The following is a 109,054-nucleotide window of genomic DNA, read 5'->3' as shown; positions in this document are numbered from 1 at the left end:
GACGTACCGCCCGCCGGAGTCCCGTACCCGGAGCCAGGAGCCGACGTACCGCCCGCCGGAGTCCCGTACCCGGAGCCAGGAGCCGACGTACCGCCCGCCGGAGTCCCGTACCCGGAGCCAGGAGCCGACGTACCGCCCTGCGGAGTTCCATGCCCGGAGCCAGGTGCCGAGGCGCCGGTGCCATACTCCGGCGCGGACGTCCCGTACCCGGAGCCCGCCGTCGGCGTGCCGCCCTGCGGAGTTCCGTGCCCGGAGCCGGGAGCCGAGGCGCCGCTGCCGTACCCCGGCTCGGGCGTGCCATACCCAGAGCCCGCCGTCGGCGTACCGCCCCGCGGAGTTCCGTGCCCGGAGCCGGATGCCGAGGCGCCGCTGCCGTACCCCGGCGCGGACGTGCCATACCCAGAGCCCGCCGTCGGCGTACCGCCCCGCGGAGTTCCGTGCCCGGAGCCGGGAGCCGAGGCGCCGCTGCCGTACCCCGGCGCGGACGTGCCATACCCGGAGCCCGCCGTCGGTGTACCGCCCGGCGGAGTCCCCGAGCCGGATGCCGAGGCGCCGGTGCCATGATGCCCCGGCGCGGACGTACCCCCCGCCGGAGTCCCATACCCACCCGCCCCCGACAACCCCCCACCCGGCATCACCGGCGCCGCCCCGAAGGCAGCCGTTCCCGAAGCCGCCGGAGGCCCTCCCTGTGGAGCGCTCTCTCCCGGCGCCTCGAGGTCCAGGATCCGTGCCCCGTGGGTGGCGATCGTCGACGACACCGCTGACGGCAGCCAGTCGGTCAGTACGCCCTCCACGCCTCCGGGCGCCAGCGCCGTAGCGATCTCCGTGGGGGCGGGGCGCGCGGCCGGGTCCTTCTGCAGGCAGGCGCGGACGAGGCCGAGCAGGGACTGCGGTACGCCGGTGAGGTCGGGTTCGCCGTGGACGACCTTGTAGAGCAGCGCCGCGTGCGAGACGGGGCCGTCGCCCCAGACGCCCCGGCCCGTCGCCGCGAAGGCGAGTACCGCGCCGAGGGAGAAGATGTCGCCCGCCGGCCCGACGTCCTGGCCCAGCGCCTGCTCCGGCGGCAGGTAACCGGGCGAGCCGACCACGACTCCCGTCTGTGTCATACGACTTCCGTCCACCGCCCGCGCGATGCCGAAGTCGATCACGCGCGGACCGTCGGCGGCCAGCAGGACGTTGGAGGGCTTGAGGTCGCGGTGGATCAGACCGGCGGCGTGGATCTCCTGGAGGGCGGCGGCGAGCCCCGCGGCCAGGGCGCGGACCGTCCGTTCCGGCAGCGCGCCGTGCGCGGCCACCACGTCCGTGAGGTCCGGGCCGAGCACGTACGACGTCGCCAGCCACGGCAGGGGAGCGTCCGGGTCGGCGTCCACGACGGGGGCGGTGTAGCGGCCGGAGACGGCCCGGGCGATCTCGACCTCGTGCCGGAAGCGGCCACGGAAGTCGTCGTCCGCCGCGAGGTCCGGCCGGACGACCTTCACCGCGACGGTACGGCCGCCCGGCGAACGCGCGAGGTAGACACGGCCCATGCCGCCCGCACCGAGTCTGCGCAGCAGCCGATAGCTGCCCAACTGACGGGGCTCGTCCGGCTGAAGTGTCTCCATGGTCGGCCTTCCCCGTCAGCACGCGTGCGTCGATATCTGGGACACAGTAGTGACGGGGACACAGTAGTGACGGCTGGGGCGAGCGGGATCGACGGGGCTGAAGTCACTCGACCAGTCACTCGGCCAGTCACTCGGCCTTCGACAGGCGGGCCCTTGGCCGCCCCGAATCCTCGCTGTCCGACGCGTAGTCGAGGTCGTCGCCGACCGGCGTGAGGCGGACCGTGTGGGCGGCCGGGTTGCACACGTCCCGGTTCGACTTGGCTCCGACGGCGGTCGCGATGACCTGCTTCTTCGTCACCCGCTTCAGCGTCAGTACGTCGTCGCAGAAGCCCCCGCCCAGATCCGTCTGCCGCATCCTGCCCAACTCCTCGCCCACGCCCGCCCGGTGCACGGTCAGCCGGAACGTGCCCAGGGGCAGCGTGCCGTCGAGCGCGATGGCCTGACCTTCCCAGGTGCCGAGGTAGGCGGCGGGTACGGCGCCCGGCCCGGCCGTGCCCGCGCTGCTCGTGTCACTCGGCCCCGGAGTGGAGGCGGCACCGGTGTCGGAATCGCTGCTCCCGCCGTCGTCGCTCTGTCTCGGCATCAGGTCGAACACGAGCACGGATCCCACGGTCACCGCGGCCATCGCCCCCGCGACCGCGAGGGCCACCGTGCAGCTCAGCCGACGCCCCCGCCCACCGGCCGGCGGCTCAGCGGTCGCCGACACGGACACGGAGACCTTGCCGGGACGGCGATCGGGGAACGCGGAGGGCGCGGAGGACGGCGCAGTGTCCTGTGGGGGGTGCGCATCACGGGGCTCGGGAACAACAACCGGTGCCCCACCCATCACCGGCGGCGGCCCGAACTCCCCCACAGAAGGACTACTGAACCGCACCGGCCCCGAAGCCGTCTCCCCTGCCTCGAGATTCAGCAGCTGTACGGCACTCCGGCTGACCCGCTCCACCAGCGCCCCCGGCAGCCACCCGCCCGCGACCAGCCGGGCCGCCCCCTCGGGAGCGAGCCGCCGGGCCACCTCGCCGGGTGTGGGCCGCACGCTCGGCTCCTTGGCCAGGCACGCCTCCACCAGCGAGCGCAGGTCGCCGTCCAGGGAGCCGAGTTCGGGTTGTTCGTGGACGACCTTGTAGAGCAGGGCGGCCGAGGAGTCGCCGGGGAACGGCGGTCGGCCGGTCGCCGCGTACGCCAGCACCGCGCCCAGCGAGAAGACGTCGGCCGCTCCGCTCGCGCCCTTGCCGAGGATCTGCTCGGGCGACATGTAGCCGGGCGAGCCGACCGAGACGCCGGTGGCGGTGAGGGACGCCGTACCGTCCGAGGCACGGGCGATCCCGAAGTCGATCAGCAGCGGCCCGTCGAGGGTGAGCAGCACGTTCGACGGCTTCACGTCCCGGTGCACCAGGCCCAGTGCGTGCACCGCCGCCAGCGCTTCCGCGAGGCCGGCCCCCAGCGCTCGTACCGTATGGGCCGGCAAGGGACCGCCGTACGTGTCCGCGTCCGCGACGGCGGCCGACAGTGGCGGTCCCGCCGCGTAGGCCGTGGCCACCCAGGGCACCGCCGCCTCCGGATCCGCGTCCAGGACGGGCGCCGTCCAGGCGCCGCCGACCCGGCGCGCGGCCACGACCTCGCGCCGGAAGCGGGCGCGGAACTCCTCGTCCAGCGCGAAGTGCGGGTGCACGATCTTCACCGCGACCGTGCGGCCGCCGGCGCTGCGGCCGAGGTAGACCCGGCCCATGCCACCGGAACCGAGCCGGCCGAGCAGCCGGTAGGGCCCCACGACGGTCGGCTCGTCGACTCCGAGCGGCTGCATGGCGTCCCCCGTCCCCCGTACCCCGTGCCGTCGTACCACTTACCGTCGTACCACTGGGCAGCAGCGTAATGCGCCGCGCTCCTCAGGCTTACGGCCATGAGGCTCACGGCTGAAGCAGATCCACCTTCACGTCCGCCGGGAAGCCCGTCGTCGGCCCCACCCGGCGGGCGAACTCGGCGACCGCCTCCAGCTGCGGGCCGCCGAAGCGGAAGTCGAGGGTCGTGAAGTACCGCTCCAGGACCTGCTCGTCGAAGGCCTCCCAGCGGGCCGCCTGCTCGGCGACCTTGCCGACCTCCTCCAGGGAGAGGTTGCGGGAGGCGAGGAAGGCCTCGTGGACCTGGCGGGTGATGACCGGCTCGCGCTCCAGGTAGTCGCGGCGGGCGGCCCAGACCGCGAAGACGAAGGGCAGGCCCGTCCACTCCTTCCAGAGCGTGCCGAGGTCGTACACCTCCAGTCCGAACCGCGGCCCGTCGACCAGGTTCGCCCGCAGTGCCGCGTCGCCGATGAGTACGGCGGCCTCGGCCTCCTGCATCATCAGGCTGAGGTCGGGCGGGCAGGTGTAGTAGTCCGGCTGTACGCCGTAGCGTTCGGCCAGCAGCAGCTGGGCGAGGCGGACGGAGGTGCGCGAGGTCGAGCCGAGGGCGACCCGGGCGCCGTCCAGCCGGTCCAGCGGGACCTGCGAGACGATCACGCAGGACATCACCGGGCCGTCGCAGCCGACCGCGATGTCGGGGAAGGCGACCAGGTCGTCCGCGTTCTTGAGGAACTCGACGAGGGTGATGGGCGCGATGTCGAGGTCTCCCCGCACCAGCTGCTCGCTGAGCTTCTCCGGGGTGTCCTTGGTCAGCTCGAAGTCGAGGAGTGTGCCGGTTCTCGCGAGCCCCCAGTAGAGGGGCAGGCAGTTGAGGAACTGGATGTGGCCGACGCGCGGCCGGATGCGAGAATTGTCCACATCGCGAGACTAGACCCCTGAGCTACGCCCCCGACGCCGCCCCCACCGTCAACCTTCTCGCCGCACCTTCAAACGTTCGGGTGACGTGATCTTGACCTCTATTGCTTTCGGCTGCCTGCGTGCTAGGCTCGCCGCAAGTTGCAGTTTGGTTTCCCTTGCAGTACAGAGCCTGCGGAGCATGTAACCGCGGGCTCTAGTCGTTTTCAGACGTATGCAGTTGTGCGGCATCTTGTTTTCACACTTGCAGGGTTCTGGAGCAGGGCAACCCTTTGGGCCCAAGGAGGGCTTATGGCTACCGGAACCGTGAAGTGGTTCAACGCCGAAAAGGGCTTTGGTTTCATTGCCCAAGAAGGCGGCGGCCCCGATGTCTTCGTCCACTACTCCGCGATCAACGCGAGCGGCTTCCGCTCGCTGGAGGAGAACCAGCAGGTCTCCTTCGACGTGACCCAGGGCCCGAAGGGCCCGCAGGCGGAGAACGTCACCCCCGTCTGAGTCTCGTCCTCGGAGTTCGATCTCGGAGTTCGGTCTTCGGTCCAGGCCTCCGGCTCCATGAGCCTGATGCTTTGATCCGGAACAGATAGCACCACCCAAGGAGCCCCGCGCCGCAAGGCAGCGGGGCTCCTGCCTTTCCGGTGGCCCCGCCTTCACCTTCCCCGTGCTCACGATCAGATGCTCCACCGTGCCCGGAATGTGCGGCTGTGACCTGCGGGCCGCGTCCGGCTCGGCCCGCAGGTGGTAGATGTCCCGCCGCGCACCGGGCGGGCTGGTGGTGGTGCTGGGGGCGGCGGCGGGGTTGCGGGCGGCGGGAGTCGCCTGAGGACGCGGAGGCTGAAGCTCAGGCTGATTGTCAGTGCGGGCCGATAAGGTCCCCGGCCATGACCGAGACCAACTCCCCGCCCGAAACCGAAACCGACTCGTCGCCCGAGACCGCCACCGGCCTCCCGCCCCAGGCCGATTTCCTGACCGCCACCCGGACCTTCTACGACGCCATCGCCGAGGACTACGCCGCCATGTTCCACGGCAAGCTCGTCGCCTCACCGCAGGACCAGGCGGTGCTGGACGGGTTCGCCGAGTTGGTGGGCGAGGGCGGTGCGGTGGCCGACCTGGGCTGCGGGCCGGGGCGGGTGACTGGCTACCTCGCTTCCTTGGGGCTGTCCGTCTTCGGGCTCGACCTCTCGGAGTCCATGCTCGCCATCGCCCGCCGTGAGAACCCGGGGCTGCGCTTCCAGCAGGGCTCGATGCTGGACCTGGACCTCGCGGACGGCGCACTGGCCGGCGCCATGTCCTGGTACTCGTCCATCCACACTCCTGTGGACCGGCTCCCCGACCTCTTCGCCGAGTTCCGCCGGGTGCTGGCGCCGGGCGGCCACCTCGTCGTCGCCTTCCAGGCCGGCGACGAGCCCCGGCACCACGACCGGCCCTTCGGCCACCAGGTGTCGCTCGACTTCCAGCGCCGGCAGCCGGACGACATCGCCGAGCTGCTGACGACGGCGGGATTCACCCTCGTTTCCCGGACGGTACGCGAGCCGGTCGAGGCGCTCGGGGAGTCGACTCCGCACGCCTTCCTGATCGCGCGGAAGCCGCCGGAGGCCCCCGCCTAGAGCGCTCCGGCGAGGTCCAGTGCCGCGATGTACCCGAAGGTCATCGCCGGACCGATCGTCGAGCCCGCGCCCGCGTAGCTGTGGCCCATCACGGCGGCGCTGGCGTTCCCGGCGGCGTACAGGCCGGGGATGACCGAGCCGTCGGGGCGCAGCACGCGGGCGCGGGCGTCGGTGCGCAGGCCGCCCTTGGTGCCGAGGTCGCCGGGGACGATGCGGAAGGCGTGGTACGGGGGCAGCCACAGGGGCGCGAGGCAGGAGTCGGGGAGGACGGCGGGGTCCGTGTAGTAGTGGTCGTAGGCGCTGTCGCCGCGCCCGAAGTCGGTGTCGTCGCCTTGCCGGGCAAGGGAGTTGAAGCGGTCGACAGTGGCGCGGAGGGCGGCTGCGGGGACGCCGATGGCGGCTGCCAGGGCGTCCAGGGTCCAGGCCTTGTGTGCCGCGCCGGAGGTGTACCAGTCGTCCGGGAACGGGAAGGTCGGCGCCACGTCCTTGAAGAGGTAGCGGTTGCGGTAGTTCTGGTCGGTGATGAGCCAGGCCGGGATGGCGGGATCGGTCGGGTTCCGCTCGTACATGGTGTGGACGACATCGCTGTAGGGGCCGGCCTCGTTGACGAACCGGCGCCCCGCCGCGTTGACCAGCAGGCCGCCGGGAAGGGTGCGTTCGGCGAGGCAGAAGTACGGTTCGCCGGGGAGCGGGATGGCCGGCCCCCACCAGGCGTCGTCCATCAGGGCGAGGTCGGCACCCAGCCGCTGCCCCGCCCGGATTCCGTCCCCGGTGTTCTCCTTCGCGCCGACGGTCCACTCGGTGCCGATCGGCTGCCGCTGGTACCGCGCGCGCATCGCCGCGTTGTGCTCGAACCCGCCGGAGCCGACGACGACCCCGCGCCGGGCGCGCACGAGCCCCGGGGTGCCGCCCCGGGTGACCACGGCGCCGGCTGCCTTCCCGCCCTCGACGTACAGCTCGGTGAGCGGGGTGTCGAGCCAGACCGGCACCCCGGCGGCCCTCAGCCCGAGACGCAGCCCCGCCGCGAGCGACTGCCCCATGGTGAGCGGCTTCTGCCCGAGCGCGGCGGCCTTCGTGCCCCGGGCCAGGCACTCGGCGGCGACGGCGACGCCCTTCGCGCTCACGGCGGTCAGGGCGAGCCATTTGTAGTCGGCGCTGAAGACCACCATGCCGGCCGGGACGGGGAGATACGGCGGGTTGAGGCGGGCGAGTTCGGCGCCGAGGAGGTTGCCGTCGAGCTGGGCGGGCTCGATGGAGCGGCCGTTCGGGAGGCCGCCGGGGAGCTCCGGGTAGTAGTCGCTGTAGCCCTCCATCCAGCGGAAGCGCAGCGGGCTGTTGGCCATGACGAAGGAGATCATCGCGGGCCCGTGACCGAGGAAGGCACGCTGCCGGTCCGCCGGGACGTCCGCCCCGACCACGGCGGCCAGGTAGGCGGCGGCCTTGGCGGGAGTGTCGCGAACCCCGGCGGCGAGGATCACCGGGTTGTTGGGAATCCAGATCCCGGCACCGGAGCGGGCGGCCGATCCCCCGAAGGTGGCGGCCTTCTCGACGACGACACAGCTCAGCCCCCGCTTGGCGGCGGCGAGCGCGGCGATCATCCCGGCCGCGCCGGAGCCGATGACGACGACGTCGTACGTACCGAGGACAGGCAGGTCGGCCGCACGGGCCCCCTGCTGCACCCCGGCCGCGACCGCGAGGCCGGCACCGGCGGCGCCTGCGAGCAGGTGCCTTCGGGAAGGGCGTCCAGGAAGTCCGGTGCTTCGTCTCGCAGGGTCCGTGCTCGTGGTCATGGCCACTCCAGCCCGCCGGCAACGAAGGAAAGAGGTGAGGGGACGGGAAATGTTGCGCGGGGGTCTTGTGAAGTCAAGAGCCTTGCGGACAGCGGCTGTTGGAGCGAGGCACGTCCGGGCTGCCGGGGGCGGCGGTCATGATGACGATCTTGAGATCAGCGTTGATCACCGCTCGTACAGCCCCTCCACCTCCGCGGCGAAGTCCCGCATGACCACCTCGCGGCGCAGTTTCATCGTCGGGGTCACGTGGCCGGCCCGTTCGGAGAAGTCCACCGGGAGGATGGTGAAGCGGCGGATCGACTCCGGACGGGAGACCAGCTTGTTGGCCTCGTCGACCGCGCGCTGGATGATCGCTCTCAACTCCTCGTCGTTCACCAGGAGTTCCGCCGGGACGGCGTGCTTGCCGTTCATCCGGCGCCAGTGGGTGACGCCGTCCATGTCCAGGGTGATCAGGGCGGAGATGTAGGGGCGGGATTCGCCCAGGACCATGCACTGGGAGATCAGGGGATGGGAGCGGAGCCAGTTCTCCAGGGGCGCGGGGGCCACGTTCTTGCCGCCTGCCGTGATGAGGATCTCCTTCTTCCGGCCGGTGATCGTCAGGTAGCCGTCGTCGTCCAGGCGGCCGATGTCGCCCGTGGCGAACCAGTCGTCGGCGGAGGCCGGGATCACTCCGCCGCCGTTCGGGTCCCAGTAGCCGCGGAAGACCTGGCCGCCGCTCAGCAGGATCTCGCCGTCCCCCGCGATCCGGACCTTGGTGCCGGGCATCGGCCAGCCGACCGTGCCCAGGCGCGATTTGAGCGGGGGCGTGACCGTGGCCGCGCCGGTCGACTCGGTCAGGCCGTAGCCCTCGTAGATCTCCATGCCCGCGCCGGCGTAGAAGGCGGCGAGGCGGCGGCCGAGGGGGGAGCCGCCGCAGATGATGTGGCGGATCCTGCCGCCCATGGCGTTGCGGATACGGCGGTAGACGAGGGAGTCGTAGAAAGTGCGGGACGCCTTCAGGGTGGCGTTCGGGCCGGAGCCGGTGCCGGCGTTGCGGGCCTCCACCGCCTCGGCGTAGCGGCGGGCCACGTTGGCCGCGCGGTCGAAGGCCGTGGCCCGGCCGCCGCTCTCCGCCTTGGCGCGCGCGTTGTTGTAGACCTTCTCCAGCATGTACGGGATGCACAGCAGGAAGGTCGGCTTGAAGCTGCTCAGGTCCGCCACCAGGTCCTCCGCCTTCAGGCTCGGCGCGTGGCCCAGCCGTACCCGCGCGCGGACGCAGGCGACCGCCACCATGCGGCCGAAGACGTGCGACATGGGGAGGAAGAGGAGGGTGGCGGGGTCGTCCGCCTTCGACTTGAAGACGGGGTAGAGGAGTTCGACCGCGTTGTCGACCTCGGCGAGGAAGTTGCCGTGCGTCAGCACGCAGCCCTTGGGCCGGCCGGTCGTGCCGGAGGTGTAGACGACGGTGGCGAGCGTGTCGGGGACCAGCATCCCGCGCCGTACGGAGACCTCCTGGTCGGCCACCGTCTCGCCGAGCTCCGCCAGGCGCTCCACATGACCCTTCTCGATGATCCACATGTGGCGCAGGTCGGGCAGGCGGCTGAGTTCCGGGCCGAGGGCGGAGGCCTGGCCGACCTCTTCCGTCACCAGGGCCACCGCGCCCGAGTCCTGGAGGATCCACCGGGTCTGGAAGACGGAGGACGTGGGGTAGATCGGGACGGTGACCAGGCCGGCGGCCCAGGCGGCGAAGTCGAGGAGCGTCCACTCGTACGTCGTCCGCGCCATGATCGCGATCCGGTCGCCCGGCACCAGCCCCTCCGCGATCAGGCCCTTCGCCAGCGCCAGCACCTGGTCGGCGAACTGATTCGCGGTCACATGGACCCAGTCCCCGTCCTCCGTACGGCGGCTGAGGACCCGGGCGCCGGGAGCCGCCTCCGCGTTGTCGAAGGGCAGGTCGGCGAGGGAGCCGTGCGCCGAAGGCGGCGCGAGCGGCGGTACCGACACCTCGCGGACCTCTCCGTCCAACCGCCGGATCTCCGGTTCCACGAGCACGGGGGCACCGTCGTAGTCGTGACCTGACGAATAGGAGAGGGACATGATCAGCTCCTGGGGCGTGCAGCTCGGTTCCGAACAGCTGCATGTGGTACGTGCGGTACGTACCGGGACGTTCACCGGCGGTGTGCGGCTGAGCAGGGCCGAATGGGGCAAACCCCACGCGGCCCATGGGTTACCGCGAGTTAGGCGGCGATCGTACGGTGCCCACGTGGAAGGTTCGTGCGGGTTCGGGGGCGGTACGGAGCCGGGGGTGTGCAACCTCGGAGGTTACGTGAGGGAGGTTCGGCCCCTTGCCGAGATCACCGTCACACAGGATTACCTACGGTAACCTTACTCCACGGTAAGCTAAGTACGCACGTGGAGAGTTGGACATGGCCGACCGCTATCTGAGCTTCACCGACTCCCCCGCCCTTGCCCCGCTCCTCGCCCGCGGCGCCCTGCTCTCCCCCTTCAAGCGGCCCCGCCCGGACGCGGACTTCCCCCGCACCCGGCTCGTCCTGCCCGGCGTGCGCATCGACCTGGCGCGGCTGGCGGCGTACGAGCGGGTGTGCGGATTCGCGACCGGGGACGACGCGTTACCGGTGACCTATCCACACGTCCTCGGCTTCCCCCTGGCCATCAGCCTGATGAGCGGCCGGGACTTCCCGCTGCCGCTGCTCGGACTCGTCCACACCTCGGTCGAGATCACGCAGCGGCGGTCGCTGGCGGCCACTGGGGAGTACGAGCTCACCGTGTACGTCGGCGAGTTGGCGCCGCACCGGCGGGGGACGGAGGCCGTTGTGGTCACCGAGGTGCGGGTGACGGGCGGGGAGGTGGTGTGGGAGTCGAGGAGCAGGTATTTGGCCCGGCATCGCGTCAGCGGCCGTATGCCCTCCGAACCGTCTGAGCCGGTGGCTCGGGGGCCGCTGCCCGTCGTTGCCGAGTGGCGGCTCGCCGGGGACGTCGGACGGCGGTACGCCGCGACCTCCGGTGACCGCAACCCCATCCACCTGCATCCGCTCACCGCCCGCCTCTTCGGCTTCCCCCGGGCCATCGCGCACGGCATGTGGACCCTCGCCCGCTCCCTGGCCGCGCACGGCACGCCACGGGCCGCCACGGTGCGGGCCGACTTCCGGGCTCCCGTGCTGCTGCCGGGCACGGTGACCTACGCGGCGCAGGGCGGACGGTTCGAACTGCGCGGCGGGGACGGCCGGACGCATATGGCCGGGAGTGTTTACCCGCTCACCTCGTGAGACACCTCGGGGGGTGACCACGGGCGGCCCTCCATCAGGTCGCCCAGTCCCGCCCACGCGAAGTTCATCAGCGTCGCCGCCGCCTGCTTGGCGGAGACGCCGGGGGTGACGTTGGCCCAGGCGGCGAGCGACTCGGCGGCGCCGAACAGGGCCTCGGCGAGGCCGGCCACCTCCCGCTCGGGCAGGTCGGGGTCGCGGTGGGCCTCCCGCGCGGCGACGACGATCAGCTGGGTCACGAACGCGACGATCTCCTCGCGCATCGCGGTGACCTCGGCGGCGAACGTCTCGCCGTGGGTGCGGGCTTGAAGGTGCAGGACGGACCAGCCGTCCGGATTCCGCGCGGTGTGCGTGAAGAACGCCCGCAGGCCTTCCCAGAGTTGGCGGTCGGCGGGCAGCTCGGGGTGCACGCCGGCCCGGATCGCCGCGGTGAGCGCGGTCGCCTCGCGGCGGATGCAGGCGGTGAAGAGGTCTTCCTTCGAGTTCAGGTACAGATACACCAACGGCTTGGAGACGCCCGCCAGTTCGGCGATCTCGTCCATCGACGCGGCCATGTATCCGCGCTGCCCGAAGGTCCGCACGGCGGCGTCCAGCATCTGCTGTTCACGCACGGCACGCGGCATCCGCTTGCTCTTCACGGCACCCATGCGCACAGAGTAATTGGGCACGGCCGCGAGCAACGCCCCCGCGAAACCTACGAAGTCTGCGGAGTCTGGCCCTGCGTCCGGGACGCGTCGTCGGCCACGTCCTCCTGGCTGCGGTTGGCGTCCAGGTTGGCCTTGACCCGGTCGACCTTCTCCACGACCTGAATCGACGCCCGGTCCCGCTCCTTGCGCAGCACCACGAAGCTGATCGGGGCCGAGACGACCAGGGAGAGCAGGACGATCCACATACCGTTGGAGCCGCCGACACCGCGCGGAGCGACACCGGAGTAGACGAGGCCCCAGACGACCACGAGGCAGCCCACGAAGATCCCGAGGCGCATCAGCGTGTAGCGGAGCATCTCAATCCACTCTTCCGTATCGGACGGTTTGCCGGTTTGAACAATCCCGTCCAGTGAAGCACGGGCGGGACCTGATCTTGCAGGGGGGTGTACCGCCCCCGGCTCAGTGCAAGGGCAGCAGCATGTAGATGTCGTCCCGGTCGTCGCCCGGCGCGACGCGTATCGCGCCGGGGATCCGGCCGACCTCCTTGAAACCGCAGGAGCCGTAGAACCGCTCCAGGCCGAGCCCGCCCCGGCAGGTGAGCTGGATCGCCTCGATGCCCTCGAAGGTGCGGGCGGCGTCGGTGACGGCCGCCATCAGGTCACGGCCGTATCCCTTGCCCTGGTGGCGCGGGTGCAGCATCACCGTGTAGAGCCACGCCCAGTGCGTCTTCAGCCGGTGCGTGTTGAAGCCGAAGAACGCGGTCGCGGCCACCGCACCCGCCTCGTCGTGCGCGACGAGCAGCCGCATCCGCCCCTCCGCCATCGTCGCGAAGTGCTTCACCAGCTCCGGCCGGACCGCCTCACGCGTCACCGGGGGCACGAAACCGACGGCGCCTCCGGCATCGGAGACGTCCGTCCACAGGTCGAGGATGCCGTCACGCAGGGTCGGCGTGACGGCGGGATCGAGAGTAAAAGTAAGGGACACCGCAGAATCGTAACCATTACGACAGCGCGTGTGCCGCCACCTCCAGATCCGAGACCAGCCCCCGGTACGCCGCCTTCCGGTCCTTGTCGTCCTGCGCCCGCAGCACCGACGACGGGTGCACGGTCGGCACGAGCCGCTCCCGCCGCCCGTGGATCTCCTCCTCCAGCACCGTGCCGCGCACCTGCGTGACCCGGAACGACGACCCGAGCAGCGCCTTGCCGGCCGTGGCCCCCAGGATCACGATCAGCTCGGGCTCCACGATCGCCAGCTCGGCCGCGAGCCACGGCCCGCACGCGGTCATCTCGCGCAGGGTGGGCTGCTTGTGGATACGGCGCTTGCGCGGCTCGGCCTGGGTGAACTTGAAGTGCTTGACGGCGTTGGTGACGTACGCGTCCGCTGGGTTCAGGCCGGCTTCTTCCAGGGCTCGGTCCAGGAGGTGGCCTGCTGGGCCGACGAAGGGTTTGCCTTGACGGTCCTCCTGGTCGCCGGGTTGCTCGCCGATGAGCATGACGCGGGCGTCTTTGTTTCCGGCGCCGAATACGGTTTGGGTGGCGTTCTGGTGGAGGGGGCAGCCTTTGCATTGGGCTGCCGCCCGGCGCAGGGTGGGGAGGCTGTGGGCCTCTTCCGGGACGAAGGGTTCTGCTGTGTAGGCGTCCTCAGGCGCTCGGGTGGTCACCATGGAGGTCGAGTACCCGCCGTGGGGGCTCGGACTCATGTCGTCTGCGGGGCCGTGGGGGTTGATCGCGCAGTTCCCCGCGCCCCTTGAGGTCGGGACACTCCCGTCCGCTGAAATCACACGCGCATCGGCTGCGGGGACTCTCGTCGCCCCGCGTCCGGGCCGTCGTACTCCCGGATGATCTCGTAGCGGGTGTTGCGCTCGACCGGGCGGAAGCCGGCGTCGCGGATGAGGTCCAGTAGGTCCTCGCGGGTCAGTTTGTTCGGGGTGCCGTAGTTGTCGGCGTCGTGGGTGATCTTGTACTCGACGACCGAGCCGTCCATGTCGTCGGCGCCGTGCTGGAGGGCCAGCTGGGCGGTCTGGACGCCGTGCATGACCCAGAAGACCTTGACGTGCGGGACGTTGTCGAAGAGGAGGCGGGAGACGGCGAAGGTCTTCAGGGCCTCGGCGCCGGTCGCCATCTGGGTGCGGGCCTGGAGGCGGTTGCGTACCTTGCCGTCCTTCAGGTCCACGAAGTCGTGCTGGTAGCGCAGCGGGATGAAGACCTGGAAGCCGCCGGTCTCGTCCTGGAGCTCGCGGAGGCGAAGGACGTGGTCGACGCGGTGGCGGGGCTCCTCGATGTGGCCGTAGAGCATGGTGCAGGGGGTCTTGAGACCCTTCGCGTGGGCCAGCCGGTGGATGCGGGACCAGTCTTCCCAGTGGGTGCGGTGGTCGACGATGTGCTGCCGGACCTCCCAGTCGAAGATCTCGGCGCCGCCGCCGGTGAGGGACTCAAGCCCCGCGTCGATCAGCTCGTCGAGGATCTCCGAGGCGGACAGCCCCGAGATCGTCTCGAAGTGGTGGATCTCCGTGGCGGTGAAGGCCTTCAGGGACACGCTCGGCAGGGCGGCCTTCAACTCCCGCAGGGAGCGCGGGTAGTAGCGCCACGGCAGGTTGGGGTGCAGCCCGTTGACGATGTGCAGCTCGGTGAGGTTGTCGCCCTCCATCGCCTTGGCGAGCTTCACCGCCTCCTCGATGCGCATCGTGTACGCGTCCTTCTCGCCCGGCTTGCGCTGGAAGGAGCAGTAGGCGCAGGACGCCGTGCACACGTTGGTCATGTTGAGGTGGCGGTTGACGTTGAAGTGGACGACGTCGCCGTTCTTCCGCGTCCGCACCTCGTGCGCGAGCCCCCCGAGCCAGGCCAGGTCGTCCGACTCGTACAGCGCGATGCCGTCCGCTCGGCTCAGCCGCTCACCGGCCCTGACCTTCTCCTCCAGCTCGCGCTTGAGTCCGACGTCCATAACCGCACCTTTCTCCGACGACTTCCCCACCGTACGTCTATGCCTCTTCGGGCAGTTCTCCGACCCGGTTCTCCCACTTGGTGGACAGCACGATGGTGGTACGGGTCCGGGACACGCCCTTGGTCCCGCTGAGCCGCCGGATGATCTTCTCCAGGCCGTCCACGTTGGTCGCCCGCACCTTGAGCATGAACGAGTCGTCGCCCGCGATGAACCAGCAGTCCTCGATCTCGCTCAGGTCCTTCAGCCGGCGGGCCACGTCCTCGTGGTCGGCGGCGTCGGACAGCGAGATGCCGATCAGGGCGATGACACCGAGGCCGAGGGAGGCGGAGTCGACGGTGGCGCGGTAGCCGGTGATGACACCGGCCGCCTCCAGCCGGTTGATGCGGTCGGTGACGCTGGGTCCCGACAGGCCGACGAGGCGTCCCAGCTCCGCGTAGGAGGCCCGGCCGTTCTCCCTCAGGGCCTGGATGAGCTGCCTGTCCACCGCGTCCATGCGATCGAAGCCTTCCGCTGAAGAGGTCTGAAGAGTTCCTGAAGTTCTGAAGTGGTCCTGCGGTCCTGAGGTCCTGAGGTCCTGAAGTGCTCAAGTGCTCAAGTGGCCGGGGAGCCGCCGCCGAGTTCGCCCTGCCAGCGGCGGTACAGCCTGTGCTCGACGCCCGCCGCGTCGAGGACCCGCCCGGCGACGAAGTCCACCAGGTCCTGGATGTGCGTCGCCCCCGCGTAGAAGGCGGGCGAGGCGGGTACGACGGTGGCGCCCGCGTCGTCCAGTGTCACCAGATGGCGCAGCGTCTGCCCGTTCAGCGGGGTCTCCCGCACGGCCACGACCAGCTTGCGGCCCTCCTTGAGGGTCACGCTCGCCGCCCGCTGCAACAGATCCTTCGACAGCCCGAGCGCGACTCCGGCGACACAGGCGGTGGAAGCCGGCACGATCAGCATCCCCTTCGCGGGATACGACCCCGAGGACGGCCCCGCGGCGAGGTCACCGGCGGCCCAGTGCCGTACGCCGATGACGTCCGCACGGAAGACACCGGGCTTCCCGTCGGCCCCCCTGGACAGCCATTCCCGCAGGTCGTCCCGCCAGTGCGCGTCCCGGAAGGAGATGCCGGTCTCGTCCAGCAAGGTGAGCCGGGACGCCCTGCTGACGATCAGGTCGACACTCTCCCCCGCCGCCAGAAGCGCACGCAGCACGGAAGCCGCGTACGGCGTACCGGATGCCCCTGACACCCCCACGATCCAAGGCGTGCGCTGCGTTTCCCCTGCGTTCACACCCTGAGCCTACCGGCGAGTCGGCGCACACTCAGGACGGGTGGGGCACTTAGGGGTCGGCGGGACAGGCCGGACACGCACCCGCCCTCAGACGGTCAGCCCCCGAACGAGCAGATCCAGCAGCGCACACACGAACAGCACGATGCCGATGAACCCGTTGACGCTGAAGAACGCCCTGTTCAGCCGGGACAGGTCATGCGGGCGCACGATGCTGTGCTCGTACACGAACGCCCCCGCGACGATCAGCAGCCCGAACCAGAAGAAGGCGTCGGCGTCGGTGACGAGCGCGTACCAGACGAACAACCCCGTCGTGATCGCGTGACAGACCCGCGCCCCCCAGATCGCCACCGGGATGCCGAAGCGGGCCGGGACCGACATGACGCCGATCTCGCGGTCGGTCTCGATGTCCTGGCAGGCGTAGATGAGGTCGAAGCCGCCGATCCAGATGCCGACGGCCAGACCGAGGATCACCGCGTGCCAGGACCACTCACCGCTGATCGCCAGCCAGCCGCCGATCGGGCCGATCGCCTGGGCGAGGCCGAGGATGGCCTGGGGGAAGTTCGTGAACCGCTTCCCGTACGGGTACACCACCATCGGGATCACCGCGATGGGCGCGAGGGCCAGGCACAGGGGGTTCAGCAGGGCCGCCGAGCCGAGGAAGATCACCAGGGCGATCAGCGCACCCGTCCAGGCGTGCTTGACCGACATCGCGCCGGTCACGAGCTCGCGGTGCGCCGTCCGGGGGTTACGGGCGTCGATCTCCCGGTCGATGATCCGGTTGACCGCCATCGCGAAGGTCCGCAGACCCACCATGCAGATGGTGACCAGCAGCAGCCGGCCCCAGTGGATGTTGCCGTCCCGCTGGAACATCGCGGTGAGGGCGGCGATGTAGGCGAAGGGCAGGGCGAAGACGGAGTGCTCGATCATCACCAGGCGCAGGAAGGCTTTGGTGCGTCCCGGCTGCGGGAGCGCCGCAGATGCGCTGCTCACGAGAGTCCGTACTCCGGGTCACCCCCGCGGGGGCGGGGAAATTCCGCCTCCGCCCTGCCGCGCCCCATCATGTCCGTGCACTTCACAGCCCGTACTCCTTCCAGCGCCGCGTCACCCGTTCGGCCGTCTCCGGGTCGGATTCCACCATCTCCGGCCACCCCCCGTCCCGCGTATAACCCTCCTCGGGCCACTTCCGCGTAGCGTCGATCCCCGCCTTGCCGCCCCAGAACTGCTGGTAGGAGGCGTGGTCGAGGTGGTCGACCGGGCCCTCCACGACCGAGAGGTCGCGGGCGTAGTCCGTGTTGCCGAGCGCGCGCCAGGCGACCTCGTGCAGATCGTGCACGTCGCAGTCGGCGTCGACGACCACGATCAGCTTGGTCAGGGACATCATGTGCGCCCCCCACACCGCGTGCATCACCTTCTGCGCGTGCTTGGGGTACTTCTTGTCGATCGACACGATCGCGCAGTTATGGAAACCCCCGGCCTCGGGCAGGTGGTAGTCCACGATGTCCGGCACGATGATCTTGAGGAGCGGGAGGAAGAAACGCTCCGTCGCACGGCCGAGGGGTCCGTCCTCCGTCGGAGGCCGCCCTACGACGATCGACTGAAGCAACGGCCGCTTCCGCATCGTCACGCAGTCGATGGTCAGCGCCGGGAAGGGCTCTTGCGGGGTGTAGAAGCCGGTGTGGTCGCCGAAGGGGCCCTCCGGGAGCATCTCGCCGGGCTCCAGCCAGCCCTCGATCACGACCTCCGCCTGGGCTGGGACCTGGAGTGGGACCGTCTTGCAGTCGACCATCTCGATCCGCTTGCCCGCGAGGAAACCGGCGAAGAGGTACTCGTCGATGTCGCCGGGGAGGGGGGCGGTGGAGGCGTAGGTGACGGCGGGCGGGCATCCGAAGGCGATCGCGACCGGCAGCCGCTCCCCCTTCCGCGCCGCCACCTGGTAGTGGTTCCGGCTGTCCTTGTGGATCTGCCAGTGCATGCCGATGGTGCGCTTGTCGTGGCGCTGGAGGCGGTACAGGCCGAGGTTGCGGATCCCGCTCTCCGGGTCCTTGGTGTGCGTGAGCCCCAGGTTGAAGAAGGAGCCGCCGTCCTTCGGCCAGGTGAAGAGGGCGGGGAGCATGTCGAGGTCGACGTCGTCCCCGTGCAGGACGACCTCCTGCACCGGGGCGCTGTCGGCCTTCACCTTCTTCGGCGGTACGTGCGCCATCGCGCCGAGCTTCCCGAAGGCCTCGCGCACACCGACGAAGCCGTGCGGCAGCTCGGGACGCAGCAGCCCGCCGATCTTCTCGGAGATCTCGCCGTACGACTTGAGGCCGAGCGCCTTCAGCAGGCGGCGGTCGGTGCCGAAGACGTTCATCGCGAGCGGCATGGAGGAGCCGCGCACGTTCTCGAAGAGCAGCGCGGGACCGCCGGACTTCTGCACCCGGTCGACGATCTCCCCGACTTCCAGATACGGGTCGACCTCCGCCTTGACACGCTTGAGGTCACCTTCGCGTTCCAGTGCCCTGAGCAGGGAACGAAGATCGTCGTAAGCCATGCGGTCAAGTATCCCCGAGCCGCTACCCTGGCCCGGTACCTGGGGTCCCGTGCTCGTGGCCCCGACGACCGTTCCACTGGAAGGCCTCCATGCTCCGGGTACTGATGTTCCTCGTGCCGCTGGCGCTGAGCATTTACGCGTTCATCGACTGCATCAGCACGAAGGACGAGGACGTTCGCTATATGCCCAAGGCGATGTGGGCGATCGTCGTGCTGGTGTTCCCGCTCGCCGGCTCGATCTCCTGGATCATCGCGGGCAAGAAGCGCCACCCGGCCGGCACGGGCGGTGGCGCGGGCGGCCCCGCCGGTTCGCCGTGGAACCGGGGCGGCAGGCAGCAGTGGGTCGCGCCCGACGACAATCCCGAGTTCCTCAAGTCCCTCAAGGACGAGGACAAGACGGAGAACGAGAAGGACGACAAGAAGGACGACAAGAAGGACGGCGGCGAGGACCCCAAGGCCGACTGACCTACAGGTGACCTACAGGTTGTACGCCGGTAAGCCTCCCGAAGCGGACAGTGCGTCCCTGGGCCGGGCCCCGCGCGGGCGGGACACTTACCTCGCATGACGACTGCTCCCACCGGCTCAGCCAGCGCCACCGCCCCCGAGTACGGTGACAAGGTCATCGCCGTCGAGACGGCGGGCTCGGAACCGATTCCCGATGCCGAACGGCACGGCAGTCCGCTCCAGTTGCTGTGGACCTGGGCCTCCCCGAACATCGAGTTCGCGACCGTCTACATCGGCGTGATCTCGGTGCTGTTCTTCGGCCTGAACTTCTGGCAGGCGACGGCGGCACTGCTGCTCGGCACCGCGCTCGGGTCGCTCACCCACGGGATCCTGTCGCTGGACGGGCCGCGCTTCGGTGTCCCGCAGATGGCGGTCGGCCGCTTCTCCTTCGGTTACCGGGGCAATCTGCTGCCGTCGGGGGTCAACGCGCTGGTCGCGGGCGTCGGTTGGTTCGCCGTGAACAGTGTGAGCGCGGCCTTCGCCCTCAACACACTGACGGACCTGCGTCCCCTCCCCTCCCTGTTGCTGGTGGTGGCCGCCGAGATCGTGATCGGCTTCATCGGCCACAACTTCGTCCACGCCTTCGAGAAGTACGCCTTCCCGGCGCTGACCGTGGTGTTCCTGCTCGCGGGTGTCTGGACCTTCAAGGACGCCGACCTGGGCGGTGCGGGCGCGGGCGGCGGCATCGGCGGCTTCCTGCTCGCGTTCAGCGCGGCGTGGGGGTACACGGCCGGCTGGAACCCGGGCGCCTCGGACTACTCCCGCTATCTCCCGCGTACGGCGAACCGCTTCAAGACCGCCCTCTACCCGGCCGTCGGCCTGTTCGTGTCGGTCGCGATCGTCTCCGTGATCGGCGCGGCCTCGGCGACGATCGCCGCCCCCGAGGGCGCCAGCCCGACGGCCGCCTTCACCGGCCATCTCCCGGGCTGGCTCAGCAACTTGGTGCTGCTGGCCATCATCCTGGGCGCGGTCTCCGCGAACGCGATCAACGTGTACTCGTCGGCCATGTCGATCACCTCGCTGGGCCTGAAGCTCCCGCCGTGGCTCGGCCGCAGCGCGATCGTCGTGCTGGCCGGTGTCGCCGGTACGGCGGCGGCGTGGGCGTCCCTCGCGGACGCGGGGCACGCCTACGAGGCGTTCCTGCTGGTCATCGCGTACTGGGTGGGCCCGTGGCTCGGGATCGTCCTGGTCGAACGGTGGCTCCAGTCCCGTACACCCGACGACGTACTGGCGCGCCGGCTCAGCGACTCGTCCTTCGCCAACTGGCCGGGAATGACCGCCCTGTTGGTCGGCATCGTGGTGTCCGTACCGCTCTTCTCCAACCAGGAGAAGTACGTCGGCTGGGTACCGGAGCGGTGGCCGTCGTTCGGGGACATCACATGCCTGGTCGGGTTCGCGCTGAGCGCCGGGTTGTACGCGGTGCTGCGGCGGGCGCCGCGCTGATGACTGTCCGGTGGGTCAGCCGTGAGCAGGTTGCGCCTGTTCCACGTGCTCGACCCTGAGGTACCGCTCGCCGAACTCCTTCTTGAGGACCGGCCGGGCCCTGTCCGGGTCGTCGACGCCCACGGAAACGAACCCCCGCTCGTCCACGCCGACTTCGCGCACCTGGAAGGTGCCGTCCCAGCGGTTCATGTCGTCGGTGATCCGGTCGGAGAGCGCGTCGAGAACCCCGCGGTTGACGTCGGTGTCGTGCAGCCGGACGGTCACGCCCTTCTCGGCGGCGCCGCAGACGGCGGTGTCGAAGGCGGCGGACGGGATGCGCCACACGTCAGCGGCGTTGTCCTCCTCGTCGACGGACAGGCCGGTGAAGACGGCGGCGTGACGGCCGGCGGCGAGCTTGTCGATGTGGTCCAGGACCCGGTACAGCGGGGTGTCGTCCGGGGTGCCGTCCTCGGGGCCGGGGCCGGGGAGGCTGCCGACGGGCTGCTTGCCGACGCATTCGGAGGGGGCGGATGCGGCAGGCGCGACGGGTGCGACGGGGTCGTCCTTGAGGCCGCCGTCCGTGTGCCCGGTCTGTAGCGCGTCGACCCACAGGGTCGCGGCCATCACCACGGCCGTGGTCGCCGCGCCCGCGCCGATCCATGTGCGGTTCTTCATGTCCCCTCCGTCCCTTTCGGCCGTCCCTTTCGGTCTACGCCGAGCAGTACTGAGACGCCGGAAGGGGCGGAAGGGTTCAGGGCAGGTGGTTACTGAAGTGTCTTGATCCGGGCTGAGGTGAGGGCCCGGTCGAAGACCCGTACGTCCTTGATGGCGCCGGGGAAGAAGTCGCTGGCCTGACCGTTGAAGGTCGCGCGGCCGATCATCAGGCCGCCGGGGGCGGGGGTCGGCTTGGTGTCGTCGGTCTCCGCTTCCTGGACGCCGTTGACGTACAGCCGTAGCTTGCGGTGCGGGCCGTCGCAGACGCCCACCAGGTGTGTCCAGGTGTCCACCGCGGGAGTCGTGTATCCCACGGCGCGCAGGCCGGGGCGAGCAAAGGCCCAGCGCTTCTCGTCCTTCGAGTACTGGAGGAAGAAGCCACTGACGCCGTCGCCTTCCTGGCTGACGGCGGTGGCGAAGTAGCCCGGCACGGTGGAGAGGCGGACCCAGGCCGCGACCGTGAAGCTGCGGCCGGCTCCGGTCCGCACCGCCGGGCCCTCGGTGACGATCTGGCTGCCGGTCCCGTCGAACTCGGCGGCCCCGCCGTCCCCGGCCCGCCAACGGACGTCGGTGGCGGTGCCGTTGTTGCCGCCGACGGTGTCCCGGGCGAGCGCGCCGGAGGCCTCTTCGAGCGGCCAGACGCCGATGGGTTGCGCGGGGTTGGGGGTGGCGGAGGGCGAGGCGCTGGTCCCGTTGCCCGTCGGGGCCGCGTCAGCGCCCTCGTCGGCCGCGGACCGGTTGAGCCAGAAGCCCGCACCGGCTCCGATCGCGGCGACCGTGCCGGCACCGGAGAGCAGGAATGCCCGGCGGCTACGACGGCTGCCGCGGTCGGGGGCTTCAGGGCTTCGGGGGGCCTCCACCTGGGTGGCGGGGTACGCCGGCTGCGCCATGGTGTGCGGGGGCTGCGGGTGCTGCTGGTGCCCCACGTAGCGGTCGGCGGCGTTCGGCCACTGCCCGGTGCGCGAGAGGGTGATCGTAGTGTCGCCGCCGGCCGGGCCGGTCCAGGTGAGGATCTCGCGCGGGGTGGGGCGGCGGGCCGGGTCCTTGACCAGGCAGGCGGAGATCAGTGCACGCAGGGACGGTTCTGATACACCGTCGACCTCGGGCTCGGTGTGCACGACCCGGTAGAGGAGGGCCGGGGTCGGTCCCGTGCCGAAGGGGTTCTCGCCGGTCGCCGCGAAGGCCAGGACCGCGCCCAGGCAGAAGACGTCGGTGGCCGGGGTGATCTCGGCGCCGCTGACCTGCTCGGGGGACATGAATCCCGGCGAGCCCGCCACATGCCCGGTCCCGGTGATCGAGTCGGCCTCGACGCTGCGGACGATCCCGAAGTCGATGACGCGCGGCCCGTCCTCCGCGAGCAGCACGTTGGACGGCTTGAGGTCACGGTGGACGAGGTGCACGGCGTGGATCGACACCAGCGCCTCGGCCAGCCCGGCGGCCAGGCCCAGCACCACCCCCGACGCCAACGGCCCCTGCTCGGCGACCGCCTGCTCCAGCGAGGGCCCGGCGATGTAGCTGGTGACCAGCCACGGCAAGGGCGCGTCCGGGTCGGCGTCGACGACGGGCGCGGTGAACGCCCCGCTGACCAGCCGGGCCGCCTGCACCTCCCGCCGGAAACGGGAGCGGAACTCGGGCCTGCGCACCAGCTCGGGATGCACCACCTTGACCGCGACGAGCCGCCCGCCCGGAGAACGGCCGAGGAAGACCCGGCCCATACCGCCCGTGCCGAGCCGGCTCAGTATCCGGTAGTCCCCGACGGAGCGCGGATCGTCCGGCTCCAGCGCTGCCACAAGTGCCTCCGTGCGCGTGCAGTCAGCGCAGAGCTGACGTGAATACGGACCAGGCGGCGTGACTGACGAGCAGGACCGCGCCGCCTGGGTTCTTACTGTCGCGGACGGGGACGACGCTGCGGAATTCGGGGGCGATTTCGATGCAGTCGCCGCCGTTGTTGCCGCTGTAGCTGCTCTTCACCCAGGTCGCCGCGCCGAGTTCGTGCGTGTCCATGCTGCCCGTACCCTTCCATCGCGTCGCTGATCAGAGCGGCGGACTCGCGGGCTGACGGGATGTCCGCCCTGAACACATCATAGGTCTGGCTATGACGTGCATAGAGGGCCGGATCGTTGTTGAAATGGCCGCCGTCCAGCGACTCCGAGTACACCCACCGCTCGTCGGGCAGTTCGATCAGCGACATGGAGCTGCGGGGGCGGACGAGTCCGAAGAGGCCCGTCGGTACCACCTGGATACGGATGTTGGGGCGCTGTCCGACGCTCAGCAGATGCGCGCACTGATCCCGCATGGCCTCGGGGCTCCCCACCGCGTTACGCAGACAACTCTCGTCCAGGATCGCGACGTACAGCGGACCGCCATCGGCCAGGAAGCGCGGCTGGCGACTCAACCGGGCCCGGACGCGCTCCTCCACCTCGTCACCGCTCGCAACCTGGGAGAACAGCGCACGCGCGTAGTCCGGTGTCTGCAACAGGCCCGGGACAACCTGCTCTTGATACGCACGCAGGGCCACCGCCTGCGCGTCCATCTCGGCCCTGCGCTCGAACCAGTCCGGATGCTGCACCTCCGGATACCAGTCGATCCGCCCCCACAACCGAACCAACACCCCACTCGTGCCGAGCAGTTCGTCGCACTTCTTCGCGAAGGTGTCCTGCGGGACGCGCGTCCCCGCCTCGACACGGGCCACATGCGATCGGTCGCAGGGGATCTCCTTGGCCAGGCCCTCCTGTGTGAGCAGGGCGGCCTCCCGGAAGTGCTTGAGCACCTCGCCGAACACGGCGGCGCTCGTGGCCCCGGCCGCCCCCTCCGCATTGCGCCTCGTCACCGCATCCCCCTCCGTGTCAAAGAGCCAGTCGCACGCGCCAGGCGTTGATACGGGCGGTTCCCGTGGGCGACGCTCAATACACCCAGAGTTACGAAAGGTGCCGGGAGTTGGACATGGTTGAGCGGCTGGAACCGGGAACGATCGTCTACGACCCGCAGACGCGCAAGGTGGGCGAGTACCGGGACAAGGCGGGCCCGTACGCGATGCTGCGGCCGATCGGCGGCGGACGGGAGTGGCAGGCGGACCCGGCCGTGATCCGTGCGGCGACGCAGCAGGAGCGGCTGAGTGCGGGGGTGAAGGCGCTCAACGACCGCTTCCGGGAAGGGCTGGAGAACGCGCCCCGCCCGCCGGTACCGGTCCCCGGTTGCACGCCGTGCGACGAACTGGCGACTCAACGGAACGAGGCGCGGGCCCGGTTCGACAGGAGCGCGGAGACGGACGCGAACGTACTGCTGCGGCAGCACCAGCGCCAGGAACACGGAGGCGCACCGGCGGCCGGGAGCAGGATCTTCCGGTACGTCCCCTACGCGATCGTGCAGGACCCGTCCGCGCAGCCGGAGTACGAGGCGTACTGCGTCTCGGGGGACGAGGCGGACTGCGGTGCGACGTCCGGCCGGTGCCAAGCCCCGGGCGAGGTCGAGGAGTGGCAGCGCAGGCACACCCAGGAGACCCGGCACCTGCGCTACCGCCGCACCTTCGCGGACTACGCGGTGTTCGAGCGACTGTGAGCCGACTGGGCTGAACGCCTGTTGACGACATGACCGTTGGGGCCACTCGCTTCTTTGCCAGTGTCGTGCTTCCACGAGCTGAGTAAAGGGCGCTTCGCGTCGGCTGCGACGATCGGTGAGCGGGTGGCTGAGGGGCATCTCGGGTTCGGCGGCGGCACGGGGCGGCGCAGCCAGCAATTGGAGCGTTTGTTACAGCTCAGCCCGCCCCCACCTGCACATTCGCCCCCCACGCTTGGAACAAACGCTCCAATTACCCAACCCAGCCGCCCTGAACGCCGATCAGCCGGAATGGATGACGAGCGGCATCGGGCTGCCCCGGCCCGGCGCGCGCACCATGAAGACGTCCACCGGATCCTCGGTCTCCAGGGTGAACCCGTGCCGCTCGTACAGGCGCCGGGCCGCACTGCCCTGGAGGACGTTCAAGCGGACCAGGGCGCCGTCGCGGTCGCAGCGCTCCAGCAGCAGGCGCAGCACGCCCGAGCCGATACCGCCGCCCTGGAGATGCGGGTCCAGGTAGAAGTGCTCCAGCCAGTGGGCGTCCTCGGCGGGGCGCAGCGCCACGCAGCCGGCGAACGCGCCGCTCACCTCGATGACCCAGGTGTGTGCCGGGTCGAATCCGTCCCGCAGCCGCTGCCGTACCCGCTGGTCGTCGTAGCGCCCGAGCCGTTCCAGATCCGCCCGCATCACCACGGCACGCAATTCGGCCACCGCCTCGACGTCACCCGCCGAGGCCGGCCGAATGTCCCAGTCCGCCGTGGCTCCCGTGGCCCCCATGATCGCCACGCTAGCGCACCGTTTCAGCGCAGAAATGCCCCCGTCCGGGAAGCCCCTGCCGCCGCCACCTCTTCCGGTGTCCCCTCCGCCACCAGCTCGCCCCCGGCCGAGCCGCCCCCGGGCCCCAGGTCGATGAGCCAGTCGGAGGCACGCATGACGTCCAGGTTGTGCTCGATGGTGATGACGGAGTGGCCCGCGTCGACCAGGCGCTGGAGTACGGCGAGGAGGCGGGCGGTGTCCGCGGCGTGCAGGCCTGTGGTCGGTTCGTCGAGCAGGTACAGCGTGCCCGTCGCCGACCTCCTCCCCAACTCCTTCGCGAGCTTGAGGCGTTGGGCCTCTCCGCCGGACAGGGTGGTCGCCGGCTGGCCCAGGGGGAGGTAGCCGAGGCCCACGTCCGACATGCGGCGCAGCCGGGAGGCCACCGACGGGACGTCCTTGAACACGGTCAGCGCCTCGTCGACCGTCGCCTCCAGGATCTCGGCGATGTCATGACCGTCGTAGCGGACCGACAGCACCTCGCCCTGGAAGCGGCGGCCCCGGCACGCCGGGCACCGCACCTCCACCGCGGGCAGGAAGTGCATGTGCACGGAGAGGACACCCGCGCCCTCGCAGCGTTCGCATCTGCCCCCGCCCGCCACGTTGAAGGAGAAGTGGCCGGGGGTGAGACGGCCGTCCGAGCGCGCCGCGAACGCCTCCCTGATCGGCGTGAACGCCTCCGAGTACGTCGCCGCGTTCGAGCGGGGGATGCGGCTGATCGGCTCCTGGTCGATGGTGACGACCTTGCCGAGGTGCTCCCAGCCGTCGATCGCGTCGTGTTCGGCCGGAGCTTGTGCCGCTCCGTGGAAGCGCCGGCGGGCCGCCCGGTCCAGTACGTCCAGCAGCAGCGTCGACTTGCCCGAGCCGGACGGGCCGGTGACCGTCACCAGGCGGTGCAGCGGGACGCGTACGGTCAGGTCCTTGAGGTTGTGGGCGCGGGCCCCCCGGATCACCAGCGCGCGCTCGCCGTCGCCGCGCCCCGCCGACACCGGCGCGGGCAGGCGGCCCGACAGATAGGCCCCCGTCAGCGAGGTCTCGGCCGCCGCGACCTCCTGCGGTGTCCCCTCCGCCACGATCTGCCCGCCGTCCCGGCCCGCGCCCGGGCCGACGTCCACGACGTGGTCCGCCGCCCGCAGCACGTCGAGGTCATGCTCGATGACCAGCACCGTGTTGCCGAGGTCGCGGAGTCTGCGCAGTACGTCGATCAGGCGGGCGGTGTCGGCGGGATGCAGGCCGATGGTCGGCTCGTCGAGGACGTACAGCATGCCCGTGAGTCCCGAGCCGAGCAGTGCGGCCAGACGCAGCCGCTGCGATTCGCCCGCGGAGAGGCTCGGCGTCGGCTGCTCCAGGGTCAGGTAGCCGACCCCGACGTCGACCAGCCGCCGTACCCGCTCGTCGAGATCGGCGACGACCGGCTCCACGAAGAGCCATTCGTCCGGGGTGGCCCGCTTCCGCAATCCGCCCAGCCAGTCGGCGAGTTCGTCGAGCGGGAGACGGGCCGCGGCGACGATGTCCAGGCCGTGCACGGTGACCGCTCGGCTCTCCGCTCGCAGCCGAGCGCCCCCGCACTCCCCGCAGGGTTCTTTCACCAGCGCCTGCTTCTCGGTCCGCTCCCGGTACTCGGTGTCCTCGATGCGTTCGGCGTAGCGCCGCATCAGCGCCGTCGCCACGCCCTCGAACCGGCCCGCGGTGACGGTCGCGGGCGGCTCGGTGCCGGGGAACCTTCGCCGGAACTGGGGGCTTTCGACGCCGTGCAGCAGCAAGTCCCGCTGGGCGCGGTCCAGTTCGTCGACCGGTCGCTCCGTGTCGAAGGTGAGGCCGTAGTGGCGGGCCGCCGCCCGCAGCACGGGCATCTGGTACTCGGTGACCTTCGGGTTCCAGCCGAGTACCGCGCCCCCGGCGACCGAGCGCCGGCCGTCGACCAGCCGTCGTACGTCCGCCCGGATCACCTCGCCGAGACCGGTGCAGGCCGGGCAGGCGCCGGCGGGCTTGTTGAAGGAGAAGGAGCCCATCACCAGCTCGGGTACGGGGGTGCCGCAGTGCGGGCAGGGGACGGTCTCGCCCTCCGCCTCCTCGTCACCCCCGTCGTACGCGTACGAGTACGACGGGGGAACGCTTCCTCCGCAGCCGGAGCACCGCCGTGTCCCGATCCTCGACCAGAGCAGCCGCAGGTAGGTGAAGACGTCGGTCACCGTGCCCACCGTGGAGCGCGGGCTGCGGCCCGTGGGGTGCTGGTCGACGCTGATCGACGGCGACAGGCCGGTGATCGAGTCGACCGAGGGGCGGCTGACGAGGGCCGTGGCCACACCCCACGACTCCATGTACTGGCGGTGGCTCTCCCGGTGGAGCGTGTCCAGGGCGAGCGTGGATTTGCCGGAGCCGGACAGGCCGGTCATGACGACCAGCTTGGTCTTGGGGATCGCGAGGGTGACGTTCTTGAGGTTGTGCAGACGGGCGCCGTTGACGTGAATGCGGTCGTTTGTGCGGTCGTCATCCATGGCTTCAAGTTTTTCATTGAAGCTCCTGTTGAGGCTTTTGAGCGGGCGGCCGTCGTGGGAGGTGGTCTAACCTTCAAATCCGTGATGAACCGACAGCGCCTGAGGCCCGTCGACCTGGCTCGTCTCGCCGGTGTCTCGACCCAGCAGGTCCGCAACTACGAGGAGGCCGGCGTCCTTCCGCCGGCCGCGCGGACCGACTCCGGCTACCGCGCCTTCACGGATGTCCACCGGCGGGCGCTGCTGACGTACCGTTCGCTCGCCAAGGGGTACGGGCCGACGACGGCGACGCGGATCATGCGGACCCTGCACGACGATGCCGACGTGCCCGCCGCGCTGGCCCTCGTGGACGCCGCGCATGCCGCCCTGCACGAGGAGCGCGTGTCCCTCCGGGCGGCGAGCGAGGCCTTGGAGGCGCTGGCCCGGGAGCAACCCGCGCCGCTGCCCCCTTCGGGCCTGCGCATCGGGGAGGCGGCCGCGCTGATCGGCGTACGGACGTCCGCGCTCAGGGTGTGGGAGGCGGCGGGGCTGCTGGCGCCGGAGCGGGAGCGCGGGACGAAGTACCGCGTCTACAACCCGGCCGATGTGCGCGACGCCCGGCTCATCCACACGCTCCGCCGCAGCCACTATCTCCTCGACCAGATCCGGCCGGTGCTGGAGGGGCTGCGGCGGGAGGGCAGCAGTGCGGCGCTGCGGGCCGCCGTCACCGCGCGCGGGGCGGCGCTGACGGCCCGTACGCGCGCCATGCTCGAAGGGGCGGGCGCCCTTTCCGACTACCTCGGCGCACAGCTCACTTCAGCCGCGACGACGACAGGATCGACAGCAGGTGGGCCGGGACCATCACCCACGTGATCACGGCCAGCGCGCCCAGTGCCCAGCGGGTCCAGTCGATGCCGCCGGTCACTTCGTCGGCGACGGCCGCGACCAGCAGGACCAGGGATGCCTCGATGCCGTTGGTCACGCGGTGGATCTTGAAGGCGGCCAGCCTGCGCACGGTGGCCACGCCCTGGGAGCGCGGGCGGGCCGCCTCGTCGTCGGCGACCGTCAGGCCGCGCCGCGCGCGGGCCACGTCCACCAGGTCGGTCGAGGCCTTCAGCAACACCACGCCCAGGGCGGTCGCGATGCCTATCGACAGCCAGCCCCCGACCCCCGACTCCGCGGCCCGGTAGCCGGCGCCCGCCATCAGCGCCGCGTCCGCCAGGTAGGCGCCGAGGCGGTCGACGTAGATGCCGGACGCGCTGTTCTGCCCCTTCCAGCGGGCGACCTCGCCGTCCACGCAGTCGAACAGCAGGAAGAGCTGCATGAGGATGACCGCGAGTACGGCGCCGGTCAGGCCCGGGATCATCAGCGCGGCCCCGGAGGCGACCCCGCACACCACCATCGTCCAGGTCAGCTGGTCGGGCGTGATGGGCGTGCGCACCAACTGCCGGGTGAAGCGCAGCGAGACGCGCCGCATGTACAGCCGGCCCGCCCAGTGCTCGCCGTTGCGGCTCGCCAGCTTCGCCTGCGGCTGGCAGACCTCCCGCAGCTCCTCCATGACCGGAGCAGCAACCATGACCGTTCTTCCTTCTGCCGGGGCCCAACTGCCGCTGGAGCGGCGGTGGTCGGCACAGGTTACTTGACCTGTTACCAGGGTTGCCCGACCGGACTTCTGGACATTTTGCGGGGAATTCTGACACGGTCCAGTCATGCCCGAGACCCCAGAAGCCCTGGTCTTCTACGCCACCCAGAGCACGTTCTCCGACCCGGGCGACCTCGCCCGCCACTACGCCGGCCTGCCGCAGGAACCCGCCCAACTCGCCCGTATATCGCGGGACTTGCTGATCCACCGGGTCGAGGGCGACCTCTTCGGCCACACCCACCCGACCGACCGCCTCCACAACGACGCGGAGTCCCGCTACGTCGATGACATCCTGCGGATCCTCGTCGAGCGGAACGACGCCCCGCTGTCCGTGCGGCGTGCACCCGGCGACCGCTTCGTCGGGACCTGCCGCGACTTCACCCTGCTGCACTGTTCTCTCCTGCGCCAGGCCGGCATCCCGGCCCGCCTGCGTTCCGGCTTCGCCGACTACTTCGCCTCCACGGGCTTCCACGGTGACCACGTGGTCACCGAGTACTGGGACGAGGAGCGGGGCTGGCTGCTGGCCGACGCCCAGCTGGCCGACCCGGTCATCACCGCCAACTGGCCGGTGGACTTCGACCCGATGGACGTACCGCGCGACCGCTTCCTGGTCGCGGGCGAGGCCTGGCGGGCGATCCGCGAACACGGAGCCGACGAGAAGACCTTCGGGCTGCATCCGCCGGAGGAAGGGCCGTTCCACGGCGAACGGTTCGTCGCGGGCAACATCCGGCTCGACCTCGCCGCCCTCAACAAGGTGGAGACGCTCCTGTGGGACGTATGGGGAGAGGACGAGGGCGAGCCCGGGGAGCCGCTGCCGGAGTCGTCCCGTGCGTTCTACGACCGTGTCGCCCCCGTCGTCTGCGGCGAGGTGTCCTTCGAGGCGGTGCGGCAGCTGTTCGCTCAGGACGACATCCTGCGCACCCCGCGGACCGTGACGTGTTACGCGCCCTTCAACGGGCCGAGCCAGGTCACGCTCCGCTGACGCCGACGTCAGGCCACCGTCCGCAACCGCACCCCCGCCGACTCGCCCATCCCCCGCACCACCCGGTGCGCGCACGCCGCCGCCAGCAGCTCCCCCAGCAGGTCCGGATCGCCGATCTCCAGGCCGAGGAGGGACTCGATCCGCTCCAGGCGCTGGTAGAGCGACTGGCGGCCGATGTGCAGCAGGGCGGCCGTGCGGGTGGGTGAGCAGCCGTTGCGGAGGTGGACCTCCAGGGTGCGGACGAGGTCGCTTGGGTGGGCCGCCTCCCAGGCCAGCAGCGGGCCCAGCGCGTGCTGGACCAGGCCCGCGAGGCGCTCCCGGTTGGCGTCCACGCCGCCCCGGGTCAGCTCCCGTTCCAGGGCCAGAGCACGAGACGACGTCACCAGCGGGCCGTCCGCCGGGCCCGGTTCCGCGGCCGGGACCGTCAGCGCCAGTTCCAGTGCCGTACGGGCCGCGCGCAAGGTGTCGCTCCAGCGCAGCCAGCCGCTGTCGGCGGCGACGGCGTGCCCGACCGCCACCGTCGCCCCGGCCTCAGCGGCCGTACGGAAGGCTTCCTGGACCGCGCGTACGGGATCACCGGGCCGGGCGGCGGCCAGTGCCAGCAGTGCGAGTACGTCCCCCGGGAACGCGGCCCGCAGCACGCCCGCGCCGCCCAGCAGCCGTACCGCTCGGTCGACCGTGCTCGCGTCCCGGGTGCCGTGCAGGGACACTCCGATCAGGCGTGCCCCGGGGCCCGGGTGGAAGCCCGCCAGCGCCGACCTCGCCTCCACCTCCGGCTGGTTCAGCGCCGCCCGGTCCGCCAGGTCCGCCAGCAGCGCGGCCGTATGGTCACCGCCCCAGGGCCGTACGACGGAACGTCCCGACAGGCCCCGCGCCACGATCGCCCGGTTGGCGGCCTCCGTGATCCGGACGAAGGGCACGACCCGGTGCAGGGCCAGGAGAGGAAGCCCCAGGCGGCGGGCCTCGTCGGTCACCTCGTCCGGCATGGACGGCAGCGACCGCCCCACCTCCACCGCGAGCCCGGCCGCGTCCCGCGCCGCCAGCTCCCGCACGTACCGCCGCCGGACCGGCTCCTCGGCGTCCGTCAGACCGAAGCCGTTGGTCAGGAGCAGTTCCCCGCCGTCGAGGAAGTTCGCGCCCTCGTAGACCTCGCTGGAGTGCACCCAGCGGACGGGGCGGTCCAGGGCGTCGGCCCCCGCCAGCAGCTCGGGCTCGGCGGCCCGCACGGGGTCGAGGTCCAGGACTTCACGGAGGGTGAGTGCGGGCACGGGAACCTCCTGGGCGTAGACAGTTCGTCCGGCTGTGGGCTGCCCGGAGAGTACTTTCCGCACGTTGCCCTCGTGTTTCGCCCACAGGAGAGTGAAGGCATGGACCCCATCGATCAGGCTACGGCACGCGGGTGGCTCGCGACCGCCGTCGAGGAGGCCCGCTCCGGGCTCGCCGAGGGCGGCATCCCGATCGGCGCCGCGCTCTACGGCGCCGACGGCACCCTCCTCGGCCGCGGCCACAACCTCCGCGTCCAGGACGACGACCCGTCCATGCACGCGGAGACGGCCGCCTTCCGGGCTGCGGGACGGCAGCGGTCCTATCGCGGTACGACGATGGTGACCACCCTCTCGCCGTGCTGGTACTGCTCCGGACTGGTCCGCCAGTTCGGCATCTCGCGGGTCGTCGTCGGGGAGGCGGACACCTTCCACGGCGGGCACGACTGGCTTGCGGAGCACGGGGTGGAGATCGTGCTGCTCGACGATCCCGAGTGCGTCGAGATGATGCGCGACTTCATCGAGAAGAACCCGGCACTGTGGAACGAGGACATCGGTGAGTAACCCCCGCATTCCCACGATCGACCTGAAGCCCTGGCTGGACGGTGACCCGGACACCCGCGCCGGCATCGCCCGCACCGTCGACGACGCCCTCCAGACCGCCGGGTTCCTGCTGGTCACCGGGCACGGGGTGGACCCGTCGCTGCGCGCCCGCATCCGCGAGGCCGCCCGCGCCTTCTTCGCGCTGCCCGCCGAGACCAAGCAGCCGTACGCCGCGAAGGTCGGCGGGCGCGGCTGGCTCGGGCCGGGTGCGGAGGCCAACGGCTACTCGGAGGGGACCGAGACCCCGCCGGACCTGAAGGAGTCGCTGACGTTCGCCACGCACGAGCACTTCGAGGACCCCGTGGTCGACGCGGAGTGGGCCGCGCCCAATGTCTGGCCCGCGGAGATGCCCGAGCTCCGGGACCTCTGCGAGGAGTACCTGGCGCGGATGGCCGACCTGGAGAAGGAGCTGCTGTCCCTGCTCGGCGAGGCACTCGGGCTCGACGCCGACTTCTTCTCGAAGCACATGGACCATCCGACCTACGGCTTCAACATCAACTGGTACCCGGGCACGGAGGTCGTCGGGGAGCCGCAGCCGGGCCAGTTCCGCATCGGCCCGCACACCGACTTCGGCACGGTCACGATCCTCGACCGGCAGGCCGGCAAGGGCGGCCTCCAGGTCTGGACGGACGAGGGCGGCTGGGAGGACGCGCCCTACGACCCGGCCGCGTTCACCATCAACATCGGTGATCTGATGGCCCGTTGGACGGGTGACCGGTGGCGCTCGGGCCGTCACCGGGTGCTGCCGCCGCCGGCCGACGTCCCCGCCGAGGAGCTGATGTCGCTGGTCTACTTCGGCGAGTGCACTCCGGGCACGCGGGTGGAGTCGGTGCCGGCGCCGGTGGGGCGGGTGGCGTACGAGCCCGTCGACTCCCACGCGTACCTGCGCGAGAAACTCGATTCGATCACGGTCGGCTGAGGTGTCGAGACTTTCGTAACACAACGGACACCACGCGCTCTGGCCCGTATCAACACCCTCTCTTTACTCTGGTGTTGGAGGCTCCGGGGGGAGAGACGTGGGCAGACCACTGCACGGGCGCGGCGCACTGTTCGACACGGATCCGGCCGGTCTCGCACCGCGGCTGGTGGGGCTGCGGCCGCATCAGCACCGGGCCACGCCCACCGAGCATCGCGCCGAGCTGCCCTTCGTCCTGCTCACCGGCGGGCGCGGGCTGGGCAAGAGCGCGGTGCTCGGGGAGTTACGGGAGGCGTACAAGGGGCACACGCCCGTCGCGTTGATCGACTGTGCGGACGGGCAGTTCGCGGGGCCCTCCGGCGGGCGGCCCCGCGAGGCCTGGTCGCCGGTGTCGCAGGCGCTGCTGGTGGTCGCCGAGCAGCTCGCGGAGCCGGTGACCGGGGCCGGGCGGATCACGTTTCCACGCTTGATGTCGGGCCTGGTCGCGGTCGCCGCGGGCGGCTGGGACGACGCCGACTCCGAGCGCATCCGGCGCGAGGTGGAGCGGATCCTGCTGCTGAACGAGAGCGGTTCGTGGGTCGCGGGGATGGCGGGGCGGATGGCGGGCCGGGTCGCCGCCAATGTCGTCGCGGCGGTGAGCGGCACCGGGCCGCTGGTGTCGTCGGCGATCGAGGCGACCCTGGAGTCCTTCTCCGACAGTTTCGTCAGCCGGCGCCACCAGCGGGCCGCCACCTGGTGGCGCGACTACCCGAACGCGGCCGGCCACGCCCGGCGCGGGCTGATCCTGCTCTCCGGGCACTTCCGGGCCGGCGGCACCTCCCGGGAGCACGCCGAGCGGTATCTCGTCCGGGCGCTGCTCGCCGACCTGACCGACGCCTACGCGGGCGTGCTGCCGCGCATGCGGCGGCTGGGGCGACCGCTCGTCCTCGTCGACAACGCGCAGTCCGCGCCCGGCCCGGGGCTCGTCGACGCCGTCCTGCGCGACCGCTCCGAAGGGATCGCCGACCAGGTCGTCTTCGTCGGCGCGCTGCGCGGCGACAGCCCCTCGGCCCTGCGCAATGCCGTACGGCGGGCGCTGCCCGAGGTGGCGCGGCGCAGCGACTGGACGCCCGATCCGGCGGCGCCGTCCTCCCGGGCGCTGCTGGTGTCGCTGCCGCCGCTGAGCCCCGACGACACCCTGCACCTGGTGGGCGCCGTCTGCGCCGATGTCCCGGTGCCGCCCCAACTGCCGTACGCCACCCACCGGTTGACCGGGGGGAATCCGCTGGGCGTGGTCCTGCTCGCCGACTCCGCCGCGCAGAACCTGCCCGCCGCCGCCTCCCTCGGGGAGCTGCTGACCGCTGACGTACGGCTTCAGGAGGACCGCGACGGGCGGCCCGCCTACCTCGAACTCCTCGACCGGCTGGTCCCCGCCGACCGGCTGGACGAGCTGACAGTCCTGGCCGCCGCCCACGACCACGACTCGGCCCGCGCGCTCGCCGAGGCGCTCCTCCCGGACGACTTCGGCCCGGCGGACGTACGGGCTCTGCAGAGCCGGCTCGTGCGGGAGGGGCTGCCCGAGGTGCCGGGCCGGTTCGTGGGCGACGCGTTCGTACGGACCCTGCTGTTGCTGCGGCTGCATCACCGGGACGCCGATCACCGGCAGTGGCGCGAGGCGCACGAGACGCTCATCCGGTACTACGCGCCGCTCGCCGAGGACGACGACCCGGCCCGCGCCCGCTACCGGCTGCACCACGAACTCGCCCTGGGCGGCGCCGAGTCGGCGGTGGCGTATCTGCGCGACACCTTCCTCACCCTGGACCCCCGCACCTGGCTGCGGTCGCTGCGCTTCATCGCCTCGGCACCCTATTTCCACGCGCACGACGCCGAGGGCCACGACTTCGCGGGGCGGGCCGACCGGCGGGCGGCGGTCGCGCTCGGCCGGACGGACGCCGCGCAGGACGTGCCGGACGGCGTGGACGCCGTACTGCACCTGCGCGTACGACGGCTGCTGCACGCGGTGTGGCAGCTGACCGACCCGCTCGCGCTGCCCGACCCGAAGGTGTGCGACCGGCTGCGGTTCGAACTGGAGCAGCTGTCCAACCTGCGGCCGGCGGGCAACGCGCTGCTGTGGCGGGCCTCGCGGGACTGGCCCGAGGACGCGCTCGCGGGGCGGGCGTTGCGGGTGCTTGAGGACGGGGACGGGGACGGGGACGGGGACGACGTGAACGGGGACGGGGAGGCGTGATGGCAGGGCGACGTTCGGGCAGCGGCTCAGGCAGAGGTTCAGGCCGCGGCTTCGGCACACGGTTACGCGAGGGCGTCTGGGAGATACCGCTGCGCCGCTATCTGGCCCTGCTGGTGGCCGCCGCGGTCGTGGCCGGGCTGGTCCTCGCCGTCCGGACGCTGCTCCAGGACGACCGCTCCTGCGCCCCCGGTGTCGTCATGCCCGAGGGCAGCGACGAGTGCGTGGGCGTGTCGGCCACGGGCTACTACTTCGACCGGCCCCAGCTGAGGGAGGTGGTACGGGCGATCGACCGCGAGAACAAGTCCATCGAGGGCGGTTATGTCACCGTCGCCATGCTGGAGCCGTTCACCGCGACCGACCCCGACAACCTCGGAGACGTGCTGCACGAGTTGCAGGGCGCGTATCTGGCGCAGTACCAGGCCAACCACAACTCCAACGGCGCCGTACCGGCGATCCGGCTGGTGCTCGCCAACCCGGGGGCCACCGGCGCCCATTGGGAGCACACGGTCGACCAGCTGGAGCGGATGACGAAGGGCAAGGACCGGCTGCGGGCGGTCACCGGGGTCGGGCTGAGCACCGCGAACAACAAGAAGGCCGTCGCCGCGCTCACCGCCCGCGGTATCGCGGTGGTCGGCACCTCCATCACCGCCGACGACCTCGCCAACGGGCTAAGCGGCAAGAACCCCTTCCCGGGGCTCGCCCGGGTCGCCCCCACCAACTCCGACGAGGCCCGCGCGCTGGCCTCCTTCGCCAAGGACCAGGCGGTCTCCTTCAGCGCCGACCAGGCGGTGCTGGTGTACGACGAGAAGGGCGACCCGTACACGCGGACGCTCCAGCGCTCGTTCCAGAAGCTGCTGAAGGGGTCGCCGTACGCGCCGTGGTCGTTCAACGCGCCCGACGACCGCAGCCAGGAGGGCAACACCGCCAACGACTTCCGGCAGATCACCCACCTCGTCTGCGACACCGGCGACAGCACGGACACCATCTTCTTCGCCGGACGTCACACCCAACTGCGCCAGTTCATCAACGCGTTGGGCAACCGTGGCTGCCAGGACCGTAAGTTCACCCTGCTCAGCGGGGACGAGGCCTCGTACCTCACCGGGGACAAGAAGCTCGACCGGGACGCCCTCAAGCGCAACCTCACCGTCCGCTACACGGCCCTGGCCCACCCGGACGCCTGGCTGAAGGGCCCGGCGCCGACCGGCGGCTCCACCGCGGACGCGAAGGCCCTCCTGGACCTGGTGGCCGAGGCCCGGGGCGACAAGGTGGGGCCCATCGGCAAGGTCGACCTGGAGGACGGGCAGCTGATCATCGCGTACGACGCCATGCGCCTGACCTACCAGGGCATCCGCGAGGCCAAGCCGCCGGGGAAGACCGCTCCGGCCCTGGAGGACGTCAGCAACGAGTGGCGCCTGATGAAGGGCACCCAGCAGCGGGTGAACGGCGCGAGCGGCTGGATCTGCCTGAACAACCACGGCAACCCGTACGACAAGGCCGTACCGATCGTGGAACTGACGCCCGAGGGCACGGCCCGCTTCGTGAAGATCGCCTGGCCGGAGGGGAAGCCGCCGGCCAAGGAGTGCCTGCCGCCGTCCTAGGCGGAGTCTTCGGCTTCCAGGGAATCAATCAGCAGTTCGAAGCGGGCCCGCCAGCGCGCCTCCGACTCCCGGTCCCCCCGGAACTCGTGGGTGAAGCGCAGGGCGGACCCCTCTTCCCCGTCCCGCTCCAGGTGGAAGCGGATCCGCCCGCCGCCCTCCAGCGTGTACTCGGCGACCCGCTCCACGTCCCACGCGGTCACCTGCCCGGACCCGAAGTCACGCAGAGTGACCGCGCCGCCGAGATGGGGTTGAAGAACCTCGGCCGGCGTGCACCAGGCCCCGAGCCCCTCCGGGGTGGAGAACGCGGGCCAGACCGCCTCCATGGGCCTCGGGAACCGCACCAGGAAGTGCAGGACGTGCGTGTTCCCGTGGGTCCGGCTGGTGGCCTGTTCTATCGAACCGGTCATGACACCAGCCTGACTCCTGGCCCCGGGTTGTGCACGCCGTTACGCTCGCGCCCGGCTTGTCGACGACGGCGCGCTCCAGGATGCCCCACGCGCCCTTGGGCCGGGCGACGCCCGGGGAGGGGGTGGCGGCGGGTGGGGTGGAGGCGTCCCCGTCGGACGGCAGAAGGCTGATCGCCACGGCGGCGACCTCGGCCGCGACGAGCACGGGGCGCACGGGGCGCGGCAACCCGCGCCGGGCCTGCGAGCTTTGTTCGCGCTCGCGAGAGTCACGACCGTACGGTCCCCACCGGCACCCCGAGCGCCTCGGCGGCGGCCCGGTAGTCCAGCCCCGACCACGGGTGATGGGGGTCCCCCTCGCTCGAGCGAAGCCGAGAGTGGGGGAGCAGGACGTTGGTGGCGATCCCGAGCAGCCAGGGCCGCACGGAGCCGCCCTCCTCGTCGAGCTTCTCGCGCAGCCGCCAGGCGTCCAGGAAGGTCAGCGAGACGACGTCCTCGGCGAGTGCCCACTCCCCCGTGCGTATCCACGCCCTCTACCTGTCCGTACGGCGAAGGCCGGTTCCCGTGACTCAGGTCACAGGAACCGGCCTTGAGGCTGCGGGAGCGGTTACACGCCCGCGTACGAGTGCCTGCCTGAGACGAAGATGTTCACGCCGTAGTAGTTGAACAGCCAGCAGCCGAAGGCGATCAGGGCCAGGTAGGCGGCCTTGCGGCCCTTCCAGCCGGCCGTGGCGCGGGCGTGCAGGTAGCAGGCGTAGGCGACCCAGGTGATGAACGCCCAGGTCTCCTTGGGGTCCCAGCCCCAGTAGCGGCCCCAGGCGTCGCCCGCCCAGATCGCGCCCGCGATGATCGTGAACGTCCACAGGGGGAAGACGGCCGCGTTGACGCGGTAGGAGAACTTGTCGAGGCTCGCGGAGGCGGGCAGCCGCTCCAGGAACGAGGTGGCGAACTGGCCCGGCTTCCCGCCGGTGGCCAGCTTGTTCTCGTAGGAGTCCTTGAACAGGTAGAGGATCGTGCTGACGGCGCCGACGTAGAAGACCGCGCCGCACAGGATCGCGGTCGAGACGTGGATGTACAGCCAGTACGAGTGCAGGGCGGGAACCAGCTGGTCGCTGGCGGTGTACAGGACCGTGACGGCGATGCCGAGATCAAGGAGGACCGTCGTGATCAGGAACAGCCCGAGCCAGCGCACGTTCTTCTTCAGCGCGAGCAGCGTGAGGTACACGGCGACGGCCACGGTGGAGAAGGTGATGTTGAACTCGTACATGTTGCCCCACGGCGCCCGCTCCACGGAGGCCGCGCGAGCGATCACCCCGCCCAGCTGGACCAGGAACGCGAGCACGGTGAGGGACACGGCGATCCGGCCGTAGAGGTCACCCTGCGCATCCCCACCGTGGGCCCCGGGCCCGTCGGGCACGTCACGCGACCCGGACGCGGCCCGCACGACGACCTGCGGCCGCTCCAGTACGGCGGTGGCGCCGCCCTTCTGCACGGTGACGGCCGGAGCCTTCGCCTTGGCCTCGGTACCCGTGAGCGCGGCGGCCGTGCGGCCGATCTTGCTGCGGCTGCCGAAGATCCATTCCATGATGTAGGCGAAGAAGGCCAGGGTGTAGACGGCCATCGCGGAGTAGATCAGCGTGTTGCTGAGGTTCGCGAGGCCTTCGTTGGTCGCGACGGCCAGGTTCGTCGCGTGGGTGAGGTCGGTTGCGGCGGCGAGAGTCATTTCTCAGCCCCTTCGGCAGGTACGACTGGGTGTTCGGGGGTGGAGGCGGGGGTGGGGGTGTCCCCGGGGGAGGCTTCTGGATCGGGGGCGCCCGGTGCCTTGTCGTACAGGATTCCGGCGAGGTTGCCGAGTTCCTCGGGCACCTTGGCGGACTCGCTGCGGCCGAGGCCGGCCATCTCGACGACGGTGACGCCGTCGGCGCCCTTGGCGGCCCGCACCCACACGCGGCGGCGCTGGATGAACAGGGAGCCGGCCAGACCGAAGATCGCGGTGATCGCTCCGCCGAGCGCCCAGCCGCTGCCGGGCTGGCGGGTGACCTGGAAGCCGGCCCATTCCTTGATGCCGTTGAAGGTGACCGAGCCGGCGCCGTTCGGGAGGTTCATGGTCTCGCCGGGCTTGAGATTCGCCCTGAACTGCGCGCCCTTGGCGTCCTTGAACCCCTTCAGGTTGGTCTTGTCGAGCTGGTACACGCTCTGCGGGATGCCCGCGTCGACACCGAGGTCGCCGTGATACGCCTCCAGGTTCAGGATCGGGTTCAGCAGCGCCGGGAACTGCGAGACCACCGCGGAGCCCTTTCCTCCGTACGTCGGCAGGAAGGAGGCCTGGAAGCCGAGCTGTTCCTTCTGGTCCTTGGCGTTGCGGTAGCCGTCCATGACCTTGACCGCACCGGTGGAGGTGACGTTGGAGTCGAGCGGCAGCAGCGGCGTGGCCTCGTGGTCCATGACGACGTCGCCCTTGGCGTCCCGGATGGTGAGGATGGGCGCGTAGCCGTGGCTGACGAGGTAGACCTTCGAGTCGCCGACCTGCAACGGCTCGTTGACCTTGATGGTGGCCTTCTCGTCCTTGCCGTAGGCGCCGACGCTGTAGTCGACGGTCGCCTGGTAGAGGCGGGGGGTGCCCCGGTTCGGGCCGGACGTCTCGTAGGTGCCCGTGAAGTTGTCCAGGGTGAAGCTGAACGGGTCCAGGTCGTCCTGCGTGAAGAGGGTGCCGGACTTGAAGTCGTCGTACTGCGTGAGGGTGTTGGCGAAGCCGCCGCCCTCCAGGATCAGCTTGTCGCCCTCGGACTTGAAGAGCTGGCCCCAGGCGAAGGCGATGAGCATCACCACCAGCGCGATGTGGAAGGCGAGGTTGCCGCCCTCCCGCAGATAGCCCTTCTCGGCGGCGACGGCGTCACCGGCGAGGTGGGCGCGGAAGCGGCGCTTCTTCAGCAGGGCGAGCGCGGCCTCGCGGACCTCCTCGGGCTCGGCCCCGGTGCGCCAGGTGGTGTAGGCGGGCAGCCGGTTCAGGCGCCGGGGGGCGCCCGGCGGACGGCCGCGCAGCTGGCCCACGAACTGCCAGCTGCGGGGCACGATGCAGCCGATGAGGGAGATGAACAGCAGGATGTAGATCGCCGAGAACCACACCGAGCTGTAGACGTGGAAGAGGCCGAGCTTGTCGTAGACCTCGCCGAGGGTGGGGTGGTTCTTCTGGAAGTCGGCGACCTTCGTGGCGTCGGTCCCGGACTGCGGGATCAGCGAGCCGGGGATCGCGCCGAGGGACAGCAGCAGGAGCAGCAGCAGCGCGACCCGCATGGAGGTGAGCTGGCGCCAGAACCAGCGGACCCAGCCGATGACGCCCATGGAGGGCAGGTTGGGGGCGTCCTCCTGGGGCGCGGTGGACAGCTGGGAGCTCGCGGCGCTCAGGTCCTGGTCGTCGGTCCGCTCCGCAGTGGTGTCGGTTGTCGTCTTGCTCATCGATCAGATCCCCACAGTGAAGCCGTTGGACCAGGTCTGCATGTCCTGCACGATGCTGTCCCACGCGCCGGTCAGCAGCAGCAGCCCGGTCACGATCATCATGCCGCCGCCGATCCGCATGACCCAGACATAGTGCCGCTTGACCCAGCCGAAGGCCCCGAGGGCCTTGCGGAAGGCGACCGCGGCAAGGACGAAGGGGATGCCGAGGCCGAGGCAGTAGGCGACGGTCAGTACGGCCCCGCGGCCCGCGCTGCCCTGGTCCGAGGAGAGGATCAGCACGGAGGAGAGGGTCGGGCCGATGCACGGCGTCCAGCCGATGCCGAACAGCGCGCCGACGACGGGGGCGCCGGCCAGCCCGGTCATGGGCCGCTTGTGCAGGCGGAACTCCCGCTGGGTCATCCAGGGCATCAGCCCCATGAAGAAGACACCCATGAGGATCATGAAGACGCCCAGCACCTTGGACGTGATGTTCCGGTGCTCCTGGAGCGTGTCGCCGAAGTACCCGAACAGGGCCCCGCTGGAGACGAACACGGCGGTGAAGCCCAGCACGAAGAGGGAGGCACCGGCGACCATCCGGCCACGCCGGGCCTCGCCCAGGTCGGTGCCGGTGACGCCGGTGACGTACGACAGATAGCCGGGGACGAGGGGGAGGACGCACGGGGAGAAGAAGGAGACGAGGCCGCCGAGCAGCGCGATGGGCAGGGCCACCAGCAGGGCGCCGTTGAGCACCGTGTTGTTGTAGCCCGTCGCGGCGAGTGTGGACACTCCGGTGGCGGCGAACGATGACACCCCGGTCACGTCACTTCTCCGCGAGGACCGGCTTGAGCATGCTGCGCAGCTTGTCCTCGCTGAGCGCCTGGAGCGTGCGCGCGGCGATCTTCCCGTCCCGGTCGATGATGAGCGTGGACGGGATGGCCTGCGGGTTGAGCGTGCCCTTCTTGAAGCGGAGCATCAGCTTGCCCGTCGGGTCGAACAGGCTCGGGTAGCTGACGCCGTACTCCTTCTCGAAGGCCTTGGCCGGACCGGTGCTGGCGTCACGGGTGTTGATGCCGACGAACTGGACGCCCTGGTCCTTGACGTCCTGGTAGACCGTCTCGAGGTTCTTCGCCTCGGCCCGGCAGGGCGGGCACCAGGAGCCCCAGATGTTGAGGACGACGATCTTGCCCTTGTAGTCGGCGACGTCCAACTGCTTGCCGTCGACGGTCTTGCCGGACAGGTCGGGGGCGTCGGCCCGCCCGCCCTTGTCGACGGTGGCGACGCCGTCGGCGCCCGTGACGAAGTTGGTGTTGCCGCCGCCGCCCGAGGTACCGCCGGAGCTGCACGCGGAGAGCGTCAGCGCGGCCGCCGCGACACCTGCGGTCAGCAGGACGGCGCGGCTACGGGCCGTGCTCTTCGGACGGAGGGGACGGACCGGGCGGTTGGTGCGATTCGAGCGCAGGGGTGCGCGGCTGGCGGCACTCATGTGAAAAGTTTCGCATGCCCGTTCTGGGGATCTTGCGCACCCCCCTTGTGGGCGGAAACCCGCATTTCAGGCGGCGTTCGCGGAGGCCGTGGAGGAGGCGGTGGAGGAGGCCGTGGGGGTGCCCTTCAGGAAGGATTTCCAGCCACCGGCCGGCTGCTGCCCGACGTCCAGCGTCCGCAGCTGTTCGAGCACTTCTGGCTTCTGTACGTCCAGCCAGTCCACGAACTGCCGGAAGGAAACGAGCCGGATGTCCGCGCCCTTCTCCTTCTCGCGCCCGATGTGCTTCAGCGCCTCCTCGACGGCGTCCATGTAGATGCCGCCGTTCCACTGCTCGAAGTGGTTGCCGACGAAGAAGGGGGCGCGGTTTGTCTCGTATGCCCGCTTGAAGCCCGCTATGTAGGACCCGGCGGACTGCTCGCGCCAGGCCGGGTAGTTGTGGGCGGGCGCGTTGGTGGAGTTGATCGACTGGTTGGCGAGCATGTTGTAGTCCATCGAGAGGACCTCGAAGCCGCGGCCGGGGAAAGGTATCGCCTGCAACGGCAGGTCCCAGATGCCCGCCCGCTTCTGCGGCCAGACCTGACGGCCGCCGGGCGAGGAGGCGTCGTAGCGCCAGCCGAGTTCGCGGGCGGTGGGCAGCAGGTTGTCCTGGCCGAGGAGGCAGGGGGTGCGGCCGCCGACGAGTTCCTTGTCGTAGTCGAAGGGCAGGGACGGCAGGTCCCTCCACCCGGTGTTGGTCCGCCACTCCTTGACGAAGGACTTGGCCTGGTCGATCTCGCTCCGCCACTGCTGCGGCGTCCAGTTGGCGACGGTGCCGCTGCCGGAGCAGAAGTGGCCGTTGAAGTGGGTGCCGATCTCATGGCCGTCGAGCCAGGCGCTGCGGACGTTCGTCAGGGTCGCCTTGACGTGCTCGTCGGTGAGGTAGCCGATGTCGGAGGCGCCGCGCCGGTTGTTCGGCGGGTCGTACAGGCGCTTCTTCGACTCGGGCAGCAGGTACAACCCGGAGAGGAAGAAGGTCATGTGCGCGTCGTGCTCCTTGGCGAGCTCGAGGAAGCGCGGGAAGAGTCCGTTGCCGACCTCGCCGGCGCCGTCCCAGGAGAAGACCACGAACTGCGGCGGGGTCTGGCCCGGCTCCAACGGCTCGGGCTTGCCGGGCTGGTGGGGCTGCTTGCCGGTGAAGGAGGTGGAGCCGTCGCCGATGGGCCGGGCGGTGGGCTTGGGGCTGCTCGTGCCCTCACCTCCGGAACCTCGGGTTCGGCTCGGCCCGTCCGACTCCGTGGGGGTGCCGCATCCCGCGAGTCCCGCTGCGGCCACGGCCCCCGCGCCGAGTCCGAGTGCTCCCCTGCGAGTGAGAGTGCGCATCGCATTCCCCGTTCATCACGTCCTGCTGGTGGTCACCCAGTCAGAGGACGTGACGAACAGAAAGGTTTTCTCTCGCTCGCACAGATTTCGCAACGAATGTCACGAGGACGTCACAAGAGCCGAAGGATCTGCGCTCAGGCGCCGAAGGCCTTACCCTTCCCCTTCACCGGCCTGGCGCCGGAGAGGAGATGCGCGGGGACCAGATCGCGGGCCGGCTCGGTGTAGCCGACGGAAACGATCCTGTCGCCCTGGTACGTGAAGGTCGTCAGCGAGGCGAGCGTGCACTGCCGCTTGCGCGGGTCGTGCCACAGCCGCCGCTTCTCGACGTACGACCGCACGATCCAGATCGGCAGCTGATGGCTGACGAGCACGGCCTCGTGCCCCCGCGCCCGGTCCTTGGCGGCGTCGAGCGCCCCCTTCATGCGGACGACCTGGTCGACGTACGGCTCGCCCCAGGACGGCTTGAACGGGTTGACCAGATGCTTCCAGTTCTCGGGCCGCCGCATCGCGCCGTCCCCGACCCCGAACGTCCTGCCCTGGAAGACGTTCCCGGCCTCGATGAGCCGCTCGTCGGCGGCGATGTCCAGGCCGTGCACCTTGGCGATCGGGGTCGCCGTCTCCTGGGCCCGCTCCAGCGGGGAGGCGCAGACGTAGGCGATGTCGCGGGAGGCGAGGTGCTCGGCGACCCGGTCGGCCATCTGCCGGCCGAGCTCGGAGAGGTGGTAGCCCGCGAGACGGCCGTAGAGGACGCCGTCGGGGTTGGCGACCTCGCCGTGCCGCATGAGGTGGACGACAGTGATGTCCCGGTTTTCAGGGGTGGTGCTCACGCGGTGGCCTCCGCAGCCGCTCGGGCCGCCGCCGGGAGGGCGTCGGCGATCCGCTGGATGGCCCGCTCGTCGTGGGCCGTGGACACGAACCAGGACTCGAAGGACGACGGCGGCAGATAGACGCCGTTCGCCAGCAACGAGTGGAAGAAGGCGGTGAAGCGGTACGACTCCTGCGCCTTGGCGTCCTCGTAGTTGCGGACCGGGCGGTCCGTGAAGAAGACGGAGAACATGCTGGAGGCGCTCTGCACGGTGTGCGCGACGCTCTCCTTGCTGAGCGCCTCGGAGACCAGCGCCTGGAGCTGCGTCGATACGGCGTCGATCCGGGCGTAGGCCGCGTCGTCGAGGAGCCGCAGCTGGGCGAGACCGGCGGCGGTGGCGACGGGGTTACCGGAGAGGGTGCCGGCCTGGTAAACCGGGCCGGCGGGCGCGAGGTGCGCCATGACATCGGCACGCCCCCCGAAGGCGGCCGCGGGGAACCCACCGCCCATGACCTTGCCGAAGGTCATCAGGTCGGGCCGGACCCGGTCGATGCCGTACCACCCGCTCCGACTGGTCCGGAACCCGGTCATGACCTCGTCGGAGATGTACAGGGCGCCGTTCTGCGCGCACGCGTCCTTCAGCCCCTGGTTGAAGCCGGGCATGGGCGGCACGATGCCCATGTTGCCCGGGGAGGCCTCGGTGATCAGGCAGGCGATCTCGCCGGGGTGGGCCGCGAAGGCGGCGTGCACGGCGTCGAGGTCGTTGTAGGGCAGGACGATGGTGTCGCCGGCCTGGGCGCCGGTGACACCGGGGGTGTCGGGCAGCGCGAAGGTGGCGACACCGGACCCGGCGGCGGCGAGCAGCGAGTCGACGTGCCCGTGATAGCACCCGGCGAACTTGATCACCTTGGACCGCTGGGTGAACCCGCGGGCCAGCCGGATGGCCGACATGGTCGCCTCGGTCCCGCTGGACACGAGCCGCACCTGCTCCAGGGGCCCGACCCGGTCGACCATCTCCTCGGCGAGCGCGACCTCGCCCTCGGCGGGCGTACCGAAGGAGGTCCCGCGCGCGACGGCGTCCTGTACGGCGGCGATGACCTCGGGGTGCGCGTGCCCGAGGATCATGGGGCCCCAGGAACAGACGAGGTCGACGTACTCACGACCGTCGGCGTCCTTGAGGTACGGACCGCTGCCGGACACCATGAACCGGGGCGTTCCGCCCACGGCGCGGAAAGCGCGCACCGGGGAGTTCACGCCGCCGGGCGTGACGGCGGCCGCACGGTCGAACAGAGCCTGCGAGACAGGCGCATCGTATGAAAAGGGCAATTCGCTCATGTCCTGCGACTTCTCCGACCTTCTCCGACTTCTCGGACTCCGGTTGCCAGTGACTTCCTCAGGGTAGGCCAGCGGGAGTCGGTGACATCGGCCACCACCGAGCCACTGCTGACCGGGCAGCCAGTCGCATCCGGCCCCCGACCCACCGCGATCTGCGAAACTGGGACCTGATACACACAGCTCACGGGCAGCATGGTGTGGACATGATGCGGAGCGGCTTGTTCAGGGCCTGCGAAGATCCTGCGGACAGGTGTTTCAGCGCACGTTTCGGCGGGCGGCCGTGGGGGAGGTCACTGACACGATGATCGGGTTGCGCGGCGGGGGTCGCGCGTCCTAGAAAAGCAGTCGGGTGGAGATATGCATCGCGGTGGCGGACTGGGCGAGGGGACTGACGACCTGGGTCCTCGACGTGCCCAACGGGGAAGGCACCGGCGCGACGCGGAGGAATCGAACGAAGTACGTCAGGGACACGTTGTACCGGGTGTACCGAGTGAGGAGCCCGAGCGGGCCGAGCGACGGATCGACCAGCTGAGGGCGGGGAGCAGGAATGGTGGTCGGGTGGGGGTGACGTACAAGTACTTCGGCGCGCCCGACGGCGCGACAGCGGCCCGCGTCCCGATCTCGATGCGCCCCGAGGAACTCGGCGGCGACGAACTCGGGATGAACGGCATGTTCACCAAGATCAAGCCGGAGACGATGGCGGCGATGGTCCTGACGGGCATCGAGGGCGTCCCACTGAACAAGGTCCCCCCACTGGAACTGGTGGTCCTGCACCCCGACTACGCGGTCGTGAAACTCCCCATGACGGTCGTCGACCCCCTGCGCGGCATAGGCGAGGAGGCGGTCGGCGCGGCGGCCTTCATCTGGTCGACGGTGCCGGATCGGGGCGGGCCGCGGGATGCGTTCAATGTGTACCAACTGCTGCATGAGTGGCAGGACTTCAGCCACAGGTTGCATGAGGCGGGGCATCAGCCTTATTGCCTTGTCTGGCCGTGAGCTGGGGCGCTGGTAGCGGGCGGGGTCTTCGGGCCTCGCCCTTTTCAGTGCGGGAGAGGGGCCGTCGGCGGCCAGGGCACCCAAGGCCAGCTGGCCGCGCTCGGCGCAGCCCTCGACCTGCTCCCGGTCGCGGTCCGGCCGGCCTCGAACGGGCCGCCACCGCCTTCGAGCGCGCCACCCGCTCCCGCATCGCCGCCGACCACGCCAGCGCCCACGTCCTGCGCCGCAGCGTCCAGGAAATCTGGCGCAACCCGCCCCCACATGGCGACGGAGCCGGGCTGGCGATGCTCCTGGACGCGGTGCTCACCGCGGTGGCCTTCGCGGCGCACTGGCTCCGCACCCGCCAGCACGCCCAACAGGAGGCAGCAGCCGAACAGGCACTCGTCCACCTGCAGACCGCTTACGTGCAGATCGCCGGGCCGGTGCTGGACAACCTCGCCACGCGCCCGGCCTCCAGACCAAGCGCCGCTACGCCCACCGCCTGCAGCAGGCCGTACCCGAGCACGCCGAACGCATCATTCAAGACCGCACCTGGGACGCCCTCGCCACGGTGCTCGCCGAGGCGGAAGCAACGGGGCGCAACGCGGCCGCGATCCTCGACCAAGCCTCAGCCAGCGCACTCTGGACGACGCCCGCAGTCCCGCCGGCGCGCTGATCTGGCGTATCCAGCGCCTCGGCCAACGCCACGCACCCGGCCCTCGCGCCCAGGCAGCAAAGCCCTCCACACCGCTCAAGACACCGCGACGTGGCCTCCACGGCAGCCGCCGCAAGGGCATCGGCGCTGAACAGTCGACCCGGCGGCGCCTGACAAGGACGATCAGTTCCTGAGCCACGGCCCAACTACCCGCCCTGACCTGGATCAAGCGGCCATCTCGCTGCGTATCCGGTCCAGTGACTGCGAAGCGGCGGCCTGCTGAGCAGGGAGCCGTGGCCCCGCAGTTCGCATAATCCGCTGTAGCTGATGAGGGAGGCGCTGCACAACGGCCTCCTGGGTTGCGGTATCGAGCGACTGGGCGGCGCCGCCCGTGTCGTTGGCGAGTAGTTGGACGTGCGCGACAGTGATCAGTTCGATGACGCGCCACTGTGGAGCCACGACAGTGGTGGGCACTGGACTGTGTTCCACCAGTCGCATAGCCATGTCGGTGCGCCCCGTTGAGACGAGACCGCGCAGGCGGATCTCATGGAGGGAGAAGGGATTGAACAAGCTGGTGTGGTCGACACGGTCGAGCAGGGCGTCAGTCTCCCGCATCACCCGGTCGAACAGTTCGCCGTTGCCCAGCCCGCCGGCGGCCCGGGCGAGCAGCGGCAGCGCGGCAGCGCGGGCGTTTTCGTCAGGCGCGGTGGCGGCAGCGCGGCACAACCGCTGGACCGCCGCGCCCCCTAGGTTGGCCTTGCGCAGCTCGTTGCCGTGCATGCGCAGCACGTACGAGGTCATGCCCGGGTCCTCGAAATACTCGGCCATGTCAAGGCTCTTGGCCGTCCAGCGGGCGGCAGTGGCAAGGCGTTCCTCCGGCAGAACGTTGCCCAGGGCGACGCCGAGACCGACGCGGGCCCGGGTGAGCAGTTGCAGAACGTCCCGCTCGGTGTGGCCGTCGTCGACACGCGATTCGAGCCGAGCAACGAGCGGCCACAGCTCCGAGACGGCTTCGGAGGCGTGGCCGGACTGGCGGGCGATCTCGGCGAGCCGGACGGTCGACTCGCCGAACTGCAACATCGCCCGGTGGTCCGTGTCGGCAGGGTCGGTGATGCCGAGGACGTGGGGAGGCAATCGCAGAGCCTCGCAGACACGGCGCCGGGAGCCGATGTCATCGAGGGCGCGCTTCCCCAACTCCAAGGCGGAGATGTAGGTCTTGTCGTAGCCGAGGAGTTCAGCGAGGGCCGTCTGGTTCAGGCCGTGCACCTGTCGGTAGAAGCGAAAGATGCCGGCCAGATCCCCTGCGGCCAGTGCGAGTTGGGCCTGCGGTGTCGCCCAGTGCCACTGGGCGTGCCGGGCCGAGGGCCGGGGAGGCGGGCGCATGCTTTCACCCGCTCGCTTCGCGATCTCGCCCCCGGCCATCGTCGGCTACAGCCGCTCGTAGTCGTCCCGGGCTGCCGGGCCGCCGGGCCTGCCGCCGTACCAAGCGGCGATGGCCCGCTTGTAGCCGTCCGGCATGTTCAGCTCCGGTACATCGTCGGCGGTGAACAGGCCCAGCTGCTTGTGCTCATGACTGACAACAGGCGGTCGCTCGGGGGTCAACACGGTGCAGCCGTAGGTCACGATCAGCACCCGTCGCCCCGGGATGGGCTGGTAGACCCACACACTGCCGTCGATGAGCGGGCCGGCCTTGACCTCCCAGCCGGTCTCCTCCTGGATCTCACGCTCCAGCGCCGACTCAGGGCTACTATCCGGCAGTTGTTCGCCATCAGGGCTGCCGATCTCCAGGCGGCCTCCGGGCAGCTCCCACTCATCACGCTCGTTCCGCAGCAGCAACACGCGATCACTCGCGTCGAGCGCAACGCCCTTCACGGAGACGGGCCAGAGCGGCGGCGTGTACGTCATGACAGTCCTCGTCCTGCGGTGTGCGAGCCGGGTCTTCGGAACGTAGCACGCTCCCTTCAGCGCACTGCCCAGCCGACCGATTTGTCCGAGTCGACAGTCTGTCGCTTTACCCAGACCACCCCGCCTCCCCACTCTGATCACACCGACCCCGATCGAAGGAGTACGGCGATGCTCGACGCCTCCGCAGGCTCCGAGACGCTCTTCTCGGACCACTACGTCGACCTCCGCGCCCCGCACGCCAGTGACGTGATCGCCGCACAGCTTCGTGAGACCGGCCTGGTCACCCTCAACGGACTGACGACCCGGCAGGAGATTCTGGCGTTCGCCTCGCGGATGATGGTGATCACACCTCACCCGCACGGCGCCCCGGACTGCCTGACCCTGATCCACGACACGGGCAGCCACGCCCACCGTGCCGGCTTCGGTGGCCTCGGCAGTGGCGAACTGCAGGCCCACACCGAACGGTCGGGCACCCCCACGCCGCCACGCGTGATCCTCCTGGTATGCCTGCAGCCGGCGTCCGCAGGCGGCGAGACCCTCCTCGCCGACGGACGCGAAGTCCACGCCCGACTCATGAGCGAGAACCAAGACGCAGCAGTCGCACTCTGCCAGCCCAGGACCGCCTACTTCGGCGCGGGCTCCGGCCATGCCACCCAGGTCTTCACCGTCCAGGCCGACGGCCGTTTCTCCATACGGCTGCGCCAGGACGGTCTGGCTCGCTGGAGTCCCATCGTCCAGCCCTACCTCCCCGTCCTCCGCAGCGCCATCGCCGCCAGCCAGTACCGCCTCCTGCTCCAGGCCGGACAGGGCTATCTGCTGGACAACCACCGCTGGCTGCACGCCCGCACGTGCTTCACCGGGGACCGCAGGCTCCTGCGTGCCCTGGGGGATCCCCGTTTCGCCCTACCCGGCGGTTTCGCCGCACACCCGACATCCGCCGCTCTTCCCAAGACCAGCGAGCCCGTCTCATGTGCCCGCGCCCCGAGGAGGTGACCGATGTGACGGACGCCGAACAGGCCGACGCGGGGACGCTGATGGTCGACAAACGCAGCGGCCAAGTGGGCGTGGTCATGGGGCACGCGGGGCCCTACGTCCAACTCCGCCCGCTGAAAGGCGGCAGAGAGTGGGACGTTCCCCCCACGGAAATTCGCCATCCCACCCAGGCCGAGGAGCTGAGCGCCAAGGTGGCCGTAGCGAACGGACGGTGGGGACGATGAGCCCAGGCGCATCCTGCGCACGAGACCTGGACGATCGAACCCGACCGGGAACCCGATGCCGAGCCGACCACTTACGCGATGCAGTGCGCCGTGGACGGCGAGACATCGCCGCCCAGCGAAGACTTCGCCGAGCCCCAGAACTGGGTGCTGCAGCACTGCGGCCGACACCCGGTGGCCTGGCTGTGTCATTTCGCAGGACCACTACTGATCACCGCGATCGCCGCCTCGTGCGGCTTCGTGATCGGCGTCGCGTTCTCCCCCGCCGCGGCCGACCGATGAGTTCCCGTCCCTGCCGGACATAGCCGATCGAGATTCCCCCAGCTCCGGGAAGCCCCGGCAGGGACGGGCCGCAAACCCCGTTCCGGACAGATCAACCGCCCGAACCCATGGACAGGTCGAGCGCCGCCCGGAGCGGGTCCGCATGGCCACTTCGTCCCCAACTCCGAGGAGGAACAATGCCGAACAACACGGCCCCCAGCCCGACGACCGGTCCGGCCCAGCCCGGACTGGTCAAGGCCCGCCGCCGGATCCAGGCCGCCCGCGAGCGCGGTGTCACCCCGTCCGACGGCGGCAGCACCGGCCGCACCGACGGCAACGACTGATCCAGGAGGAGAAGCGTTGTCGCCGCTGAACCTGGCGGCCCACTTGGGCCAGGACGAGTTCCTGGCCCAGGTGCTCCACCGCCAATACCGCCACATTCCCGCCGCTCTCCCGAACCCGGGTGAGCTGATCACCTGGGACGACGTCAACACCGTCCTGGCCACCCACCGCCTGGAGCCGCCCCGGCTGCGTCTGTCCGTAGACGGCGAGATGCTGCCCGCCCACCGCTACACCGCCCCGGTCACCACCCGCCGGCACACCGTCTGGCAACGTCTGCACCCCGCCAAACTGCACGCTCGCCTCGCCGAGGGCGCCTCCCTGATCACCGATGCCGTCGACGAGCTCCACCCGCCCGTCGGCCGCGCAGCCATGGAACTGGAACAGTGGCTGTGCACCGGGGTGCAGGCCAACCTGTACGCGTCCTGGACCGCCCGCGAGGGCTTCGGCGTCCACTGGGACGACCACGACGTGATCGTCATCCAGATCGACGGCGCGAAGCGCTGGAAGCTGTACGGCCCCACCCGCACCGCCCCCATGTACAAGGACACCGTCGAACCCGAGCCACCCCCGGAGGAACCGGTCGCGGAACTGGTCCTGCGCCCCGGGGACCTGCTGTATCTCCCGCGCGGCTGGTGGCACTCGGTGGCCGCCTCCGAAGGCGAACACTCCCTCCACCTCACCTTCGGCATCCAGACCACCACCGGCGCCCAACTCCTGACCTGGCTCGCCGACGACCTGCGCCGCCACGACGTCCTGCGCGAGGACCTGCCCGCGCACGCGACCGCCGCGCAGCAGGCCGCCTACCTGGAGCGGCTGCGCAAGGAAGTCACCGCCGCGTTGGAAAACCCGGATCTCATCGGCCGGTACACGGCAATGCGCGACGGCACCGACCTCACCCGTCTGCGGCCGAGCCTGCCTCACATCACCGGCGTCCCTGCCGACCCAGAGGTGCGCGTCAGGCTGACCACCACACGCGCCCGCCTGGAGCACGCAGCCAACGGGGACGGCTTGGTGTTCCGGGCCTGCGACAACGAGTGGGAGATGGCGAAGGAGGCCCTGCCGCTGCTCCAGAGCCTGGTGTCCGCCGCACCCGGCGCGGTGTCCCTCGGCGAGCTGGCAGCAGCCGCTGGAATCTCCGTCGCGGACGTGGCAGCCGTCGTCTTCGAGCTGATGGACGGCCAAGCGATCACGGTAGAAGGAGATGAGCGATGACAACGGCCTCTCTCGGGTTGGGCACCTACCGCGTCCGCCCCTCCGCGCTGACCGAGGCCGTCGCCCGCGCGGCTGCCGACCCCGCTACCGCGTGGATCGATACCGCGCCCAACTACCTGAATGGGCAGGCCCAGCCGCTGCTCGCCCCCGTTCTGGTTCGGCATCCCGTCCCGGTCTCCACCAAAGTCGGATTCCTCACCGCCCAGGCCACCAAAGACGCCGTTTCCGACGGAAGTCTCACCGCCCAAGACGCGGATCGCGGACACTGCCTGAGCACCCCGTACGTCCACTGGCAGTGCGCCCTTAACCGCACCGAACTCGGCCGCGACCACTTGGACCTCGTCTTCGCCCACAACCCCGAGCACACTAACGGCGACCCGTACGAAGCCCTGCGCGACGCCTTCACCGCCCTCGAAGCGGAAACAGCAGCCGGAACCCTCACGTCATACGGCGTCGCCACCTGGGACGGCTTCGACACCGGTGCCCTGAGCATCCCCGCCCTGCACCAGTTGGCCGTCGAAGTCGCCGGCACGGAACAGCACCACCTGCGCGCCGTCCAACTGCCCGTATCCCTCGTCACCGCGACCGCCTTCGCCCAGGCCCTGGATGGCAAGGGCCCCATCGCTCAGGCCGCCGACCTCGGATGGCAGGTATTCGCCTCAGCACCCCTGTTCGGCGGCGAACTGCCCCAACTGGCCACGCGCGACCTCACCACGCTCGTCAGCCCGGATCTCACCATCCCCCAGGCATGCCTACTGGCAGCGGCCTCCTGCCCCGGGGTGACACGGATTCTGCTCTCCGCCTCCACCCCGGCACACTGGGCCGAAGCCCAAGCCGCCCTCCAAGAGCCGGCCGTCCCCATCGCGCCGCTGCGAAAGGTGCTGGATGTACTCGCCGCCGACTGACCCCGCCGACCAGCACCGTATGCGTCGGGCATTCGCGCAGTCTGCTCAGACGCTGGGCATCACGATCGCCGGTCCAGAAGTCTGGGGCTGGCACGGCCGCACCCTCAGCAGCCGCGTCCAGCACCCGGACCGAGGCGCCTGCTGGCTGCGGCTCCTCTCCGCACCGCAGGACAAAGCCGCAGGAAAGATCTGGGACGGCAACCTCCAGGCCGCCGCCCTGTTCGACGGACGCGTCCACAAACCACTGCTCTACGACACCACGGAAGCGAGGAACGACGGATACGCCTACCTGGCGGAGCTGCACCAGTACGTCGCCGAACCTGTCCTATCCCTCAGCCCCGTCATGCGCCTGGATCCGGATCCGCCGACCGCATGGTGGGACTCGCTCCGCACCGACCTGGAGTACGTGAGCACAGTTCCTACGGATCGAGTGGCCGTACGGCAGGAGTGGGTAGACCGCAGCGTCCCGCGCTTCCTCGACATGCCCGGCCCTCGGATCACGGACTGGGCGTCGGCCCACGGAGACCTGCACACCGCCAATCTCACGAGCACCACCCCCTACCTGCTCGACTGGGAGGGTTTCGGCCTGGCGCCGACCGGTTACGACGAGGCCATGCTGCTGGCCTACTCGCTGCTCGTCCCCGGCTTCGCTCAGCGCGTTCGCGACACCTTCCCTGTCCTCAAGACGGAGCCCGGACGCGTCGCACAAATCATCGTCATCACCGAGCTCTTGCAGTCGGCGCAGCGCGGAGACCATCCCGAACTCGTCCCCGCTCTTCGCGCCCTGGCGGCGGAACTGGCCTGACACTGCTGATCTACCTCGGCCTCACCATTGGTCTAGGGGGCCTCTGCGTCTGGTGGGATGCGCCACCGCATGACCTGACACGGAACCAGCATGTACGCGAGGCCCTATTCCCCCGAAGTCCCCCTCCGCCTATCCTCGCGATCACGCCAAGGGGAGGGGGACCAGTGGCCACAGAGGCGACGAGCTGGCAGAAGGAACAAGTCAGCCGTGCCTATGTGCATGTCCTTGCCACCCAGGGCGGTTACACGATCTGCGACTGGAACGTCGACAAAGACGGCGTCGACGTCACCCTGCGCTCGCACGGCCTGATGGTCGACATCCAGCTCAAGTGCACACAGAGCCCTCGCATCGTCCGCGGCGGCTACAGCTTCGACCTCGACATCGAGACGTACGACAAGCTGCGTGACCCCGAACGCTCGGCTCCCGGCCACCTCGCCCTACTGATAGTCCCCCCGGATATCGGCCGCTGGGTGACTCATCAGCCGGAAGCGATCGTCCTGGCCTGCCATGGCTATTGGGCGTCCTTACAGGGCAAGGGGAAGGCCAACGGCAGCGTCACTACAGCGATCAGCCTCCCCGAGCACCAGCCACTCACGGTGAAAGCCATGGGGACCATGTTCGACGCGGCGCGTCGGCTGACCAATGCCATCGGTCGGGAGGTGGACTGAGGTGGTGCACAGTGAGCCCGACTTCGGTCCCGAGGAGATCCGCAGCTATCTCAAGGTCACCGGCTGGACTCCGGTTTCCGGTGGCGTCGTCGCGGAACTGTGGACTCTGCCCGGACCGGCAGACGAGGTCGTCCTGGTCCCCATGAAGCCAGGAGCCCCGGACTTCGCCAAGCGGACCCAGATACTCCTGGCAGATCTGGCACGCATCGAATCCCAGGACATGCGAACCGTCCACGATGCCGTCGCCACCGTCTTCAACGACGTCACAGATCTCAGGGCCTCCCACCCCTCACTCAGTGACGGCTCGATCCCCTTGGAGGCCGGCTACGAATTGTTCATCTCCGCCAAGCGCCTTCGTGTAGCGTCCGCAGCCGCCACCATCCGACGGCAGGGCCACTTCCGGAACTTCCCGACCCGGGCACGGGAACAGGCACGGGAAGTCCGTCTGGGGCAGACTCGTCGGGGGTCGTACATCGTTCCCATCATCAGCCAGGCACGCTCCCCCGAGGACATGTACTCCCCAGGTCAAGAGCACATCGAGGTCGGGGTGGAGGAAACACTCTTCGACCGACGCGTCACTGCCACGATGTCCCGCGCCCTCGGCGTACTCGAAGACATGGCGAGCGCGGAGCGGGAGCCCACCCCGAGTGAAATCTCCGATTCGATCGGCGAAGGCGTCTCCTATGAGCTGTGCCAAGCTCTCAGCAAGGTGGTGAACACAGACTCCGTCGGCTCCCTCGACGTCTCCTTCAACTGGTCCCGGGTGGCCTCGCCACCGCCTGGCACTCCCCCGCAGGTGGAGTTCAACCAGGCAGCGATCGACATCGTGGACCGAGTCTCCGCGCAGTTGAAGACCCGCATCTACACAAGCCGACATCTGATCTACGGCATCGTCACCGATCTCAGCCGCCACCCAGAGGACGAAACCGGCCGGGTAGGGGTCCAGACACTCATCAAACGACGTAGCAGGACCGTCTGGATGGACCTGCCCGACAGCAACTACCACACGGCCGTGCGCTGCCACGACGACGGCATCCCTGTCCGTGTCCAAGGCAGACTCACCAGCCCACCCGGCGGCCACGCCACGATGGAGGTAGACGACTTCGGCCCCGATCCCTCACTCGGATCGGACCAATGACTGGCTGCAAACTTGCGTTTTCTTCGCTGGTCAGCCAAACCGAGAGCGACAGCCCGACGGCATGACCTTGCCTGCCTCCGCCACGGATCGCCTGCATTCCCACCTGTCCGGCGTCGATCCGTCGCCTCACATCTGCACCCGTAATTTATGTTCCTGCACCGTCTCCCCCAGGACCGGGCACACTGTCCCGCACAGACGAAAGCGGGAGGAATGGACGGGACAACAGCGATTCGGGTGGGGCTGCGCCACCGCCGGACGAGCCTGACGGACAAGACCAAGCTCAAGGACTCGGCATCCAGAAGGAAGACGTTCGCGGCTGCCCTGCAGCAGTTCGAGGAGCAGATGAACGCGGCGAAGGTCGTCTCCGCCGCCACGCGCCCCATTAACCTGTACTACGGGCTCGTGCAGGCCGGACTCGCTATGACTGCCACCCATGCACCAGGCACGTGGACGTTCAACAAGCACGGCCTCAAGATCCTCGACATGGAACCGAGCATCCCGACGTGGCCGTCAGGCCCGACGGGGAAGGCGCCTTCCAGGCGGTGTCCGACGCCACGGGATCCGAGTGAACGTCAGATGCGATCAACCTCGGGGCCCTGCGGAATTCGATTCCCGAGCTCACAGAGGCGCCCCTCTAAGGGATGACCAGCGCCCCTGCGGTCGTCTTTAACGCCGATAGATACCCATCCGTCCAAGAGAACCTGGACAGGTCGGTCAGCCATGCTCCCCCAGTCGAGTACTTGCGCGCGTCGGTCTGTGTGAACGAGGAGATTCCCACCCCGGCGGACAGAACAGCCTGGCTGGCGGCATTCCTCTCGAAGTACCCGGGCCTGCAAGGCACAGAACTCTGGGGCAAGCAGGGCATGGAGGAGGCAGAGATCGACGCCTTCTTCGACACGAGGGCTCCCGCCTACCGCTTCATCGCTGACCGCTTCCTACGACCTTCGTTCGAGCCCGCCACGGCGCCTCCGACGCCCCTCATGTCCTGGTGGCTGCTCCTGTACAGCTTCTCGATGCTGTCCCGCTATCAGCCCCGTAAGTGGTCCGAGGCCCTGGACGTCGACAAGTCCAGCAGCGCGGCGGCCCTGGAATACGCCTTGGACATCGCCCTCGAAGTCATCCCCCATCTCGTACTTGAAGGGCTGGAGCAGCAACCGATTCTGCTCGCCAAGCCGATGGCCTTCTGAGACCGTCGGGGCACATCCAGGGCACATGAGCCTGGGAAACAGCGCCGACCAGCGAGAACTACCGAGAGCTTCAGCCATCGGTTGCATGAAGCGGGGCATCAGCCGTATTGCCTTGTCTGGCCGTGAGCTGATGTTGCGCTGGTAGCGGGCGGGGTCTACGGGCCTCGCCCTTTTCATGTGCCGAGTAAACGGGTTGCCGTTGAAGATCGTGAACCGGATGCTTCCACCATGAAGATGCACGCCAACCAGCTGACGGTGTCACCTGAGACGGTGCGCACCTTGGTAGGGCAGCAGTTTCCCGAGTGGCGAAGCCTGCCGGTCAGGGGCATCGCTGCGCAGGGTACGGTCAACGCCGTCTTCCGCATCGGCGATCGGTTCGCAGCTCGATTCCCTCTCGAGTCCGCGGACGTCGAGTCGACGCGTCGCGGGTTGGAGACCGAAGCGGAAGCGGCTCGCGAGTTGGCAGGTCGCACGCGTTTCCCCACGCCCGAGCCGGTCGCGCTCGGTGAGCCCGGGGCAGGCTACCCGCTTCCGTGGTCGGTGCAGACGTGGCTGCCCGGGATCGTGGCCGACGACGAGGACCCAGGCGAATCGGTCGCGTTCGCCCGCGACTTGGCCGATCTCATCGGCGACCTGCGCGCGATCGACACACGTGGCCGCAGGTTCGGCGGCACAGGCCGAGGAGGCGACCTGCGATCCCATGACGCGTGGATGGAGACCTGTTTCAGGCACGGTGAGCAACTCCTGGATGTCCCAGCGCTTCGCCGCACCTGGGCAACCGTGCGCGATCTGCCGCGGGGTGCGCCTGAGGACGTCATGGCCCATTGCGATCTGATCCCTGGCAACGTCCTCGTGTCCGCCGGCCGGCTTGCGGGGATTCTCGACGTTGGCGGCTTCGGGCCGGCTGACCCTTCTCTGGATCTCATCAGCGCATGGCATCTGCTCGAGGCCGGGCCACGGCAGATGCTCCGCGATCACCTGGGGTGCGACGACCTTGAATGGGAGCGCGGTAAGGCGTGGGCTTTCGTTCAGGCGATGGGGTTGGTCTGGTACTACGTCGAAAGCAACCCGCCCATGAGCCGGATGGGTCAACGTTCCTTGGAGCGCATCCTGGCATCGGCTGCGGATCCAAGCCGCCTCTCGTGACAGCGGACCGCCGCTGCCGGATCCACCAGTGAGCTCGCTGCCTTGCCCAGGGGTAGATGTAGAGCAGCGCGATGGCGACGAGGGCGGTGTAGCCGAGGACGCAGGGGCCTCAACGGCGGTGCGGGCGCGCCGGCCTGGCGTCCGCCCCGGGCGGCGGGCACACGCACCGTCGTTGAGGCCCCTGCGTGCGCCGTCTCCGTGTCACCCCGCGCCCGCGCGCACACCGATGATTCACGAGTGCCCCATCCGGTAAAGCTCCGGGATACGCACAGCCCGTGTGCCGAGCGCATGCGCTTCGTACGCTGGTTCATTCGTGGGGCTCTCCGTCGGAGGCTCCATGCGGGGGAAGGGATATGGCAGTGGCCAAGGGGGAGACGGCTCAAGCGCCGGCCTTAGGGAGGGTGCGCGTCCTGTCGCCGCGTGGCGTCGTCCAGGGCGCCGGCATTCTGGTGATGCCTGGTGTGGTGCTGACCTGCGCACACGTCGTGGTGTCGGCCGTCGGTCCGGGCCGGGGCAGTCCGGGGGCGACGCCGGCGGAGCCGGTTCTGGTCGATGTGCCGGGGCGGGCGGACGTCACGGCCGGCGAAGCGGTCGTCGTAGCGGACGGCTGGTTTCCCGGGCCGCTCGCCGGCGGGGCCGGGGGTGACCTGGCCGTGTTACGCACGGCGTGGTCGCCTCCCGACAAGTCGGCCGCGGCGCGGCTCGGGCCGTGCGGCGAGCCGGACCGGCGCGAGGTGAACATGTACGGCCATCCCCTGGGGGCGCCCGAGGGGCTGTGGTCGCGGGCTCGGCTGGTGGGTCGCGGCGGTCCGTACCGGGACTGGATCCAGTTGGAGGGGATCGGCTCCGCCGGTGCGAAGGTCGGCCACGGATTCAGCGGTGCCGGTGTGTGGGACCCGGCGGCACAACGGGTCGTCGGAATGGTCACCGCCGCGTACACCGACCAGCAGGCCAAGGTGGCCTGGATGCTTCCGCTGGAGGCCGCGGCACGCATGTGGCCGGATCTGGCCCCGGTACTGGAGCCCCCGCCTCGGCGGTGGGCCGAACCGCCCTCCGACAAGGACCAGTTCGCCCTCGCCGACGCCCTCCTGAACGTGCCGCTGATCGAGGACGACGGCGCGGCGGCGCTGCGCGGCCTGCTGCCGCCCCGCGTCCGGCGTGCCATCCGTACCCATGCCCGGCCGCGGCTCCAGCTGTTCTTCCTCGTCCAGGCATGCGCCGAACACCCTGACGGCAGACAGGGCCTGGTCGACGCCGTACGGATGCTGGATGACGCGTCACAGCCCGCCCGAGCGGCCCTCGAACTGCTCGAGAAGGTGTGGCCGGCAGCCGCGGGAGGCGGGCCGTCGTGATCCACTCCCAGGGGTCCTGGGGGCCGCCGAAAGTCCTGCTCGACGCGTTGGATGCCGTCCCCTGCTTCGAGGAGCCGGCGCTGCTGCACGAGTGCGCGCGCCATGTGGGCCGGGCGCTCGGCATCAGGATCGTGCTGCCGGAGACCAGCCGCCGCCGTGTCGCGTTGATGTTCCTGCTCCGCGAGGCGATGCCGTATCCGGACGGCCTCCAGGTGCTGGGCGGCGTGGTCTCGATGCTGGAGGGAGAGACCCGCGGCATGGCGCGTCTGCGCACCGCCATCGCCCTCGCCGAGGTACCGCTCTTCCCCGCGGCTACCTGGGAACGGCTGATGAACCTGCTCGGCGGCCTCGAAGTGCTCGATATCGCCGGGGTGTTCCGCGAGGCCCTGGGCGACCGCCCCGATCCGCTGCCGGCGCACTGTGCGGAACCGTGGTCGGCGGTGCTGCACGCCGCGACCCTCAACGCCCGCCCCGGCCGGCCGCTGCCCTGCGTCCTCCTGGTCGAGCACCTCGCGCGCTACGCGAAGGGCCAGCAGCAGCAGGAGCTGCTCCTGTGGGCGGCGGAGCACCGGGACCGGCCCGAGGCGTATCCCGGCAGCGCGGCGGCCGACAGCTCCGCGGCCGCCGTCCTGCCGGCGGCCGCCGGAGGGGAGGGCGACCCCTCGCCCGGCCGGCCCGCTCAGGGTTTCGGCGCCGTGGGGAGTCCCGCGCCGCCCCTGCCGCTGCCGGGACTCGACGCGGACACCGTCTGGGCGCCGTCCACCTGGCTGCTGATCCGGCTGCGCCCCCTGTTCTACTCCGAGCACGAGGGCGTGCGGCAGCTGACCTACTGGTGCCAGAACGGCAGTTGCCCGGACCCGTACCCGGTGAAGGGCGGGGACCTGGAGGTCGACGTGGACGACCTTCCCGAGCGGGTGAAGTCGCTGGTGCAGGAGGCCGAGACCGGGTGGGCCTATCTGTGCAAGGAAGACCTCGCACTGGAGTTCGTCCTCCCGAGGGATCTCCTGGACCTGCCGGTCGAGACCTGGGCCAAGGAGGGATTCGGAAACGCGGACGCCACACTCGGAAAGGACCACCCGGTGGTCCTGCGCAGCCTCGAAAGAGTGGAAGGCAGAGCCACCCATGGACGCTGGGCCAGACGCTGGGACGCCCTGAAGCCCGGCTGCCGAGGGCCGGTCCACTGGTTCCCCGACGAACACCACGACCGTCTGCTCTCCCATCCGCATCCGGTCATGGCCGTGCTGAGCGAGCCGCCCGGCAGCCAGGAGAACGTGAGCTCAGGGGTCGATGAGCTGGATGCGGCGCTGCGGGCCGGAGTGCCGATCGTGGTGTGGGATCGCCGTGGGGGAGTCGATGAGGCGTTTCGTAACGAATTGCTGGAACTGGCCTCGCGTACCGGCATACACCGGTTACCTGACGCAGTCAGGTCGTTGCGCATAGGGGCCGAGGGCGGGGATCCTGCTGGGGGTGGCTCCTCTACGCTCGGCCGCCACGCGGCATTGCTCTGGGACGACCCGTACCGCCTTCCGGGCGGGCGGGGAGAGGCGGCGGATTCTTCCGCGCAGGGGGAAGGGTAGGACGAGATGCTTCCAGGGGACGGTGCGTCCGGGGGGACGCGTCCGACCGGAGACTCACCCGCGAAGAGCCACCCGGCCGCTCCGGGCGCGAACGTCGCCGCCGGGCCCGGCCGGGACGGTGCGGGCGGTAACTCCTCGGACCACCGATGGTGGATCTACCGCGGTACGGGACAGCCCCTGTACGACGCCGGCCTCGATGACCTGCTGCCGCCTCCGCCGCCCTGGCGCCGCTTCTCCGGCGGCCCCGCCGTGGCCCCGCCGCCGTCGGACGACGAGGAGATCGAGCGCCGGCTGGGGCAGATCAGCGCGTTATCCGTAGGTTCCGACCAGGTCCGGCGCGAGGCCGACATGGTGAACGCGGCCCTGTTGCTGCGCCGGCCGCTGCTGGTGACGGGGCGCCCGGGGACCGGCAAGTCGTCCCTCGCCTACCGCATCAGCAGGGAACTCAAGCTGGGCCGCGTGCTGCGCTGGCACATCACCAGCCGCACCACGCTGCGTGGGGGGCTGTACGAGTACGACGCGATCGGGCGGGTCCAGGACGCGGCGGCGTTGCGCACCCTGCACCGGGCGGACGGCCCCGAGGTACCCGTCGGCGGCGACGCGGATCGCCGGGCGGCGGGCGAGGAACAGCTTCCCGGGATCGGCGACTACCTCCAACTGGGCCCGCTGGGAACGGCGTTGCTGCCCTACGAGCTGCCCAGGGTGCTGCTCGTCGACGAGCTGGACAAGAGCGACCAGGACCTGGCGAACGACCTGCTGAGCGTGTTCGAGGAGGGCCAGTTCCCGATCGCCGAGCTGGTGCGGGCCAGGCGGCTGCACCCCCGGGTGAGCGTCATGACCGACGATCCGGGCCGCAGCGCGGACATCGTCGACGGCATCGTCAAGTGCCGGGCCTTCCCGGTCGTGGTGATCACCTCCAACGGAGAGCGGGAATTCCCGCCGGCCTTCCTGCGTCGCTGCCTGCGGCTGCGGATGCCGGATCCCGACCGTCCCCAGCTCGTCGACATGGTCATGGCCCACCTGCGGGAGTCGGCGGACGGTACACCGGGCTCCGCACAGGCCGACGGCCTCATCGACCGGTTCCTGCGCAACAGCCGGGAACGGGGCGGCCTCGCGGTGGACCAACTGCTCAACGCCGTGTTCCTGGCGACCTCGGGACGTTTCCCCGGTGACGACGAGGAGTCGCTGGAGGACCTCGTCGACGCGTTGTGGCACCGGCTCGACGGAGCGGGGGCGGAATCGAGGGCCGGATGACATCGGCGTCCCCTGAATCCCCTTCCCCGCCCGAGCGGCCGGGCGAAGGGCACAGTCCTGCCCCGGGCCGGGATCTGCCGGCCTGGACGGAGCTGGCGGACGCCCTGTATCTGGCGGCGTGTCAGGATGCCGCCGTACCCGTGTTCGACGTCCCGGGACGGGCTGCCCTGGAGCGCGGTGAGCGGCCCCGGCGCTCCGGGCGCAGCCCCGACGAGCGGACACCGCCCGAGGCGCGCTCCGGAGGCGACCCCGACGAGCGGACGCCGCCCGAGGGGCAGGCCGGCCACCGGTCCCCCTCCCCCGCGGCAGCCGGGGAACCCCGTCCGGGCGAAGCCCTCCCCACACTCGGCGTACTCCCGTCGGGCAGCCGGACCCGGCCGCGTCCGCCGAGCAGGCCCGGCTCCGGCGAGGAGACGGCCCCCGAACAGGACGGGTGGCCCGCGTCACCGGCGCTGACCGACGCCCTCGCGCTCAGCAGGTCGCTGCGGCCACTGCGGCTGCTGAGCGCTTCGCCCCACGAGGTGGAGCTGGACGAGGAGGCGACCGCCGAGCGGGCGGCGATGGCGGGGGTGTGGACGCCGGTGTGCCGCTCGCTCCCGGAACGCCGGCTGGACCTGCTGCTGCTGGTGGACGAGAGCTCCTCGATGGCCCTGTGGTCGCACGCGACCCGCCAGATCGCCGAGCTGATGGAGCAGACGGCGATGTTCCGCACCGTGCGGCTGGTCCGATGGAACCTCGACGCAGCGGCCGACGCCGCCGACGCCGCGTCCACCGGCATCCGGGCGGCAGAGGTCCGCTCCAGCGACCGGCAACTGCTGCTCGCGGTCACCGACGGCGGCCACGGCGCCTGGCGCACCGGCCGCGCCGCCTCGGTGCTGCACCGCCTGGGCCGGTTCTCCCCCGTGGCCGTGCTCAGCCTGCTCCCGCAGCAGCTGTGGGACCTCACCCTGCCCACGGTCACCCGCACCCGGTTACGGGCACCGTCCCCCGCCGCGCCCAACCGCGCGTACGACGCCGACTGGAAGCATCCGCACACGGACCCCCTGGGTCCGCATCCGCACGCGGTCGACGAGCCGGGCCGGGAGCACGCGATCCCGGTGCCCGTCGTCGAACTGCGGCCGACCTCGCTCGGCCGCTGGGCCCGCCTGGTGGCCGCGGCGGGCGGCGGCGAGTGGCACGGACTGGCAGCCCTGTGGACCGTCCCGGACCGTGACCTGCGCTCGGCGACGGTCGGCCCGGTCGTCGAGGAGCTGGCCGACCTCGTGGCCGCCCCGCAGAACGCCACACCGCAGAACGCCGCACCGCACCACACCGAAGGGGACGACAGCACCGGGCCGGCCGTGCCCTCCGCGGTACAGCGGGCGAAACGGGCCGCCGCCATGGTGCGCCGCTTCCGGGCCACGGCGTCTCCGGCCGCCTACACCCTCGCCCAACGGCTCGCGGCGGCCCCGCTCAACCTCCCCGTGATGCGGCTGCTCCAGCAGGCGCTGCCTCAAGCGCGGTTCTGGAACCTGGCCGAGATCATGCTGCTGGGGCTGGTTCGCCGTACCGACGACACCGCCGACGTCGAGGACGCCCACCGCGTGTCCTTCGACTTCGAGGACGGCGTACGGGAGGAGCTCCTCGCCCTCGGTTCGCGGGCGGAGACGCTCCACGCGCTGCGCCGGATCCAGCATTATCTCGGTCCGCGGCTGGAAGCACTGTGGGGCGAGGGCGGAGGCGCGCTCGTGGCGGCCGAAGGCGATCCCGTGGAGCTGCCGATGACAGAACACACTCGTCCGTTCGTGGCGCATCTGTACACGGCGTTGTGCGCGGTGTCGGGCCCTTATCTCGCGCGCGCCAACCATTTGGGACGGCTGCTGGAGCGCGCCGGCCCCCAGCCGGCCGGGCAGCCCGCCGCTGCCGATGGTGGTACGCCCACGCCGGAATACAGTCGGCCATCAGGGTACTCATCCACTCAAATGCGGTCAAAGTTGACCATTGCACCCGACGACACGTTAGATTACGGGCCTCGACCTCAGCCCCCGGAAGCGGCGAACACCCCGCGCCCCGCAGGGACTTCATCCCCGGCGCCGCCGTCCACCGCCGCTTCGCCCATCACTCCCGCCCCCTCCCCCGCGCCTTTGCCTGCGCGTCCACGACAAGGAGGCCTCCCCGTGTCTGCCGGTATGCCCGTTGCCTCGGGTCCGCGAAGCCCGCACGACCCGCCCCGCATCTGGGGGAACGTACCGCAACGGAACCGGAACTTCACGGGGCGGGAAACGCTGCTCGAAAGACTTCAGGACCGGCTGACCAGCGGTGTCACCGCGGTCCTGCCGGAGGCCCTGCACGGCATGGGTGGCGTGGGCAAGTCCCAGATCGCCATCGAATACGTGTACAGGCACAGCCGCGAGTACCGGCTCATCTGGTGGATCCCGTCCGAGCAGGAGAGCCAGATCATCCAGTCGCTGATCGAGCTGGGTGAGCAGATGGGCCTTCAGGTGGGGTCCGAGATGAGCGCGGTGCCGGCCGTCCTGGACGCCCTGCGCCGCGGTGAGCCGTACCGGGACTGGCTGCTGGTGTTCGACAACGCGGAGAACCCGAAGGAAGTGCGCAAGTACTTCCCCAGTGACGGGCCGGGACGCATCGTCGTGACCTCGCGCAACTTCCAGTGGTCCACCGATGTCAGCTCCCTGGAGGTCGACGTCTTCGCCCGGGAGGAGAGCGTCGCCCTGCTGCGCCGCCGCAGTCAGAACCTCCCCGACGAGGCCGTCGACCACCTCGCTGCCGCCCTCGGCGATCTGCCGCTGGCCGTCGAGCAGGCCGCGGTGTGGCTGGCCGAGACCGGCATGCCGGTGCAGCAGTATCTCGAGGTGTACGAGGCGAACTTCACGGAACTCATGCAGTCCGACCCGCCCGGCGACTACAACCGGTCGGTGGCGGCCGCGTGGAACGTGTCGCTCGGCCGCCTGCGGGAGACGCGTCCGGACGCTCTCCAGCTGTTGCAGGTCTGTGCGTTCTTCGCTCCCGAGCCCATCGAGTGGGACCTCTTCTCCGCGGTCCGCGGCATCTCGGTGCCCCAGGAGCTCCAGTCCGCGCTGGACGACCCGGTCAAACTCGGCCGAGCCGTACGCGAGATCGGGCGGTACGCCCTGGCCCGCATCGACCACCGCCAGAACACGGTGCAGATGCACCGACTGGTGCAGCGGGTGCTGGTCGAGCAGATGAACCAGCAGGAACGGGCGACGATGCGGCATGCCGCGCATCAACTGCTGTCGCACGCCGATCCGCGAAATCCCCAGCGAGCCCAGTTCTGGCCGCGCTACTCCTCGCTCCTCAGCCATCTCAGGGCTTCCGAGGCGATGACGTGCGAAGAGCCCTGGACCCGTCGGCTCGTCCTGAACGAGGTGGGGTTCCTGCGGGCCCGGGGCGACTATGCGGGCGCCCTCGCCCTGGGTGAGCAGGCCGCGGCGACCTGGCGGGACCGCCTGGGTGAGGAACACGAGGAGGTCCTCGCGCTCGACCAGCAGATCGCCGAGGCGATGCGCGAACAGGGCACCGACCTGGATCGCGCCTTCACTCTCCAGTCCGGGCTGGTCGAGCGCTTCCGCCGGGTGCTGGGCGAGGCGCACGAGGACACACTCCAGGCCCAGAGCTTCATGGCCACCCACCATCGCAACCGTGGCAGCTTCTACGAAGCACGCGAGATGGACCAGCGGGTCTACGAGACCAGCCGCCGGGAGTTCGGCGACGACGACCCCGCCACCCTGCTCGCCGCCCACAACTACGCCGTCGACCTGCGCCTGGCCGGCAACTCGGAAGCGGCACGGGCACTCGACTACATCACCTGGCAGCGCAGGATCGAGATCCTGGGCGAGGACCACCTCTACACCCTGTCCACCCAGAACGCCTATCTGCTCGACCTCCAGGAGGTCGGCCGGTACGAGGAGTCCCTCGAGGGCTACGAGCTCCTGGCCGAGGATGTGCGCGACAGGCTGGGCGACAACAATCCGCTCACCGCCCAGGTGAACCGCAACTTCTGTGTGACACGCCGCAAGAAGGGCGACCACGAGGGCGCGTACGCCCTGTCGCACCGGTACATCACACTGGTCCGCGAGCTGTTCGGCACCGGGGGCCGCCAGTACCTTCAGATCGCGGTCAGCCATGCGAACGACCTGCGGCAGATCGGCAAGCTCCAGGAGTCGCGCGAGCTGAACGTGGAGGCCCTGGACCGCCACCGGGCCCGCTACGGCCGGGAGCACCCGCACAGTTACGCCACGGCCATGAACCTCGCGGTGACCCTCAGGCTGCTCGGCCACCCCGAAGCGGCACTGGAACTGGATCAGGAGTCGGTGACGGGCCTCACCCGCGCGCTGGGCCCCGAGCACCCACGAACCCTGCTCGCCCGTATGAACCTGGCCAGCGACCACTTCGCCCTCGGCCACCCCGACGAGGCCTACCAGATCGACGCGGCCGTGACCGAGGAGTCGGAACGGCTGCGCGAGAACCATCCGGCCAACCTGGCCGTGCAGCTCAATCTGAGCTACGACCTGAAGGCGCTGCGCAGGACCGAGGAGAGCGAGGAGCTGTTCGCCGAGGCCGTGCTGCGGTACCGGAGCGTCCTCGGGCCCCGCCACCCCGCCACGGTCAACGCCGAACAGGGGCTGCGCGCGAATGCGGACATCGATCTGATCTCGCTCTAGTTGTGCTTCGTCAGCCCTGCCGGTCTTTCTCGTCGGCGGCCTCCAGCCAGGCAGCCAGGCGCAGGGGGTGCGGGAGCCCGTCCGGGAGCCCGCCTCCCATGGTCGCGGCCGCTCGGCGGACCGCGGCCACCAGCTCGGGGCGTTCCAGGAGCAGTGCGGCGCCCGGCCGGCCGGACTGCTCGGGGTCGGCGAGCGCCGCGCCGATCCACGCCTCGGGATCCTGTGGGTCCTGGGCGGCCCACTCCGTGTACGCCAGGACGGCCTGTTCCGTGTCTCCCGCCACCGCCGCGTACTCCGCCCGGCCTCGGGGATCCAGGGTGTCCAGTGTCTTGTGGCGGCGTGCGAAGTCGTCGGGCGCCGACAGGCTCAGTCTGGCCAGCGGTCCGAACGTGTCGAGGCGGATCGATTCCGGGCGCGGGCTCAACACGGAGCAAGGCCGTGGCGGGGCGGCCCGCCCGGCGGCCCAGGCGGCGGCGACGTGTTCCGCGGCGGTCTTCGCGATCCCCAGGTGCCGGACGCGCCACACCGCCCGGCGCAGAGCGCAGTGGTGCCGGGCCAGCCCGCCCGGCCCGGCCGGAATGTCGTCCCGCTGCCACGCGCTGACCGACGCGGCGATCTCGTCGACGAACAACCGGCCCGCCTCGGTGAGGTCGGGATCGGTCACGATGACGTCGACGGCCTCGTGCAGTTGCTCCCTCAGCACCGCGAACTCGAAGGCGGCACGCTGGGCTTCCGTCCCCGTCGCGCGCCTGCGGTACGTGCGCCAGAACCGGGCGACTCCGGCGAACGCGAACACCCCGTGGAGCGCGCCGTGCAGCGGGCGGGGGTCGCTGCGCCACGGTGCGTAGTAGAGCCGCCGCTCCCCCGGTCCGCCGTCCTCCTCGTCCTCGCCCCGCACCAGGGGAACGAGGCCGAGGAGCGCGTTCAGCTGCTGGTGCCGGGTTTCGTGGACGAGGACCGCGGCGGTCTGGACCTCGTCGTCCGGTAAGGACAGGGTGATGGCGCCGAAGGCGTCGAGCGAGGACGCGCTGGCGACCTGACCGCCTCTGAGTGTCTGGAAGGTTCTGGGGACGAGAGCACGCACGAGCGTGGTGAACGCCGCGGCGTCCGCCGGCGACTCACGTTCGAGCAGGGCGTACGCACCGGCGAGACGGTCCAGCCACAGGCGTGATCGACGCGGTGTCAGACCGCCGGGGGACTTGGGGAACTGAAGGAAGTCCCGGTAGGGCGTCACTGTGTCGAGCCGGGGCCCCACTCCCGTCGCCCGGACCGGTAGCCCCCGCAGCGGATGCCAGCCGGGAGTCGGTTCAGGAAGCGGGTGCGGCAGCCGCACCTCGTCGAGTTCCCCGCGCAGGACGACGCCGTCCCGGGCCACCCGCACCTCCACCTCGGTCCACCGACGACGTGCCACCGGGCCCGCGACTCCGGCGCCGGGCAGCCAGACCATGCCCCGGTGAGCGGGCACACGCAACGCGGCCGGCACACCGGCCCGCAGGGCAGCCGCCGCGGCCAGCGCGTGGAACTGGCCGAGTTCGCCCCAGAGCGGTGCGGAGGACGCCGTCGCGGAGGCGGCACCGGTGAGACGTCTCAGCAGGCGCAGCGACCATGCCATGACGGACGGGTCGGCGAGCACGATCTCGACCGCGTCAGGGGACTGCCTCTGGGCCGTGCACAGAAGGTGCCAGGCCCGCTCGGCCGACGGGACGCCGCCACGGCGTCGGCTCCGCCGCGCCGCGTCCGCGGCGTGATCCAGCAACGCCAGCAGGTTCAGGAGGAGTTGGCTGCGCTGGGCGGAGCTCAGCAGTCGCAGGTCCGCCTCGCTCGCGTTGCCCGCCGCCATGGTCCTCAGCGACTCCCGGCTCACGCGGTGGACACCCAGCGTCCGGTCGGTCACCGGCGCCGCTGTCCCGATCGCTGCCCGCGCAGGAGCGTCATCTCCTCGCTGTTGGATTCGTCGAGTGTGCCGTACGCCAGTCCGGCCCTGCGGTTCGCCCGGCTCAACGCGCGTCGCAGCGCGGGATCGTCACTCGAGTGCAACTCCGCCAAAGAGATCCCGGACAGATCGAGCAGGTCGGAACAGAAGTCTTTCGCAGACCCTGTCATACCGTGGTTCCCCCTGACGTGGTGGCTTGGCGGCTCGGGGTGCGCTTCCATGGTGGCTGCAATGGCTCGCCAGTGGAAGACGGCCGCAGGTCATACCGCATGAGGCCGAGACAGGCCGGGTGGCAGGTATCAGGAGGGGGATGACGTGACGCAGTTACTGCGGTTCCCGTCGCAGGACGGGGACGATTTCCTGGTCGTGGAGGTGGCTCAGGACGAACCGGGGGTCGTCGAGGTCTCCCGGCTGGGGAACGCCGTGGCCGATGCCACCGCCTCCTTCGAGGAGGGCATCGACCGTATCCGGAGCGCGGCCGCGTCCGCCCTGCGGCGGCTCAGGGACATGCCCAGCCGTCCCAGTGAGGTCAGCCTGGAGTTCGGCATGCGGTTCAACGCCGAGTTCGGCGCCGTCATCGCCAAGTCGGAGGGCGAGGCGCACGTACAGGTGACGATGACCTGGCGTGCGGACGACGACGGGGCCGGCTCCGGACCACCGTGATGCCGGTCGCGGACGAAGGCCCGCACCGCCCGGATCCCGGTGATCTGCTCCCGCACCAGCTTCGTGACCTGGTCCGGCAGCACGATCACGAGCGGCAGCGACAGCGGCGCGTTCTGGCGCACCGCCATCACGACCGCCACAAGTCGAACAACGGGAGGCGGCACTCGGCCGGGACGGCCGCGAAGACGTACACCTCCGGCTGCTCGGCGAGATCACCTTCGGCGCCGACGCGTTCGACGCCATTCCCGACGCTGTCGCGTTGACGGCCTGCCAGGATGATGATCTGACAGCGGCGGGATATGAGTCCAGGACGGAGCCAGGGCACCATGACCTCTCCCACCAGCGGCGGCGTCGATCCCTTGAGGATCGACACGAGCAAGCCCCACCCGGCCCGGATGTACGACTACTTCCTCGGCGGGAAGGACAACTACGAGGTCGACCGGGAGGCCGCCGAGCAGTTCATCAAGGTGGCCCCGGAGGTGCGGGTGGGCGTCCGCGCCAACCGGCGCTTCATGCACCGCGCCGTCCGGCACCTCGTCGCGGAGGGCGGCATCCGGCAGATCCTGGACGTGGGCACGGGCCTGCCCACCGAGCCCAACGTGCACCAGATCGCGCACGCCATCGCGCCCGAGACCCGTATCGCCTACGTCGACAACGACCCGATCGTCAGCGCCCACTCGATGGCCCTCATGGACGACACCGACACCTCGGTCGTCCTGGCGGACCTGCGTGACCCCCGGGCCGTCCTGGACCATCCCGACGTGCGCGAGGTCATCGACTTCGACCGGCCGGTGGCACTGCTTCTGGTGGCGATCATGCACTTCGTCTCCGACGCGGAGGACCCGTACGGCATCGTCGCCACCCTCCGCGACGCGCTGCCCACCGGTTCCTACCTCGTCCTGTCGCACGCCACGGGCGACCTCCACGAGGACCGGCGCGAGGACGCGGCCTCCGTCTACAACAAGGCCAGCGCCACCATGAACCTCCGCTCCCACTCCGGGGTCCTGGACTTCTTCGGCGACTTCGCCCTGCTCGACCCGGGCCTGGTCCAGGTCCCGGACTGGCGGCCCGAGGAGCCCCCGCGGCGCGACGCCCCGCAGATCGGCATCTACGGCGGAGTGGCCCGCAAGGACGGCTGACCGGCCGGCGAGCGGCCTTACAGGTGGAGCGGGCTACACCATCGGTTGGGGAGAGCACTCTCTCGTGACGGCGGGCCGGAGACGGAATCGTTGATCTCGCAAGGTCAACGACTCAACGGCTCTCCCTCGAAGGAAACTCCCATGAAGAAGCTGCCCCGCCCCGTCCTGTGGTTCCTCTTCCTCTTCAACCTCACCGTCGCCGCTGTCGCCCCCTTCGCCATCGACGGCAACCAGGGCCTCATGACCAGTGCCGGCATGGGCGCGGTCTCCCTCGGCGCGGGCGTCGGCCTCCTCAAGAGCCGGGCACAGCGAGCCTGAGTCACTGGGCGGCCCCGGCCCGGTATCGGCCCGGTGCCACAGGGTGGCTGAGCGCGGCGGGCCAGCGGGCGGCGCCGGTGGCCCCGGGGGTCGCGGAGGTCGCGCTGTTCGCCATCCACGCCCTGATCATGTACACGAGCAGCACGTCGAGCAGACCCGGTACCGCCACGCCCGCGCCGGGGTGTCCGGCTCCGGTACTTGCCGCACAGCAGCTCGACCGCTGGGGGCCCGCCGGGCGGCGCCTCGGTGTCCAGCGGCAGTTCGTGGGACTCCAGCCAGCGCTCGAACGGCTCCGCGTGCGACGCCGTGGCCGGGTCCGCGGGTGCGTTCTCGAACGGGCCGCGGACGAACGCGAGTTGGTGATCCCGGCGCACTTCGGGGGTGCGGGCGCGGCTCAGGTGCGGCGCGGGGGAGGCGGCGGGTTCGCGATCACGCGGTGGCCTTGACCCCAGGGACTGTCCCAGCGGGCCCCGGCCTGACCGGATCGCCGTAGCGGAGAGCGGTCTCGCGGTTCCTTCCACCCGTACAGGTACGGTCACACCAGGCACCGACCCGGGAAGGACCACCGACGTGATCATCTTTGGCACCAAGGGCTACCTCTACCAGCTCGCGATACTGACGCTGGTGTGCGGCCAGTGCGGCAACCCCTCCGCGCACACGCTCCGCAAGCGCGTCACGAAGTTCACGCTGTTCTTCGTACCGCTGTTCCCGTTCTCGACGAAGTACGCGACGCAGTGCACCTTCTGCGGCGCGGAGCAGAAAGTGACCAAGGAGCAGGCGGAGCAGCTCCAGGCTCAGGCGCAGTCCGCGAGCGGTCGCGGCGGGCAGCCTCAGCCGTACGGGCAGCCGCCGCAGCAGCAGCCGTATCAGTCCTGATCAGGGTCCGGGCCGTCCCTCAGGGCCGCGTCGGCCTTGACGACGTACACCTCCCACGGTTCCCGGCCGGGGCCGTGGACCCAGACCTTGTCCTGGAGGGCGTAGCAGCAGGTGGTGTCGTTCTCCTCCGCCGTGGCCAGGCCCGCCTCGCTCAGGCGGGCCGTCGCGGCGTGGACGGTCTGCGTGCTGTCGACCTCGACGCCAAGGTGGTCCATGCGGGTCGCCTCGCCCGGTGTGCCTTCGATCAGGACGAGCTTGAGCGGGGGCTCGGCGATGGCGAAGTTGGCGTAGCCCTCGCGGAGTTTGGCGGGCTCGGTGCCGAACAGCTTGCTGTAGAAGGCCACGGACGCGTCGAGATCCGGGACGCGCAGGGCGAGTTGTACGCGGGACATGGCGTACCTCCTTGCGTGGAAGCCTTGCGTGGAAGGGGAGTTCAGCAGCCGCCGCTCGATGCGGGCCAAGCGCCGATGCCGATCTGGAGGGTCGTGGCGGCGGGGGCCGCGCAACAGCCGCCGCCCTCGCCGCTCTGGGCCGCGTCAGGGTCGTCGAACAGGCCCGCGCCACCGCAGACTCCGGTCTCCGGGAGGGTCAACTCCACGCGTTCGGCGGCCTCTTGGTCGCCGGCGAGCGCGGCGGCGATGGAGCGGACCTGCTCGTAGCCGGTCATCGCGAGGAACGTGGGTGCGCGGCCGTAGGACTTCATGCCGGTCAGGTAGATGTCCCGCTCGGGGTGGGCGAGTTCGTTCACGCCGTGCGGGTAGACCGTGCCGCAGGAGTGCACGTTCGGGTCGATGAGCGGGGCCAGCGCGGTCGGGGCCTGGAGGCGTTCGTCGAGGCCGAGGCGGATCTCGGAGAGGAAGGACAGGTCGGGGCGGAAGCCGGTCAGGACGATCACCTCGTCCACCGGGTCCAGCCGGCGGCCGTCCTCGGCGATCAGGACGAGCTGGTCGCCGTCGCGTTCGACGCTCTGCGTACGGAAGCCGGTGGCCGCGCTCGCGTGGCCTTCCTCGACCGCGGCCTTGGCTCGCAGGCCCAGGGCGCCGCGGGCCGGGAGCTCGTCGGATTCGCCCCCGCCGTAGGTGCTCGCGCCGATGCCGCGCCGCAGGATCCACACCGCGTGTGTGCCCTTGGCCTCCTTCGCCAGGTCGGCGAGCTGGGCGAGGGCCGTGAAGGCGGAGGCTCCGGAGCCGACGACCGCCGTGCGCCGGCCGGCGTAACGGGCGCGCACGGCAGGGTCCCTGAGGTCGGGGACGCGGTAGGAGATCCGGTCGGCGCTCGCCTTCTCACCGAGGGCGGGCAGGCCGTTCGCGCCCAGGGGGGCCGGGCCGGACCAGGTACCGGAGGCGTCGACGACCGCGCGGGCGGTGATCCGCTGCTCCTCGCCCTCGGCCGTACGGATGTGCACGGTGAAGGGCTGCTCCTCGCGGCCCGAGTCGACGATCCGGTCCCGGCCGGCCCTGGCGATGCCGGTCACCGTGGCGTCGTAACGGACCTTGTCGCCGAGGACGTCGGCGAGCGGCTGGAGATAGCGCTCGGCCCAGTCGCCGCCGGTGGGGTAGGAGGCGCCGTCGGGCGCGGTCCAGCCGGTCGGGGCGAGGAGCTTCTCGGCGGCGGGGTCGGTGACCTCGGACCAGGGGGAGAACAGCCGCACGTGCGCCCACGCGCGTACGGCGCCGGCGGCGGACGGGCCGGCTTCCAGGACCAGCGGTTCGATGCCGCGCTCGATGAGATGCGCGGCGGCGGCCAGGCCGATCGGGCCGGCGCCGATGACCACGACGGGATGGCGATCCACGAGACTCCCCTTTGCTCTGTTCACCCTTGCTGCTTCGACATTCGTCGATGCCCTTGTGTCGCCAGGATGACACTTGCATCGATGGACGTCAACATAGACACACATCTAATCAAGACTCCCCGTGAAGCTCCCGCGAAGCGCAGCCACCCGCACTGGTTCGACGTATGTCAACATAGACGCATGTCGAATACGCAGCTCCTGCCGCTGGCCGTCGCGCCCTGCTGCCCGCCACTGACCGAGCGACCGCTGACGGCCGACGAGGCCGAGACGACCGCCCGGATGTTCAAGGCGCTGGGCGACCCGGTGCGGCTTCGGCTGTTCTCGCTGGTCGCCTCGCACGAAGGCGGGGAGGCGTGCGTGTGCGACATCTCCGACGTCGGCGTCTCGCAGCCGACCGTCTCCCACCACCTGAAGAAGCTCAAGGAGGCCGGGCTGCTCACCTCCGAGCGGCGCGGCACCTGGGTCTACTACCGGGTCGAGCCGTCCGTGGTCGCCGCGATGGGGCAGATGCTCGGCAGCATGGGCTGAGCCGACGGCATCTCGTCACGCGCGCCGCTCGTCGCAACCCCTCCCGTAAAAGCGTCAGTCACCGCTCATCGGCCCGCCCGGATACGCCCCTCCACCCACCGTGAACCCGATCACCGCCCCGCCCCCCTCCCGCCGGAAGGCGAACGGCGCTCCCCCGTGCGCGAGTGCCACCTCGCGCACGATGGACAGGCCCAGCCCCGAACCCGGCAGGGAGCGGGCGTCGGCGGCGCGGTAGAAGCGGTCGAAGACGCGGATCAGGTCGGGCTCGGCCACGCCGGGACCGCGGTCGAGGACCTCGACGCGGACCGTGCCGGGCCGGGCGGGACCGGTGACGTCGATCTCGATGGGCGTGGTGCCGTCGCGGTCGAACTTCGCCGCGTTCTCGACGAGGTTGGACAGCGCGCGGGTCAGCATCCCGGGGCGGCCGTCGGTCGTGGTGTCGCCGCTCGCGCGGACCAGGATCTGTCGCCCGGTACGGCGGCGGGCGAGCCCGGCGACGTCCTCGGCGATGTCGGCGAGGTCGACCCGCTGCGGCGGCTCGGTGTCGGACTGGCCGGCCGCCAGGTCGACCAGCTCGTTGACCAGGTCGGTCAGTTCCCGGGCCTCCTGGGACAGGTCCGCGACCAGCTCGTCCCGGGTGGACGGGGGCAGCTCGTCGATCCTGCGCAGCAGCGAGATGTTCGTACGGAGCGAGGTCAGCGGCGTGCGCAGCTCATGGCCCGCGTCCTGGACCAGGCGGCGCTGGTCCTCCTCGGACTGGGCGAGCCTGCCCAGCATGCGGTCGAAGGCGCGGCCGAGGCGGCCGACCTCGTCGTAGCCGGTGACGGGCACCTGGATGCCGAGGCGCCGGGTGCGGGCGACGTCCTCGGCGGCCGAGGTGAGGATGACCAGCCGGCGGGTGATGCGCCGGGCCAGCCACCAGCCGAACAGGCCCGCCGCCGTCACGACCGCGGACATCAGGATCAGCGTGCGCTGCTGAAGCGCCCGCAGCAGGTCCTCGGTGTCGCTGAACTCCTGCGCGACCTGCACCGCGCCCCGCTCGCCGCCGAGCGAGACGGTCGCCACGCGGTAGACGTCGTCGGCGACGTCGACCTCGCTCCGCTCGGTGATCCTCCCGGCCTTGCCGGCGGCCGCGATCTTCCGGTCGGCGTCGGTGACCGGCAGTCCGGGTCTGCCGGGGTCGACGATCCCGCCGTCCGGCCCCAGCACCTGCACATCCGTGCGGGCGGGCCGCACGATGTCGTGGCCGGGCGCGACGGAGGAGAAGTCGGCCGGCGTCATGCGCTGCTGGCGCACCTCGCCCCGCAGGTCCTGCACGACCTGGTCGAACACGGACTCCTGGTCGACCCGGACCAGCCGGGCGGCGGCGCTGTAGGACAGGACGCCGACCAGGACGGTGACAGCGGCGGTCACGGCCGCGAAGGACACCGCGAAGGTCGTCCGCAGCGACAGCAGCCCCGGCCGCCGCAGCCAGGGAAGCCGGAGCCAGGGAAGCCGGAGCCGGGCAAGCCGCAGCCGGGGACGCCGCCGCGCGAGCAGCCGCCCTGGGCGGTCCGGTTGATCCGGGCGGTCCGGTCCGTCCGGGCGTGCCGGTCCGTCCGGGCGTGCCGGTCTCTCCGGGCGGCCGGGGCCGCGCCCCACTCAGTCCTCCCGCAGCACGTAACCCACGCCCCGGACCGTCTGGATCAGCTGCGGCACACCCGGCTCGTCGAGCTTGCGGCGCAGGTAGCCGACGTACACGGCGAGGTTCTTGGAGCCGGGCCCGAAGTCGTAGCCCCAGATGCGGTCGTAGATGGTGGAGTGGTCGAGGACGATGCCCGCGTTGCGGACCAGCAGCTCCAGCAGTTCGAACTCGGTGCGGGTCAGCTCCAGCTCGCGCGGCCCGCGCCAGGCGCGGCGGGCCTGCACGTCCATGCGCAGCCCGGCCGCCTCGATCTGCCCCTCGGGCACCGCGGGCGCCTTCGGTGCGCCGGTCAGGGCGCCGACCGGGCTGGTGCGGCGCAGCAGGGCGCGCAGCCGGGCGAAGACCTCCTCGACGTCGAAGGGCTTGACCACGTAGTCGTCGGCGCCCGCGTCCAGGCCCGCGATCCGGTCCTGGGTCTCCACGAGCGCGGTCAGCATCAGGATCGGCGTACGGTCACCCTCGGCGCGCAGCACCCGGCAGACCTGGAGTCCGTCGATCCCGGGCATCATCACGTCCAGGACGAGCACGTCCGGCGGGGTCTTGTGGGCCTGCGCCAGCGCCTCGACGCCGTCGGCGACCGCGGTGACCTGGTAACCCTCCAAGGTCAGGGCGCGCTCCAGGGCGTGACGGATGGCGCGGTCGTCTTCGGCGAGCAGCAAGGTTTGGGGCACCCCCTCAGTGTGCCGTGCCGGGACAGTCGTACGACGTGATGAACGGCTCACCGGCGGCCTTCTTACGTGCCTCTCACCCCCGGGGGCGCAACCGAGGCCGCCGCCCCTACCGTCTTCTCACCCTGCCACTGTCAGTGCCCCGCCCTACGATCCCCCCATGGCCCCCGTAAGCCGTGGCACTCGCGGCATCGTCGACGCCGCGGACCTCTTCGCGCACGTGGACTTCCGCCGCCGCGAGCCCGCCGAGCCGCTGCGCCGGTACGTCGAGTGGTACTGGCTGATCGACTGGAACCTCCCCGAGCCCTACGTCTCCCACGTGGTCCCGCACCCGGCCGTCAACGTCGTCTTCCAGCGATTCCCGGACCAGGAGCCCTTCGCCGAGGTCGCGGGCGTCCAGCACGGCCTCTTCACACAGAAGCTGGCGGGGCTCGGGCGGGTGTGCGGCATCAAGTTCCGGCCGGGCGGCTTTAGCCCCTTCGCCCCGGACCGGCCCGTGACCCAGTGGACGGGCCTGCGCGTACGGCAGCCCGAGGTGTACCCGGACACGGACCCCGCCACGATCCTCGACCCGGCCGGCGAGGACGCCCGCGTCGCCGCCCTCGACGCGTTCCTCCTGAGCCTCGACCCGCGTCCCGACCCCCAGGCCGACCTCGCGACCACCCTCGTCGACCGCATCCGCACCGACCGCACGATCCGCCGCGTCACCGACTTCGCCCGCACCGAGGGCGTGTCCGTACGACTGCTCCAGCGGCTGTTCGCCGCGTACGTCGGCGTGGGCCCCAAGTGGGTCATCCTGCGCTACCGCATCCACGAGGCCCTGGAGCGCGCGGAGACCGAACGAGCCGTGGACTGGGCGGGCCTGGCCGCCGACCTCGGCTACGCCGACCAGGCCCACCTGGTGCGGGACTTCACGGCGACGGTGGGCGTGCCGCCGGGGGCGTACGCACAGGGCGTGCACTGAGCCCACCCCCGAATCAAATGCGCTTGACCGTCCCGCAGTCATGCCCGACATTTATCTGCGTGACACAGATGATGCATGACGCAGAGAATGACCCAGCGAATGACACAGAGAACGGCGACGCCAGGAAAACGACGGCCCGCGCCCGCTGGGCGATCCTGGCCGTCGTCCTCGCCGCCGACGTGCTCGACCTCCTCGACGCGACGATCACCAACATCGCCGCCCCGACCATCACCCGCGACCTCGGCGGCGGCGCGAGCCTCGTCCAGTGGCTCGGCGCCTCCTACGCCCTCGCGCTCGGCGTGCTGCTCGTCCCCGGCGGGCGGCTGGGCGACAAGTACGGGCGCCGCCGGCTGTTCCTGACCGGCCTGACCGGCTTCGTCGCCGCATCCCTCGCCTGCGGCCTCGCCCCGACCCCGCTCGTGCTGGTCGTCGCCCGCCTCGTCCAGGGCGCCTGCGCCGCCCTCGTCATCCCGCAGGGCTTCGGCATCCTCGGCGCGACCTGGCCCCGCGACCAACTCGGCAAGGCGTTCAGCCTGTTCGGGCCCGTGATGGGCCTGTCCGCCGTCGGCGGCCCGATCCTCGCCGGATTCCTGGTCGACGCCGACGTCGCGGGCCTCGGCTGGCGCCCCATGTTCCTGATCAACCTGCTCATCGGCGGCGCCACCCTGCTCGCCGCCGTACGCCTGCTCCCCCGCGACAGCGGCGACCCGGCCGTCCGCGTCGACGGCCCCGGTTCGGCGCTGCTGGCCGGCGCCCTGCTCGGCCTGCTCGGCGGCCTCATCGACGGCTCGGCCCACGGCTGGACGCCCCGCACATTCGTGGCGCTCCTCCTCGGCCTCGCCCTGTTCGCCGCTTTCTGCCACCGCCAGCGCACCGCCGCCCACCCGCTCATCCAGCCGTCGCTGCTCCACCACCGCGGCTTCACCTCGGGCCTGGTCCTCGGCGTCGTCGCCTTCGCCGCGACCGCCGGCCTCCTCTACGTCATCTCCCTCTTCTTCCAGCGGGGCCTCGGCCGCTCCCCCGCCGGCACCGCGCTCGGCCTGATCCCCCTCTCCCTCGGCATCGTCCTCGCGTCCATCGCCTGCTACCGCCTCATCCACTCCTACGGCCGCCGGCTCGTCGCCGCCGGCCTGCTGACCGTCCTCGCGGGCTGCGGCTACCTGGCCCTCCTGGTCACCAACTCGGGTACCAATACCGGCAGTTGGGCGCTCGTGCCGCCGGTGCTCCTCATCGGCCTCGGCATGGGCACCTGCTTCGGCACGGTCTACGACGTCACGATCGGCGACATCGCTCCCGAGGAGGCGGGCAGCGCGAGCGGCTCCCTCAGCGCGGTGCAGCAGGTGGCCAACGCGATCGGGGCGGCGGCCGTGACCACCGTGTACTTCCACACGGCCGACGGCGGCGAGGCCCACGCGATGACCGTGAGCCTCCTCGTGGTCGCCGCGGCCACGGCCCTGTGCCTGGCCCTCGTACGACTGCTGCCACGCGCGGCGCCCCAGGAGCGGCACCACTGAGCGCTGCGGGCCGCCAAAAGATGTTTCAGCGGACCAGCACTAGACGTCACCGGCGCGCAGGCGGGCGACCTGCTTCGCGCTGAACTCCGTCGTACGCCTCATGTGCTCGATGATCACGGCCAGTTGGGAGTCGTCCAGGTCGTCGAAGAGCTCCCCCCAGCCGCCGCCCAACCGGTCCCACAATCGGCCGAACTCGGCGGCCTGCTCCGGCACGGTCGCCACCAGCACCTTCCGCCGGTCGGCCGCGTCCCGCTCCCGCACCACGTACCCCGCCCGCTCCAGCCGGTCCACCAGCCGCGTCGCCGACCCGGTCGTCAGCCCCGTCAGCTCGGCGATCCGGCCCGTGGTCACGGGCCCGCCCTCCAGCGTGAGCAGGTTCAGACACTGAAGATCGGTCGGATGCAGCCCGAGATGGTCGGCGACGGCCTGGTTGAAGAGGGCGTACGACGCCATGTAGCGGCGGGAGACACCGGACAACTCCGCCAGCAGCCGCGACCGCGCGTTCCCGGACATCCAGCACCCAGCTCCTCTTCATCTGCGCCGTGCAGAGATCGTACGACGCAGGGGACAGGCCTGAAAGCAGACACGAACCAGCTTGACCAGCTTGGAATTGCTAGAAGTAGTACTCGTCCCCGGTGTCCAGGACCAGCACCCGCTGCCGGTCGTTCCCCCGGTTACGGTCCACCGCCCCGCCGCTCCACACCGTGTCGATCTCCAGCAGCGCCTCCGACGGCGTGCCCCGCAGCCGCACCCGCAGCTCGATCCGCTCCCCCAGACCGTCCGCGGCCAGCGCGCCGACCCGGCACAGCACCACCCGCTCGCCGGACCGCGCACACCCGTCCGGCAGCACCTGCCGGTCGGCCAGCGGCTCCGACCAGCGCAACCGCACCGTCGCGTCCGGGACCTGGGACGGACCGTGATTGCGCGGGGTGAACCGCACGTCGACCCGGCCGGCGGCCATGGCGGCGGACCCGTGATAGGCCAGATCGGCCTCGGGGCGGGAGACGGCGAAGGCGAGCGGCGCCACCCCGCCCACCGCCACCAGAGCCGCCGTCAGGACGGCACCCGACACCGCATGCCCTCGCAGAACCCGCTCCCGCATGCCAGCACTCCTCGCTCAGCCGTGGTCGTACGGGGATGTATCCCACGCTCGGCGCACGACAGGCGCCGTCCAACAGGTGACGCGCGCATGCGAAGCTGCCCGCATGCTCGTGCTCCGCTCCGCCGCCCTCTTCGTCGTCGCCGCGCTCTTCGAGATCGGCGGCGCCTGGCTGGTCTGGCAGGGCGTGCGCGAACACCGCGGCTGGGTCTGGATCGGCGCGGGTGTGCTGGCCCTCGGCGCGTACGGCTTCGTCGCCACGTTCCAGCCGGACGCGAACTTCGGCCGCATCCTCGCCGCGTACGGCGGGGTCTTCGTCGCCGGTTCCCTCGCCTGGGGAATGGTCGCGGACGGCTACCGCCCGGACCGCTGGGACGTCACGGGCGCGCTGATCTGCCTCGCGGGCATGGCCGTCATCATGTACGCGCCGCGAGGCAGTTGAGAGGACGGCTAGGGCCTGTCCGGCGGATCAGGTCGCAGGAAATCGGCGGCGCCTCATCAGCGCCGGTGAGCGGGGCCTGGTGCGTCCAGCTGCAAGGCGGAGGAGGGAGTCGACGCGGAGCGTCGGCGAGTGACGACAACGCCGCAGATGGGCGTGCCAGGCCCCGCGTCTGCGGCATGATCCGCCGGACAGGCCCTAAGGGACGGCTAAGCGGGCAACAGCCCCAGCTGCTCCAGGAAGTCCATCTCGTCGAAGTAGAGCCGGTAGTCCACGATCCGGCCGTCCGCCACCGTCGCGATGTCCACTCCGCGAATCCTGATCTCCTTCTGGGTCCCGGGGAGAGTCTCCCCGGAGGGCAGATGCAGCGGCCCGGTGTTCTTTCCGCTGAAGATTCCCTCGTCGATGGCCGTGTCGCCGACCTCGTACGCGTGCAACGTCTCGAACGTCGCCTCGGGAACCGCCTCCGTCATCTGCCGCCAGTACTCGACGATGCTGTCGCGCCCGTGAAGCTCCCCCTCGTCGGGGGTGACGGCGACCGCGTCCTCGTCGTACAGCTCGGCGATGGCCTTCAGGTTCGGTTGCGTGGTCAGCGCCTCCGTGAGCCGGTCCATGACCTCACGTGCTTGTCCCATCGATCCACCTCCTGAACTGCGGATCACCCACCTCGATTGTCCCACCGGGACCCCGCACGGGCAGTCCGGAGAAGGACCGCAGAAGGGACCGGAGAAGGACCGCGGAAGGACCGCGGAAGGACCGGAGAACGAGATGACAAACCACCCACTTGCCCCACCCACTTAAGCTTGCCGGACAGATCCGTCACGCACCGTCCGAGGAGCAGCCCATGGCCACCGCCGCACCGTCCGCCGCCGCCCGCATCGCCGTCGTCACCGGTGCGAGCAGCGGAATCGGCGCCGCCACGGCACGCCGGCTCGCCGCGGCCGGCTACCGCGTCGTTCTCACCGCCCGCCGCAAGGACCGTATAGAGGCGCTGGCCGAGGAGCTCACCGCGGCGGGCCACCAGGCGACGGCGTACCCCCTGGACATCACCGACCGCGCCGCGGTCGACGAGTTCGCCACGGCCTTCCAGACGATCGGCGTGCTGGTCAACAACGCGGGCGGAGCCCTCGGTGCCGACCCGGTGGCCACCGGCGACCCGGCCGACTGGCGCACGATGTACGAGACGAACGTCATCGGCACCCTAAACGTCACCCAGGCCCTGCTCCCCAAGCTCGACGCGAGCGGCGACGGCACGGTCGTGGTCGTCTCCTCCACCGCCGGCCACGGCACCTACGAGGGCGGCGCGGGCTACGTCGCCGCCAAGCACGGCGCCCACGTCCTCGCCGAGACCCTCCGCCTGGAGATCGTCGGCCGCCCGGTCCGCGTCATCGAGATCGCACCCGGCATGGTCAGGACGGACGAGTTCGCCCTCACCCGCTTCGGCGGCGACGAGAAGAAGGCGGCGAAGGTGTACGAGGGCGTGGCCGAGCCCCTCACCGCCGACGACGTCGCCGACACCATCACCTGGGCGGTGACCCGCCCCAGCCACGTCAACGTCGACCTCCTGGTCCTCCGCCCGCGCGCACAGGCGTCGAACACGAAGGTCCACAGGGAGTTGTGATGACCGACGCCGAGCGGGAGCGGCAGCGCCTCAAACAGGAGACACAGAACGAACGCAAGATGTGGTGGTGGCTCGCCTACTTCCTCTTCGGCATCCACATCGTGGCGTTCGTCATGATCTACGCGGTGACGCACGCGCCGAAATGAGCGGTGCACGGGGCGCGGCCGACGCATAGGGTCACGGGTCGTGGACCGACACATACCGTTCGACGGCCTGCACAACTTCCGCGACCTGGGCGGCTACCCGACGACGGACGGCCACCGCGTCCGCCCGGGCCGCCTCTACCGCGCCGACTCACTCGGCAAGCTGAGCCACGGCACGCCCGACTGGAACCGCTTCCTGGCCCTGGGCATCCGCACGGTCATCGACCTGCGCCACCCCTGGGAGGCCGAGGCCGGGGGCCGTGTCCCGGCACACCCGTCCCTCGCCTGTCACCACCTCAGCATCGAGCACCGCCGGTACGACCAGGCGGCCCAGACCCCCGACGTCGACCCCGGCCCGTACCTGGCGGAGCGCTACATGGAGGTGGCGGCGGACGGTACGAAGGAGATCCGCGCCGCTCTGGAACTGATCGCGGACACGGACGCCCCCTTGGTCTTCCACTGCGCCTCGGGCAAGGACCGCACAGGCCAGGTGGCCGCCTTGGTCCTGTCCCTCCTCGGCGTCCCGGAGACGGTGATCACCGAGGACTTCAGCCTGACGGAACTGGCGACACCGGCCCTGCTGGCCGACTGGCGCACCCGCAACGACGGCCGCACCCCGAACTGGCCCGGCTTCGGCCGGGCCCCCGAGTCGGCGATGCGCCTGTTCCTCTCCTCGATGAAGACTCGCTACGGCTCGATCGAGGCGTACGTCACTCAGGCCCTGGGCCTGGACGCCCAGGCGTTGTCGGACACCCTCCGCACCACCCTCCTCGAACCGACCCCCACCACCTGGCCGGACCTGACGTACCGCAGGGCCACCCCGGCCGATGCGAGCCTGCTGGTCCGCCTCCGCGACACAGCGGCCCTACGGCAACTGGCCCGCGGCATCACCCAGTGGCAGCCGGGCGAAAAGGACGAGACCCACTTCCGCACGCGCATGAAGGAGGGCGAGGTCTGGCTGGCATACGCGGACGAGAGCGTGGCCGGCGCCTGGGAACTGTGGTGGGACGACCAGGCGGCCTGGGGCCCCCGCCCCGCGGACGCGGGCTACATCCACCGCCTGATGACAACGCCGCACACGGCTCCGCCGGGAACGGGCCGCCGGATGCTGACGGAAGCGGAATCCCGCATAGCCGCCACGGGCCGCCTGTACGCCCGCCTGGACTGCCTCGCTTCCAACCCACGCTTGCGTGCGTACTACGAGTCGGCGGGCTACAGGGTCGTAGGCGAACAGCGGGCAAAGGACGGCGGGTTGGGCAGCCCGTATGCGGTGACGTTGCTGGAGAAGGGGCTGCGGTAACTCACAGGAGTGAACCTGATCGATCACCCGAACGGGGGCTGAACTGGCGATCTAGGCTCGCGTCACAACATCAAATCGACGGCCCTCGACCGGGATGCCGCCCAGTCGAGGACCTGACCAACAAGGAAGGAATGCGCTTCCTCATGGCTGAATGCGAGCCTAGCGCTCACCAGTTCATGGACCTCAGGGTCCCGGAGTACTCCTACATGTTCGGCTTCTTGCAGGCGGATGGGCATCTCTCTCAACAATCCCGGCAACGAGGGCGGTTGACCGTCGAGATCAACGCGCGGGACATCGATCTCCTGCGCAAGTTCCAGAAGCTGACGCCGTACAACAGCAGCATCAGGGAACGCACACGATCGACGAACTTCGCCGAGACTGCTCACTCGGCTGTCTGGAGCCTCTGCTCCCTGGAAGCCAGAACCATCGTCAACGGACTCGGACTGCCATACGGCCGCAAGTCACAGACGATCGCCCCACCCCTCGTCGAATTCTCTCGCCGCGACTACCTACGAGGCCTGATCGACGCAGACGGTTCGGTGGGCCACACGCGCAAGGGCTGTCCGTTCATTTCTCTCACCACGGCCAGTACCGCCGTCGGCGCCTACTTGCGCCAATACGCGAAGGACATCACGGGCTGCGAGCGCAACATCAAACGCAACGTGCGCGACAGCATCTACAACCTCTACTACACGATGGAAGTAGCCCAGAACCTGGCAGCCCACCTCTACTACCCAGGGTGCCTGTCCTTGGAGCGAAAGCGCGCAGTCGCCGATTCGCTCACCACCTGGGTACGTCCCGCCGGCATGCGAGCCGCACACACGCGACGCCCCTGGACGGAATGGGAGGACCGGATTCTGCTGGAGCTCAAGAGTCCGAAGGCAGCGGCAGAGAAACTCGGCAGGACCACTCAAAGCTGCGATCTTCGCCTTTGGCGCATGCGCAACGGCCAAGTCCCCATGCCAGACGGCGAGTGACCCAGTAGGGGAGGCCCCCGGTCCCGACCGGGGGCCTTGCGCGTCAGCCCTTCACACAGACAACCTGCTTCAGCTTCGCCACGACCTCCACGAGGTCCCGCTGCTGATCCATCACCTGCTCGATCGGCTTGTACGCACCCGGGATCTCGTCCACGACACCGGAGTCCTTACGGCACTCCACGCCCCGCGTCTGCTCCTCCAGGTCCTTCGTCGAGAACCGCCGCTTCGCCGCGGTGCGGCTCATGCGCCGACCGGCGCCGTGCGAGGCCGAGTTGAAGGACTTCGCGTTCCCGAGGCCCTTCACGATGTACGAACCCGTGCCCATGGAGCCCGGGATGATCCCGTACTCGCCGGAACCCGCGCGGATCGCACCCTTGCGGGTGACGAGCAGGTCCATGCCGTCGTAGCGCTCCTCGGCCACGTAGTTGTGGTGCGCGCTGATCTCGGGCTCGAAGGTCGGCTTCGCCTTCTTGAACTCCTTGCGGATTACGTCCTTGAAGAGCGCCATCATGATGGTGCGGTTGTACTTCGCGTACTCCTGCGCCCAGAACAAGTCGTTGCGGTACGCCGCCATCTGCGGCGTGTCCGCCACGAAGACGGCGAGGTCACGGTCGACCAGGCCCTGGTTGTGCGGGAGCTTCTGGGCCACGCCTATGTGGTGCTCGGCCAGTTCCTTGCCGATGTTCCGGGATCCGGAGTGCAGCATCAGCCAGACAGAACCGGTCGCATCCGCGCACAATTCGACAAAGTGGTTGCCGGCTCCGAGCGTCCCCATCTGCTTAACGGCCCGCTCCTCCCGGAACTTCACCGCATCCGCAACCCCATCGAACCGCCCCCAAAAGTCATCCCACCCCGCTGTAGCGAGCCCGTAGAACCGCCCCGGCTCAACCGCACTGTCATGCATCCCCCGCCCCACCGGAATCGCCTGCTCGACCTTCGACCGCAGCCGCGACAGATCCCCCGGAAGGTCATTCGCCGTCAGCGACGTCTTCACCGCCGACATCCCGCAGCCGATATCCACACCCACCGCCGCAGGACACACAGCCCCGTGCATCGCGATGACCGACCCGACGGTCGCGCCCTTCCCGTAGTGCACGTCGGGCATCACGGCCAGCCCCTTGATCCACGGCAGGGTCGCCACGTTCCGCAACTGCTGCAGCGCGCCTTCCTCGACCGTCGCCGGGTCGGCCCACATGCGGATCGGAACCTTCGCGCCCGGCATTTCCACGTACGACATTTAGTCCTCATTCCCCCGGAATAAAGCAGAAGTCTCAAAACGCAAAACCATCGCCAAGGTCAACGAAAGGGACAGCGGACCGGCGTCCACGGCAGTGCGTGCGATACACATTGTCTCCAGGGGGCGCCCCCGTGCGGCAAGCGAATAACCAGCAGGGACACTGAGATCCCGACCAGTTCCCCATGCACCACACACCGTCGAGAGGAGCCTGACCGTGCAGCGGAAGGCGTACGTATCCGGCGTCGTCGCGCTCCTCGCGGCCCTGCTGGCCGGCTGCACCGGCAGTTCGGACGACGGCGGCGATACGGACAACGCGAACCCCGGTGACACCGGCACGGCATCCGCCGCCGCCCAGCCGGGCAAGTACCGCACCCTTCCGGAACCCTGCGGCGCGGTCGGCCAGGACACCCTCGACTCGCTCCTGCCCGGCATCCAGCAGATCGCGGACCAGGAGCAGCGGGACAAGGCGTACGCGGGCGAGGCCACGCCCACGTTCGACACGGACCGCAAGGTCGGCTGCCGTTGGACGGTGGAGTCCACGGACGCCACCGACCATCTGCTGGTCGACTTCGAGCGGGTGGTGTCGTACGACAACTCCGTGAGCGACGACACGGAGGCGCAGCAGCTGTTCGCGACGAAGGAGGAGGCGGCCGACCTTCCCGAACCGGCGACTTCCAGCCCCAGCACCAGCGCGAGCAACAGCCCAAGCACCAGCGCCAGCCCCGGCACCAGTACCGGCACCAGTACCGACGAGAGCCCTTCCGGCGACCCGAGCGATTCCGCCGGCCCGAGCGACTCCGCCGCACCGTCAGGTTCAGGTTCCCCCTCCTCCTCGATCTCCGCCACCCCCTCCACCCTCCAGCCCCGCATCCTGGAGGGCCTCGGCGACGACGCGTTCCTGGACGACGCGTTGAGCGGCTCCGGTTCGACGGCCCAGCAGCGCACGGTGACTGTGGCGTTCCGCACGTCGAACGTGATCGTGACGATCGCGTACGAGGAGCAGCCGATGACGGTCGGCGTGACCCCGAACAGCACCCCGGACAGCAAGGAAATGCAGGACAAGGCCCGGAAACTGGCCGCTCAGCTGGCGGAGACACTCACCAGTTAGCTCACCAGTTAGCGCCCCTTCACAGCCCCCTCACGCCCGCACACAAAGCACAAGAAGCTCGGTCGCACAGCTGTCTCACCGCGTACCGTGGCCCCTCGGACCCGATCCGACCGCAGGAACTTCAGCGTCCCCGGAGCCGATCCGACGGCAGGAGCACGAGCGTCATGAGTGAAGGAACCATGCAGCGACCAGCACAGCGAGTCCGGCGTGAGAAGCGCGACGACCAGCGAGCGAAGCGGCTCCACCGCGTCCTTGTCTGCGCGGCCGCGGTCCCCGTGACGCTGATCGCGGCCGGCTGCTCCTCCGACTCGGGCTCCGGCTCCGGCTCCGATGCCGCCGCCGCCGACAAGGGCCCGGGCGCGGTCGTCTCGGCGTCCCCGAGCGCGTCGCCGACGGTGCAGGCGGCGGCGTACAAGTCGCTGCCCAAGTCGTGCGCGGTGGTGACGAAGAAGACCCTGGGCGAACTGGTGCCGAAGGCGAAGTCCGGCAAGGAGGGCACGTCGAGCGACACGGCGACGCGCGCCAACTGCTCCTGGACCAGCCTCGACAACAACGGCGTGGAGGGCTCCCAGTTCCGCTGGCTGAACGTCTCCCTGCTCCGCTTCGAGTCGGACACCTCGCGCGGCACGGGCAACAAGCAGGCGCAGGCGTACTACGAGACGCAGATCCAGGACGCCCAGGCGGTGGACGGCGCGAAGAACGTGAAGTCGGAGCCGGTCGCCAAGACGGGCGACGAGGCGACGGCGGTGCGCTACGACCTGAAGAAGAAGGAAGGCTCCTTCAAGGAGCAGACGGTCGTGGCACGCGTCGAGAACGTCGTCGTCACCCTCGACTACAACGGCGCGGGCCTGGCCGGCGAGAAGACCCCGAGCGCGGCCAGCCTGACGAAGCTCGCCGAGAAGGCGGCCAAGGAGGCGGTGGCCGCGGTGTCGGCGGCCAACAGCGCGGGCGGTTCCGGCACGAAGAGCCCCTCGGCGAGCGCGTCCAAGGACAAGGACAAGGACAAGGGCACGTCGAAGTCGTCCTCGTCGCCCTCGGCGGACGAGTCGTCGAAGGAGTCCCCGAGCGCGTCCCCGTCCCAGTCTGCGGCGAAGAAGAGCTGACTGTTACACCTGAGCCGCGGCTGAGCGCCAAGCCGCAGCTCAGGCCCCCTTTTTGACGGAACCCGGCCCTCCGCGGGCACCGGGTTCCGTCCGTCCGACAACGCGTACGACGCACACATGTGCCACTCTGTGTCGCGCAACAACAGGCATGGGGAGGGGAGTACGGGTGGCCGCGCCACTACAGCTGACACGGATGCACCGGATTCTCATCGGCGTGGTCGTCACCGGTGCCGTCATCATCGCCGGTATCGGCTTCGCGGGTTCGTACGCGGCCGTCCGCGAGCTGGCCTTGGAAAAGGGCTTCGGGAACTTCAGTTACGTCCTCCCGATCGGCATCGACGCGGGCATCTGCGTCCTCCTCGCCCTCGACCTGCTCCTGACCTGGATCCGCATCCCCTTCCCGCTCCTGCGGCAGACGGCCTGGCTCCTGACGGCCGCGACCATCGCCTTCAACGGCGCGGCGGCCTGGCCGGATCCGCTGGGCGTGGGCATGCACGCGGTGATCCCCATCCTGTTCGTGGTCTCGGTCGAGGCCGCCCGGCACGCCATCGGCCGTATCGCGGACATCACGGCCGACCGGCACATGGAGGGCGTACGCCTCACCCGCTGGCTGCTCTCTCCCCTCCCGACGTTCCTCCTGTGGCGCCGTATGAAGCTGTGGGAGCTGCGCTCCTATGAGCAGGTCATCAAGCTGGAGCAGGAGCGTCTGGTCTACCGGGCCCGTCTTCATTCCCGCTTCGGCCGGGCGTGGCGGCGCAAGGCCCCGGTGGAGTCCCTGATGCCGCTCCGCCTGGCCCGCTACGGGGTCCCGCTGGCGCAGACGGCTCCGGCGGGGCTGGCGGCGGCGGGCATCGAGCCCGTGCTGCTGCCACCGGTGCCGCGGCAGACCGAGCCGGTGGCCACGGCCGCCCCCCAGCCGGCGGTACCGCAGCGCGAGCAGCGTCCTGAGCTGGAGGACCGTAAGCAGAACGTCGAGCAGGCCGCCCACGCACCGGAGTACGCACCCGAGGACGCGGCCGAGTACGCGCCGGAGCAGGACCAGAGCCCCTGGTTCGAAGCCCCGAAGCAAGGCGACTACCAGGGCGGCTACGACCCCACGTACGACCCCCAAGAGCAGTACGAACAGTGGTACGGGGAGCAGCTCCAGGCCGAGCAGTACCAGGCGCAGCAGCGGTATTTCGAGGAGCCGCCGACTCCCGAGCCGTCTCCGGAGGAACCCTCCCCGGAGGAGACCGGCAGCTTCCCCATCCCGTCAGGCCCGGGCCGCACCCGAGAGCTGGGTGAGGGGGGTGGCACGCCGGATCCGACCGAGGAGGACTACTACCAGGTCTTCAAGAAGTCGATAGACGGCAGCTACCCCACCTCGGGCCAGCTCAGGGGCGACGTGGAGGCGACCTACGGTGTCGTGCTCCCGCAGCGCGAAGCCGACCGCATGGTCAACCGCTTCACCAACCGCCACACAGCGGAACTGCAAGAAGACCACATCGCATAAAAATCGCAACAAACACGGCAAGCATCGCAAACATGACGAAGGGGGCCCTCCGCCGAGGAGGGCCCCCTTCCTTTACCGCCTTACTCCGCCTTGCTCCGCTTTACTCCCCGAGCAGCTTGCGAACCCGCTCCTGCCCGACCGCGAGAAGCAGCGTAGGCAGCCGCGGCCCCGTGTCCCGTCCGACCATCAGGTGGTAGAGGAGCGCGAAGAAGGTCCGCTGGGAGGTCTTGATCTCCGGCGGGAGCTCCTTGGGCGTGGCGTCGGCGGGGAAGCCGGCCTGGACCTTGGGCACGCCGTAGACGAGATGGGTGAGCCCGTCCAGCGACCAGTGCTCGGCCAGCCCGTCGAGCAGCAGTCGTAGCGACCGCTGTGCCTGCTCGTCGAGGGACTTCAGCAGTTCGTGGTCGGGTTCGTCGCGCACGATGGTCCGCTGGTCGGCGGGCACGTGCGTGTTGATCCACGCCTCGGCCTTGTCGAGCCGCGGCCGTACCTCGTCGAGGGCGGCGAGGGGGTTGGCGGGGTCGAGTTCGCTGAGGATGCGCAGCACCTGGTCCTCGTGCCCGGCCGTGATGTCCGCGACGGACGCGAGGGTCCGGTACGGCATCGGCCGGGGTGTGCGCGGCAGCTCACCGCTCGCCGTCCGCACGGCCCGCGAGTGGGCGGCGATGTCGCCGGGCAGGGCGGAGTTGTCCGCGACCTTCGCGTCCAGCTTGTCCCACTCGTCGTAGAGGCGCTGGATCTCCTGGTCGAAGGCGATCTTGAAGGACTGGTTGGGCCGGCGCCGGGCGTACAGCCAGCGCAGGAGCTGCGGTTCCATGATCTTCAGCGCGTCGGCGGGGGTGGGCACGCCACCGCGGGACGACGACATCTTCGCCATTCCGCTGATCCCGACGAACGCGTACATCGGCCCGATCGGCTGCTTCCCGCCGAAGATCCCGACGATCTGCCCGCCCACCTGGAACGAAGAACCCGGAGACGAGTGGTCGACCCCGCTCGGCTCGAAGACGACGCCCTCGTACGCCCACCGCATCGGCCAGTCGACCTTCCAGACCAGCTTGCCGCGGTTGAACTCGTTGAGCCGGACGGTCTCGGAGAAGCCGCAGGCGGTGCAGGTGTACGTCAGCTCGGTGCTGTCGTCGTCGTAGGCGGTGACGGTGGTGAGGTCCTTCTCGCAGTTGCCGCAGTAGGGCTTGTACGGGAAGTACCCGGCGGAGCCCCTGCTCCCGTCCTCCTCGCTCGCGGCGCCCGACCCCTCGGCGGCCTCCAGCTCGGCCGCGTCGACGGGCTTCTGCGACTGCTTGGCCGGGGCCTTCTTCGTCCGGTACTGGTCGAGGATCGCGTCGATCTCGGCGCGGTGGCTGATGGCGTGCAGGATCTGCTCGCGGTACACACCGGAGGTGTACTGCGCGGTCTGGCTGATGCCGTCGAACTCGACGCCCAGCTCGGCCAGCGACTGAGTCATGGCGGCCTTGAAGTGCTCGGCCCAGTTGGGGTGGGCGGAGCCCTTGGGGGCCGGGACGGAGGTGAGCGGCTTGCCGATGTGCTCGCCCCAGGAGTCGTCGATGCCCGCGATGCCGGCCGGGACCTTGCGGTAGCGGTCGTAGTCGTCCCAGGAGATCAGATGCCGGACCTGGTACCCGCGCCGCCGGATCTCGTCGGCGACGAGGTGCGGGGTCATGACCTCGCGCAGGTTGCCGAGGTGGATGGGCCCGGACGGGGACAGTCCGGACGCGACGACCAGGGGTTTGCCCGGGGCCCGACGCTCCGACTCCTCGATGACCTCATCCGCGAAACGGGAGACCCAGTCGGTGGTCTCGGTGCTCTGAGCCACGATCGGCACGTCCTCTTTTTCTGAGAGTTTTCTGAGAGTGCTTCTGAGAGTGTTTCTGAGAGTTCTCATGGGCAGCCGGTACGGTCGCACGGCTGACACCCCCATTCTCCCAGACCCCCCTACGCCCGGGAAAACCGCTTTACCCCCATGGGATACTGGCCAGGTCCGCCCACCCCCACGAGGAGAACGGCATCCACCCCATGGCCTCGGTCACGTCCCTCACCGCTTCCGTCAACCAGCGCCTCGCGACGGCTCTCTCGGCTGCCCTGCCGGAGGCCGGCTCCGCCGACCCGCTGCTGCGACGTAGTGACCGGGCGGACTTCCAGGCGAACGGGATCCTGGCGCTGGCGAAGAAGGCGAAGGCGAACCCGCGGGAGCTGGCGACGCGGGTCGTCGACGGGATCGTCACGGGTGACGTGATCAAGGACATCGAGGTCTCAGGACCCGGCTTCCTGAACATCACGATCACGGACAAGGCGATCACGCAGAACCTGGCGTCCCGCGCCACGGACCCGACAGGCCGCCTGGGCGTGCCGTTCACCGACGAGCCGGGCACCACCGTCGTCGACTACGCGCAGCCGAACGTGGCGAAGGAGATGCACGTAGGCCACCTCCGCTCGGCGGTGATCGGCGACGCGGTCGTCCAGATCCTGGAGTTCGTCGGCGAGACCGTCGTCAGGCGGCATCACATCGGTGACTGGGGCACCCAGTTCGGCATGCTCATCCAGTATCTGGACGAGCACCCGCACGAGCTGGACCACAAGGACGCCCAGGTCTCCGGCGAGGAGGCGATGTCGAACCTCGACCGCCTCTACAAGGCGGCCCGCAAGCACTTCGACTCGGACGAGGAGTTCAAGACGCGGGCGCGTCGCCGGGTGGTCGACCTCCAGGCCGGCGACCCGAAGACCCTCGCCGCGTGGCAGAAGTTCGTGGACGAGTCGAAGATCTACTTCTTCTCGGTCTTCGAGAAGCTGGACATGGAGATCCGCGACCCGGACATCGTCGGCGAGTCGGGCTACAACGACATGCTGGACGAGACGTGCCGCCTGCTCGAGGAAGCCGGCGTGGCGGTGTGGTCCGAGGGCGCCCTCTGTGTGTTCTTCGACGACATCAAGGGGCCGGACGGCAACCTGGTCCCGCTGATCGTGAAGAAGTCGGACGGCGGCTACGGCTACGCGGCGACGGACCTCTCGGCGATCCGGGACCGTGTCTTCAACCTGAAGGCGAGCACGCTCATCTATGTCGTGGACGCCCGCCAGTCCCTGCACTTCAAGATGGTCTTCGAGACGGCGCGCAGGGCGGGCTGGCTGAACGGCGACACCAAGGCGCAGCAGCTGGCCTTCGGCACGGTCCTCGGCAAGGACGGCAAGCCGTTCAAGACCCGTGAGGGCGAGACGGTCCGCCTGGTCGACCTCCTGGACGAAGCGGTCGACCGCGCCTCGGCCGTCGTACGGGAGAAGGCGCAGGACCTCTCGGAGGAGGAGATCGCCGAGCGGGGTGCCCAGGTCGGCATCGGCGCGGTGAAGTACGCGGACCTGTCGACGTCGGCGAACCGGGACTACAAGTTCGACCTGGACCAGATGGTGTCGCTGAACGGCGACACGTCGGTGTACCTCCAGTACGCGTACGCCCGTATCCAGTCGATCCTGCGCAAGGCAGGAGACGTACGCCCCCTCGCGCACCCGGAGCTGGAACTGGCTGTCGCCGAGCGGGAGTTGGGCCTGCACGCGGACCGGTTCGCGGAGACGGTGACGGAGGCGGCCGGGGAGTACGCGCCGCACAAGCTGACCGCGTACCTCTACCAGCTGGCCTCGCTCTACACGACGTTCTACGCCGAGTGCCCGGTCCTGAAGGCGGACACCCCGGCCCAGGTCGAGAACCGTCTGTTCCTGTGCGACATCACGGCCCGCACGCTCCACCAGGGCATGGCGCTGCTGGGGATCAGGACGCCTGAGCGCCTCTGAGACAGGACCGCGGCCCGTCCTCTCCCCCGAGGGAGGACGGGCCGCGGTAGTTCGTGCGGTCGGTCAGGTGCTCAGCCGGGGTTGCCGTTGGCGAACCGCTTGAACGCGGCCTTGGTCCCCGATCCGGCGATGCCGTCGATCTTGCCCTTGTAGCCCCAGTGCTTCTTCAGCAGACGCTGTAGTGCCTCCACCGTCTTGGGTCCGACGATCCCGTCGATCTTGCCCTTGTAGTCCCAGTGCTTCTTGAGGCCGCGCTGGAACGCCTGCCAGCTCTTGGTGCCCAGCTGGCCGTCCCGCGCACCCTTGTAGCCGTGGTACTTCTTCAGCCAGTCCTGGACCTTCTTGGCTTCCGCGGTGCTCAGTCCGAGGTTGTTCACCGCGAGCGGTGCGACGGCCTCGGAGCTCACGGCCGGCTGTGCGGGCGCCTCGGACGCCGCGAAGCCGGTGCTCGCACCCGCCAGAGTCCCGGCGGCGATCCCGACAGCGGTGGTGAGACTGACGAGTGTCCTCGTCACGGTGTTCGGTCGCATTGCTCCCCCTTGGGGTCGATTGGCTGGTCGATTGGGTGGTCGATCTGGCTGGTCGATCTGGCTGGCAACACGAGAATGCGGGGCGGGCGGCAAGGGCCGCGACAGTTGCCGCGGAAGTGACGTCTTCATGGGACGCCTCACCCGCTGACCTGCGGGGACACCGTCCGGTGGGACGGTGTGGCGGGACGGCTCGCTTGATCATCGGCCGTTGTCAGTGCCACCCCTTAAAGTCACCGACATGGCGACACTTCCGAACCCCCTGCCCCTGCTGGCGGCCGACCCGAGCGGCCGTTCGCTCGGGCTTGAACTCCCGCTGGGGAGACTGATCGACGCGACGGACGAGGGTCCGTGGCACGAGCCCCTGCTGTGGCACGCGGAGTACGCCGCGTCCTCCGGCGCCTGGACGGCGCTGGGCATGCCCGCGGGGCGAACCGGGCTGCTGCCCATACTGATCGACGTCGGCGGCACTCAAGGCGGCCCGGAGGAATGGGAGTTGATGCCGGGGGAGATGTCGTACCCGGGTGACCACGACCCGGACGAGCTGCTGGCGGAGTACTGGGAGGAGTACGCCGCGGACGAACTCGGCGCCGCCGAGGACACCCCGGACTACCCGGTCTCCCCGAGCAAGGAAACCGTCGCGGAACTCTTCGGCGATCCCCTCCCCCACGACGAGACGATCGCGCCCTTCGGCCCGACGTGGCCCGGCCTCGCCCCCGCCGCCTCCCGCACCGCCGACCCCGACGCCCGCGCCGCCGAGATCGCCGACTCCCTCCTCGATGCCGGCTCCTGGTTCAAGGAACCGCGTCTCGCCCTGGTCCCGGCCCGCCGCAGCGCCGACATCCCGGCGGCGATCGGCTGGACGGGCCCGCTGAACTACGAGGACGACACGGCCCGCCTCTGCTCCGTACTCCGCTCCTGGGAGGACCGCTTCGGCATACGGGTCCTCGCCCTCACCTTCGACCAGCTGGTCCTGTCCGTCGCCGCCCCGCCCGCGACCCAGGAGCAGGCCGAGGCCGTCGCCGCCGAACACTTCGCGTTCTGCCCGGACAACATCACGCAGGGCCATCACGAGACGCTGCGCGCGTACGCCGAGCACGAGGTGCTCGACCAGCGGGTCTGGTCCTTCTGGTGGGACTGACAAGCATCACGGCAGAAGGGGCGCTCCCTCCGGTGCCGTAATGCCGAACTCCTCCTCCAGGAGCCGCCGTACCTCCGCCGCGTCCGTCACCTCCCGCTCCCCGACCGTTCCGTCGGCCCGGGTCTCGGTGAGGAGTCGGCCGTGGAGGAGGAGGTGGCGTTCGGAGGTGACGCGCTGGACGTAGAGGCTCTGCGTGAAGGGCGAGCGCGGATTGGTGGCGACGTGCCAGTTGATGACCTCGAAGTCGGGCTTCTCGAACGGCTCCAGGGTGAACGCGTACTGGCCCACCCACGTGCCCTCGCCGTAGGCCTCGAGCACCCACATCTCCAGCGGCCCGCGGTGCGGCACGTGCACCAGCCGGTGCCGGCGCCCCGCGCCCCTGAACTCGGTGCCGGTCGTCAGCGGCACCGGCTCCAGCAGCGCGCCGATGGCCCCGAAACCGACGTCGGCCAGATATGGCCGCGGCCGGCCCGGCACCTCGACGAGCAGGGCCATATGGGTGCGCGGGCGGCTCTCGAAGCGGTCGGCACCCACGACGACGCGGGCCGCCAGCCGGGTCACCATCCGGAAACCCAGCGCCTCCAGGGCGAGCAGGAAGAGCGTGTTGTGCTCGTAGCAGTAGCCACCGCGGCGGCTGCGGACCAGCTTGGCCATGAGGTCGGCGGGGGCAAGGGAGGGCGCCGTACGACGCAGGGCGTCCAGGTTCTCGAACGCGATGGCCCGCATGTGCGCCAGATGCACGCCCCTCAGCGTCACCAGATCAGCCCGCCGCTCCCCCTCCCAACCGATCCGCCGGAGATACACGTCGAGGTCGAACTCCTCGGTCAGCACGCCTGGGCCCCCAGCCCATCCCCCAGCCTCCGCAGCCCCTCCCCGATCTCCTCCGGCGTCTGCGTCACGAAGCACAGCCGCAGCGTCGAGCGGTCGGGCTCGCCGGCGTAGAAGGGCACGCCGGGGACGTAGGCCACATCCCGCCGCACCACCTGCGGCAGCAGGGCGACCGTGTCGTACGACTCCGGCAGCCGGACCCAGAGGAACATCCCGCCCTCGGGACGGCTCCAGGCGGAGCCCGCCGGGAGGGCCTCAGGCAGTCCCGCGAGCATGGCGTCCCGGCGGGCTCGGTACACCGCCGCGACCCGCCCGACGTGGGCGTCCAGGTCCTGGTCGGCCAAGTACCGTGCCGCGGCCAGCTGGTTGACGGTCGGTGTGTGCAGGTCGGCGGCCTGCTTGGCGACCGCGCAGGCCCGGCGCAGCTCGCCGGGTGCGCGCAGCCAGCCGAGCCGCAGTCCCGGCGCCATGACCTTGGAGAAGGAGCCGAGCAGGACGACCCGGTCGCGGGCCTCCTGGTGGGAGGCGATCCACGGCACCCGCTCGCCCTCGAAGCGGAGTTCGCCGTAGGGGTCGTCCTCGACGATCCACAGCCCCCGCCGGGCGGCGACCGAGGCCACGGCGGCCCGGCGCTCGGCCGACAGCGTCCGGCCGGTCGGGTTCTGGAAGGTGGGCACGGTGTAGAGCAGCTTCGGCCGCTCCCGCACCACCAGCTCCTCCAGCGCCACCGGATCGAGCCCCTCCCCGTCCCCCGGCACCGCCACCACCCGCGCGCCCGCGAAGCCGAAGACCTGAAGTGCCGCCAGATAACAGGGGTCTTCGACGAGGACGGTGTCCCCGGGTTCCAGGAGCGCGGTGGCGAGCAGGGACAGCGCCTGCTGCGAGCCGGTGGTGACGAGGACGTCGTCGGCGTCCGTGGGCAGCCCGCGCACCGACATGCGCGCGGCGAGCGCGGACCGCAGCCCCGGCTCGCCCTCGGTCGTGGAGTACTGAAGGGCCCGCGCGGGCATCTCGGCGAGCACGTCACGGAACGCGGCCGCGATGCCCTCCTGGTCGAAGAACTCCGGCGCGGGCAGCCCGCCCGCGAAGTTGATGACCTCGGGGCGGGCGGTGACGGCAAGGATGTCCCGCACCGGCGACCCGCCGACGGCCCGGGCCCGCGCGGCCAGCGGCGGCACAGGGGCGAACTCGATGACGTCGGTCATGGCACGGCTCCTTCGACTACGAGGCGGCTACGCAGCCTAAGGACATAACTGCCACCTACAAGCAGGTTTCCGCGATACGGACAGATACAGGCACGCACCCAGCGGGCTCAGACCTTCCGCCCAGTCCCCCCATAGACATTGATGTCGTCGTCCGTCACATCATTGATGTCCCGATACCGAATCTTCTCGATGTCGTCGAGCGCCTCGAAGTCCTCCGGAGCGATGGCCGGCGGAGCGGGCGCGGGATCGGGCATCCACTGGTGAACCGGTACGACACCGGGCTCGTCGAGCGTGATCCCCGACGTCTCGGTGAAGAACCGCTCGACGTCGTCCTTCGAACGGAACACGAAGGTGAACCCGCGCTCGGTGTACGTCCGTTGGACCGCCCGGGTCGGCCCGGGGTGCATCTCGTCGGTGAGGTGGGTGAGCACGAGCCGGCTGCCGGAGGGCAGCGCGTCCACCAGCTCGCGCACGACCGGGTAGGCCTGCTCGTCCTCGACGAAGTGCAGGATCGCCACCAGACACAGGGCGATCGGCTCATCAAAATCAAGAATCTTGTCGGCCTGTTCGAGGATCTGGGCCGGCTCGAGCAGGTCGGCGTCGATGTAGTCGGTACGCCCCTGGGCCCCGCTGGTCAGCAGAGCACGCGCGTGCGCGAGGACGACGGGGTCGTGGTCGACGTACACCACCCTCGACTCGGGGATGATCCGCTGCACGATCTGGTGGACGTTCTCCCCGGTGGGCAGCCCGGTGCCGATGTCCAGGAACTGGCGGATGCCGTGGTCCGAGGCCATCCGCGTCACCGCGCGCCGCATGAAGTCGCGGTTGTGCCGTACGTCGAGGTAGCCGCGCGGGTTGGCCGAGAGGGCCGCGGCGGCCGCCGCGCGGTCGATGGGGTAGTTGTCCTTGCCGCCGAGGAAGACGTCGTAGACGCGGGCCGGGTGCGCCTTGGTCGTGTCGATCCTCCTTCTCAGCTCGGCGGGGTCTTGGCTGAGGGCGTCACCGGACATCGGCGTCTCCAGTCATTCAACGGACAACCAGCGGTCAACAACCTAACTCCACACAGGACTTGATGGTGCCCGTCGCTGCCGGACAGGGCACGACGGAGGCCGCCCGGTCGATGAACCGGACGGCCTCGGAGAAGCTCGGGATCAGACGTACGCCACGGCCGCTTCCTTCGGGTTCGGGCCGTACTTGTTCACGCCCGGCTCGCCGTCCATGCACTGGAAGACCAGCAGGGTGATGGGACCGGCGAGCGGGACGATCCCGAAGAGGAGCCACCAGCCGGAGTGCCCCGTGTCGTGCAGCCGGCGGACACTGACCGCCAGGCTGGGCACCAGGATCGCAGCGTAGAAGATGCCCGCGAGGGCGAGGAGGGCCGAAACCTGGGTCCCCAGAGCGATGCCGATCAGCACGGCGTAGATGATCCCGACGAACAGGGCGTACATCCAGTACTCCTTGCGGCGCGAGCGCCCGCTGAACACCGCGTACTTCTTCAGCGCCTCGATGAACCAGTTCATGTGCGTCCCCCTGGGATCGACGTTCAGACCATCCGGAACGGATCAGGCCAGGCGCAGAAGCTACGGAAGGTGATGAGTACTCGTCAATCCGGTTCATTTCCGCAGTTAGACGCGGTGAACGGGGCTCCCACTACGAATAACCCCGAATCCATAGGGCGAATTCCGGACAGATCCGCCGAGGAGCGCCGGGAGTTCACGAGCCGGGCGACGACCGTTCCCGGCACCGAGTTGGATCCGTTGCCGAACCGATGCCGGTCGGTCGCCGCTTCGAAGCCGGAACGACCTCGAACCGTTGCCCAAGTGCTCGCCCCAGGAAGAACGGCGGTCAACGCAGCTTCTGCGCCACCTCGACGGCCCAGTACGTAAGGATGTTCCGCGCACCGGCCCGCTTGATACCGGTCAAGGCCTCCAGAATCGCCCGCTCCCGGTCGATCCACCCCTTCTCGGCGGCGGCCTCGATCATCGAGTACTCACCGGAGATCTGGTAGGCGACAACCGGCACATCCGCCACATCGGCGACCCGCGCGAGCACATCCAGATACGGCCCCGCGGGCTTCACCATCACCATGTCGGCCCCCTCCTCCAGATCAAGGGCCAACTCCCGCAAGGACTCCCCCACATTGGCCGGGTCCTGCTGGTACGTCTTCCGATCGCCCTTCAGCGACGAGCCGACGGCCTCCCGGAACGGCCCGTAGAACGCCGACGCGTACTTGGCCGTATAGGCAAGGATCGCGACATCCTGCCGCCCGACCTGATCGAGGGCCTCACGAATGACCCCGATCTGCCCGTCCATCATCCCGCTGGGCCCCACCACATGGGCCCCCGCGTCGGCCTGCACCCGAGCCATCTCGGCATAGCGCTCCAGAGTCGCGTCGTTGTCGACACGCCCCTCCTCGTCAAGCACCCCGCAATGCCCATGATCCGTCGTCTCGTCGAGACACAGATCGGACATCACCAGCAGCTCATCCCCGACCTCGGCCCGCACATCACGCAGGGCCACCTGCAAAATCCCCTCCGGATCGGTCCCAGCGGTCCCGACCGCGTCCTTCTTCGACTCCTCCGGCACCCCGAACAGCATGATCCCGGAGATCCCGGCGGCCACCGCATCCGCGGCGGCCTTCTTCAGACTGTCCCGGGTGTGCTGCACAACCCCGGGCATCGCAGCGATCGGCACCGGCTCGGCAGCGCCCTCGAGCACGAAGGCCGGAAGGATGAAGTCGGCCGGATGCAGCCGGGTCTCGGCCACCATGCGCCGCATGACGGAACTGCTCCGCAGCCGCCGCGGCCGCGCACCGGGAAAGGATCCGTACATCGTCATACTCCAACGCTACGCCCGCCCCAGGACCACCTTTGCCGACGAGAAGTCGGCCCCGCCCCCACCACAACCGAGGGCGCTACGCGCACCCCCACGACCCGCACAGGCCGCCGCAGGCATCACGACGTGCCCACATGCGCCACCCCCACCCCAGGTACAAGCTGAAAGAACAAGGAAAGGCGCCCCAGGAGGACGCGATGACCACCGACCACCACCCCCGCCAAACCCCCGACCTCTTCGCCCTCTCAGAGCTCCACGGCCCACTCCTACGCCCCGGCGACGACGCCTACTCCGACGAGGTCACCGGCTTCAACCTGGCCACCCCGCACACCCCCGAAGTGGTCGTCGGCGCAACCGACACCGACGACGTGGTGACCGCGATGCGCTGGGCCGCCGCCACCGGCACCCCCGTCGCCGTCCAGGCCACCGGCCACGGCGCGAACTTCCCCATCGACAGCGGCCTGCTGATCAACACGGCCCGCATGACCGACGTACACATATACCCCCGCACCCGCACCGCGACCGTAGCCGCCGGCGTCAAATGGAGCCTGCTCCTGGAGGCCTCCGCTCCGCACGGCCTCGCCACGCTCAACGGCACGTCCACGGACACCGGCGTCGTCGGCTACACCCTGGGCGGCGGACTCCCACTCCTCGGCCGGGCCTACGGATACGCCTCCGACCTGGTCCGCTCCTTCCAGGTCGTCACCCCGGACGGCACCCTGCACGAAACGGACGCCGACCACGAACCCGACCTGTTCTGGGCCCTGCGCGGCGGCAAGGGAAACGTGGGCGTGGTGACCTCCCTGGTCACCGAGCTGCTCCCGCTCAGCCACATCCTCGGCGGCGGCATCTACTGCGCCGGCGAGCACGCCGAACCACTGCTGCGCGCCTACGCGGCCTGGACTCCGACCCTGCCACCACAGATGTGCACCGGCTTCACACTGCTGCGCCTGCCGCCGCTCCCGATCATCCCCGAGCCTCCCCCACTCTCGGCTTCGCTCGAGCGGGGGCACCCCCATCGCGGCCGCTTCTGGGCCCGCGTCGCGGTCGCCTGGACCGGCGACCCGGCCGAGGGCGAACGCCTGCTGGCCCCGATCCGCGCGGCCGCGCCGGTCGCGTTCGACACGGTGGCCGAGATGGACTACCGCAAGGCCGACGAGATCTACCAGGACCCCCAGGATCCCATCCCGGCCCGCGAGGCCTGCGCCCTGCTCCGCGACCTCACCCCGCAGGCCGTGGACACCCTGCTGGCACAAGCCGGCCCGGCCGTCCCCGACTTCCCGCTGCTCCTGGTCGAGTTGCGCCACATGGGCGGCAAGCTGGCCGACCCCGCCCGCGTCGAGGACGCGGTGAGCGGCCGCGACGCCGGGTACCTGCTGGAGTCGGTCGGCGTCCCCACGGACCCGGAGACCGCCGCCGCGGTGGAGGCGGCCACCACCTCGCTGTACACCGCGATGGCGCCGTACGGCACCGGCCACACCATGCCCAACCTGCACGGCAGACCGGGCGACGAAGCGGACCGCGCCCGAGCGTGGACCCCGGAGGCATACGACCGCCTCCGCCGCACCAAGTCGACCTACGACCCGGCGAACCTCCTGCGCTTCGGCCACACAGTGCCGACGTAACAACGCACCCCTGACCCAACCACGCAGCAGCAGTCCGCCACACAGCTGGGTCAGGACCAAGCAGCCACCCGCCACGGCAGCCACCCGCTACGGCAGCCACCCGCCACGGCAGCCACCCGCTACGGCAGCCACCCGCCACGGCAGCCACCCGCTACGGCAGGCAGCCCCCGCTACGTAGTAGTCCGCCGCCTACGCGCCCCCGGCCGCCGCTCACTCGGCCGAGTCACCGCATCCCCCGCCTCCAACGCCGCAGCCCGCCGCCGCAGCCCGAACTCCGCCAGCGCCTCCGCCAGCTTGTGCACGGACGGCTCCGGAGCCATGACATCGACCCGCAGCCCATGCTCCTCGGCGGTCTTGGCCGTGGCGGGCCCGATACAGGCGATCACCGTCACGTTGTGCGGCTTCCCGGCGATACCCACCAGATTCCGCACGGTGGAAGACGACGTGAAGAGCACGGCATCGAACCCACCCCCCTTGATCGCCTCCCGGGTCTCCGCAGGCGGCGGCGAGGCCCGCACGGTCCGATAGGCCGTGACGTCGTCGACCTCCCACCCGAGCTCGATCAACCCCGCCACCAGCGTCTCGGTGGCGATATCGGCCCGCGGCAGGAACACCCGGTCGATCGGATCGAAGACCGGATCGTAGGGAGGCCAGTCCTCCAGAAGACCCGCGGCCGACTGCTCACCGCTGGGCACCAGATCCGGCTTCACACCAAACGCGACCAGCGCCTTGGCCGTCTGCTCCCCCACCGCCGCGACCTTGATACCGGCGAACGCCCGCGCATCAAGCCCGTACTCCTCGAACTTCTCCCGAACAGCCTTCACCGCGTTGACCGAGGTAAAGGCGATCCACTCATACCGCCCGGTCACCAGCCCCTTGACCGCCCGCTCCATCTGCTGGGGCGTACGCGGCGGCTCGACGGCGATGGTCGGGACCTCGTGCGGCACGGCCCCGTAGGACCGCAGCTGGTCGGAGAGCGACGCCGCCTGCTCCTTCGTACGCGGTACGAGAACGCGCCAGCCGAACAGCGGCTTGGACTCGAACCACGAGAGCTGCTCACGCTGAGCCGCGGCCGAACGCTCACCGACCACGGCTATCACCGGCCGCGCACCCTGCGGCGACGGCAGCACCTTGGCCTGCTTCAGCGTCTGGGCGATGGTGCCCAATGTGGCGATCCAGGTCCGCTGCCGAGTAGTCGTACCGGCGACCGTGACGGTCAGCGGCGTATCAGGCTTGCGCCCGGCAGAGACCAGCTCCCCCGCGGCGGCGGCCACGGACTCGAGGGTCGCCGAAACGACAACCGTCCCGTCCGAAGCCCCCACCTCCGTCCAGCACCGGTCGGAAGCGGTCCGCGCATCCACGAACCGCACGTCCGCGCCCTCGGCGTCCCGCAGCGGCACACCGGCATAAGCGGGGACGCCGACGGCGGCCGCGACCCCGGGAACGACCTCGAAGGGCACCCCCGCGGCGGCGCACGCCAGCATCTCCTCGGCGGCGTACGCGTCGAGCCCGGGGTCCCCGGACACCGCACGCACGACCCGCCTGCCGCCCCGTGCGGCCTCCATGACAAGATGTGCGGCATCCCGTACAGCAGGGACGCCAGCGGTGGTTGACGCGCCGTCAACAATCGTTAGTTGGGGCGCGCCCGTGCCCGGAGTCGGACCGTAGGTCGGACCGGAGGAAAGATCCCCGGAGGGATCCGAATCCGTGTCCACGACCAAGACACCGGGCCTGGCATGCGTACGTACGACGTCGAGCACCTCTTGCTCGGCGACGAGGACGTCCGCGTGTGCCAGCGCCTCGACGGCGCGCAGAGTCAGTAGTCCCGGATCCCCGGGTCCGGCACCCAGAAAGGTGACGTGCCCGTGTTCCGGACCGGCGGGAAGGGTGGTGGGGCTCAATGTGCTCGCTCCCCCATCAGACCGGCCGCGCCCTGGGCAAGCATCTCGGTGGCGAGTTCGCGACCGAGCGCCATTGCCTGGTCGTACGTCTGGGGCACGGAACCGGTGGTGGACAACTGCACCATCCGCGAGCCGTCGGTTGTGCCGACGACGCCGCGCAGGCGCATTTCCTTGACAATCTGCCCGTCGGCCAGGATGTCGGCGAGCGCGCCCACAGGGGCGCTGCAACCGGCCTCCAGGGCGGCGAGCAGTGACCGTTCGGCGGTCACGGCGACCCGGGTGAAGGGGTCGTCGAGTTCGCCGAGGGCGGCGATCAGGTCTGCATCCCGGGCGGTGTTCCCCGCCCTGCATTCGATCGCGAGTGCCCCCTGGCCGGGGGCGGGCAAAACCGTGTCGACTGACAGGAAATCAGTCACTTCATCACGGCGGCCGATGCGATTCAGCCCGGCCGCGGCCAGCACGACCGCATCGAACCGGCCGTCACGCACATACCCGATGCGCGTGTCGACGTTCCCGCGTATCGGCACCGTCTCGATGTCCAGCCCGTGGCTGCGCGCGTACGCGTTCAGCTGCGCCATGCGGCGCGGCGAGCCGGTACCGATGCGGGCCCCGCGCGGCAGGTCGGTGAGCTTGAGCGCGTCCCGCGCGACGATGACGTCCCGCGGGTCCTCGCGCACGGGTACCGCGGCCAGCACCAGGTCTTCCGGCTGCGTGGTCGGCAGGTCCTTGAGCGAATGAACCGCGAAGTCGACCTGGCCGCTGAGCACCGCGTCCCGCAGCGCGGTCACGAAGACTCCCGTGCCGCCGATCTGCGCGAGGTGCTCGCGGGAGGTGTCGCCGTACGTGGTGATCTCGACGAGTTCGACAGGTCGTCCGGTCACCTGGCGCACGGCGTCCGCCACCTGCCCGGCCTGGGCCAGGGCGAGCTTGCTCCGCCTCGTTCCGAGCCGCAGTGCCCCCCTGTCCGGTTTGTCCGGCATTCGCCTCGGGGGCGCCTCAGCCGGTTTCGGCTCTCTCGGGTCACTCATGCTGGCCCTCGGTTCATGGCGTTCTTCGCGTTCTTCTCGGTGCTTTCCTCGGCCCGGGAGACGGCGGCCACCGTCTCCTGGTCGAGGTCGAACAGGGTGCGCAGCGCGTCCGCGTACCCGGCGCCGCCGGGCTCGGCCGCGAGCTGCTTGACCCGGACGGTCGGCGCGTGCAGCAGCTTGTCGACGACGCGCTTGACGGTCTGGGTGATCTCGCCGCGCTGCTTGTCGTCGAGGCCGGGCAGCCGCCCGTCGAGCCGGGCGATCTCGCCGGCGACGACATCGGCGGCCATGGCGCGCAGGGCGACCACGGTGGGCGTGATGTGCGCGGCCCGCAGCGCCGCCCCGAAGGCCGCGACCTCGTCGGAGACGATACGGCGGACCTGGTCGACGTCGGCCGCCATCGGAGCGTCGGCGGAGGCTTCCGCCAGCGACTCGATGTCCACCAGCCGCACCCCGGCCAGCCGGTGCACGGCGGCGTCGATGTCACGGGGCATGGCGAGGTCGAGGAGGAAGAGCACGGGCTCCGGCCGCGGCACCTCGGTGACCGGCTCGGGCCTGCGCCGCTCGGGGATCCGGCCGACGCTCGCCACGGTCGCGGCGAGCGCGGTGATCAGCTCGGCATCGGCCTCGGGACCGCGGCGCCCGGCGTCCCGGCGGTCCACGGTGCCGTTGTCGACCCAGGTCGCGTGCTGCTCGAGCGTCGCCGCGTCCATGCCGGCCACGGCGGCCTCCCCCATGACGGAGAACCCGGCCTCCACGGCGGACTGGGACTGCACGGCGGACAGATCGAGCGGACAGCCCTCATCAGTACCGACACTGGTGGGCGGCAGCGGCGCCTCGCGTACGTCCGTCCCCACCCCCGTACCACCACGGCCGAAGGGCGCCGCGCCCTCGGGCACCCGACCTCCCACCGCCGCCGCGACCGCCTCGGCCGTCAGCACCAGCCCGGTCGCGCCCGTGCAGGAGACGGCGACATCGGCACGTGTCAGCTCGACCGGCACCGATTCCATCGGGACCGCGCGGGCCAGCACGTCCGTGTCGTCGCCCTCGGCCAGTATCCGGGCGAGGCGCTCGGCGCGGTCGGGGGTGCGGTTGGCGACGACGATCTCGGCGACCCCGGCACGCGCGAGCGTGGCCGCGGCCAGCGAGGACATCGAGCCGGCCCCGATGACGAGGGCCTTCTTGCCGCGCGCCCACTTCTCGACGTCCGCCCCCGCCGCCAGCTGCTCCAGGCCGAAGGTGACCAGGGACTGTCCGGCGCGGTCGATGCCGGTCTCGGAATGGGCGCGCTTGCCGACCCGCAGCGCCTGCTGGAACAGGTCGTTCAGCAGCCGTCCGGCGCTGTGCAGGTCCTGCGCCTTCGCCAGCGCGTCCTTTATCTGGCCGAGGATCTGTCCCTCGCCGACGACCATGGAGTCCAGCCCGCAGGCCACCGAGAACAGGTGGTGGACGGCCCGGTCCTCGTAGTGCACGTAGAGGTAGGGGGTGAGCTCGTCGAGCCCGACCCCGCTGTGCTGGGCGAGCAGTGTGGACAGCTCGGCGACACCGGCGTGGAACTTGTCCACGTCGGCGTACAGCTCGACGCGGTTGCAGGTGGCGAGCAGCGCGGCCTCGGCGGCAGGTTCGGCGGCGACCGTGTCCTGGAGGAGCTTGATGTGGGCGTCCGCGCCCAGCGTGGCCCGCTCCAGGACGCTGACCGGGGCGCTGCGGTGGCTCAGCCCGACGACGAGGAGACTCATGCCGGCATCACGGCGGGGACGTCCCCGTCGGGCCCCTTGTCGGCGGGCTCCTTGCGGGCGGCGGCGGCCGGGCCGGCTGCGTCGAGGGCGGCGGCGGCTTCCTCGCCGGCCTTGCGCTGCTCGTGGAAGGCGAGGATCTGCAACTCGATGGAGAGGTCGACCTTGCGCACATCTACGCCGTCCGGGACGGACAGCACGGTCGGCGCGAAGTTCAGGATGGAGGTCACTCCGGCGGCCACGAGCCGGTCGCAGACCGGCTGGGCGGCACCGGCGGGCGTGGCGATGACGCCGATGGACACGCCGTTGTCCTTGATGATCTTTTCCAGCTCGTCCGAGTGCTGGACGGGGATCCCGGCGACGGGCTTTCCGGCCATCGCGGGGTCGGCGTCTATGAGCGCGGCGACCCGGAAACCGCGGGAGGCGAACCCGCCGTAGTTGGCGAGGGCGGCGCCGAGGTTACCGATACCGACGATCACGACCGGCCAGTCCTGGGTGAGCCCCAGTTCGCGGGAGATCTGGTAGACGAGATACTCGACGTCGTAGCCGACGCCCCTGGTCCCGTAGGAGCCGAGGTAGGAGAAATCTTTGCGCAGCTTCGCGGAATTGACCCCCGCGGCGGCCGCGAGCTCCTCGGAGGAGACCGTGGGTACCGAGCGCTCCGACAGCGCGGTGAGGGCGCGGAGATACAGCGGAAGCCGGGCGACGGTGGCCTCGGGAATCCCTCGGCTACGGGTCGCCGGTCGGTGAGTTCGGCCAGTTGCCACGGTGCTCCTGCGGGTAGAGCGGGGCTGCAGGCGGTCACACGTTCCTGGACCGCCCCGTCGACAGCAGGCTATGTCTTTGTGAACGCGTGCACAAAGATGGTGTCCGATTTGCCCGGCGAACGTGACCGGGGTCACGCGCCCCCGGCGCACGAATATGGAACCGGCGCGCAGGCACCATCGTTCCTCTTTTCCTGGGGGCACAACCGCACACGCTCCTCAACGATCCCCGCCCCCGAGACCAGTTCGTCGTCGATCCTAAGCCAACACTTTGCGGAGGCGATCCTCGTTCACGCGCCAAAAAGTGTGCTGTTCGCCGTCGACGAGCACGACAGGGATCTGTTCCCAATATTGATCATGAAGTACGGGGTCCTGGGTGATGTCCTTCTGTTCCCAGGGGACACCCAGCTCGGCACACACCTTCTCGACGATGAGCTGGGCGTCGTCACACAGATGGCAGCCGGGTTTGCGGATGAGCGTCACGCGCCGGTCCTGCGGGCGGCCGGGGCCCTTCCGGCGAAAAAGGGGACTCATGTCGGCCATTCTCCCGCTTCTTTAACGCCCCGGTCGCGGAGAGTTCACAGCGTTCAAACCTCGCGACTCCGGAACAACCGAACGGACTGGCTATGCTCACGCCATGGCCGCTCTTGGATGGCTCACTCCTCGTAGGCGCTCCGCCACCGCGCGCAGCGTGTTGGCAGGCGAGGCCTCGGCGGAGGCAGCACGCAAATCTTCGCAGGACGTCTCGCCGGACAGCTCGGACCTCTCGGACCGCACCGACCGCACGGACGGCTCCGAGAAGGAACCGGAATTCCCTGTCCTCGGCGACGACCGAGCCGCCGCGTTCTTCGACCTGGACAACACCGTCATGCAGGGCGCCGCCCTCTTCCACTTCGGGCGGGGCCTGTACAAACGGAAGTTCTTCGAGACACGCGACCTGGCACGGTTCGCCTGGCAGCAGGCGTGGTTCCGGCTGGCCGGCGTCGAGGACCCCGAGCACATGCAGGAGGCGCGGGACTCCGCGCTGTCCATCGTGAAGGGTCACCGGGTCTCCGAGCTGATGTCGATCGGCGAGGAGATCTACGACGAGTACATGGCCGAACGCATCTGGCCCGGCACCCGCGCGCTCGCCCAGGCTCACCTGGACGCGGGCCAGAAGGTGTGGCTGGTCACCGCGGCCCCGGTGGAGATCGCCCAGGTGATCGCGCGGCGGCTCGGCCTGACGGGCGCGCTGGGCACGGTGGCCGAGTCGGTCGGCGGCGTCTACACGGGCGCTTTGGTCGGCGAGCCGCTGCACGGCCCGGCGAAGGCGGAGGCGGTCCGCGCCCTGGCCGCGGCGGAGGGCCTGGACCTCTCCCGCTGTGCGGCCTACAGCGACTCCCACAACGACATCCCCATGCTCTCCCTGGTCGGCCACCCCTACGCCATCAACCCGGACTCGAAACTGCGCAAACACGCCCGCCAGTTGGAGTGGCGCCTGCGCGACTACCGCACCGGACGAAAGGCGGCCAAGGTCGGCATCCCGGCGGCGGCAGGAGTCGGCGCGGTGGCCGGCGGCACGGCCGCGGCGATCGCCCTGCACCGACGCCGGCGGTAACCTCCGGCGGCTGAACCGGCCTCCTCCAGCCAAGCCCCCCACAGAACAAGCCACCTCACCCCTCCCCCAAAACCCCAGCAGCCCGAGCCCCCTCCGCCGGAGCCCCACCGCCCAGTCGGTCCGCAAGGCAGCCAAGGTGGGCATCCCGACTGCGGCGACGCCAGCAGTAGCGACAGCCTCCGGCGGCTGAACCGGCCTCCTCCAGCCAAGCCCCCCACAGAACAAGCCACCTCACCCCTCCCCCAAAACCCCAGCAGCCCGAGCCCCCTCCGC

The 109,054-nt window shown here is 70.3% G+C and carries 104 protein-coding genes and 2 pseudogenes; 48 read left to right on the top strand and 58 right to left on the bottom strand.

Features of this window, described 5'->3' with window-relative positions:
* The 3 genes from AB0I77_RS32750 to AB0I77_RS32740 form a co-directional block, all read right to left on the bottom strand.
* The coding region (locus AB0I77_RS32750) for a protein kinase (RefSeq protein ID WP_363286348.1) at positions 1-1,601 on the bottom strand (1,601 nt) is incomplete at its 3' end.
* Between the two features lie 127 nt (positions 1,602-1,728).
* Positions 1,729-3,402 (bottom strand): serine/threonine-protein kinase, encoded by a 1,674-nt coding sequence (locus tag AB0I77_RS32745; RefSeq protein WP_363286347.1) that lies wholly within the window; start codon positions 3,400-3,402, stop codon positions 1,729-1,731.
* A gap of 103 nt (positions 3,403-3,505) precedes the next feature.
* Positions 3,506-4,354: a menaquinone biosynthesis protein gene (locus tag AB0I77_RS32740; RefSeq protein ID WP_363286345.1), complete on the bottom strand. Its 849-nt coding sequence runs from the start codon at positions 4,352-4,354 to the stop codon at positions 3,506-3,508.
* A 288-nt stretch (positions 4,355-4,642) separates the two neighbouring features.
* On the opposite strand from AB0I77_RS32740, the gene AB0I77_RS32735 reads away from it, so the two are divergent.
* Complete coding sequence (locus AB0I77_RS32735; protein WP_003992177.1) at positions 4,643-4,846, top strand: cold-shock protein; 204 nt, start codon at positions 4,643-4,645, stop codon at positions 4,844-4,846.
* 141 nt (positions 4,847-4,987) lie between these two features.
* Here the strand turns inward: AB0I77_RS32735 and AB0I77_RS32730 are convergent.
* A pseudogene (locus AB0I77_RS32730) lies at positions 4,988-5,125 on the bottom strand (DNA-binding protein); the annotation flags it as partial.
* Between the two features lie 239 nt (positions 5,126-5,364).
* Here AB0I77_RS32730 and AB0I77_RS32725 point away from each other — a divergent pair.
* Positions 5,365-5,955, top strand: a complete 591-nt coding sequence (locus tag AB0I77_RS32725; protein ID WP_363286414.1) for a class I SAM-dependent methyltransferase — start codon at positions 5,365-5,367, stop codon at positions 5,953-5,955.
* Here the strand turns inward: AB0I77_RS32725 and kstD are convergent.
* Positions 5,952-7,745 carry a 3-oxosteroid 1-dehydrogenase gene (gene kstD, locus AB0I77_RS32720; protein ID WP_363286344.1) on the bottom strand — a complete coding sequence of 598 codons (1,794 nt, stop codon included), beginning with the start codon at positions 7,743-7,745 and terminating at the stop codon, positions 5,952-5,954. The genes AB0I77_RS32725 and kstD overlap by 4 nt on opposite strands.
* A gap of 165 nt (positions 7,746-7,910) precedes the next feature.
* Positions 7,911-9,821, bottom strand: a complete 1,911-nt coding sequence (locus AB0I77_RS32715; protein ID WP_363286343.1) for an AMP-dependent synthetase/ligase — start codon at positions 9,819-9,821, stop codon at positions 7,911-7,913.
* A gap of 329 nt (positions 9,822-10,150) precedes the next feature.
* Between AB0I77_RS32715 and AB0I77_RS32710 the strand changes: the two genes are divergently transcribed.
* Entirely contained in the window at positions 10,151-11,011 is an 861-nt protein-coding gene (locus tag AB0I77_RS32710) for a MaoC/PaaZ C-terminal domain-containing protein (RefSeq protein ID WP_363286342.1), read from the top strand.
* Here AB0I77_RS32710 and AB0I77_RS32705 read toward each other — a convergent pair.
* The 9 genes from AB0I77_RS32705 to AB0I77_RS32665 form a co-directional block, all read right to left on the bottom strand.
* Positions 10,993-11,655: a TetR/AcrR family transcriptional regulator gene (locus AB0I77_RS32705; RefSeq protein ID WP_363286341.1), complete on the bottom strand. Its 663-nt coding sequence runs from the start codon at positions 11,653-11,655 to the stop codon at positions 10,993-10,995. The two genes, AB0I77_RS32710 and AB0I77_RS32705, sit on opposite strands and share 19 nt — an antisense overlap.
* A gap of 47 nt (positions 11,656-11,702) precedes the next feature.
* On the bottom strand, positions 11,703-12,011 hold the full coding sequence (locus AB0I77_RS32700) for a DUF4229 domain-containing protein (protein ID WP_363286340.1): 309 nt from the start codon (positions 12,009-12,011) through the stop codon (positions 11,703-11,705).
* Between the two features lie 103 nt (positions 12,012-12,114).
* Entirely contained in the window at positions 12,115-12,639 is a 525-nt protein-coding gene (locus tag AB0I77_RS32695) for a GNAT family N-acetyltransferase (protein ID WP_363286339.1), read from the bottom strand.
* Between the two features lie 16 nt (positions 12,640-12,655).
* Entirely contained in the window at positions 12,656-13,318 is a 663-nt protein-coding gene (locus tag AB0I77_RS32690; protein ID WP_363286338.1) for a UdgX family uracil-DNA binding protein, read from the bottom strand.
* Between the two features lie 113 nt (positions 13,319-13,431).
* Positions 13,432-14,595: an aminofutalosine synthase MqnE gene (gene mqnE / locus AB0I77_RS32685; RefSeq protein ID WP_363286337.1), complete on the bottom strand. Its 1,164-nt coding sequence runs from the start codon at positions 14,593-14,595 to the stop codon at positions 13,432-13,434.
* A 37-nt stretch (positions 14,596-14,632) separates the two neighbouring features.
* A complete protein-coding gene (locus AB0I77_RS32680) occupies positions 14,633-15,088 on the bottom strand; it encodes an Lrp/AsnC family transcriptional regulator (protein WP_363286336.1) in 456 nt (151 codons plus the stop codon).
* Positions 15,089-15,186: 98 nt separating this feature from the next.
* Positions 15,187-15,861: a UbiX family flavin prenyltransferase gene (locus AB0I77_RS32675; RefSeq protein WP_363286335.1), complete on the bottom strand. Its 675-nt coding sequence runs from the start codon at positions 15,859-15,861 to the stop codon at positions 15,187-15,189.
* Positions 15,862-15,948: 87 nt separating this feature from the next.
* The gene (mqnP, locus tag AB0I77_RS32670) at positions 15,949-16,851 is read right to left on the bottom strand and encodes a menaquinone biosynthesis prenyltransferase MqnP (protein ID WP_363286334.1); all 903 of its coding nucleotides are present in this window, start codon (positions 16,849-16,851) and stop codon (positions 15,949-15,951) included.
* 82 nt (positions 16,852-16,933) lie between these two features.
* A complete protein-coding gene (locus tag AB0I77_RS32665; protein WP_363286333.1) occupies positions 16,934-18,391 on the bottom strand; it encodes a menaquinone biosynthesis decarboxylase in 1,458 nt (485 codons plus the stop codon).
* Between the two features lie 89 nt (positions 18,392-18,480).
* Here AB0I77_RS32665 and AB0I77_RS32660 point away from each other — a divergent pair, with 89 nt between their 5' ends.
* Together AB0I77_RS32660 and AB0I77_RS32655 are read left to right on the top strand one after the other, a co-directional pair.
* Positions 18,481-18,855, top strand: coding sequence for a PLD nuclease N-terminal domain-containing protein (locus AB0I77_RS32660; RefSeq protein ID WP_363286332.1), 375 nt, complete (start codon positions 18,481-18,483; stop codon positions 18,853-18,855).
* 96 nt (positions 18,856-18,951) lie between these two features.
* On the top strand, positions 18,952-20,337 hold the full coding sequence (locus AB0I77_RS32655; protein WP_363286331.1) for a cytosine permease: 1,386 nt from the start codon (positions 18,952-18,954) through the stop codon (positions 20,335-20,337).
* A gap of 15 nt (positions 20,338-20,352) precedes the next feature.
* Here the strand turns inward: AB0I77_RS32655 and AB0I77_RS32650 are convergent, their stop codons facing one another.
* The 4 genes from AB0I77_RS32650 to AB0I77_RS32635 form a co-directional block, all read right to left on the bottom strand.
* Positions 20,353-20,991, bottom strand: a complete 639-nt coding sequence (locus AB0I77_RS32650; RefSeq protein ID WP_363286330.1) for a hypothetical protein — start codon at positions 20,989-20,991, stop codon at positions 20,353-20,355.
* A gap of 89 nt (positions 20,992-21,080) precedes the next feature.
* Positions 21,081-22,820, bottom strand: coding sequence for a LamG-like jellyroll fold domain-containing protein (locus AB0I77_RS32645; RefSeq protein ID WP_363286329.1), 1,740 nt, complete (start codon positions 22,818-22,820; stop codon positions 21,081-21,083).
* A gap of 22 nt (positions 22,821-22,842) precedes the next feature.
* Entirely contained in the window at positions 22,843-22,956 is a 114-nt protein-coding gene (locus AB0I77_RS32640; RefSeq protein ID WP_363286413.1) for a DUF397 domain-containing protein, read from the bottom strand.
* A complete protein-coding gene (locus tag AB0I77_RS32635) occupies positions 22,913-23,860 on the bottom strand; it encodes a helix-turn-helix transcriptional regulator (RefSeq protein WP_363286328.1) in 948 nt (315 codons plus the stop codon). Before AB0I77_RS32635 ends, AB0I77_RS32640 begins: the two co-directional genes overlap by 44 nt.
* A gap of 113 nt (positions 23,861-23,973) precedes the next feature.
* Between AB0I77_RS32635 and AB0I77_RS32630 the strand changes: the two genes are divergently transcribed.
* The gene (locus AB0I77_RS32630) at positions 23,974-24,588 is read left to right on the top strand and encodes a hypothetical protein (RefSeq protein ID WP_363286327.1); all 615 of its coding nucleotides are present in this window, start codon (positions 23,974-23,976) and stop codon (positions 24,586-24,588) included.
* Between the two features lie 279 nt (positions 24,589-24,867).
* On the opposite strand, the gene AB0I77_RS32625 is transcribed toward AB0I77_RS32630, so the two are convergent.
* Both AB0I77_RS32625 and uvrA read right to left on the bottom strand, forming a co-directional pair.
* Positions 24,868-25,362 carry a GNAT family N-acetyltransferase gene (locus AB0I77_RS32625; protein WP_363286326.1) on the bottom strand — a complete coding sequence of 165 codons (495 nt, stop codon included), beginning with the start codon at positions 25,360-25,362 and terminating at the stop codon, positions 24,868-24,870.
* Between the two features lie 23 nt (positions 25,363-25,385).
* Entirely contained in the window at positions 25,386-27,896 is a 2,511-nt protein-coding gene (gene uvrA / locus AB0I77_RS32620) for an excinuclease ABC subunit UvrA (protein WP_363286325.1), read from the bottom strand.
* 81 nt (positions 27,897-27,977) lie between these two features.
* Between uvrA and AB0I77_RS32615 the strand changes: the two genes are divergently transcribed.
* Positions 27,978-28,745 (top strand): TioE family transcriptional regulator, encoded by a 768-nt coding sequence (locus AB0I77_RS32615; protein WP_363286324.1) that lies wholly within the window; start codon positions 27,978-27,980, stop codon positions 28,743-28,745.
* On the opposite strand, the gene AB0I77_RS32610 is transcribed toward AB0I77_RS32615, so the two are convergent.
* The gene (locus AB0I77_RS32610) at positions 28,684-29,448 is read right to left on the bottom strand and encodes a CDP-alcohol phosphatidyltransferase family protein (RefSeq protein WP_363286323.1); all 765 of its coding nucleotides are present in this window, start codon (positions 29,446-29,448) and stop codon (positions 28,684-28,686) included. The genes AB0I77_RS32615 and AB0I77_RS32610 overlap by 62 nt on opposite strands.
* Positions 29,449-29,581: 133 nt before the next feature.
* Between AB0I77_RS32610 and AB0I77_RS32605 the strand changes: the two genes are divergently transcribed.
* Positions 29,582-30,496 carry a transglutaminase-like domain-containing protein gene (locus AB0I77_RS32605; RefSeq protein WP_363286322.1) on the top strand — a complete coding sequence of 305 codons (915 nt, stop codon included), beginning with the start codon at positions 29,582-29,584 and terminating at the stop codon, positions 30,494-30,496.
* Positions 30,497-30,504: 8 nt separating this feature from the next.
* Here AB0I77_RS32605 and AB0I77_RS32600 read toward each other — a convergent pair whose 3' ends face one another.
* Entirely contained in the window at positions 30,505-31,764 is a 1,260-nt protein-coding gene (locus AB0I77_RS32600; protein ID WP_363286321.1) for a PucR family transcriptional regulator, read from the bottom strand.
* 99 nt (positions 31,765-31,863) lie between these two features.
* Here AB0I77_RS32600 and AB0I77_RS32595 point away from each other — a divergent pair, with 99 nt between their 5' ends.
* The 4 genes from AB0I77_RS32595 to AB0I77_RS32580 all read left to right on the top strand — a co-directional run bounded on the left by AB0I77_RS32595 (position 31,864) and on the right by AB0I77_RS32580 (position 37,102).
* A complete protein-coding gene (locus tag AB0I77_RS32595) occupies positions 31,864-32,322 on the top strand; it encodes a nucleoside deaminase (protein WP_363286320.1) in 459 nt (152 codons plus the stop codon).
* A complete protein-coding gene (locus tag AB0I77_RS32590) occupies positions 32,315-33,280 on the top strand; it encodes a 2-oxoglutarate and iron-dependent oxygenase domain-containing protein (RefSeq protein WP_363286319.1) in 966 nt (321 codons plus the stop codon). Before AB0I77_RS32595 ends, AB0I77_RS32590 begins: the two co-directional genes overlap by 8 nt.
* Positions 33,281-33,377: 97 nt before the next feature.
* Positions 33,378-35,504, top strand: a complete 2,127-nt coding sequence (locus AB0I77_RS32585) for a hypothetical protein (RefSeq protein ID WP_363286318.1) — start codon at positions 33,378-33,380, stop codon at positions 35,502-35,504.
* Complete coding sequence (locus AB0I77_RS32580) at positions 35,504-37,102, top strand: hypothetical protein (RefSeq protein ID WP_363286317.1); 1,599 nt, start codon at positions 35,504-35,506, stop codon at positions 37,100-37,102. Before AB0I77_RS32585 ends, AB0I77_RS32580 begins: the two co-directional genes overlap by 1 nt.
* On the opposite strand, the gene AB0I77_RS32575 is transcribed toward AB0I77_RS32580, so the two are convergent.
* The 9 genes from AB0I77_RS32575 to hemL all read right to left on the bottom strand — a co-directional run bounded on the left by AB0I77_RS32575 (position 37,099) and on the right by hemL (position 45,923).
* Positions 37,099-37,509, bottom strand: a complete 411-nt coding sequence (locus tag AB0I77_RS32575) for an SRPBCC domain-containing protein (protein WP_363286316.1) — start codon at positions 37,507-37,509, stop codon at positions 37,099-37,101. The two genes, AB0I77_RS32580 and AB0I77_RS32575, sit on opposite strands and share 4 nt — an antisense overlap.
* Positions 37,510-37,775: 266 nt before the next feature.
* The gene (locus tag AB0I77_RS32570; RefSeq protein ID WP_363286412.1) at positions 37,776-38,030 is read right to left on the bottom strand and encodes a sigma factor; all 255 of its coding nucleotides are present in this window, start codon (positions 38,028-38,030) and stop codon (positions 37,776-37,778) included.
* 83 nt (positions 38,031-38,113) lie between these two features.
* A complete protein-coding gene (gene ccsB, locus AB0I77_RS32565) occupies positions 38,114-39,229 on the bottom strand; it encodes a c-type cytochrome biogenesis protein CcsB (protein ID WP_363286315.1) in 1,116 nt (371 codons plus the stop codon).
* Complete coding sequence (locus tag AB0I77_RS32560; RefSeq protein WP_363286314.1) at positions 39,226-40,962, bottom strand: cytochrome c biogenesis protein ResB; 1,737 nt, start codon at positions 40,960-40,962, stop codon at positions 39,226-39,228. The genes ccsB and AB0I77_RS32560 overlap by 4 nt, the downstream gene beginning before the upstream one ends.
* A gap of 3 nt (positions 40,963-40,965) precedes the next feature.
* A complete protein-coding gene (locus AB0I77_RS32555) occupies positions 40,966-41,727 on the bottom strand; it encodes a cytochrome c biogenesis protein CcdA (protein WP_363286411.1) in 762 nt (253 codons plus the stop codon).
* A 34-nt stretch (positions 41,728-41,761) separates the two neighbouring features.
* On the bottom strand, positions 41,762-42,424 hold the full coding sequence (locus AB0I77_RS32550) for a TlpA disulfide reductase family protein (protein ID WP_363286313.1): 663 nt from the start codon (positions 42,422-42,424) through the stop codon (positions 41,762-41,764).
* Positions 42,425-42,490: 66 nt separating this feature from the next.
* A complete protein-coding gene (locus AB0I77_RS32545) occupies positions 42,491-43,783 on the bottom strand; it encodes a hypothetical protein (protein ID WP_363286312.1) in 1,293 nt (430 codons plus the stop codon).
* Between the two features lie 134 nt (positions 43,784-43,917).
* Positions 43,918-44,565: a histidine phosphatase family protein gene (locus tag AB0I77_RS32540; protein ID WP_363286410.1), complete on the bottom strand. Its 648-nt coding sequence runs from the start codon at positions 44,563-44,565 to the stop codon at positions 43,918-43,920.
* A gap of 41 nt (positions 44,566-44,606) precedes the next feature.
* Entirely contained in the window at positions 44,607-45,923 is a 1,317-nt protein-coding gene (gene hemL / locus AB0I77_RS32535; RefSeq protein ID WP_363286311.1) for a glutamate-1-semialdehyde 2,1-aminomutase, read from the bottom strand.
* 558 nt (positions 45,924-46,481) lie between these two features.
* Between hemL and AB0I77_RS32530 the strand changes: the two genes are divergently transcribed.
* A complete protein-coding gene (locus tag AB0I77_RS32530; RefSeq protein WP_019061278.1) occupies positions 46,482-46,919 on the top strand; it encodes a hypothetical protein in 438 nt (145 codons plus the stop codon).
* Between the two features lie 859 nt (positions 46,920-47,778).
* On the opposite strand, the gene AB0I77_RS32525 is transcribed toward AB0I77_RS32530, so the two are convergent.
* A complete protein-coding gene (locus AB0I77_RS32525; protein WP_363286310.1) occupies positions 47,779-48,936 on the bottom strand; it encodes a helix-turn-helix domain-containing protein in 1,158 nt (385 codons plus the stop codon).
* A 45-nt stretch (positions 48,937-48,981) separates the two neighbouring features.
* The gene (locus AB0I77_RS32520) at positions 48,982-49,458 is read right to left on the bottom strand and encodes an NUDIX domain-containing protein (RefSeq protein WP_363286309.1); all 477 of its coding nucleotides are present in this window, start codon (positions 49,456-49,458) and stop codon (positions 48,982-48,984) included.
* A 168-nt stretch (positions 49,459-49,626) separates the two neighbouring features.
* Between AB0I77_RS32520 and AB0I77_RS32515 the strand changes: the two genes are divergently transcribed.
* From AB0I77_RS32515 to fxsT, 15 genes are all read left to right on the top strand, one after another.
* Positions 49,627-50,451 (top strand): TauD/TfdA family dioxygenase, encoded by an 825-nt coding sequence (locus AB0I77_RS32515; protein WP_363286308.1) that lies wholly within the window; start codon positions 49,627-49,629, stop codon positions 50,449-50,451.
* A gap of 41 nt (positions 50,452-50,492) precedes the next feature.
* Positions 50,493-50,675: a hypothetical protein gene (locus AB0I77_RS32510; protein ID WP_363286409.1), complete on the top strand. Its 183-nt coding sequence runs from the start codon at positions 50,493-50,495 to the stop codon at positions 50,673-50,675.
* A 90-nt stretch (positions 50,676-50,765) separates the two neighbouring features.
* The gene (locus tag AB0I77_RS32505; protein WP_363286307.1) at positions 50,766-50,954 is read left to right on the top strand and encodes a hypothetical protein; all 189 of its coding nucleotides are present in this window, start codon (positions 50,766-50,768) and stop codon (positions 50,952-50,954) included.
* A gap of 176 nt (positions 50,955-51,130) precedes the next feature.
* Positions 51,131-51,277 carry a hypothetical protein gene (locus AB0I77_RS32500; protein ID WP_363286306.1) on the top strand — a complete coding sequence of 49 codons (147 nt, stop codon included), beginning with the start codon at positions 51,131-51,133 and terminating at the stop codon, positions 51,275-51,277.
* A 16-nt stretch (positions 51,278-51,293) separates the two neighbouring features.
* Positions 51,294-52,487: a cupin domain-containing protein gene (locus AB0I77_RS32495; RefSeq protein ID WP_363286305.1), complete on the top strand. Its 1,194-nt coding sequence runs from the start codon at positions 51,294-51,296 to the stop codon at positions 52,485-52,487.
* Complete coding sequence (locus tag AB0I77_RS32490) at positions 52,484-53,392, top strand: aldo/keto reductase (RefSeq protein WP_363286304.1); 909 nt, start codon at positions 52,484-52,486, stop codon at positions 53,390-53,392. Before AB0I77_RS32495 ends, AB0I77_RS32490 begins: the two co-directional genes overlap by 4 nt.
* A gap of 19 nt (positions 53,393-53,411) precedes the next feature.
* Positions 53,412-54,197, top strand: a complete 786-nt coding sequence (locus AB0I77_RS32485; protein ID WP_363286303.1) for a hypothetical protein — start codon at positions 53,412-53,414, stop codon at positions 54,195-54,197.
* A gap of 164 nt (positions 54,198-54,361) precedes the next feature.
* Complete coding sequence (locus tag AB0I77_RS32480; protein WP_363286302.1) at positions 54,362-54,865, top strand: DUF4365 domain-containing protein; 504 nt, start codon at positions 54,362-54,364, stop codon at positions 54,863-54,865.
* Position 54,866: 1 nt separating this feature from the next.
* Positions 54,867-56,003 carry a hypothetical protein gene (locus AB0I77_RS32475; protein WP_363286301.1) on the top strand — a complete coding sequence of 379 codons (1,137 nt, stop codon included), beginning with the start codon at positions 54,867-54,869 and terminating at the stop codon, positions 56,001-56,003.
* A gap of 758 nt (positions 56,004-56,761) precedes the next feature.
* Positions 56,762-57,190 (top strand): hypothetical protein, encoded by a 429-nt coding sequence (locus AB0I77_RS32470; protein WP_363286300.1) that lies wholly within the window; start codon positions 56,762-56,764, stop codon positions 57,188-57,190.
* A gap of 228 nt (positions 57,191-57,418) precedes the next feature.
* Complete coding sequence (locus tag AB0I77_RS32465) at positions 57,419-58,336, top strand: aminoglycoside phosphotransferase family protein (RefSeq protein WP_363286299.1); 918 nt, start codon at positions 57,419-57,421, stop codon at positions 58,334-58,336.
* Between the two features lie 401 nt (positions 58,337-58,737).
* Positions 58,738-59,688, top strand: coding sequence for a trypsin-like peptidase domain-containing protein (locus AB0I77_RS32460; protein ID WP_363286298.1), 951 nt, complete (start codon positions 58,738-58,740; stop codon positions 59,686-59,688).
* Complete coding sequence (locus AB0I77_RS32455) at positions 59,685-61,265, top strand: hypothetical protein (protein ID WP_363286297.1); 1,581 nt, start codon at positions 59,685-59,687, stop codon at positions 61,263-61,265. Before AB0I77_RS32460 ends, AB0I77_RS32455 begins: the two co-directional genes overlap by 4 nt.
* Positions 61,266-61,271: 6 nt before the next feature.
* Positions 61,272-62,519, top strand: a complete 1,248-nt coding sequence (locus AB0I77_RS32450) for an AAA family ATPase (RefSeq protein ID WP_363286296.1) — start codon at positions 61,272-61,274, stop codon at positions 62,517-62,519.
* Positions 62,516-67,201, top strand: coding sequence for an FxSxx-COOH system tetratricopeptide repeat protein (gene fxsT / locus AB0I77_RS32445; RefSeq protein WP_363286295.1), 4,686 nt, complete (start codon positions 62,516-62,518; stop codon positions 67,199-67,201). Before AB0I77_RS32450 ends, fxsT begins: the two co-directional genes overlap by 4 nt.
* 10 nt (positions 67,202-67,211) lie before the next feature.
* Here the strand turns inward: fxsT and AB0I77_RS32440 are convergent, their stop codons facing one another.
* Both AB0I77_RS32440 and AB0I77_RS32435 read right to left on the bottom strand, forming a co-directional pair.
* Positions 67,212-69,095, bottom strand: a complete 1,884-nt coding sequence (locus AB0I77_RS32440; protein WP_363286294.1) for an HEXXH motif domain-containing protein — start codon at positions 69,093-69,095, stop codon at positions 67,212-67,214.
* Positions 69,092-69,304 carry a hypothetical protein gene (locus tag AB0I77_RS32435; RefSeq protein WP_363286293.1) on the bottom strand — a complete coding sequence of 71 codons (213 nt, stop codon included), beginning with the start codon at positions 69,302-69,304 and terminating at the stop codon, positions 69,092-69,094. The genes AB0I77_RS32440 and AB0I77_RS32435 overlap by 4 nt, the downstream gene beginning before the upstream one ends.
* A gap of 145 nt (positions 69,305-69,449) precedes the next feature.
* Between AB0I77_RS32435 and AB0I77_RS32430 the strand changes: the two genes are divergently transcribed.
* Positions 69,450-69,797 (top strand): CU044_2847 family protein, encoded by a 348-nt coding sequence (locus AB0I77_RS32430; protein ID WP_363286292.1) that lies wholly within the window; start codon positions 69,450-69,452, stop codon positions 69,795-69,797.
* 127 nt (positions 69,798-69,924) lie between these two features.
* Here AB0I77_RS32430 and AB0I77_RS32425 read toward each other — a convergent pair whose 3' ends face one another.
* Positions 69,925-70,125, bottom strand: coding sequence for a hypothetical protein (locus tag AB0I77_RS32425; RefSeq protein ID WP_363286291.1), 201 nt, complete (start codon positions 70,123-70,125; stop codon positions 69,925-69,927).
* Between AB0I77_RS32425 and AB0I77_RS32420 the strand changes: the two genes are divergently transcribed.
* Both AB0I77_RS32420 and AB0I77_RS32415 read left to right on the top strand, forming a co-directional pair.
* Positions 70,124-70,936 (top strand): SAM-dependent methyltransferase, encoded by an 813-nt coding sequence (locus tag AB0I77_RS32420; RefSeq protein WP_363286290.1) that lies wholly within the window; start codon positions 70,124-70,126, stop codon positions 70,934-70,936. The genes AB0I77_RS32425 and AB0I77_RS32420 overlap by 2 nt on opposite strands.
* Positions 70,937-71,077: 141 nt before the next feature.
* On the top strand, positions 71,078-71,254 hold the full coding sequence (locus AB0I77_RS32415; RefSeq protein WP_363286289.1) for a hypothetical protein: 177 nt from the start codon (positions 71,078-71,080) through the stop codon (positions 71,252-71,254).
* Between the two features lies 1 nt (position 71,255).
* Here AB0I77_RS32415 and AB0I77_RS32410 read toward each other — a convergent pair whose 3' ends face one another.
* The gene (locus tag AB0I77_RS32410) at positions 71,256-71,423 is read right to left on the bottom strand and encodes a hypothetical protein (RefSeq protein ID WP_363286418.1); all 168 of its coding nucleotides are present in this window, start codon (positions 71,421-71,423) and stop codon (positions 71,256-71,258) included.
* A gap of 157 nt (positions 71,424-71,580) precedes the next feature.
* On the opposite strand from AB0I77_RS32410, the pseudogene AB0I77_RS32405 reads away from it, so the two are divergent.
* Positions 71,581-71,700, top strand: a pseudogene (locus AB0I77_RS32405) (MBL fold metallo-hydrolase); the annotation flags it as partial.
* Between the two features lie 124 nt (positions 71,701-71,824).
* Positions 71,825-72,130 (top strand): zinc-ribbon domain-containing protein, encoded by a 306-nt coding sequence (locus AB0I77_RS32400; protein ID WP_363286288.1) that lies wholly within the window; start codon positions 71,825-71,827, stop codon positions 72,128-72,130.
* On the opposite strand, the gene AB0I77_RS32395 is transcribed toward AB0I77_RS32400, so the two are convergent.
* Together AB0I77_RS32395 and AB0I77_RS32390 are read right to left on the bottom strand one after the other, a co-directional pair.
* Positions 72,121-72,522 carry an ArsI/CadI family heavy metal resistance metalloenzyme gene (locus tag AB0I77_RS32395; protein WP_363286287.1) on the bottom strand — a complete coding sequence of 134 codons (402 nt, stop codon included), beginning with the start codon at positions 72,520-72,522 and terminating at the stop codon, positions 72,121-72,123. The two genes, AB0I77_RS32400 and AB0I77_RS32395, sit on opposite strands and share 10 nt — an antisense overlap.
* 41 nt (positions 72,523-72,563) lie before the next feature.
* Positions 72,564-73,922 (bottom strand): NAD(P)-binding domain-containing protein, encoded by a 1,359-nt coding sequence (locus AB0I77_RS32390; protein WP_363286286.1) that lies wholly within the window; start codon positions 73,920-73,922, stop codon positions 72,564-72,566.
* Between the two features lie 180 nt (positions 73,923-74,102).
* Here AB0I77_RS32390 and AB0I77_RS32385 point away from each other — a divergent pair, with 180 nt between their 5' ends.
* Positions 74,103-74,450, top strand: coding sequence for a metalloregulator ArsR/SmtB family transcription factor (locus AB0I77_RS32385; RefSeq protein WP_363286285.1), 348 nt, complete (start codon positions 74,103-74,105; stop codon positions 74,448-74,450).
* A gap of 54 nt (positions 74,451-74,504) precedes the next feature.
* Here the strand turns inward: AB0I77_RS32385 and AB0I77_RS32380 are convergent, their stop codons facing one another.
* The gene (locus AB0I77_RS32380; protein WP_363286408.1) at positions 74,505-75,965 is read right to left on the bottom strand and encodes a HAMP domain-containing sensor histidine kinase; all 1,461 of its coding nucleotides are present in this window, start codon (positions 75,963-75,965) and stop codon (positions 74,505-74,507) included.
* Positions 75,966-76,091: 126 nt separating this feature from the next.
* Positions 76,092-76,793, bottom strand: a complete 702-nt coding sequence (locus AB0I77_RS32375) for a response regulator transcription factor (RefSeq protein ID WP_363286407.1) — start codon at positions 76,791-76,793, stop codon at positions 76,092-76,094.
* Between the two features lie 169 nt (positions 76,794-76,962).
* On the opposite strand from AB0I77_RS32375, the gene AB0I77_RS32370 reads away from it, so the two are divergent.
* Both AB0I77_RS32370 and AB0I77_RS32365 read left to right on the top strand, forming a co-directional pair.
* Entirely contained in the window at positions 76,963-77,766 is an 804-nt protein-coding gene (locus AB0I77_RS32370) for a helix-turn-helix transcriptional regulator (RefSeq protein ID WP_363286284.1), read from the top strand.
* 68 nt (positions 77,767-77,834) lie between these two features.
* Entirely contained in the window at positions 77,835-79,280 is a 1,446-nt protein-coding gene (locus tag AB0I77_RS32365; protein ID WP_363286406.1) for an MFS transporter, read from the top strand.
* 39 nt (positions 79,281-79,319) lie between these two features.
* Here AB0I77_RS32365 and AB0I77_RS32360 read toward each other — a convergent pair whose 3' ends face one another.
* Positions 79,320-79,793, bottom strand: coding sequence for a MarR family winged helix-turn-helix transcriptional regulator (locus AB0I77_RS32360; protein WP_363286283.1), 474 nt, complete (start codon positions 79,791-79,793; stop codon positions 79,320-79,322).
* 100 nt (positions 79,794-79,893) lie between these two features.
* A complete protein-coding gene (locus AB0I77_RS32355) occupies positions 79,894-80,382 on the bottom strand; it encodes a hypothetical protein (protein ID WP_363286282.1) in 489 nt (162 codons plus the stop codon).
* Between the two features lie 103 nt (positions 80,383-80,485).
* On the opposite strand from AB0I77_RS32355, the gene AB0I77_RS32350 reads away from it, so the two are divergent.
* The gene (locus AB0I77_RS32350; RefSeq protein ID WP_363286281.1) at positions 80,486-80,821 is read left to right on the top strand and encodes a YnfA family protein; all 336 of its coding nucleotides are present in this window, start codon (positions 80,486-80,488) and stop codon (positions 80,819-80,821) included.
* A gap of 206 nt (positions 80,822-81,027) precedes the next feature.
* Here AB0I77_RS32350 and AB0I77_RS32345 read toward each other — a convergent pair whose 3' ends face one another.
* On the bottom strand, positions 81,028-81,453 hold the full coding sequence (locus tag AB0I77_RS32345; RefSeq protein WP_363286280.1) for a nuclear transport factor 2 family protein: 426 nt from the start codon (positions 81,451-81,453) through the stop codon (positions 81,028-81,030).
* Positions 81,454-81,662: 209 nt separating this feature from the next.
* Between AB0I77_RS32345 and AB0I77_RS32340 the strand changes: the two genes are divergently transcribed.
* From AB0I77_RS32340 to AB0I77_RS32325, 4 genes are all read left to right on the top strand, one after another.
* The gene (locus AB0I77_RS32340) at positions 81,663-82,439 is read left to right on the top strand and encodes an SDR family NAD(P)-dependent oxidoreductase (RefSeq protein ID WP_363286279.1); all 777 of its coding nucleotides are present in this window, start codon (positions 81,663-81,665) and stop codon (positions 82,437-82,439) included.
* Positions 82,439-82,585, top strand: a complete 147-nt coding sequence (locus tag AB0I77_RS32335) for a hypothetical protein (RefSeq protein ID WP_363286278.1) — start codon at positions 82,439-82,441, stop codon at positions 82,583-82,585. Before AB0I77_RS32340 ends, AB0I77_RS32335 begins: the two co-directional genes overlap by 1 nt.
* Before the next feature lie 40 nt (positions 82,586-82,625).
* A complete protein-coding gene (locus AB0I77_RS32330; protein WP_363286277.1) occupies positions 82,626-83,882 on the top strand; it encodes a GNAT family N-acetyltransferase in 1,257 nt (418 codons plus the stop codon).
* 143 nt (positions 83,883-84,025) lie between these two features.
* Positions 84,026-84,859: an LAGLIDADG family homing endonuclease gene (locus AB0I77_RS32325; RefSeq protein ID WP_363286276.1), complete on the top strand. Its 834-nt coding sequence runs from the start codon at positions 84,026-84,028 to the stop codon at positions 84,857-84,859.
* 43 nt (positions 84,860-84,902) lie between these two features.
* Here the strand turns inward: AB0I77_RS32325 and AB0I77_RS32320 are convergent, their stop codons facing one another.
* Complete coding sequence (locus AB0I77_RS32320) at positions 84,903-86,096, bottom strand: RtcB family protein (RefSeq protein WP_363286275.1); 1,194 nt, start codon at positions 86,094-86,096, stop codon at positions 84,903-84,905.
* Between the two features lie 214 nt (positions 86,097-86,310).
* On the opposite strand from AB0I77_RS32320, the gene AB0I77_RS32315 reads away from it, so the two are divergent.
* The 3 genes from AB0I77_RS32315 (at position 86,311) to AB0I77_RS32305 (ending at position 89,799) form a co-directional block, all read left to right on the top strand.
* Positions 86,311-87,204, top strand: coding sequence for a DUF3558 domain-containing protein (locus AB0I77_RS32315; protein ID WP_363286274.1), 894 nt, complete (start codon positions 86,311-86,313; stop codon positions 87,202-87,204).
* A gap of 164 nt (positions 87,205-87,368) precedes the next feature.
* Positions 87,369-88,307 carry a DUF3558 domain-containing protein gene (locus AB0I77_RS32310; protein WP_363286273.1) on the top strand — a complete coding sequence of 313 codons (939 nt, stop codon included), beginning with the start codon at positions 87,369-87,371 and terminating at the stop codon, positions 88,305-88,307.
* Between the two features lie 193 nt (positions 88,308-88,500).
* Entirely contained in the window at positions 88,501-89,799 is a 1,299-nt protein-coding gene (locus AB0I77_RS32305) for a DUF2637 domain-containing protein (protein WP_363286272.1), read from the top strand.
* A 100-nt stretch (positions 89,800-89,899) separates the two neighbouring features.
* Here the strand turns inward: AB0I77_RS32305 and lysS are convergent, their stop codons facing one another.
* Positions 89,900-91,639 (bottom strand): lysine--tRNA ligase, encoded by a 1,740-nt coding sequence (gene lysS, locus AB0I77_RS32300; RefSeq protein WP_363286271.1) that lies wholly within the window; start codon positions 91,637-91,639, stop codon positions 89,900-89,902.
* A 191-nt stretch (positions 91,640-91,830) separates the two neighbouring features.
* Here lysS and argS point away from each other — a divergent pair, with 191 nt between their 5' ends.
* Positions 91,831-93,594, top strand: a complete 1,764-nt coding sequence (gene argS, locus AB0I77_RS32295; protein ID WP_363286270.1) for an arginine--tRNA ligase — start codon at positions 91,831-91,833, stop codon at positions 93,592-93,594.
* 71 nt (positions 93,595-93,665) lie between these two features.
* On the opposite strand, the gene AB0I77_RS32290 is transcribed toward argS, so the two are convergent.
* On the bottom strand, positions 93,666-94,124 hold the full coding sequence (locus AB0I77_RS32290) for a peptidoglycan-binding domain-containing protein (protein WP_363286269.1): 459 nt from the start codon (positions 94,122-94,124) through the stop codon (positions 93,666-93,668).
* 238 nt (positions 94,125-94,362) lie between these two features.
* Here AB0I77_RS32290 and AB0I77_RS32285 point away from each other — a divergent pair, with 238 nt between their 5' ends.
* Positions 94,363-95,262: a DUF4253 domain-containing protein gene (locus AB0I77_RS32285; protein WP_363286268.1), complete on the top strand. Its 900-nt coding sequence runs from the start codon at positions 94,363-94,365 to the stop codon at positions 95,260-95,262.
* A 6-nt stretch (positions 95,263-95,268) separates the two neighbouring features.
* Here AB0I77_RS32285 and AB0I77_RS32280 read toward each other — a convergent pair whose 3' ends face one another.
* From AB0I77_RS32280 to hemB, 5 genes are all read right to left on the bottom strand, one after another.
* A complete protein-coding gene (locus tag AB0I77_RS32280; protein ID WP_363286405.1) occupies positions 95,269-96,090 on the bottom strand; it encodes an arylamine N-acetyltransferase in 822 nt (273 codons plus the stop codon).
* Positions 96,087-97,295 (bottom strand): PLP-dependent aminotransferase family protein, encoded by a 1,209-nt coding sequence (locus AB0I77_RS32275; protein ID WP_363286267.1) that lies wholly within the window; start codon positions 97,293-97,295, stop codon positions 96,087-96,089. The genes AB0I77_RS32280 and AB0I77_RS32275 overlap by 4 nt, the downstream gene beginning before the upstream one ends.
* A 107-nt stretch (positions 97,296-97,402) precedes the next feature.
* On the bottom strand, positions 97,403-98,305 hold the full coding sequence (locus AB0I77_RS32270; RefSeq protein WP_363286266.1) for an SAM-dependent methyltransferase: 903 nt from the start codon (positions 98,303-98,305) through the stop codon (positions 97,403-97,405).
* A gap of 141 nt (positions 98,306-98,446) precedes the next feature.
* Positions 98,447-98,815, bottom strand: coding sequence for a DUF805 domain-containing protein (locus tag AB0I77_RS32265; RefSeq protein WP_363286265.1), 369 nt, complete (start codon positions 98,813-98,815; stop codon positions 98,447-98,449).
* A 325-nt stretch (positions 98,816-99,140) separates the two neighbouring features.
* Entirely contained in the window at positions 99,141-100,133 is a 993-nt protein-coding gene (gene hemB / locus AB0I77_RS32260) for a porphobilinogen synthase (RefSeq protein ID WP_363286264.1), read from the bottom strand.
* A 194-nt stretch (positions 100,134-100,327) separates the two neighbouring features.
* Here hemB and AB0I77_RS32255 point away from each other — a divergent pair, with 194 nt between their 5' ends.
* The gene (locus AB0I77_RS32255; protein ID WP_363286263.1) at positions 100,328-101,755 is read left to right on the top strand and encodes an FAD-binding oxidoreductase; all 1,428 of its coding nucleotides are present in this window, start codon (positions 100,328-100,330) and stop codon (positions 101,753-101,755) included.
* A gap of 170 nt (positions 101,756-101,925) precedes the next feature.
* Here the strand turns inward: AB0I77_RS32255 and AB0I77_RS32250 are convergent, their stop codons facing one another.
* The 5 genes from AB0I77_RS32250 to AB0I77_RS32230 all read right to left on the bottom strand — a co-directional run bounded on the left by AB0I77_RS32250 (position 101,926) and on the right by AB0I77_RS32230 (position 107,727).
* Positions 101,926-103,656: a bifunctional uroporphyrinogen-III C-methyltransferase/uroporphyrinogen-III synthase gene (locus tag AB0I77_RS32250; RefSeq protein ID WP_363286262.1), complete on the bottom strand. Its 1,731-nt coding sequence runs from the start codon at positions 103,654-103,656 to the stop codon at positions 101,926-101,928.
* The gene (gene hemC, locus AB0I77_RS32245; RefSeq protein ID WP_363286261.1) at positions 103,653-104,636 is read right to left on the bottom strand and encodes a hydroxymethylbilane synthase; all 984 of its coding nucleotides are present in this window, start codon (positions 104,634-104,636) and stop codon (positions 103,653-103,655) included. The genes AB0I77_RS32250 and hemC overlap by 4 nt, the downstream gene beginning before the upstream one ends.
* A gap of 44 nt (positions 104,637-104,680) precedes the next feature.
* A complete protein-coding gene (locus AB0I77_RS32240; protein ID WP_363286260.1) occupies positions 104,681-106,423 on the bottom strand; it encodes a glutamyl-tRNA reductase in 1,743 nt (580 codons plus the stop codon).
* Entirely contained in the window at positions 106,420-107,187 is a 768-nt protein-coding gene (locus AB0I77_RS32235) for a redox-sensing transcriptional repressor Rex (protein WP_363286259.1), read from the bottom strand. The genes AB0I77_RS32240 and AB0I77_RS32235 overlap by 4 nt, the downstream gene beginning before the upstream one ends.
* Positions 107,188-107,442: 255 nt before the next feature.
* Positions 107,443-107,727: a glutaredoxin family protein gene (locus AB0I77_RS32230; protein WP_363286258.1), complete on the bottom strand. Its 285-nt coding sequence runs from the start codon at positions 107,725-107,727 to the stop codon at positions 107,443-107,445.
* 94 nt (positions 107,728-107,821) lie between these two features.
* Between AB0I77_RS32230 and AB0I77_RS32225 the strand changes: the two genes are divergently transcribed.
* The gene (locus tag AB0I77_RS32225) at positions 107,822-108,781 is read left to right on the top strand and encodes an HAD-IB family hydrolase (protein ID WP_363286257.1); all 960 of its coding nucleotides are present in this window, start codon (positions 107,822-107,824) and stop codon (positions 108,779-108,781) included.
* Positions 108,782-109,054: the final 273 nt, after the last annotated feature.

The sequence above is a fragment of the Streptomyces sp. NPDC050619 genome (assembly GCF_040654815.1).
In the GTDB taxonomy this organism is placed as follows: Bacteria; Actinomycetota; Actinomycetes; order Streptomycetales; family Streptomycetaceae; genus Streptomyces.
Note: the sequence above shows the minus strand (reverse complement) of the source record. Positions and strands in the feature narration are given on the sequence as shown.

What these genes read in the sequence shown, in the direction of transcription:
- AB0I77_RS32270 (WP_363286266.1), bottom strand. Translation starts at nt 98,305, where the DNA reads ATGTCCGGTGACGCCCTCAGCCAAGACCCCGCCGAGCTGAGAAGGAGG.
- AB0I77_RS32595 (WP_363286320.1), top strand. Translation starts at nt 31,864, where the DNA reads ATGGACCCCATCGATCAGGCTACGGCACGCGGGTGGCTCGCGACCGCC.
- hemC (WP_363286261.1), bottom strand. Translation starts at nt 104,636, where the DNA reads ATGCCGGACAAACCGGACAGGGGGGCACTGCGGCTCGGAACGAGGCGG.
- AB0I77_RS32360 (WP_363286283.1), bottom strand. Translation starts at nt 79,793, where the DNA reads ATGTCCGGGAACGCGCGGTCGCGGCTGCTGGCGGAGTTGTCCGGTGTC.
- AB0I77_RS32320 (WP_363286275.1), bottom strand. Translation starts at nt 86,096, where the DNA reads ATGTCGTACGTGGAAATGCCGGGCGCGAAGGTTCCGATCCGCATGTGG.
- AB0I77_RS32625 (WP_363286326.1), bottom strand. Translation starts at nt 25,362, where the DNA reads ATGGGGGCCACGGGAGCCACGGCGGACTGGGACATTCGGCCGGCCTCG.
- AB0I77_RS32485 (WP_363286303.1), top strand. Translation starts at nt 53,412, where the DNA reads ATGCGTCGGGCATTCGCGCAGTCTGCTCAGACGCTGGGCATCACGATC.
- AB0I77_RS32385 (WP_363286285.1), top strand. Translation starts at nt 74,103, where the DNA reads ATGTCGAATACGCAGCTCCTGCCGCTGGCCGTCGCGCCCTGCTGCCCG.
- AB0I77_RS32450 (WP_363286296.1), top strand. Translation starts at nt 61,272, where the DNA reads ATGCTTCCAGGGGACGGTGCGTCCGGGGGGACGCGTCCGACCGGAGAC.
- AB0I77_RS32275 (WP_363286267.1), bottom strand. Translation starts at nt 97,295, where the DNA reads ATGACCGACGTCATCGAGTTCGCCCCTGTGCCGCCGCTGGCCGCGCGG.
- AB0I77_RS32465 (WP_363286299.1), top strand. Translation starts at nt 57,419, where the DNA reads ATGAAGATGCACGCCAACCAGCTGACGGTGTCACCTGAGACGGTGCGC.
- fxsT (WP_363286295.1), top strand. Translation starts at nt 62,516, where the DNA reads ATGACATCGGCGTCCCCTGAATCCCCTTCCCCGCCCGAGCGGCCGGGC.
- AB0I77_RS32370 (WP_363286284.1), top strand. Translation starts at nt 76,963, where the DNA reads ATGGCCCCCGTAAGCCGTGGCACTCGCGGCATCGTCGACGCCGCGGAC.
- AB0I77_RS32705 (WP_363286341.1), bottom strand. Translation starts at nt 11,655, where the DNA reads ATGGGTGCCGTGAAGAGCAAGCGGATGCCGCGTGCCGTGCGTGAACAG.
- AB0I77_RS32255 (WP_363286263.1), top strand. Translation starts at nt 100,328, where the DNA reads ATGACCACCGACCACCACCCCCGCCAAACCCCCGACCTCTTCGCCCTC.
- argS (WP_363286270.1), top strand. Translation starts at nt 91,831, where the DNA reads ATGGCCTCGGTCACGTCCCTCACCGCTTCCGTCAACCAGCGCCTCGCG.
- AB0I77_RS32310 (WP_363286273.1), top strand. Translation starts at nt 87,369, where the DNA reads ATGAGTGAAGGAACCATGCAGCGACCAGCACAGCGAGTCCGGCGTGAG.
- AB0I77_RS32575 (WP_363286316.1), bottom strand. Translation starts at nt 37,509, where the DNA reads ATGACCGGTTCGATAGAACAGGCCACCAGCCGGACCCACGGGAACACG.
- AB0I77_RS32345 (WP_363286280.1), bottom strand. Translation starts at nt 81,453, where the DNA reads ATGGGACAAGCACGTGAGGTCATGGACCGGCTCACGGAGGCGCTGACC.
- AB0I77_RS32325 (WP_363286276.1), top strand. Translation starts at nt 84,026, where the DNA reads ATGGCTGAATGCGAGCCTAGCGCTCACCAGTTCATGGACCTCAGGGTC.
- mqnE (WP_363286337.1), bottom strand. Translation starts at nt 14,595, where the DNA reads ATGGACGTCGGACTCAAGCGCGAGCTGGAGGAGAAGGTCAGGGCCGGT.
- AB0I77_RS32660 (WP_363286332.1), top strand. Translation starts at nt 18,481, where the DNA reads ATGCTCCGGGTACTGATGTTCCTCGTGCCGCTGGCGCTGAGCATTTAC.
- AB0I77_RS32365 (WP_363286406.1), top strand. Translation starts at nt 77,835, where the DNA reads ATGATGCATGACGCAGAGAATGACCCAGCGAATGACACAGAGAACGGC.
- AB0I77_RS32605 (WP_363286322.1), top strand. Translation starts at nt 29,582, where the DNA reads ATGCCCGAGACCCCAGAAGCCCTGGTCTTCTACGCCACCCAGAGCACG.
- AB0I77_RS32745 (WP_363286347.1), bottom strand. Translation starts at nt 3,402, where the DNA reads ATGCAGCCGCTCGGAGTCGACGAGCCGACCGTCGTGGGGCCCTACCGG.
- AB0I77_RS32715 (WP_363286343.1), bottom strand. Translation starts at nt 9,821, where the DNA reads ATGTCCCTCTCCTATTCGTCAGGTCACGACTACGACGGTGCCCCCGTG.
- hemB (WP_363286264.1), bottom strand. Translation starts at nt 100,133, where the DNA reads ATGACGATGTACGGATCCTTTCCCGGTGCGCGGCCGCGGCGGCTGCGG.
- AB0I77_RS32665 (WP_363286333.1), bottom strand. Translation starts at nt 18,391, where the DNA reads ATGGCTTACGACGATCTTCGTTCCCTGCTCAGGGCACTGGAACGCGAA.
- AB0I77_RS32630 (WP_363286327.1), top strand. Translation starts at nt 23,974, where the DNA reads ATGGTTGAGCGGCTGGAACCGGGAACGATCGTCTACGACCCGCAGACG.
- AB0I77_RS32415 (WP_363286289.1), top strand. Translation starts at nt 71,078, where the DNA reads ATGAAGAAGCTGCCCCGCCCCGTCCTGTGGTTCCTCTTCCTCTTCAAC.
- AB0I77_RS32680 (WP_363286336.1), bottom strand. Translation starts at nt 15,088, where the DNA reads ATGGACGCGGTGGACAGGCAGCTCATCCAGGCCCTGAGGGAGAACGGC.
- AB0I77_RS32490 (WP_363286304.1), top strand. Translation starts at nt 52,484, where the DNA reads ATGACAACGGCCTCTCTCGGGTTGGGCACCTACCGCGTCCGCCCCTCC.
- ccsB (WP_363286315.1), bottom strand. Translation starts at nt 39,229, where the DNA reads ATGACTCTCGCCGCCGCAACCGACCTCACCCACGCGACGAACCTGGCC.
- AB0I77_RS32240 (WP_363286260.1), bottom strand. Translation starts at nt 106,423, where the DNA reads ATGAGTCTCCTCGTCGTCGGGCTGAGCCACCGCAGCGCCCCGGTCAGC.
- AB0I77_RS32610 (WP_363286323.1), bottom strand. Translation starts at nt 29,448, where the DNA reads ATGGTTGCTGCTCCGGTCATGGAGGAGCTGCGGGAGGTCTGCCAGCCG.
- AB0I77_RS32230 (WP_363286258.1), bottom strand. Translation starts at nt 107,727, where the DNA reads ATGGCCGACATGAGTCCCCTTTTTCGCCGGAAGGGCCCCGGCCGCCCG.
- AB0I77_RS32525 (WP_363286310.1), bottom strand. Translation starts at nt 48,936, where the DNA reads ATGCGCCCGCCTCCCCGGCCCTCGGCCCGGCACGCCCAGTGGCACTGG.
- AB0I77_RS32290 (WP_363286269.1), bottom strand. Translation starts at nt 94,124, where the DNA reads ATGCGACCGAACACCGTGACGAGGACACTCGTCAGTCTCACCACCGCT.
- AB0I77_RS32435 (WP_363286293.1), bottom strand. Translation starts at nt 69,304, where the DNA reads ATGACAGGGTCTGCGAAAGACTTCTGTTCCGACCTGCTCGATCTGTCC.
- AB0I77_RS32650 (WP_363286330.1), bottom strand. Translation starts at nt 20,991, where the DNA reads ATGAAGAACCGCACATGGATCGGCGCGGGCGCGGCGACCACGGCCGTG.
- AB0I77_RS32420 (WP_363286290.1), top strand. Translation starts at nt 70,124, where the DNA reads ATGACCTCTCCCACCAGCGGCGGCGTCGATCCCTTGAGGATCGACACG.
- AB0I77_RS32520 (WP_363286309.1), bottom strand. Translation starts at nt 49,458, where the DNA reads ATGACGTACACGCCGCCGCTCTGGCCCGTCTCCGTGAAGGGCGTTGCG.
- AB0I77_RS32700 (WP_363286340.1), bottom strand. Translation starts at nt 12,011, where the DNA reads ATGCTCCGCTACACGCTGATGCGCCTCGGGATCTTCGTGGGCTGCCTC.
- hemL (WP_363286311.1), bottom strand. Translation starts at nt 45,923, where the DNA reads ATGAGCGAATTGCCCTTTTCATACGATGCGCCTGTCTCGCAGGCTCTG.
- AB0I77_RS32225 (WP_363286257.1), top strand. Translation starts at nt 107,822, where the DNA reads ATGGCCGCTCTTGGATGGCTCACTCCTCGTAGGCGCTCCGCCACCGCG.
- AB0I77_RS32265 (WP_363286265.1), bottom strand. Translation starts at nt 98,815, where the DNA reads ATGAACTGGTTCATCGAGGCGCTGAAGAAGTACGCGGTGTTCAGCGGG.
- AB0I77_RS32550 (WP_363286313.1), bottom strand. Translation starts at nt 42,424, where the DNA reads ATGAGTGCCGCCAGCCGCGCACCCCTGCGCTCGAATCGCACCAACCGC.
- AB0I77_RS32710 (WP_363286342.1), top strand. Translation starts at nt 10,151, where the DNA reads ATGGCCGACCGCTATCTGAGCTTCACCGACTCCCCCGCCCTTGCCCCG.
- AB0I77_RS32305 (WP_363286272.1), top strand. Translation starts at nt 88,501, where the DNA reads ATGCACCGGATTCTCATCGGCGTGGTCGTCACCGGTGCCGTCATCATC.
- AB0I77_RS32515 (WP_363286308.1), top strand. Translation starts at nt 49,627, where the DNA reads ATGCTCGACGCCTCCGCAGGCTCCGAGACGCTCTTCTCGGACCACTAC.
- AB0I77_RS32355 (WP_363286282.1), bottom strand. Translation starts at nt 80,382, where the DNA reads ATGCGGGAGCGGGTTCTGCGAGGGCATGCGGTGTCGGGTGCCGTCCTG.
- AB0I77_RS32540 (WP_363286410.1), bottom strand. Translation starts at nt 44,565, where the DNA reads ATGCGGCACGGCGAGGTCGCCAACCCCGACGGCGTCCTCTACGGCCGT.
- AB0I77_RS32425 (WP_363286291.1), bottom strand. Translation starts at nt 70,125, where the DNA reads ATGGTGCCCTGGCTCCGTCCTGGACTCATATCCCGCCGCTGTCAGATC.
- AB0I77_RS32690 (WP_363286338.1), bottom strand. Translation starts at nt 13,318, where the DNA reads ATGGTGACCACCCGAGCGCCTGAGGACGCCTACACAGCAGAACCCTTC.
- AB0I77_RS32350 (WP_363286281.1), top strand. Translation starts at nt 80,486, where the DNA reads ATGCTCGTGCTCCGCTCCGCCGCCCTCTTCGTCGTCGCCGCGCTCTTC.
- AB0I77_RS32395 (WP_363286287.1), bottom strand. Translation starts at nt 72,522, where the DNA reads ATGTCCCGCGTACAACTCGCCCTGCGCGTCCCGGATCTCGACGCGTCC.
- AB0I77_RS32510 (WP_363286409.1), top strand. Translation starts at nt 50,493, where the DNA reads ATGGTCGACAAACGCAGCGGCCAAGTGGGCGTGGTCATGGGGCACGCG.
- uvrA (WP_363286325.1), bottom strand. Translation starts at nt 27,896, where the DNA reads ATGGATGACGACCGCACAAACGACCGCATTCACGTCAACGGCGCCCGT.
- kstD (WP_363286344.1), bottom strand. Translation starts at nt 7,745, where the DNA reads ATGACCACGAGCACGGACCCTGCGAGACGAAGCACCGGACTTCCTGGA.
- AB0I77_RS32335 (WP_363286278.1), top strand. Translation starts at nt 82,439, where the DNA reads ATGACCGACGCCGAGCGGGAGCGGCAGCGCCTCAAACAGGAGACACAG.
- AB0I77_RS32340 (WP_363286279.1), top strand. Translation starts at nt 81,663, where the DNA reads ATGGCCACCGCCGCACCGTCCGCCGCCGCCCGCATCGCCGTCGTCACC.
- AB0I77_RS32655 (WP_363286331.1), top strand. Translation starts at nt 18,952, where the DNA reads ATGACGACTGCTCCCACCGGCTCAGCCAGCGCCACCGCCCCCGAGTAC.
- AB0I77_RS32725 (WP_363286414.1), top strand. Translation starts at nt 5,365, where the DNA reads ATGTTCCACGGCAAGCTCGTCGCCTCACCGCAGGACCAGGCGGTGCTG.
- AB0I77_RS32285 (WP_363286268.1), top strand. Translation starts at nt 94,363, where the DNA reads ATGGCGACACTTCCGAACCCCCTGCCCCTGCTGGCGGCCGACCCGAGC.
- AB0I77_RS32545 (WP_363286312.1), bottom strand. Translation starts at nt 43,783, where the DNA reads ATGCGCACTCTCACTCGCAGGGGAGCACTCGGACTCGGCGCGGGGGCC.
- AB0I77_RS32560 (WP_363286314.1), bottom strand. Translation starts at nt 40,962, where the DNA reads ATGAGCAAGACGACAACCGACACCACTGCGGAGCGGACCGACGACCAG.
- AB0I77_RS32500 (WP_363286306.1), top strand. Translation starts at nt 51,131, where the DNA reads ATGCCGAACAACACGGCCCCCAGCCCGACGACCGGTCCGGCCCAGCCC.
- AB0I77_RS32735 (WP_003992177.1), top strand. Translation starts at nt 4,643, where the DNA reads ATGGCTACCGGAACCGTGAAGTGGTTCAACGCCGAAAAGGGCTTTGGT.
- AB0I77_RS32580 (WP_363286317.1), top strand. Translation starts at nt 35,504, where the DNA reads ATGGCAGGGCGACGTTCGGGCAGCGGCTCAGGCAGAGGTTCAGGCCGC.